The organism is Flexivirga lutea, assembly GCF_054778955.1.
The window spans coordinates 228254-333781 of the sequence record NZ_BAAGZB010000002.1 but is presented as its reverse complement, the minus strand read 5'-3'; the positions used below and the strand labels follow the sequence as shown (position 1 = coordinate 333781).

The window sequence follows — 105528 nt, the reverse complement described above, 5'->3', positions numbered from 1 at the left end:
GTACCGGACTCTGCCCTGGGGAGATTTTGGTACGGGTGGCTGGGTGTGTGGCGTACCGGACTCTGCCCTGGGGAGATTTTGGTACGGGTGGCTGGGTGTGTGGCGTACCGGACTCTGCCCTGGGGAGACCTTGGTACGGGTGGCTGGGTGTGTGGCGTACCGGACTCTGCCCTGGGGAGATTTTGGTACGGGTGGCTGGGTGTGTGGCGTACCGGACTCTGCCCTGGGGAGATTTTGGTACGGGTGGCTGGGTGTGTGGCGTACCGGACTCTGCCCTGGGGAGACCTTGGTACGGGTGGCTGGGTGTGTGGCGTACCGGACTCTGCCCTGGGGAGACTTTGGTACGGGTGGCCGAGTCGCGTCGGGGCACCACGGCGACGACACCTACCATGGTGGGGTGTGGCCATATATCGCGACTCTGATCCCGTCGATCGGGTTGCTCTACCTGCTCTACGTGATCCTCAAACACATGATGGAGGCCGACCGCCGCGAGCGCATTGCGCACGCGCAGTGGGAGCGTGCGGAAGCCGCGGATCGCGCCTCGGGGCCCGAAAGTCCCGACGAGACGAAGTGACCTGCGCGGCCGCAATAGGCCGCCCGGAAAACAAAGAATGTCACGCTGCAATTAATACAACTGCTGCGCAGAGCGCTGTGTTAGCGTTGGTTTTCGAAATCTTCGAAAACCCCCCCCGGTAGGAGTACGACGTATGGCTCAGCGTGTGCAGATTCTGCTCGAGGACGACCTGGACGGGTCGGAGGCGAGCGAGACCGTCAATTTCTCGCTGGACGGCAAGTCCTACGAGATCGATCTCTCCGCCGCGAATTCCGCCCAGTTGCGCGACGACTTCGCCAAGTGGATCGGTCACGCGCGTGCGGTTCGCGGCCGGACACGGGTCGCCGCGCCCACGCGTTCGGCCGGCCGCACCGATCTGAACAAGGTCCGTGACTGGGGCCGCAAGAATGGCTTCAAGGTCAGCGACCGTGGCCGCGTCTCGGCCGAGGTCCAAGAGGCATACGCCCGGGCCAACGGCTGAGTCTTTCCTGGGAGAAACTTCCGGCAAGAACGCCATCCGGTGCGCATTGTGCGCACCGGATGGCGTTCTTCGTGTGTGGCACCGACCCGAAACTCCACCGGCCACCGATCGGAAAGGCGCCAGGACGTCAGTCAGTCGCCGGCGAGCCCGTCGGCGAACAAGTCACCGTGCACGGCCAGCCTTTCCAGCACATCGTCATACAATATTTGTCGCAGGCTGTCCGGGTGTTCAGCGCCTCTTTCAATCTCTTCCCAGGTGCGGGGTGCGGCGACGGTCGGCCGGTCCTTACCGCGCAGCGAATAGGGAGCGATCGTCGTCTTCGCGGCGGTGTTCTGTGACCAGTCCAGCAACACCTTTCCGGGCCGCTTGGACTTGGTCATCTTCCACACCACCAGATCCGGGTGCTCGCGGGTGAGCTCCTGCGCCAGCTCGCGTGCCGCATCCCGCACCTCCTCGCTGCTGCGGCCGCCACCGCTGCCGCCGTCGAGGGCGGCATACAGCTGCATGCCCTTGCTGCCGGACGTCACCGGGACACAGCGGGTCAGACCGATGCGGGCCAGTCGGTCGCGGACGATGAGCGCCAGCCGGGCGCACTCGGGCAGACCGGCTGGTGCGCCCGGATCCAGATCGACCACCAGGCGATCCGGTGCGGTCGGCCGGTCGTCCCGCAGCCGCCACTGCGGGACATGGAATTCCAGCGACGCCAGATTGACCAGGTAGACCAGCTCGGCCAGATCGGTGACGACCGGATAGGTGATCCGGTCACCGGTGCCCCGTGACCCCGACGAGGGGAGGGTGACGCGGGACAACCACGCGGGAGCCCCCGGTGGCAGGTTCTTCTCGAAGAACGACAGGTCGGCCACGCCGTGCGGCCACCGGATCCGCGTGACCGGCCGCTGCGCCAGCACGCTCAGCAACGGTCCGGCGACCTGGGTGTAGTAATGCAGGACCTCGCCCTTGGTGGTTTCCGTGCCGGGGTAGATGAGCTTGTCCAGATTGCCGATCTTGAGCCGCCGGCCGCCCACCTCGGCGATGATCTGCCCGTCAGCCATCGGCTCCCACCCCACGAAGTTCTCGCCCGCTTCGCTGCTCCGATACTTCGCGGGGACCCCCGGTTTCCGCCCGCGGAGGTTTCACCGAGACTCCGTCTCGGTCGCCGCGAGTTCGGCGGGGGTCAGGTCGGCGCGGATGCCGCGCCAGCTCGGCTGGCGCAGCTGACCGCCGTCGGAGATGCCGAGGAACTCCACGTCCGCGACGAGTTCGGGGTGCACCCAACGGATGCCGCCCCGTCCCGGCTCGACCGGTGGGTCCTGCTCGAACGGCGAATGATCGGCGGCGAGCTCGCGCAAGCGGGTGAGCAGGCCGACACCACGGGTGCCGGCGAGGCCCGAGCCCACCCGTCCGCGATAGAGCAGCGGACCCTCGGGCGTCGGCGTCGCCAGGTAGACCGAGCCGAGCGCGAGGTCGTTGTCCCGTTCGGGCAGCCAGCCGCAGATCACGAAGGAGTCGGTGCGGCGGTGCACGATCTTGCGCCAGTCGGGGCTGCGCCGTCCCGGTCGGTATGGCGAACCGGCCCGCTTGGACACCACGCCTTCCAGGTGTTGCGCGGCTGTCGCCTCGGCCAGTTGCGCGCCATCGGTGAAGGTCGGTGGCACCTGGATCCGGGCACTGGCCAGCTGCAGCCCCTCCAGCAGTTGCCGCCGCTGACGCAGCGGCATGGCCAGAGTGGGTCGTTCCATCGCCTGCAGCACGTCGAAGACGAGGAACGTCGCGGGCGCGGCCGCGCCCAGCCGGGCGGCCATGGCCGCGTCGGACACGTTGAAACGCTCCGCCAGGGCCGCGAAGGACGGCACGCCGTCGGCCAGGATCACCACCTCGCCGTCGAGGAGCAGGTCGTCATACCCGTGCAGCCCGGCGTCCGGGGCGACGAGTTCGGGGAAGGCGACGGTGACGTCCCGCTCGGTGCGCGAGGTGAGGCGCACCGACGCTCCCGACACGTGTGCCAGCACGCGCATGCCGTCCCACTTGACCTCGTGCAGCCAGTCCTCGCCCTCCGGCACGGTGTCCGCGGGTGTGGCGAGCATGGGGCGCATGCAGCCATCTTGCCCCGAACCGCCGGACGGCATGCCACCAGCTGCGGTGATCGGCGACGCGGTGCTCGCTTGATGTCTGTCACACCGACACAGCACAATCGACCTGTGCGTGCTATCTGGAAGGGTGCCGTCTCGTTCGGCCTGGTCAATGTCCCGGTGCGGCTCTACTCCGCCACCGAGAACCACGACGTGCAGTTCCGCCAGGTGCACCGTGAGGACGGTGGACGCATCAAATACCAGCGGGTCTGCTCGATCGACGGCGAGCAGGTGTCCTACGACGACATCGCCAAGGGATACGAGACCGACGACGGCCAGATGGTCGTGTTGACCGACGACGACCTCGCGGAGCTGCCGGTCAGCAACACCAAGGAGATCGCGGTCGACAAGTTCGTGCCGAGTGCGCAGATCGATCCGCTGCTGTTGGACAAGAGCTACTACCTCGAACCCGACAAGGGGTCGGCCAAGCCCTACGTCCTGCTGCGCGACGCGCTGCAGGCCACCGATCGGGTCGCGCTCGTCACGGTGTCGATCCGCACCCGCTCGACCGTGGCGCTGCTGCGGGTGCGTGATGAGGTCATCGTGCTGCAGACGATGCTGTGGCCGGACGAGATCCGCAGTGCCGACTTCGGTGTGCTGGACGACGCCAAGGAGGTCGAGCCCAAGTCCGCCGAGCTGGCGATGGCCGGCATGCTGGTGGATTCGCTGTCCGGCGACTACGACCCCGACGACTATCACGACGACTACGAGCAGGCGGTCAAGGAGGTCGTGCGCGCCAAGCTGGAGGGCAACGAGGTCACACCACTGCCGGAGCGGGAGGACGAGGGCGGCGAGGTCCTGGACCTGCTCGCCGCGCTGCAGCAGAGCGTCAACCGGGCCAAGAAGTCCCGTGGCGAGCCGGTCGACGAGCAGGACGCGCCGGCCGGCGACCAGCACGCTGCGCAGGACAGCGCGAAGCCCGCGAAGAAGGCTGCGAAGAAATCCGCGGCCAAGAAATCGACGGCCAAGAAATCGACGGCCAAGAAATCGACGGCCACGAAGACCGCAGCCAAGAAATCGGCAGCGAAGAAGAAGTCGACCTCCACGTCGGCGGCGAAGAAGCCGGCCAAGAAACCGGCCAAGAAGGCCGGCTGACGGGTGCAACGCCCATATTTGGTTCGTGGCCCAGCACGCCGATGTGTTCGGCCGTCATGCGGGGATGTTATCCACACGGGGGAGACCCGGTCTTGTTCGCTCTGCGCGAACAAGGCGCCGGACGGCCGCGGGACGGAACATGCTGGCGGCTGCCGGCGTTGTCCGCCACAAGACGTGCTGCACTCTGTGCCCGGTCCGTGGTTGACCGCGGGCCCGATCAGTTGCTGCGGTTAGCATCGATGGTAGCGAGCTACCCGAGGAGTTAATGATGTTCGAACGGTTCACCGACCGCGCCCGGCGAGTTGTGGTGCTCGCTCAAGAAGAGGCGCGCATGCTCAACCACAACTACATCGGCACCGAACACATCCTGCTCGGGCTGATCCACGAGGGCGAAGGTGTGGCCGCGAAGGCGCTGGAGAGCCTCGGCATCTCCCTGGACGCGGTGCGCGAGCAGGTCCAGGAGATCATCGGCCCCAGCCAGCAGACCCAGTCCGGCCACATCCCGTTCACTCCGCGCGCCAAGAAGGTGCTCGAGCTGTCCCTGCGCGAGGGCCTGCAGCTGGGCCACAGCTACATCGGCACCGAGCACATCCTGCTCGGCCTCATCCGCGAGGGTGAGGGCGTCGCCGCCCAGGTGCTGGTCAAGATGGGCGCCGACCTGTCCCGCGTGCGCCAGCAGGTCATCCAGCTCGTCTCGGGCTACCAGGGCAAGGAGCCGCAGGGCGCCGGCGTCGGGCAGGGCAGCCAGGAGAGCGGCACCCCGGCCGGCTCGCTGGTGCTCGACCAGTTCGGCCGCAACCTGACGCAGGCCGCCCGCGAGGGCAAGCTCGACCCGGTCATCCAGCGTGACAAGGAGATCGAGCGGGTCATGCAGGTGCTGTCCCGGCGCACCAAGAACAACCCCGTTCTCATCGGCGAGCCGGGCGTCGGCAAGACCGCCGTCGTCGAGGGCCTGGCCCAGGACATCGTCCGCGGGGAGGTGCCCGAGACCCTGAAGGACAAGCAGCTCTACACGCTCGACCTGGGTTCGCTGGTCGCCGGCAGCCGTTACCGAGGCGACTTCGAGGAGCGGTTGCGCAAGGTTCTCAAAGAGATCCGCACCCGCGGCGACATCATCTTGTTCATCGACGAGATCCACACCCTGGTCGGTGCGGGTGCCGCCGAGGGCGCGATCGACGCCGCGTCGATCCTGAAGCCGATGCTGGCCCGTGGCGAGCTGCAGACCATCGGTGCCACGACGCTCGACGAATACCGCAAGCACATCGAGAAGGACGCCGCGCTGGAGCGCCGCTTCCAGCCGATCCAGGTGCAGGAGCCGACGATCCCGCACGCGATCGAGATCCTGAAGGGTCTGCGCGACCGCTACGAGGCGCACCACCGGGTGACGATCACCGATGCGGCGTTGGTCGGTGCGGTCAACATGGCCGACCGCTACATCAACGACCGGCACCTGCCGGACAAGGCGATCGACCTGATCGACGAGGCGGGCGCCCGGTTGCGCATCCGCCGGATGACCGCTCCGCCGGACCTGCGCGAGTTCGACGAGAAGATCTCGCACGTGCGCCGCGAGAAGGAGTCGGCGATCGACGGGCAGGACTTCGAGAAGGCCGCCTCGTTGCGTGACGACGAGAAGAAGCTGATCCAGGCCAAGGAGCAGCGGGAGAAGGAGTGGAAGGCCGGCGACATCGACGTCGTCGCGGAGGTCGACGAGGAGTTGATCGCCGAGGTGCTGGCCGCTTCGACCGGCATCCCGGTGTTCAAGCTGACCGAGGAGGAGTCCAGCCGACTGCTGCGGATGGAGGACGAGCTGCACAAGCGCATCGTCGGCAACGACGACGCGATCAAGGGTCTGTCGCAGGCGATCCGGCGCACCCGCGCCGGCCTGAAGGACCCGCGGCGTCCCGGCGGTTCGTTCATCTTCGCCGGTCCGACCGGTGTCGGTAAGACCGAGCTCGCCAAGGCACTCGCGGAGTTCCTCTTCGGCGACGACGACTCGCTGATCACGCTGGACATGTCGGAGTTCTCCGAGAAGCACACCGTGTCGCGGCTGTTCGGTTCGCCTCCCGGTTACGTCGGTTACGAAGAGGGTGGACAGCTGACCGAGAAGGTCCGCCGCAAGCCGTTCTCGGTGGTGCTGTTCGACGAGGTCGAGAAGGCCCACCCGGACATCTTCAACTCGCTGCTGCAGATCCTGGAGGACGGCCGGCTGACCGACTCCCAGGGCCGCGTGGTCGACTTCAAGAACACCGTGATCATCATGACCACCAACCTCGGCACGCGTGACATCGCCAAGGGCGTCTCGCTGGGCTTCGCGTCCGGCAACGACAGCTCCACCGGTTACCAGAAGATGAAGGCCAAGGTCCAGGACGAGCTCAAGCAGCACTTCCGGCCCGAGTTCCTCAACCGTGTCGACGACACGATCGTCTTCCCGCAGCTGACGCAGGAGGAGATCGTGCAGATCGTCGACCTGCGGATCGCGGACCTCGACGAGCGTCTGAAGGACAAGGACATGGCGATCGAGCTCACGTCCGCAGCCAAGAAGCTGCTGGCCGAGCGCGGTTACGACCCGGCACTGGGCGCCCGTCCGCTGCGTCGCGCCATCCAGCGCGAGGTCGAGGACGTGCTGTCCGAGAAGATCCTCTACGGCGAGATCGGCGCCGGCGAGATCGTGCTGGTCGACGTCGAGGGCGAGGGCCGGGATGCGAAGTTCACCTTCGCCGGCAGCCCGAAGCCGCAGGCCCCGGACGGGCTCACCGTCGAGACCGCCGGCGGCATCGATCTCGGCAAGGACTAACACGTCGCGGGCCGCGGTGCCCGCATCGTGACCGGCAAGGGCCGGGCGGATTCTTTCCGCCCGGCCCTTGCCGCTGTGCGTTTCCGGCAACGGTCGCTGGTTGTGGACGCGGAGCGCACTCGTCGTTGGCGGGGCGGGCACGCCCTGCCGGCATCACCTGCGGAAAGATGGGCGCATGACACTGCGCGACCCGGCCCTGCACCTCCGTCCGGCCCAGGCGACGGACGTGCGCGGGATCCGCGAGCTGACCAAGCCGTATGTCGAGTCGCGCGCCATCGTGCCCAAGCCGGCGGTCGCCTACTACGAGGGCGTGCAGGAGTTCCTCGTCGTCGGCCGCGCGGACCGGCTGGTCGGGTGCGGCGCGCTGCACGTGATGTGGGAGGACGTGGCCGAGGTCCGCACCCTGGCCGTGGCCGCCGAGGAGAAGGGGCAGGGCATCGGGAGCACGTTGCTCACCGCCCTGCTGGACCGGGCGCGCGAGCTCGGCGTCCGACGGGTTTTCTGCCTGACCTTCGAGGTGGGGTTCTTCACCGCGCACGGGTTCGAGCAGATCGACGGTGAACCCGTCGAGCCGGATGTCTACGCCGAGATGCTCCAGTCGTATGACGAGGGCGTGGCGGAATTCCTCGACCTCGACCGGGTCAAGCCCAACACCCTGGGCAACCACCGGATGCTCCTGACCCTCTGAACGCTGCCGGAACGACCCGGCTCGCGCCCTGCGGTGCCGCGCCGGCGGCCGGATGCAGATCGACCCGGCGCGCGCCGCACACCGCGCACCGGACGTAGAGCACCGTGCCGAGCGAGGTGGCATGCCGCGACTCGGTGATCCACGCGTGTTCCGAGGCGACAGAAGGAGTTTCGGGGTGGCGGGCCCGTGTCGAAGTCGTCATACCCGCCAGCGTGGTGTAATGCCGTTGTGCAACTCAACCCTTACGGCGAGTATGCCGTCCTGCTGGCCGCGTCACTGGCCAACGACTGGCCGGACGACCGGGCGGGCATCGACGCGCGGACGCGCACCTTCGGTATGACGATGCCGTTCCCGGAGCGTCCGGACGATCACGGTGCGACGCGGCGGATGATCGACCAGTGGCTGGCTGTCGTCGACGCCGACGACGACGGTCAGCGGGCCGACCTGCTCAATGCGCTGATGAAGCGCGCCACGGCATACCCACGCCTGGTCGATCACGATAACGAGGGGTGGCATCTGCACTACCGTGACGACGACCAGACGATGCCGCATGTGCTCCGTGCGGTGATCAGTGTCGGGACGGCGTTGCACCTGACCACCCGAGGCATGCACCGTCTCGGCCGGTGTGCCGCGGGCGAGGCGCCCGCAGATCCGTGCAGGAACGTCGTCGTGGACATCACCCGCAACGGCCGGCAACGCTACTGCTCGGTGCGCTGCGCCAACCGCGACGCCGTACGACGCCATCGGGCGCGCCGCGCCGGCCCGCAGGTCGGCTAACGGCTGGCGCGGTAGATGCGGCGCACGACATCCTCGATGTCCGGCTCCTCGATGGACAGGTCGCGCAACTGCGCGTGCTCGCCGACAGCCGCGAGAACCGCTGCAGCAGTGGTCATCTCGGAGTCGAACGCCAGCCGTTGACGAGCGCCGGCCACGTCACTGCCCAGGTGTGTCGTGTGCGGTATGCCGGTCAGGTCCGGCGTCGCATCCGCGAAATCGAGCACGAGCGTGCGGTCCGCTCCGGCGGCACGGGCCAGCCCCTCGATGCTGCCGTCGTACACCGCGCGGCCGTGGTCCACGACGAGCACGCGCTCGCAGAGCCGCTCGATGTCGCCCATGTCGTGGGTGGTCAGCAGCAGGGTGGTGCCGTGCTGCGCCCGTTCGGTGATGAGGAATTCGCGCAGCCGCTGCTTGGACAGCACGTCCAGCCCGATGGTCGGTTCATCCAGGATCACCAGCCGCGGCCGGTGCAGCAGGGCAGCGGCGACCTCGGCACGCATCCGCTGTCCCAGGGAGAGCTGACGCACCGGCGTGGCGAGGAACTCACCCAGCTCCAGCTGCTCGATCAGCTCGGCGGTCCGCGCGCGTGCGTCCGCTCCGGGCAGCCGGTGGATGGCGGCCAGGATGTCGAAGGACTCGCGCACCGGCAGGTCCCACCACAGCTGGGAACGCTGGCCGAACACGACACCGACCTGTGCCGCCAAGCGCCGCCGGTCCCGGTGCGGGTCGATGCCGCAGGTGCGCACCGTGCCACGGGTCGGGACGAGGATGCCGACCAGCATCTTGATCGTCGTCGACTTGCCGGCACCGTTCGCACCGATGTAGCCGACCGATTCCCCCGGCCGGACCAGCAGGCGCAGAGCGTCGACCGCGCGCAGCGTGCTTCTGCGCAGGGCGTCGCGGCCCTTTCCGCGCCGTGTGAATTCCCGTGTCAAACCGTCCGTTTCGATGATCAGCTCGGTCATGTCTCAGCCGCCTCCGCCTTGGTAGTGACGTACACCGAAGCGCCACATGAGCAGCGCGAAGCCCCACATCCAGACCGCGGCGATCGGGGTGCACCACGCCAGCCAGGTCGGCATGCCCGCAGGTCCGGGCAGGTCGAGCAGACGCAACGCCGGGACGTATGCCGCCAGCGCCATCGGGAAGACGAATCCGAAGAGCGCCTTCAGCGGCGCTGACCAGACCGCTGCCGGCTGCGTCGACGCGTAGCGTCCGCCATACACGAAGGCGTTGGTGAACTCCGCACCCTGGATCAGGAAGAACTGCACGCCGGCGGCCCAGATGTACATCGCCGAGAAGATCGCGACGGCGCACACGATGGTCAGCACGAGCAGACCGATGTGTGCCGCGTTCCAGCGGATGTCGTTGATCGACAGCCCGATCACCAACGATCCCAGGCCGATCCCGGCCCGGGTGAGGCGCCGCAATGAGATGTCGCTGGTCATCAGCTGCAGCAACAGCGGCTGCGGCCGAAGGTAGAACACGTCCAGGGTGCCGGCCCTGATGTACTTCGGCAGCGTGTCGCAGTGCCCCACGAACATGTCGGCGATGGAGTAGGACATGTCGGCCAGGCCGAAGACCAGCAGCACCTGCCGGAAGGTCAGTCCGCCGAGCACCGTGACCTGGTGGAACAGCAGCCAGACCTCAGCGAGCTCGATGAGGCCCACCAGTCCGGAGCTGGCCAGGTCGATGACGAAATTGCTGCGATAGCTGCGTTGGGAACGCATCCGGGAGGCGAGGACCGCCCGGTATCCGTCGAATCGGCCTGGTAGCGACGCTGCATCGAGGACTCTGGGTCCCTGCGAAATATCGGAGGAGCGGCGGGGTCCCCGCGAAGTATTCGGAGGAGCGGAGCGGGGGAGAAACTTCGTGGGGTGCCGGTGCGGAGGGGAACTTCGTGGGGTGAGTTTCATCCGCCCTGCACCTCCAGCTTCCGGCGCCCGGCGACGGTGAGCAAATGGCCGATCAGCAGCATTCCGGCGAGCCAGGCCAACTGCACCCCGACCAGCCGGTATGCCGCGCCGCCGGTGACGCGCCCGGTCAGGATGTCGATGGGATACATCATGATCGACGGACAGGGTGTCGCCTCGGCGATGATCAGCAGCCAGCCGGGGAAGAGTGTGATCGGCACGAAGAGCCCCGCGAAGAAACCGGACAGGACCATGTAGAGGATCTGGATCCCGCGCGTCTCGATCAGCCAGAAACCGGCAACGGCAACGAGATAGACGGTGGCGAAGGACACCGTGATGCCGATGACCACACTGGTCAGCCCCAGCGCGTAGGGCACCGGCGAGGTCGGCATGGTCATCCCGATGACCAGTGCTCCGATGCCGAGGCTGGGCAGGCCGCGGGGGATCAGGGCGAAGACCGCCTTGCCGACTTCCGTTGTGATCGTTGCCAGTTGGACGTTGACGGGGCGAAGGAAGTCGATCGCGACGTCGCCGTTCTTGATCCGGTCGGCGAGGTCCAGCCGGCCGTTGAGGTTGACCGACCCGAGCAGGCCCTGCGAAACCCAGATATAGGCGCTCATGGTGCCGACGTCATACCCCTGCACGGTGCCGCCGGCTGCACGCACGGTGGCAAAGAGCATGGCGACCTTGAGGAAACCGAAGGTCAGGTTGGCGACGAGTCCGCCGAACATCGCCAGTCGGTAGGCGGCCTGCTCGCGGAAGCCGGCTGTGAACAGGCGGAGATAGGGGGAAATCGTCGCCGCACGCACAAACGCGAGAACTTACCGGGCCGACGACGCCGCGGCAAGTGGTTTTCCCGCGGTCAGTTCTTCGGAGTCAGACCCAGCAGGTCGAGCGCTTCCTCGAGGGACGCCTCGGGGGACTGGTGTGCGTGCACCACGACACCGTCCTCGTCCTGCTGCAACGGCTCGAGCGTCTGCAGCTGCGACGGCAGCAACGAGGGTGGCATGTAGTGACCGGTGCGCTTGGACAGCCGGTCCTCCAGGACCTCCTGCGGGACGTCGAGATAGACGAACCGGACGTTCTTGCGGTCCTCGCGCAGCAGGTCCCGGTAAGCCCGCTTCAGCGCCGAGCAGGTGATGACCGCGCTGCGGCCGTCGCGCTCGTGCTCGTCGATCCAGGTGCCGATCGAGCGCAGCCACGGCCAGCGGTCCTCGTCGGTGAGCGGGACGCCGGCAGCCATCTTGGAGACGTTGGCCTGGGAGTGGAAGTCGTCGCCCTCGGCATACAGCCAACCCATCGCGTCGGCGATGCCTTCGGCAAGGGTGGTCTTGCCGGAGCCGGACACCCCCATGACGATGAGGAACTGGGCGGGGTCGTCAGCGGCGCTCATTTGGACACTCTAACCAGGGCATCGGCGGGACATGCCTACACCGGCAGGCGGAAGCGTTCGCGTGGGAGCGGTTCGACCAGGCCGTCCTCGATGAGCGAGGCGAGGCAGCGGTCCCGTTGACCCGCGTCGTCCCAGACGAGGTCCAGATCGGTCCGCGGCACCGGCGCGGTCGCCTCGCGCAACACCGCCAGCAACCTGCCCCGCACCTGCCGGTCGGTGCCGTGCCACTTCTGGACCCGCCTGCGTGGTCCGTCGTGCTCCGGCCGGCCGGCCAGCACCCAGGCACAGTGCGACACCACCGGGCAGTCGGGGCAGTGCGGTGCTGCGGCCTTGCAGACCAGCGCGCCGAGCTCCATGACGGCGACGTTCCACCGGGCGGCGGCCGTGTCGTCGGCGGGCAGGAGCGTCCCGGCGAGCCTGGTCTCGGCGGCGGTCAGGCTGGGCGCGGGATGTTGTGCGCCGGTCACCAGCCGGGCCTGGACCCGGCGCACGTTGACGTCGACCACCGCCGCGCGGAGGCCGAACGCGAACGCCCCGACCGCCGCTGCGGTGTAGCTGCCGATCCCCGGAAGCGCCTGCAACTGCTGCAGATCCGCGGGTATGACGCCGTCGTGCTCCCGCGTGATCGCGGTCGCCGCAGCGTGCAGGCGCAGCGCCCGCCGTGGGTAACCCAGCCGACCCCAGGCGCGCACCGCCTCGCCGGGCGCGTCCGCGGCCAGCGCCGCCGGCGTGGGCCATTGCTGCATCCAGCTGCGCCATACCGGCTCGACCCGGGCCACCGGCGTCTGCTGCAGCATCACTTCCGAGACGAGCACCGCCCACGGCCGGTCGATCTGCGGCCAGGGCCACTCGTCGGCCGGGATCCGCCACGGCAGCTCGCGGGCGCCGGCGGCATACCACTGCAGGATGGCGTGGTGCAGGCCCTCCACGTCGGTCATCGGCTCGGGGCTAGACGTAGCGCTCGAGGATGCTGCTCTCGGCCAACCGCGACAGGCCCTCGCGCACGGCGCGGGCGCGGCTCTCGCCGACGCCTTCGACGGCCATCAGGTCGTCGAAGTCCGCGGCGAGCAGCTTCTGCAGCGTGCCGAAGTGGTCGACCAGCCGGTCCACGATGGTGCCGGGCAGCCGCGGCACCTTGGTCAGCAGCCGGTAGCCGCGGGGGCTGACCGACAGGTCGAGCATGTCGCCGATGACCGAGAAACCGGCGGCGCGTGCTCCGGCCGTCAGGTCGAGCAGCTCGGTGGAGTTCATCTCGCCGAGCCGCTCGATGGCGTCCTCCACGGTCAGCTCGGTGCGGCCGGGGTCCAGGTAGTCACGCACCACCAGCTCCCGGTCGTCGCTCAGGCCGCCCACGAGCTCGTCCAGCTGCAACGAGATCAGCCGGCCGTCGGTGCCCAGCTCGATGACGTATTCGCTGATCTCCTCACTGATCCGGCGGACCATCTCCAAGCGCTGCAGGACGCTGGCGACATCACGCACCGTGACGAGGTCCTCGATCTCCAGCGCGGACAGGGTCCCGGTCACCTCGTCGAGCCGCGCCTTGTAGCGCTCGAGGGTCTGCAGCGCCTGGTTGGCGCGGGACATGATCGCGTTGGAGCCCTCGATGACGTGCCGCACGCCGCCGACATACAGGGCGATGATGTGCATCGACTGACTGACCGAGATGACCGGGAAGCCGGTCTGCTTGGCGACGCGTTCGGCGGTGCGGTGCCGGGTGCCCGACTCTTTGGTCTCGATGCTCGGGTCGGGCATCAACTGGGTGCCCGCGCGCAGGATCCGGGACACGTCGCTGTTGACGACGATCCCGCCGTCCATCTTGGCCAGTTCGCGCAACCGGGTGGCGGTGAACTCGATGTCGATCGGGAAGCCGCCGGACGACATGTTCTCCACCACCGCGTCGTGGCCGATCACGATGAGCGCACCGGTGCGCCCGCGCAGGATCCGCTCGAGTGCGTCGCGCAGGTCGGTGCCGGGTGCGACGGCGGCGAGCGTTTCACGCAGGATGACTTCGGGGGATCGGGTCACCCGGTCAGTGTAGGTGTGGCGCGCGGGGGCGCAGCAGCACCACGCAGGCCGGCAACCTGTCCGATCGCCATGAGATCCGGCCGCCCGGTCAGCTGGTGACGGGTATGGCGATGGCGCGCGTCGCTGCGTGCACGTCGCGCACCTCCAGCACCCGCATACCCGGCGGCGCGATCTCGGTGCCCATCGAACCCGCCGGCACGATCGCGCGCTTGAAGCCGATGCGGGCCGCTTCGGCGAGCCGGCGTGGGACACCGCCGACACCACGCACGTCGCCGGCCAGGCCGACCTCGCCCACCGCCAGCGTGCCGGGCGGCAGCGGGCAGCCGTCCTTGGCCGAGGCGAGCGCCAGTGCGATCGCCAGATCGGCGGCCGGCTCGGACAGCTTGGCCCCGCCGACGGTGGAGACGTAACAATCGTCGTCCCGCAGTCGGACGCCGGCCCGCCGGTCGAGCACCGCCAGGATCATCGCGGTGCGGGAACCGTCGACACCGTTGGTGGTGCGACGTGCGGAACCGCCGTTGCCGGGGACCAGCAACGCCTGCACCTCGGTGACCAGCGGACGCCGACCCTCCAGAGTCACCGTCACGCAGGTGCCGGGCACCGGCTCCTCCATGCGGGACAGGAAGAGGCCGCTGGGGTCCGGCAACCCGGTGATGCCCATCTCGGTCAGGTCGAAGCAGCCCACCTCGTCGGTGGGTCCGAAGCGGTTCTTGGCCGCGCGGACCAGCCGCAGGCACGAGTGCCGCTCGCCCTCGAACTGCACGACGACGTCGACGAGGTGCTCCAGGACGCGGGGGCCGGCGATCGAACCGTCCTTGGTGACGTGGCCGACCAGCAGCGTGCCGATGCCCTCGCGCTTGGCCACCTGGATGACGGCGGCCGCGACCTCGCGCACCTGGGCGACGTTGCCCGGGGCGCCGTCGACCGACGCGGACGCGATGGTCTGGACCGAGTCGATGATCAGCAGGTCCGGACGCAGCTTGTCGATCTGGGCGAGCACCGTCGCCAGGTCGGTCTCACTGGCCAGGTAGAGGTCGCGGGCCAGCGCCTCGATGCGTTCGCCGCGCAGCCGCACCTGGGCCGCGGACTCCTCGCCACTGACGTAGAGGACGGTCTGCCCCTCCCGGGCGGCGCGTGCGGCGACGTCGAGCAACAGGGTCGACTTGCCGATGCCGGGCTCGCCGGCGACCAGCACCACCCCGCCGGTGACGAGACCGCCTCCGAGCACCCGGTCGAACTCGCCCACTCCGGTCGGGCGGTGCTGTGCCCGGGTGGCGTCGACCTCGCCGATGGGCAGTGCCGGTCGTTCGATCGTCGCCGCCGGCGCGGTGCGCACCTGCTGCTGGCCGACCTCGGTCACCGTGCCCCACGCCTGGCACTCGCCGCAGCGGCCCACCCACTTGATCGCCTGCCATCCGCACTCGGTGCAGCGGTAGGTGGGGGCCGGTGCCTTCTTGCGTGTGCTGCTCGCCATACGCCGGACGATAGACGCCCGCGCCGACACCCCGGCCGACGAGCTCAGAAACGACGCCAGCGCACGAAGACGGCGTAGTCGACGCCGGTGCCGGGGTGTTCGGTCAGGATCCGGTCGGCGTGGTCGGGCGTGAACTCGATCCGCACCACCGCCTCGAAGTCGGCCCGCGAGGCGAACGCCCATCGCATCGACACCGGCACCGAGGTGAAGCCCATGCGGCGCCAGAAGCGCTCCACGCCCACCGGGTCGTATGACGGCAGTGCCCTGCGGAACCACGAGCCGAACGTGGACCGGGACGCGTCGTTGTCCACCACGAACGCGACACCGCCGCGGCGCATCACCCGCTCCAGTTCGGCCAGCCCCGGCTCACATCCGGCGCCGAAGAAGTACGCCCATCGCGCGTGCGCGATGTCGACCGAGTCGTCCTGCACCGGAAGGGCTTCGGCCGCACCGGTTCGCACGTCGACCGCCGCCCGCCGGCTGTCGCGGCGCACCCTGTCGCGCGCCACCTCCACCAGTGGAAGGTGCGGCTCGACGCCGACCACCGACCGCGCGGTGCGCGCGAAGAGCGGCAGGTGGAATCCGGTGCCACAGCCGATGTCCAGCACGTCGGCACCGGACCAGTCGCGCACGTGCCGCATCGCCGCCCAGATGGCACCGTCCGGATCGACGCCTCGGTTCTCGATCTCGTAGACGTCCGGCGAGTTCCAGATGTTCGGCGACGGAATGGCGTGGTTTTCCGAATGCCGCTGTGTCACGTGCGTTTCCGGACGCTGCTCCGCTCGATCGCCTGATCCGCGGCCTGCTCCGCCAGCAGTGTCGCCGGGTGCACGAAGAGTGGCAACAGTTTGCGACCGCCCGGCCCGGCCTCCCGCAGCGCCGTCACCTGCAGCAGGTGTGCCTCGCAGCGGATGGCCAACTCGTCATACGCGCTGTCACCCATCAGGTGCCGCAGCTCGCCCTCGTTCGAGACGTAGACAGGCGAACTCCCCACGTGCGCTTCAGGATTGCCCGAGCAGTACCAGTCCAGATCGTGTCCACCGGGCCCCCAGCCGCGGCGGTCGTACTCACCGATCGAGATCTCCAGGTATGACGTGTCGTCCGGCTGCTCGACCGTGCGGTAGGTGCGCCGGATCGGCAGTTGCCAGCACACGTCCGGTTTGACGGTGTGCGGGGCGACACCGGTGAGGACGGCGTGCTGGTGCAACGCACATCCGGCACCGGCGGGGAAGCCCGGCCGATTGTGGAAGATACAGGCGCCGTCGACGACCCTGGTCTTCCAGTCGCCGTCCTCCTTCTCCCGCCAGCCGTCCGCATGGCCCTCGTCGTAGTACTGCCATTCGTCGGGGCCGAGTTCGCGCACGACCGCCTTGACGTTCTTGAGGTCCTCCTTGTCCGAGAAGTGCGCCCCGAGCGTGCAGCAGCCGACATCGGGCGCGTCGGCGTAGATGCCCTGACAACCGGCGCCGAAGATGCAGGTCCAAGACGACGTGAGCCACGTCAGGTCGCAGCGGAAGCGTTCGTCCGGGTCGTCCGGATTGTCGAATTCGACCCAGGTCCGTGGGGTTTCCAGTGCTGTCTCGACCACGCGTCACATGGTAGGTCGCGGCCTTCCTAGTAGCGTTGAGCCATGCGGCTCGGCGTGATCGACGTGGGATCCAACACGGTCCACCTGCTCGTGGTCGACGCGCATCCGGGCGCCCACCCACTGCCGGCGACCTCGCACAAGCGCGAGTTGCGCCTGTCCGAGCACACCACCGCGGACGGTGCGATCTCGCCCGAAGGCATCGAGCAGTTGACGGTATTCGTGCACGAATGTCTCACCATCGCCGACGATCAGGGCTGCGAGGACGTGCTCGCCTTCGCCACCAGCGCGATCCGGGAAGCGCCCAACGGCGACGATGTGCTCTCCCGGGTGCACGCCGCGACGGACGTCAAGCTGGAGGTGCTCGGGGGCCCGGACGAGTCACGACTGACCTTCCTCGCCGTCCGGCGGTGGTTCGGCTGGTCGGCGGGCCGGCTGCTGGTGATCGACATCGGCGGCGGGTCGCTGGAGCTGGCTGCCGGCATCGACGAGGAGCCGGATGTCGCACTCAGCCTTCCGCTGGGTGCCGGGCGGCTGACCCGTGACCTGCCCGGTGACCCGCCGCGAGCCGAGGACCTGAAGGTGTTGCGCACGCGGATCCGGTCCGACATCGCCCGGGTGGTCCGCGACCTGCACAAGGTCGGTCGAGCCGACCGGGTCGTCGGCACCAGCAAGACGATCCGCTCGCTCGCCCGGGTGCTCGGTGCCGCTCCCCGCGCGGACGGCCCACGAGTCCGCCGGGTGCTGGACCGGGAGGCGCTCGGCGAGCTGGTGCCGCGGCTGGCACAGCTGACCTCCGATGAACGCGCAGTGTTGCCAGGGGTTTCGCAGAGCCGGTCGCGCCAGCTGCTGGCCGGCGCGATGGTGGTGCACGGCGCCATGGAGCTGCTCGGTGTCGACCAGCTCGATCTGTGCCCGTGGGCGCTGCGCGAGGGCGTCATCCTGCGCAGGCTCGATTGGCTGGGCGCCTGATGGCAGCTGCCCCGCTCACCGTCCCGCAGGGCCGCGTCGCGTTGTCCACCTCGTCGGTCTACCCGCTCGGCGTCGTCGACGGCTTCGCGATGGCCGACCGCCTCGGGTATGACGGCGTGGAGGTGATGGTCTGGACCGACCCGGTGAGTCAGGAGTCCGGGGCGCTGCGCCAGCTGGTCGACCACTACGGCATACCGATCGTGTCCGTCCATGCACCGACCCTCCTTCTGACACAACGCATCTGGGGCCCGGAGCCGTGGCCCAAAGTGGACAACTCCGTTGCGCTCGCCGAGGAGGTCGGTGCCCGGACGGTCGTGGTGCACCCGCCCTTCCGGTGGCAGCGCGAGTATGCCGCGGAGTTCGCCGCCGGCATCGCCGAACGCAACGCTCGCACCGACGTGCGCATCACGGTCGAGAACATGTTCCCGTGGCGCGCCCGCGGCCGCGAGATGCAGGCCTACCTGCCCGGGTGGGATCCGGTCGATCTCGACTACGAACACGTCACCCTCGACCTGTCGCACACCGCGACGGCCGGTTCGGACGCCCTGCGGATGGCCGCCGATCTGGGCGGCCGGCTCGCCCACATCCATCTGGCCGACGGTTCGGGGTCCTTCAAGGACGAGCACTTGGTCCCCGGTCGCGGGTCCCAGCCGTGCGCCACTCTGCTGGAGTCGTTGGCCGGGCGCGGCTACGCCGGCGACGTTGTCCTGGAGGTCGGCACCCGCAAGCTGTCCGCGGAGCAGCGGGAGCTGGATCTGGCCGAGGCCCTCGCCTTCGCGCGGCTGCATTTCGCCGCCCCGGCCGCGTCATGAACCGCACGACGGCCGCGCAGCAGTGCGCCATACGCTCGGTGGAGGACCACGAACCGTTGAAGGAGCCTGCGAAGTGATCGACCCCGGTGCGAGTCTGCGACAGGGACTGCTCGGCCTGAGCCGGCACGACTCGGTGCGGCGCGTCGTGCGCCATACGCCGGTCAGCCGCTCGGTGGCTCGTCGTTTCGTGGCCGGCACCACGGTCGAGGACTGCGTGCGAGCGGTCGCCGGCGTCGTCGCCGACGGTCGGCTGGCGACGATCGAGCTGCTCGGGCACCCGGTGCCCGACGGCGCCGAGGTCCGCCGCACCCGGGACGCGCACCTGGCGCTGCTGCGGGCGCTGCAGGACCGGGACCTGACCGCCCGGGGCGTCGCGGACCTGGTGATCGATCTCGACACCCTCGGCCGCGCACTGGCCGAGGACGGCGCCAAGATCGCCTTGGACAACGTGCTGCAGATCTGCGAGGCGGCGGCACGCGCCGGCACGACCGTGACCATCGCCCCGGCGGGTGCGGGCGCGGCCGACGCAACGCTCGACATCGTGCGCGACCTACGCAGCGACTTCCCCGACGTCGGCGCCACTCTGCCGGCCGAACTGCGCCGTACCGAGGCAGATTGCCGGGAGTTGGCGGGCGCCGGAAGCCGGGTCGTGCTGTGCGCGCGCACCCGGGCCGCCACCCACACCGAGCCCGGTTCCCGGGCCTTCCTCACCCGGCGCGAGGTGCAGCTGTCCTACGTGCGCTGCCTCAAGATCCTGCTCGAGGGGGAGGGACATCCGGTGATCGCGGCCCCGAACGCGGAGATCTTCGACATCGCGCGTTCGCTGGCCGACAAACAGCTGCGCGCGCCCGAATCCTTCGAGTTCGAGCTGCCGCTCGGCGTCCGGCCGTTGGAGCAACGACGACTTCTGCAGCTGGGCTACCAGGTGCGTGTTCTTGTCCCGTATGGCGAGGAATGGTCGCCCTACGTGATGCGGCTGCTGGCCGAGCACCCGGTCGACACGCTGCGGTCCCGCTGAACCCCACGACGAAAGGCTGACCGAGATGCCCGACCACACTGCACCGTCCGACACGACGCAAGCGCGCATCGCTCTCCTCGGCGTCGGCATGATGGGCGAGGCCCTGCTGGCCGGCCTGGTCCGTGACGTGGATCCCACTCGCATCGTCGTCTCGGACCGGAGCACCGACCGGCAGGACCAGATCGCGCAGAAGTATGGCGTCCGTGCCGCCTCCGCCGCCGAAGCCGTCGAAGCGGTCGAGAGCGCCGGCGCCGTCCTGGTGGCCGTGAAGCCGCACGACGTCGCCGCACTGCTGGACGAGGTCGGCAGCCACCTGCCCTCCGATGCGCTGGTCGTGTCCGTCGCCGCGGGCATCACTGCCGCGTCGCTGGAAGAACATCTGCCGGACGGCATCGCCGTGGTCCGGGCGATGCCCAACACCCCGGCACTGGTCGGCGAGGGTATGACGGCGATCAGCGCAGGCACCCACTGCGAAGCACGCCACCTGCAACAGGCACAGGATCTGCTCGCTGCCGCCGGCAAGGTCGTGGCCGTGCCGGAGGGCAAGCTCGACGCCATCACTGCGATCAGCGGCAGCGGCCCGGCATACGTCTTCTATGTCGTCGAGGCGATGGTCGAGGCCGGTGTGCTGCTCGGCATCCCGCGCGACACCTCCACCGAACTGGTCGTCCAGACGCTGTATGGCGCCGCGACCATGCTGAAGGAGACCGGCGACCACCCGGCCCTGCTGCGCGAGCGGGTGTCCAGCCCCGGCGGCACCACCGTGGCGGCGCTGCGTCAGCTGGACGACCACAAGGTGCGGGCGGCGTTCGTCACCGCGATGGAGGCGGCTGCGCGGCGCTCGGCGGAGCTGGCCTCGGACCAGCGCTGAGCACCGATCGTTATCGCGCCGGTGCCCTACGTTCACCACACCTGGTGACCGTGGCTGAGCGATACATGGGAGAGTTGTGCCCATGACTGACATCACGGTGCGCGCCCTCGGGGATGAGGAATGGCAGGTTTACCGGGACGTTCGATTGACTGCCCTGCGCGAAGCTCCTGACGCCTTCGCTGCATCGGTGTCGCAGGAGGAGAAGTTCGACGACGAGCTCTGGCAGGCCCGCGTGAAGCGGTCCCGGCGGCTGGTCGCCGAAGACGGCGACAAGGTCGTCGGTGTCGTCTCGGTCGGCAGCAAGGCCGAGAGTGACGACCGGGTGAGCGAGCTCTTCGGTCTGTGGGTCCACCCGGACCTGCGCGGCCAGGGTGTCGCCTGGAAGCTGGTGGACGCCGGCGTCCGGCAGGCCCGCCAGGACAACTACGACTTCGTTCTCTACTGGGTCGGCACGGACAACGGCCGCGCGGTCGCCTTCGCGTCCAGCTTCGGCTTCCGTCCGACCGACGGACGACGGCCGATGCAGAATTCGTCCGCAGACGACGGTGACGTGTCCGAGGACGAGATGGCGATGGTCTACCCGCTGGGCGACGACCCGGGCGCAGTGCCGAGCTCCGTGCTCTGAACGGCCACCGCCGATGACCGCCGTCAACCCCCGGGTGCGCGTCGTATGGGGTGAGGAGCTGACCGGCTACAACTTCGGTCCACAACACCCGATGAATCCGCTCCGGCTGGACCTGACGGCCCGGCTGTGCCGCGACCTCGGCGTCTTCGACGCTCCAGGGGTGGAGGTCGTGCCTCCGTCGTTGCCCGACGGCACCGACGACTTCCTGTCCTGGGTGCACCACCCGGACTACATCGACGCGGTCCGCGCCGCGTCGGCCGACCCGCGGGCGGCCGACCCGGCATACGGGCTGGGCACCGAGGACGACCCCGCGTTCACCGGCATGCACGATGTGTCGGCGCTCATCGCCGGCTCCACCGTGCGGCTCGCCCAGGACGTATGGCGCGGCGAGATCGACCACGGCGTCAACTTCTGCGGCGGCCTCCACCACGCCATGCCCGCCAGCGCGTCGGGCTTCTGCATCTACAACGACGCGGCGCTCGGCATCCAGTGGCTGCTGGACAACGGCGCCGAACGGGTCGCCTATGTCGACATCGACGTCCATCACGGTGACGGCGTCGAGCGCGTCTTCTGGGACGACCCCCGCGTGCTGACGATCTCCCTCCACGAGACCGGCCGGGTCCTCTTTCCCGGCACCGGTTTCCCCGGAGAGTTCGGTGGACCCCAAGCGCAGGGCAGCGCGGTCAATGTGGCGCTGCCGCCGGGCGCTCGCGACGCCGGCTGGCTGCGTGCCCTGCACGCCGTCGTACCGCCGTTGGTGCGCGCCTTCGCACCCGACGTACTGGTCACCCAGCAGGGCTGCGACTCCCACTACGCCGACCCGCTGGCACACATGGCCCTGTCCATCGACGCGCAGCGCACGGCATACCAGACGCTGCATCAACTGGCGCACGACGTCTGCGACGGCAAATGGGTGGCACTCGGGGGTGGCGGCTACGAACTCATCGACGTCGTCCCGCGCGCGTGGACCCACCTGACCGCGATCGCCGCCCACCGGCCCATCGACCTGGAGACCGAGGTTCCGGCCGTATGGCGCGACCACGTCCAGGCGACCTTCGACCGCCCCGGGCCGCCCCGGATGGGCGACGGTCAGGCGGAGAACGGCCATGTCTGGTGGCGTTCCTGGGAGAGCGGCGTCGACCCGGCCAGCCCGGTGGATCAGTCCGTCCTCGCGACCCGCGAAGTCGTCTTCCCCCTGCACGCCCTCGACGTCTGGTTCGACTGAATCTTCTGCTTCGACTCCTCGCGCGGCGACCGGCGGCGCGGCTCGCGAGCTCGCTCGCGCCACCGTTCGCCGCGGTCGTCGTCTCCCGGCGGTCCGCTTGTCGTGCGGTTGGTTGCCGTGCGCGGTGCCGGGAGGGTGCAGTTTTCGGGCGCGGTGGTGTCATGAAGAGGCAACGGTCGCCAGAAGGCGCAGCCCCCTCGCCACACCGGCAACGCGGGAAACACTGGGCTCAGCGGGCCGGTCGCCACATTTTTCTCACCAGTATCGGCGTGTCAGGTGGACATTTCCCCCACTCGGACTTTCCACGGACACTCCGGACCCTCTATCGTTGCCCAGCAAGACACCTGTGGAGCGCCTGAGCGGTCCACAGGTCGGATCGACATACGTGTCGTTGGAGAAGGGTTGGCACAAGCCATGACCGAAGAGCGTCAGCCGGGCGAGGTCACGTTCATGACCGTCGCCGAGGTCGCCGCCATCATGCGCGTCTCGAAGATGACGGTGTACCGGCTGGTCCACTCCGGCGAGTTGCCCGCCGTGCGGGTCGGTCGATCGTTCCGGGTGCCGGAGGATGCGGTTTCCGAATACCTCAGCCAGTCCTACATGGGCACCGCCTGAGCGCGGGAGCACCGGTGGCCGCCCTCGATTCGTCGGCGGTCACTGCCATGGCGTAGCCTTGGGCGGCGGATCGCGTCCCACCAAGGGCGCGATGGCATCGAGGCTTCGCGACCGGATGGGCGCCACGGCCCACCGGTTCCAATCAGCAATTTCAGGAAGAGCGTACGCATGGGTTCAGTCGTCAAGAAGCGCCGTAAGCGGATGGCCAAGAAGAAGCACCGCAAGCTGCTTCGCAAGACGCGTCACCAGCGCCGCAACAAGAAGTAAGGCGCTCCGCGCACGGCCGAGCGCCTGCGCCGTCGACGCGACCGAGCCCCGGACAGCCCAGCAGGGTCCCGGGGCTCCGTCATATCCCGTGCGGTGCAACGCCATACGCCCGGCACATCCGGGCGGGCTAGGATCGGCGCGCAGTGAGTCACCACCGAGGAGGGCAGATGGGCCGAGTCGTGCTGGTCACCGGTGTGTCTCGTCTGGTCGGCGGGATGACCTGTCGCGCGCTCGCTGCCGACCCCGCCCTCGACCGGGTCATCGCCGTCGACACCGTGCCGCCGCTGCACAACCTCGGCCGCGCGGACTTCATCCGGGCGGACATCCGCAACCCGATCATGGGCAAGATCCTGGCCCAGGAGAAAGTCGACACCGTCCTGCACCTGGGCGTGATCATGACGCCCAAGCAGGCCGGCGGGCGCACCTTGCAGAAGGAGATCAACGTCATCGGCACCATGCAGCTGCTCGCTGCGTGCCAGAAGGCGGACTCGGTGCAGCGCCTGGTGGTCAAATCCTCGTCCTCGGTCTACGGTTGCTCGCCCCGTGACCCGGCGATGTTCACCGAGGACATGAGCGCGCGGCGCAACCCGACCGGCGGCTTCGGCCGCGACTCGGTGGAGGTCGAGACCTACGTGCGCGGTCTCGCCCGCCGTCGCCCGGACATCGACGTCACCCTGCTGCGTATGGCGAACCTCGTCGGTCCCGGCCTGCGCACCACCTTCTCCGAATACTTCTCGCTGCCGGTGCTGCCGGTCCCGCTCGGGTATGACGGCCGCTTCCAAGTGCTGCACATCGACGACGCGGTGCAGGTCCTGCGACGCACGGCCCACGCCGACGCGCTCTCCGGCACGATCAACATCGCCGGGGACGGGATGCTCACCGTCCGGCAGGCGGCCCGGATCGCGGGCAAGCCGGTCGTGAGCGTGCTCGCGCAGGCGGCGCCGCTGATCCAGCAGGCCAGCGGCTTGCTGGGCAGCAGTGGTGCGTTCGACGCCGAGCAGATGCAGTTCCTGCAGTTCGGCCGCGGCATGGACACCACGCGCATGCGCACGCTGCTCGGCTTCGTCCCGGAGCACACCACGCGCGAGGCGTTCACCGAAGTGCTCGGAGCGCCCGGCCGCCGCCACGTCGTCAACCCGGGAGAAGCACGTGTCTGACGAACGCCCCGCCGCGAAGAAGACGCCGTCGAAGACGGCCGCCGCAGCCGGCAGGTCCGCTGCCAGGAAGACGCCGGCCCAGAAGACACCGGCCCAGAAACCCGTAGCCAAGAAACCAGTAGCCAAGAAATCCGCGGCCCGGCAGACACCGGACGGCCGGAAGGTTGCGCCGCAGCAGCCCGCGGGTGCCCGACCGTCTCGCAAGAACATCGGCGCCACGGCCCGCCGCACCGCCGCGCGGCGGGACGAGCACCCGGCGCCCGACGGCGGCCCGGCCCTGCGGGTCGTGCCCGATCCGCCGGAGGTCGCCGACGTCCAGTCGTCGCCGACATCGTTGTCGACACCGTCGCCGTCCGACTTTCAGGGCCTGGTCGACGTCCTCGTCGAGGGCCTGCGCAAGGCCGGCGATCTCGTCGGCATCGAGGGCGACGACCTCGACCGGCGGATCGCCGCAGCGCTGGCCTTCCTGCGTCGGCGACTCACCGGCGACTACGAGATCGACGACTTCGGCTTCGACCGTGACTTCACCGAGCAGGTGTGGCTGCCCCTGCTGCGTCCGCTCTACCGCCGCTGGTTCCGGGTGGAAGTGCGCGGCATCCAGCACATCCCGGACGACGGACCCGCGCTGGTGGTGGCCAATCACTCCGGCACGCTGCCCATCGACGGACTGATGACGCAGGTCGCCATACACGACGAGCACCCCAAGCACCGGCACGTCCGGATGCTCGGCGCCGATCTGGTCTTCGAGTCACCGGTGATCGGTGAACTCAGCCGCAAGGCGGGCACCACGCTGGCGTCCAACTCCGACATCGAGCGGCTCTTCGCGGCGGGCGAACTCGCGGCCGTGTTCCCCGAGGGGTTCAAGGGCGTCGGCAAGCCCTACTCCGAGCGGTACCAGTTGCAACGCTTCGGCCGCGGCGGCTTCGTGTCCGCTGCGTTGCGCGCCGAGGTCCCGATCATCCCGTGCGCCATCGTCGGCGCCGAGGAGATCTTCCCGATGATCGGCAACATCAAGGGTCTGGCGCGCGTGCTCGGGTTCCCCTACTTCCCGGTGACGCCGTTCTTCCCGCTGTTCGGCCTGGCCGGACTCGTCCCGCTGCCGAGCAAGTGGATCATCGAATTCGGCGCGCCTGTCGACACCGACACCTACGGTGCCGCCGCGGCCGACGACCCGATGCTGGTCTTCGACCTCACCGACCAGGTCCGCGAGACGATCCAGCAGTCGCTGTATTCGCTGCTGCTGCAACGCCGTTCGATCTTCTTCTGAACCCCACCACGTCCTTCCCGCCCCTTCGGACGCTTCGCGGGGGCCCGGTCAGTCGGAGGCTGTCTTGCCAGACCCACGCATCACGCTCATCGGCAAGCCCGGCTGCCACCTGTGCGACGACGCGCGCGCGGTGATCGAGCGGGTCTGCGCGGACACGGGGGAGAGCTTCACCGAACGCGACATCCTGCAGGAGCCGGAGCTTCTCGCGGCATACGCCGAACAGATCCCGGTCATCCTGGTCGACGGCAAGCAGCACGACTACTGGCGGGTCGACGAGCAGCGGCTGCGCACAGCGCTGTCCCGCCGGCGGCTGTTCGGCAGGCGTTGACATCGGCGCCCGGCAACGCCGAAATGTCGCGCCCGGCGCGTGTTCCGCTACCACGGCGCCACCTCGCGGCACCACCCGACCCCCGCTTAGCACTTTTGCCGGGAATTAGCGACTTTGTGCCCGCGTTCACAAAGACCTACAGTCAGGGGGTCATTGATCCTCTGTGGCCGACGTTTGGTATACGCCTGCCCAAGACGCATGAGGAGTCGAAGCGCCAGTGAGCACCGCATCGGCCGCCCGTCGGGAGATTCCCGAAGCCACCGTGGCTCGGCTACCGCTCTATCTGCGTGCTCTGGCGGCTCTCGACACCCGTGGCGTCGAGGTCGTCTCGTCCGAGGAACTCGCCGAGGCGGCGGGTGTGCGCTCCACCGGCTTGCGCAAGGACCTGTCCCACCTGGGCTCCTACGGCGTCCGCGGCGTCGGGTATGACGTCGGCCGCCTCACCGAGGAGATCTCCCGCGAGCTCGGCCTGCACCACGACTGGTCCGTCGCGATCATCGGCATGGGCAACCTGGGTCACGCACTGGCGGCATACGGCGGTTTCGCCACCCGCGGTTTCAGCGTCCGCTGGCTGGTCGACGAGGACCCGGCCGTGATCGGCACCCAGATCGCCGGACTGCAGGTCATCGACTTCGCCGGGCTCGCGGAGCAGGCGCCGGAGAGCATCATCGCCGTGCTCGCGACACCGCCGCACGCGGCGCAACAGGCCGCCGATCAGGCCATCGCCCTCGGTGTCCGGTCCATCCTCAACTTCGCGCCGTGCGTGATCACCGTCCCCGACGGGGTAGAGGTGCGCAAGGTGGATCTCGCCACCGAGCTGCAGATCCTCGCCTTCCACGAGCAACGCGGCCGGGACGACGCGCTGGACGCGATCGAGGAGTCGCGAGGACTGCGTCGAGTGTCTTCGAGGGGTGAGCAATGAGTCTGATCGTGATCGGTATGTCGCACCGGACGACCGGTGTCGACCTGCTGGAGCGCGTCGTCCTGACCGACGAGCAGAGTCGGCGGCTGGTCGACTCCCTCGCGCTCAACGAACACGTCAACGCGACCGTGGTGGTCTCCACGTGCAACCGCGTGGAGATCTATGCCGACGTCGAGACCTTCCACGGTGCAGTGACCGGCATCACCGAATCCCTTGCGGTCACAACCGGTTTGGCCGTCGACCAGTTGCGCGATCACCTCTACGTCCACTTCGAGGACCGCGCCGTCGCCCACGCCTTCCAGGTCGCGTCCGGCCTGGACTCGGTCGCTGTCGGCGAGGCCCAGATTCTCGGTCAGCTGCGTGACGCGTTGCGCGTGGCCCAGGATGGCGATCACCTCGACCCGTCGTTGTCCGCCCTGATGCAGCACGCTCTGCGGGTCGGCAAACGGGTCCACTCCGAGACCGACATCGACACGGTCAGCCGGTCGCTCGTCGAGCGGTCGCTGGTGGTCGCGCAGACGGTGCTGGGCGAGCTGGGCGCCCAACGTGCCCTCGTCGTCGGTGCCGGCGCGATGAGCGGTCTGGCCGCCCACACGCTCGCCCGCGCCGGCGTCGGAAGCCTGACCGTCATCAACCGCACACCGGCCAAGGCCGCTCGCCTCGCCGAGGCGACCGGCGGAGCCGCACGTGACTGGGCCGATCTGGCCGAGGCGGTCACGCAGGCGGATCTGGTGGTCTCCTGCACCGGGGCCGTCGGTCACGTGCTCGACGCTCACACCGTGCGCCCCTCCGAAACACCCACGCTGCTGGTCGATCTGGCGCTGCCGCGCGATGTCGACCCACAGCTGGCAGACCTGCCCGGCATCGCTCTGATCTCGCTGGAGGACCTCAGCGCTGCGGTCGCCGACGACGCCGAGAAGACCCAGCTGACCGCAGCCCATGAGCTGGTCAGCGCCGAGGTGGCCGAGTTCCTCGTTGTGCGCCGAGCAGCTGCCGTCGCGCCCGCCGTCGCCGAGCTGCGCGCTCGCGCCGCCGATGTCGTGGCAGCCGAGCTGTCCCGCCTCGAGCAGCGCACCGAACTCACCGAGCACGACCAGGCCCAGGTGCAGCGGACCGTCCACCGGGTGGTCGAGAAGATCCTGCACACGCCGACCGTGCGCATCAAGCAGCTCGCCGGTGAGGAGCAGGGCGGTCAGGACTATGCCGCGCTGCTGCGCATGTTGTTCGACCTCGACCCGCACGAGTCGCGTGTCTCGCAGATCCCCCACACCGGGGTCCCCGCGAAGTATTCGGGGGAGCGAAGCGGGGGAGAAACTTCGTGGGGTGTTGAAGAACCCGCCGGAGGTGAGCCGCGATGAAGATCGTCATCGGCTCCCGCCGCAGCACACTGGCGATGACCCAGACCGGACTGATCGCTGATCGGCTCCAGGCGATGGGTCACCAGACCGAGATCGCCCCGATCGTCACCGAGGGCGACACCAACCGCGCCCCGCTGACCCAGCTCGGTGGGACGGGCGTCTTCGCCACCGCGATCCGGAATGCGCTGCGCGCGCACGAGATCGACCTCACGGTGCACTCGTTGAAGGACCTGCCGGTCGCGCCGGCACCCGGGCTGACCATCGCCGCCATACCCGCTCGCGAGGATCCGCGCGATGCGTTGATCGCCCGGGACGGCCTGACGCTCGGCGAGCTGCCCGCCGGTGCCGTCGTCGGCACCGGGTCCCCGCGCCGGGTCGCCCAGCTCGCGGCGCTCGGCCTCGGTCTGGAGTTCCGCGCCATACGCGGCAACATCGATCGGCGCATCGACTTCGTCCGCTCCGGCGAACTCGACGCGATCGTGCTGGCCCGCGCCGGGCTGTCACGGGTCGGCCGGACCGCGCAGATCACCGAATCCATCGACCCGCTCCAGATGCTGCCCGCCCCCGGGCAGGGAGCGCTCGCGCTCGAGATCCGCAGCGACGACGAGGAGCTGTACGACGTCGTGCGACAACTCGACGACGCGGACACCCGCGCGGCCGTCACCGCCGAACGCGCGGTGCTCGCGCGGCTGGAGGCCGGCTGCTCGGCACCGCTCGGTGCCCTCGCCGAGATCGGCGAGGACGTCGACGGCAGCCTGGAGATCTCATTGCGCGCGTTCGTCGGTCGTCCCGACGGCACCTTCGACCTGCGGCGGTCCCAGACCGGACCGTTCGACCACCCCGAACGACTCGGTCACGACGTCGCAGAGTTACTGCTCGCCGACGGAGCGCTGGACGCGTTCCCGTCGGACGGGCAAGCACCAGAGCCGGCACCCGGCGGACTCTTACCAAGGGACGCAGATCCCGTCACCGTCCACCACCCCCCAGCGCCGCGGAGCGTGAACAAGTGAGTACAACCAAGACCCGCAAGACCCTGCCCCAGATCGCCTTCATCGGCTCCGGCCCGGGCGACCCGTCACTGGTCACGGTCCGGGCGGCCAGGCTGCTGCGCGAGGCCGATGTCATCATCATCGACCAGGTCGCGCGTGAGGACTTCGTCGCCGCCTTCGCCCGCGCGGACGTCGAGATCGTCGACGCCGGTCACGGCGAGACCGGCCAGCCGCTCACCACGGCGTCGCGCGCGAAGCTGGTCGTGCGCACCGCCAAGGCCGCCGCGCGCACGGACGGCACCGTAGGTCTCGTCGTGCGATTGATGGACGGCGACCCGGCCACGTTCAACGGCCTGGCCGAGGAGTGCCTGGCCTGCCACAAGGCGGATCTGCCCTTCGAGATCGTCCCCGGCGTCAGCGCGGTCAGCGCGGTGCCGTCATACGCCGGCATCCCGCTGGTCGGCAGCGGCGCCCGGACCGTGCACGTCCTGTCGGCGGCCGACGAGAAGACCGACTGGGCCGGCGCGGTCGCCAAGGACGCCACCGCGGTGGTGCTCGGCACCGCCGAGTCCGTGGCCGCCGGCCTGGCGAAGCTGTTGGCCGCCGGGCGCGACGCCGACGCCCCGGTCTCACTGAGCACCGACGGCACCACCATCCGGCAGGCGACGCGCGTGACCACCCTCGGCGAGGTCGCGGCGGCAGTGAAGGCCCAGCCGCTGAGCGGCCAGGTCGTCGCCGTCGTCGGCGCGGTCGTGGCCCTGCGCGAGCAGCTGTCCTGGTGGGAGACCAAGCCGCTGTTCGGCTGGAACGTCCTGGTGCCGCGCACCAAGGAGCAGTCCGGCACGATGACCGACCGGCTGGCCTCGCACGGAGCCGCGAGCGACGTGGTCCCGACCATCAGTGTCGAGCCGCCGCGGACACCGCAGCAGATGGAGCGTGCGATCAAGGGCCTGGTCACCGGGCGCTATGAGTGGATCGGTTTCACCTCCGCCAACGCCGTGCGTGCGGTGCGCGAGAAGTTCGTCGAATTCGGCCTGGACGCAAGGGCTTTCGCCGGCCTCAAGATCGCCGCTGTCGGGGGTGTCACCGCCGAGGCGCTGCGCGAGTGGGGCCTGGAGCCCGACCTGGTGCCGGCCGGTGAGCAGTCGGCCAAGGGGCTGCTGGAGGAGTGGCCGCCGTATGACGACGTCCTCGACCCGATCAACCGGGTCTTCCTGCCCCGCGCCGACATCGCCACCGACACGCTCGTCGCGGGTCTGCAGGACATGGGCTGGGAGGTCGACGACGTCACCGCTTACCGAACCGTGCGCGCCGCCCCGCCCGCGCCCGAGGTCCGCGAGGCCATCAAGACCGGCAAGTTCGACGCGGTGTGCTTCACCTCCAGCTCCACGGTGCGCAACCTGGTCGGCATCGCCGGGAAGCCGCACGCCACCACGGTGATCGCGTGCATCGGCCCGGCAACCGCCAAGACCGCCGAGGAGCACGGCCTGCGCGTCGACGTGCTGGCCACCGAGCCGAGCGCCGAGGCGCTGGTCGACGCGCTCGCCGATTACGGTCGCGGCCTGGCCCTGACCGCGGCCGAGAACGGCGAGCCGGTGCGGCGTCCCAGTGAGCGCAAGTCCTCCTCCCGCCGGAAGGCCAAGGCGTCCAGATGAGAACCCCACAAAGTTCTCCGCTCCTTCGTCGCTCCGATACTTTGCGAGGACCCCAACGATGAGCGCCGAGAAGGTCACCGGCACCGCCGAGACCCGGGCCGCGGCACGTCATCGCGCGGCGAGCCGGAACCCGTGGGCACTGCCCGCGGGTTCGGCCCGTCCCCGACGGCTGCGCACCACGGCAGCGATGCGCCGGATGGTCGCCGAGACCCGCCTGCACCCGGCCGATCTGGTGCTGCCGATGTTCGTCAAGGAGGGCATCGACGCACCGATCCCGTTGCAGTCGATGCCCGGCGTCGAGCAGCACACGCTCGACTCGCTGGTGAAGGCCGCCCGTGCGGCGGTCGACGCCGGTGTCGGCGGGCTGATGATCTTCGGCGTGCCTGCCGAGCGCGACGAGATCGGTTCCGGCGCAACGGATCCGAGCGGCATCTTGAACGTGGCGCTGCGTCGCCTGCGGGACGAGCTGGGCGACGACACCGTGCTGATGTCCGACTTGTGCCTGGACGAGTTCACCTCGCACGGACACTGCGGCGTGCTCGACGGGCGCGGCCGGGTCGACAACGACGCGACCCTGCAGCGGTATGCCGACATGGCGGTCGCGCAGGCCGAGGCCGGCGTGCACCTCGTGGGTCCCTCCGGGATGATGGACGGCCAGGTCGCCGTCATACGCCGTGCGCTCGACGAGGCCGGTCACACCGACGTCGGGATCCTGGCGTATGCCGTCAAGTACGCCTCGGCGGCATACGGGCCCTTCCGGGAGGCCGTGGAGTCGACGCTGCAGGGTGACCGGCGCACGTATCAGCAGGACAGTGCCAACCGGACGGAGGCGCTGCGAGAGGTGCAGCTCGACCTCGCCGAGGGCGCCGACCTGGTGATGGTCAAGCCAGCCCTGCCCTATCTGGACATCATCCGGGACGTGCGCGAGGTCAGCGACGTGCCCGTCGCGGCATACCAGATCAGCGGCGAGATGGCGATGATCGAGGCGGCTGCTGCGAACGGCTGGATCGACCGGGACGCCATGGTCATGGAGGCGCTGACCTCGATCCGTCGAGCCGGCGCGCAGATCATCCTGACCTACTACGCGACCGAGATCGCCCGCCGCCTGCAGCACTGAGCGGGCACCGCACCGAGCGGACACCAAGTGCACCGAGCGGACACCAAGTGCACCGAGCGGACAGGAAAAACGGCCGGAATCCGGCCGTTTTTCCTGTCCGCTCGGTGTTTTCCCGTCCGCTCGGTGAGAAGGGTGGGAAGGGGGCTTCGCGGCGAGGAAGGCGCGACACGCAGCCACCAGAACGCGAGCGGGACCAGGCACTCGGGGGTATGCCGGTCCCGCTCGCGGGATCTGGGAAGCGTGACCGCCGAGCCGGCCAGGCTCAGCGGGTCACGCCCGGGTGGTGAAAACCGATCAGGCCTTCACGAACTGCAGGTCGAGGATGATCTTGACCTTGTCGCCGACGACCACGCCGCCGCCCTGCAGCGGCATCTCGATGTCCACGCCGAACTCCTTGCGGTTGATCTCGACGGTCGCCTCGAAGCCGGCGCGGGTGCCGCCCCAGGCGTCCGGGCCGACGCCGCCGAACTCGACGTCGAAGGTGACGGGCTTGGTGACGTTCTTGATCGTCAGGTCACCGGTCAGCTTCGTGGGCGTGACCTTGGTCGACGTGAAGGTCATGGTCGGGTAGGTCTCGACCTCGAAGAAGTCGTTGGTCCGCAGGTGGTTGTCACGGTCGGCGACACCGGTGTTGATCGACGCCATGGTGACCTGGGCCTCGACGCTGGAGTCCTCGAGCTGCTCGGCGACCTCGAGGGTCGCGGTGAACTCGTCGAACTTGCCCTTGACCTTGCTGACCATCAGGTGGCGGACCTGGAAGCCGAATTCGCTGTGCGCCGGGTCGAGGTTCCAGGTGCCGGTGGCCAGGCCGTCGAGCGTGGTGGAAGCGGTGGTGTTGGTCATGGTGCTCCTTCGTGGTGAAGTGGAAGTGCGTGGTGCCGCGGTTGCCCAGGTCGGCAACTATCATGCACAACAGTTGTTGAGATTTCAATTATTCCCGTTCCATGGCGGAAATTCGTCCCTCTATGCTGTGAACGTGTTCGAGACACCGTCCGCCTCCTCGACGTCGTCGATACCCACCACGACGTCGTCGACATCCCCCGCCGCCGACGGGGAGGTGCCGTGGCTGACCGACGACGAGCAGTTCGCGTGGCGCGCCTATCTGCGCGGTAGCCGGGCCTTGGAGGCGGTGCTGGACGCCGAGTTGCAGGATTTCGGTATGTCGCTGGCCGAGTACGAGCTGCTGTCCATGCTCTCGGAGTCGCCGTGCCTCGCGATGCGGATGAGCAAGCTGGCCGACCAGACCGTGCAGTCCCGCAGCCGGGTGACGCACACCGCCACCCGGCTGGAACGCCGCGGCTGGGTCGAGCGCAAGCCGGCACCCGATGACGGGCGCGGCATACAACTGCTGTTGACCGACGACGGCCTGGCGGCGGTGCGGTCGGCCGCCCGGGTCCACGCCACCGGGGTGCAGGAGCACCTGATCCGGCAGATGGACCCCGCGCTGTTCCGGTCTCTGGGCGACGCGATGGACAAGGTGCGCACGCATCTGCTCGGCGACCCGGCCGACAACTACAACCCGTAGGATTTCGCGCCGGGCCGCCTGAGACAATGGCGGTATGACGAGCACGCCCACCGACCAGACGACTGTTCGTGACGAGGCATCGGCGGCTCTGCTGCAGCGCGCCCGGGCAGTCACTCCCGGCGGGGTCAACTCGCCGGTCCGTGCCTTCCGGGCGGTCGGCGGCACCCCGCGCTTCATCGCCTCCGCACAGGGTCCCTGGCTCACCGACGTCGACGGCAACCGCTACGTGGACCTGATCTGCTCGTGGGGGCCGATGATCCTCGGGCACGCACACCCGTCGGTTCTGGAAGCCGTGCAGGCCGCCGCGACGAAGGGCTTCAGCTTCGGCACGCCGAGCGCGAACGAGGTCGCCCTCGCCGAGGAGATCGTGTCTCGCGTCGAGCCGTTGGAGCAGGTACGGCTGGTCAACAGCGGCACCGAGGCCACGATGTCGGCGTTGCGGCTGGCGCGCGGTGCCACCGGGCGCAGCACGGTGGTGAAGTTCGCCGGTTGTTATCACGGTCACGTCGACCCGCTGCTGGCCGCGGCCGGCTCCGGCGTCGCCACGTTCGCGTTGCCCGACTCCGCCGGGGTGCCGGCGTCGGCCGCGCACGAGACGATCGTGTTGCCCTACAACGACATCCAGGCGGTCGAGGCGGCCTTCGCCGAACACGGTGACGAGATTGCCTGCGTCATCACCGAGGCCTCCCCGGGCAACATGGGCGTCGTACCGCCCGCTCCTGGTTTCACCAGCGCGCTGCGCCGCATCACCCGTGCGCACGGCGCGCTGCTGATCTCCGACGAGGTCATGACGGGTTTCCGCTGCTCGCCCGCCGGCTGGTACGGCCTGGAGGGCGAACCCGAGGGCGGCGCACCCGATCTGTTCACCTTCGGCAAGGTCATGGGCGGCGGCTTCCCGGCCGCTGCCTTCGGCGGCAGCGCCGAGCTGATGGCGAATCTCGCACCGGACGGACCTGTCTACCAGGCGGGCACTCTGTCGGGGAACCCGGTCGCGACTGCGGCCGGCCTGGCCACGCTGCGCGGTTGTACCCCCGAGGTCTACGACCGCATCGGTGTCGTGGCGCAGACCATCGCCGACGCCGCCTCCGCCGAGCTGACGCGCGCGGGCGTCCCGCACACGGTGCAGTGGGCCGGCTCGATGTTCTCGGTCTTCTTCACGAGCGGTGCGGTGCGCAACTACGAGGATGCCAAGGCGCAGGACACCGAGGCGTTCGGCCGGTTCTTCCACGCCATGCTGGACCAGGGGGTGCACCTGCCGCCGAGCTCGTTCGAGGCGTGGTTCGTCAGCGCCGCCCACGACGACGCCGCGGTCGAGCACGTCCTCGCCGCCCTGCCCGCGGCCGCTGCCGCGGCCGGCGCCGCGAACTGAACGACTCCTGAGAAGGCGACACAGGATCCGATGCGACACTCCGACCGTGTTTTTCGTATGGCGCTCTGGCCCCGATACGGCGCACCCCGGGGGACTCACCCGTTCGACCAGCCGACGGGGTGGAGGGTGCGATGACTGAGACAGTGGTCCACCTCGTCCGCCACGGTGAGGTCGACAACCCCGGTGGCGTGCTCTACGGCCGGATGCCCGGCTTCCATCTGTCCGAGCTCGGCCGGCAGATGGCCGCGCGCACGGCGGCATACCTGGCCGAACGCGACATCACGCACCTCGTCTGCTCGCCGCTGGAGCGGGCCCAGGAGACCATCGAGCCACTCGCCGAAGCGCTCAAGCTCCCGGTGAAGCTGGACGACCGGGTGGTCGAGGCCGGCAACGACTTCGAGGGCCTGACCGTCGGCAAGAACCCCAAACAGCTTCTCAATCCACGGTTCTGGGGCAAACTGACCAACCCGTTGAAGCCCAGCTGGGGCGAGCCGTATGCCGAGATCGCCGAGCGGATGGAAGCGGCGACCCGGGACGCGCGCGCCGCCGCCGACGGCCACGAGGCCGTGATCGTCAGCCACCAGCTGCCCGTCTGGGTGGCACGCACGCACTTCGAGCAGAAGCGGCTGTGGCACGACCCGCGCCGCCGGCAGTGCACCCTGGCGTCGGTCACCAGCATCGTCTTCGACGGTGATCGGTTCAGCCGCATCGAATACGCCGAGCCGTCCCGCGCGCTGTTGCCGGGCGCCAGCGAGGCCGCCGGCTCGGCGATGGGAAAGGCATGAGCACGCGAGTGGCGCGCACCCGCCGAGTGGTGCCCGCGCTCGCGCTGGCGTGCGTGACGGCCCTGGGGCTCGCGGCCTGCAGCAGCGACGGCAACTCGATCAGCAAGCAGGCCAACCAGGGTTCGGACAAGAACTACCTCGCCGGTGACGGCACGCTCGCCCAGCTCGCACCCGGTGACCGTGGCAAGCCCGTGACGCTCAGCGGGAAGCTGCTGGACGGCACCTTGTGGTCGACGAAGGATCACCCGGGCAAGGTGATCGTCGTCAACGTCTGGGGCTCCTGGTGCCCGCCGTGCAAGGCCGAGACCCCCGACCTGCAGAAGGCGTGGGGGAAGCTGCAGCCCGAAGGCGTGCTGATGGTCGGCGTGGACCGGCAGGAGGGTCCGCAGACGGCCGCGGCATACCTGAAGACCGCCGGTGTCACCTACCCGTCGTTGCAGGACGACGGCGGCGCCGCGCTGGTCGCGCTGCAGGGCAAGGCCTCGGCCACCCCCTCGACACTGGTGCTCGACCAGCAGCACCGCATCGCCGCGCGCGTCTCCGGACCGACCACCACGTCGACCCTCGTCGGTCTGGTCGACGACGTCCTGCACCAGGCGAAGGGCTGAGGGGACAATGACCGCCGACGCCGCGCAGACGGTTGCCACGGGCAGCCTGCCGATCGCCGTACTGCTGGCGCTCGTCGCAGGTGTGGTGTCGTTCGCGTCGCCGTGCGTATTGCCGCTGGTGCCAGGCTTCCTCGGCTATGTGACCGGACTGACCGACGAGCGGCGCAGGACCCGCCTGGTCACCGGTGCGTTCCTCTTCGTGCTCGGCTTCTCGGTCGTGCTGGTGAGCGTCGCGGCGGCATACAGCTGGGTGGTCAACCTGCGATACCTGCACCAGGACGCGATGATCCGGGTCAGCGGCGTGATCGTGATCCTGCTGGCGCTGGTCTACCTCGGCTTCATCGGGCAGCGCGGCATCCCGGTGCGCTGGAAGCCGTCCGCCGGGCTGCTGGGCGCACCCTTGCTCGGCGCCGTGTTCGGCCTGAGCGCCAGCCCCTGCGTGGGCCCGGTGTATGGCGCGATCCTCAACCTCGCCAACCCGATCGGGCGCTCCGGAGCCTCGCGTGGCGTGACGCTGGCGGCGTTCTACTGCCTCGGGCTCGGCATCCCCTTCCTGCTCATCGCGGCCGGCTGGTCGCGCGCTGAGTCCTGGTCGCGCTGGCTGCGTGACCACCACCGGCCGATCCAACTGGTCGGTGGCACCCTCATGCTGGTCGTCGGTCTGATCATGGTGTCGGGGCAGTGGTTGCACCTGATCTCCTGGGTACAGGTCCGGCTCACCGGCTCCGACACGTTCGTACCGGTGATCTGATTGACCGACCTCAAGACCACGTCCCGCTCCGGCCGCAAGCAGCCGGTCCTGGCGCCGAAGATCGGCTTCGTGGGCATGCTGCGCTGGCTGTGGCGTCAGCTGACGTCGATGCGCACGGCGCTCTTCCTGCTGCTGCTGGTCGCGGTCGCGGCCGTGCCCGGGTCGATCTTCCCCCAGCGCAGCATCGACGCCGGACGCGTGACGACCTACCTGCAGGAGCACCGCACGATCGGGCCCTGGCTGGACAAGCTGAGCATGTTCGACGTCTTCGCCGCACCATGGTTCGCGGCGATCTACATCCTGTTGCTGATCTCGCTGGTCGGCTGCGTGCTGCCCCGCTGCGTCGTGCATGCCAAGGCGCTGCGCTCCCCGCTGCCGCGAGTGCCCAAGCGGCTGACCCGGCTGCCCGCAACGGCCGAGCGGACCGTCGACGCGAGCACCGCCGACCTGGTCGAGGCGGCCCGCCAGACATTGCGCCGCAAGGGATACCGGGTGCGGGTCGACGATGCCGTCGACGGCGAACAGGCGCTGGCCGCAGAGGGTGGCCGGCTCCGGGAGACCGGCAACCTGCTCTTCCACCTGTGCCTGTTGATCCTGGTGCTGGCCGTCGCCGCCGATCACCTGATGGGTTGGCGCGGCGACGTCATCGTGCCGGAGGGCGGCGACTCGTTCGTCAGCGCCGTCGGCAGCTACAACACGCTCGACCTGGGCCCGTGGGTCAACACCGACGACATCAAGCCCTGGACGCTGAAGGTCGACAAGCTGGACGTGACGTTCGAGAAGAACGTCCCCAAGGACTCACCGCAGTTCGGCCAGCCGCGCAATTTCATCGCCTCGGTGACCACCTCCGCGGAGCCGGGCGGCAAGACCACCGACCGCACGCTCGCGGTCAACGACGCGGTGAAGCTGGACGGCACGTCGGTCTACCTGCTCGGCAACGGCTACGCACCGGTGATCACCGTCAAGGACCCGAAGGGCAAGGTGCTCTACCACCAGGCGACACCGTTCCTGCCACAGGACAACGCCTACCGGTCGGTGGGCGCGATCAAGGTGCCGGCCGCCTCGCCGCAGGAACTCGGCTTCTTCGGCTTCTTCCTGCCGACCGCGGCCTTCGACGACACGATGGGCCCGATCTCCACGTATGCCGGCCTCGACAACCCGGCGCTGGTCGTCGGGGCCTACCGCGGCCAGCTGTTCCCCGACGGCACCCCGCAGTCGGTCTACACGCTCAACACCCAGAAGATGACCCAGGTCAAACAGGGCAAGACGCCCTGGCGCGCGGTGGTGCGTCCTGGTCAGACGGTCCGGTTGCCGGACGGCACGACGATCTCGATGAGCAAGAACATCCCGCGATGGGCGGGTCTGTCGGCCCGCTACGACCCGGGCAAGGGCACCGCGCTGGTGTCGGCCCTGCTCGGGCTGCTCGGGCTGATCATGTCCATGACGTTGCGCCGGCGGCGCATCTTCGTCAAGGTCCGCGCGGCCGGCGACGGTGACGGAGGCGACCGGACGAGCGGGCGTAGTCTGATCACGGCCGGTGCACTCGCCAAGGGCGAGGACCCGCGCCTGCAGGTCGCGCTCGACGCACTCCTCGACGGAGTCCAACAACGACTCGGAGTCGACCAACGACCCGGCACAACCCCCACATCCCAGGCAGGAACGGCTCGATGATCAGTTTCACGCCCAGCATCTCCTTCGGCGGTCACGCGACCGACGTGGGATTGTCCGATCTGTCCAACAACTTCCTCTACGCGTCCGGCGTGGTGCTGGTGCTGGCGATGCTGTCGTTCGCGCTGGACCTGGCCGCCTATCCCGCGCGGACGGCGCGCTCCGAGCAGCGGGAGGCCGAGGCCGCCGAGCAGCGGGCGGTGCAGCAGGACGAGGCATCGGCGTCGGCATCGGTCGGCGGCGGCACCGCGGTGCTGGAGCGGACCGCCGGCAGCACGAACGTCATACCGGAGAAGCGTCAGTGGGCCGGCATCGGTATGTCGCTGTCGTGGCTCGGCTGGCTGCTGCTGGGCGCCTGCGTGGTGCTGCGTGCGGCGTCGGTGGGGCGTCCGCCGCTGGGCAACATGTACGAGTTCGCGATCGTCGGTGCGTTCTTCGTGATGAGCGCCTTCCTCGTCTGGAGCCTCAAGCGCGACATCCGCTCGCTCGGCATCTTCGTGGTCGGCCCGACGCTGCTGACCGAGATGCTCGCGGCGCTGGTCTTCTACACCGACGCCAGCGAACTGATGCCCTCCCTGAAGAACTACTGGCTGACCATCCACGTGACCATCGCGATCCTGTCCGTGGCGTTCTTCACCATCGCGTTCTCCACCACGATCCTCTACTTCGTGCAGAAGTGGCGCGAGGACATCCACGACACCAAGTACACGTTCATGGACGCCGTGCCGGGCTCGGCCGCCATGGACCGCACGACCTACGGGCTGCTGATCATCGCCTTCCCGCTGTGGACCTTCACCCTCATCGCCGGCGCGATCTGGGCGCAGAAGGCGTGGGGTCACTACTGGAGTTGGGACCCCAAGGAGGTCTGGACACTGGTGATCTGGGTCGTCTACGCGGCATACCTGCACGCCCGCGCGACGGCGGGGTGGAGTGGCAAGAAGGCCGCCTACCTGGCGTTGGCCGGCTTCGGCTGTGTGCTGTTCAACTTCTGCGTGGTCAACGTTTTCATCGTCGGCATGCACTCCTACTCGGGTATGTGATGATCCGTTACTCCGTCCTGCGACTGCTCGTCTTCGTGGTCGCGCTGCTCGTTCTGTATGCCGTCGGCTTCCGCAGCTGGGCGCTGTTGCTGCTGTCCGCGCTCGTCTCGCTCGTGGTGTCGTTCTTCGCGCTGCGCCGGCAGCGCGAGCAGTTCGCCGAGCAGGTCCAGCGCAAGGTCTCCGAGCGACAGGAACGCGCCGCGGCATACCGCAGCGCCGAGGACGACGACACCTACGACGAGGAGTGAGCGGAGGCCGGGTCGGCGGCTTCACAGGAAGCGCACAAGTCCTTCCCCGGTGGTGCTTTGACCGGCGCGGGAACCTGGGTTCAGTCGAATTTCAGGAGCCGTCATGAACCGTCGAATCGCAGCCGCCACCGCGGCACTCGCCGTCGTCGCGCTGGCACCCGCCGGTGCGGTCGTCGCCGACCAGATGCTCGCCGACCACGTCACCGTGTCCGGGGCAGCACCGTCGGTGACGATCCCCACGTCGCCTTCCACGGGCAGTTCCGGCACCGGCGGATCGTCCGGTGACAACTCGGGCGGCTCCGGCAGCAGCTCCGGCAACGGCAGTGCACCGGACGGCAACGGGCAGAGCCCGTGGCGCCAGGCAACCAGTGCCCGCACCTCGGGCACGCCGGTGTCGTCCTGGCCGGGGGTGGTCATGATCGACACCGTCGTGCAGGGCGGTGAGGGGGCCGGCTCGGGCATCGTGCTGACCTCCGACGGCGTCGTGCTCACCAACTACCACGTGGTGGATGGCTCGACCGCGATCCGCGTCAAGGTGGCGAACGGGTCGACGTACACGGCCAAGGTGCTCGGTTTCGATCAGACCCACGACGTGGCCCTGATCAAGCTCGAAGGCGCCAGTGGGCTGCAGACCGCGTCGCTGGACACCGGCAAGGCGCTGCTGGGCGAGAAGGTCACCGCGGTCGGCCAGGGCGGCGGCCGGGGCACCCTGTACAAGACCAGCGGCCGCATCACCGACACGAACCAGCAGATCACCGCGTCCGACGGCGGCACCGGTGCCTCCGCCGAGACACTGCACGGTCTGCTGGAGACCAATGCGCAGATCGTGCCGGGCTACTCCGGCGGTCCGTTGCTCAACTCCGGTGGTCAGGTCGTGGGCATGGACACCGCCGCGTCGTCCGGCACGCCGGTGACCGGCTACGCCATACCGACGTCCGCGGCGCTGAAGATCGCGGGCCAGATCGAGAGCGGCACCAAGACGTCGACGGTGCACATCGGCAGCCGGGCTGCGCTCGGGGTGGAGATCAGCACCCGGTCCGCGGCGGCCTACGGGTATGGCGGCAGTGCGACCGGCGCCTCGGTCGTCGGTGTCGCCTCGGGTGGCGCAGCAGCATCGGCCGGCATCACGGCCGGTTCGACGATCACGGCGATCGACGGCAAGCCGGTGGCCGGGCCGACGGCACTCACCGGCGTGCTGGACACGAAGTACCCCGGTGACAAGGTCTCGGTGAGCTGGGTCGACGCGCAGGGCCAGCCGCACACCGCCACGGTCACCCTCGGCACCAGCCCGCAGAACTGAGGCTTCGGCGGGCGGCCGGTGGCCCAACCGGCAACGGTTGTCGGTTCGGGGTCGCCCTCAGGAGCTGAGGAGCAGCCCGATGCCGAAGAGGACGCCGTAGGCCAGGATCGTGACGCCCGTCGTCGCGAGCGGCGGGATCAGGTCGCGACCGGTGGCGCCCTGGTTGACCGTGCGCACCGACCGTGCCGACGGTGCGAGGCCGATCAGCGCGATGATCGCCCACGGGTGCTGCACGGCCGAGACCACGACCGCGACCAGCGCGACCGCGAACATCCCGGTGAACAGCTTGCGGGTGGCGGCGTCACCGATCCGGACCGCCAGGGTGCGCTTGCCGGACACGGTGTCGCCGGGTATGTCGCGCAGATTGTTGACCACCAGGATCGCGCAGGCGATCGCACCGATCCCGACGGCGGCGGCGACGGCACTCAGATCGACCGATCCGGCCTGGGTGTACGTGGTGCCGAGCGTCGCGACCAGCCCGAAGAAGACGAAGACGAAGACCTCGCCGAGTCCCATGTAGCCGTAGGGGTGTTCGCCGCCGGTGTATTTCCAGGCCGCCACGATCGCGAGCGCTCCGGCGACCAGCAGCCACCAGGTGCCGGACAGCGCCACGAGCGCCAGACCGCACACCGCAGCTGCGGCGAAGCAGGCGAACGCGGCCGACTTGACGCTGGCGGGGGTCGCCAGGCCCTGTCCGACCAGCCGCACCGGGCCGACCCGGGCGTCGTCGGTGCCCCGGATGCCATCGGAGTAGTCGTTGGCGAAGTTGACGCCGATCTGCAGCAACAGCGACACCAGCAGGGCGAGCAGCGCGTGTGCCGGGTTGCCGTCACCCAGCGCGTAGGCCGCACCCGTGCCGGCGGCGACCGGTGCGACGGCGACGGGAAGCGTGCGAGGGCGGGATCCGGCGATCCATTCGTTGAGCGTGGCCATGGGTGTGCGTGGTGACTTTCGGGTGAGGGGTGGCCGTCAGTCGGCCTGCTGGTGAGCAGTCAGAGTCTGCCATCCGGGCGCTGCGGCCAGCGCCGTGCGGTCCGGCTTGCCCGGCCCGCGCAACGGGATCTCGTCGACCAGCAGCAGCCGCTTGGGCAGCGCATACGACGGCAGGTGCTCGCGCAGGTGATCGCGGATCTCCTGCAGGGACAACGGCGTCCGAGCTTGTATGGCGAGACCGACGGCTTGCCCCCAGTCGTCGTCGGGCAGGCCGAGCGCGACCGCCTCCAGGACATCGGGATGGGTTGAGGCGGCAGTTTCCACGATGCGTGGTGCGACCTTGACCCCGCCGGTGTTGATCAGGTCGTCGATGCGCCCGATGACCTGGAGTCTGCCCTCGCGCCATACGCCCAGATCGTCGGTGCGGAACGTGCGGGTGCCGTCGGCCAGATGCCCGAACGTCGTGGCGGTCAGGTCCGGTCGCCCCAGGTAACCCGCGGCGATGGTGGTGCCGCACAGCGTGATCCGGCCGTCGTCGGCCAGCTCGACGGTGGTGCCGCTGAGTGGAACGCCGCAGTAGACGCAGCCGCCGGAGGTCTCGCTGGAGCCGTAGGTGGTCAGCACCGTGGCGCCGAGACGCGCAGCGTCGTCGAGCAGGGCCGGGTCGGACGCGGCGCCGCCGAGCAGGATGCCGTCGAACGCGGCGACCGCCGATCGCGCTGCATCGCCACCGTCCAGCAGGCGGCGCAACTGGGTGGGGACGAGGGCGGTGTAACGGCGGTCATGGGCGAGTCGGGTTGCCGCGGCGACGAACTCGGCGACCCCGAAGTACTCCATCGTCACCGGCGTGGTGCCGGCCCGCACACTGCGGATCAGCACCTGGGTGCCGGCGATGTGTTGCGCCGGCATCGGCAGCAGCCACTGCCCGGGACCGCCGAGGCGTTCGTGGGTGGCGTCGGCGCTCGCGGTCAACGCCTGCCGGGTGAGCATCGCGGCCTTGGGAGTGCCTGTCGAGCCGGAGGTGCTGACCACCAGGGCGAGATCGTCCGGCAGCGCGGCGGAGACGTCGAGGCCGGGGACGCGACCCGCGGCATACGGCGCCAGGGCCGGACCGGTGCCGTCGAGCGCTGCGGCGAGGGCGGTGCGGTAGGCGGTGAGGTCACCGACGGCGAACGGTTGCAGATCCGGCACCCGCCCAGCGTAGGTCCCTGGACCACCGCTCTATCGTGAGCGTCGGACGACGCGGTGACCGGCCGCGGCGCCGCGTGAGCAGTCGACGAAGGAGAAGTGCGATGACCCGTCCGATCGCAGTCGTGACCGGAGCCAGCAGCGGCATCGGCCGCGCGACCGCGCGCACATTGGCGACCGAGGGCTTCGAGGTCGTCTGCGCCGCGCGCCGCAGCGACCGGATCGAAGCGCTCGCGGCCGAGATCGACGGTCGCGCGGTCACCTGTGACGTGACGAAGTCCGAGGATGTCGCGGCACTCGCCGAGGCGGCGGGCGAGCGGATCGCGGTGCTGGTGGCCAACGCCGGCGGCGCGCTCGGGACCGATCACATCGCGGACGCCGACTTCGAGGACTGGCGGATCATGTTCGAGACCAACGTGATCGGCTCCGCCGCGACGATCCAGGCCTGCCTGCCGGCCCTGTGCGCCGGGCGCGGCGTGATCGTCACCGTCGGCTCCACCGCGGGGCTGGTGTCTTATGAGGGCGCCGCCGGCTACTGCGGTGCCAAGGCCGCCGAACACGCGATGATGATGTCGTTGCGGCTGGAACTGGTCGAGCAACCGGTGCGGGTCTGCGAGGTCCTGCCCGGCCTGGTCGAGTCCGACGAGTTCTCCCTGGTCCGTTTCCGCGGCGACACCGACAAGGCTGCCAAGGTGTATGCCGGAGTGCGCAATCCCTTGACCCAGGAAGACGTGGCGAGCTGCATCGCCTTCGCCGCGACCTGCCCCGAACACGTGAACATCGACCAGCTGGTCGTCCGCCCACGCGTGCAGGCCGCAGCACACAAGCTGCTCCGCGAGGACGCCTGACTCCGCGCGATCATGCCCGCCTCCCGTCCCGCGGCGGAGAAGTCGATACTGTCGTTACTTTCTCGCGGGAAATGGCCGTTTGGGGCGCGTGGGTGGCGACTGTCGTTACTTTCTCGCCGCGCCACGACACGGGGCCTGCGTGACCGGTGGCTTCGTCGGCCCGGCATAGTGGAGCACGTGCAGACTGACGAGGTCCTGACCCTGCTGCAAGACGTCGCCGCGACGGTGATCGAGCCGCGCTTCCGGGCTCTCGCCGACGCCGAGGTGATGGAGAAGGAGCCCGGCGACCTGGTCACGGTGGCCGACCGGGAGGCCGAGGTGGAGATCACCAAGGCGCTGCGCGCGGCATACCCCGACGCGCTGATGGTGGGGGAGGAAGCTGTCTCCGCCGACGCCAGCGCACTGAGCGCCGCCGCTGACGCGGACCACTGGTTCACGATCGACCCGGTCGACGGCACCCGCAATTTCGTGCACGGTTCGCAGGACTACGCGGTGATGGTGGCCGAGCTGCGTGGCCGCGCCGTCGTCCGCAGCTGGATCTGGCAGCCCGAGCACCGGCTGGCGTATGTCGCCGAACGCGGTGCCGGCGCCTGGTGCGGCGCCCGGCGGCTGGAGGTGCCGTCCCGCGACGGGCAGAACCCGCGCGGCCGCACGTCACGCCGGTCACTGGTCGGCACTGCGCTCGCGGATCTCGCACCATTGGAGCTGACCTGGGCGAGCTGCGGCATCGATTACCCCAAGCTCGCCGAAAATGCCTGTGATTACGTGCTTTACAACTCCGTGATGCCCTGGGACCACGCCCCTGGTTCGCTGCTGGTCGCCGAGGCCGGGGGTGTCACGACGTATCACGACGGGGCGCCATACGATCCGACCAGCACGCGGTCGCCGCTGGTCGCCGCGGGCAGCGCCGACATCGCGACGACGGTGCGTGCGGCCCTGGAAGGCACGCACGTCTGACGCACGCGACGGCGCTGCGGCGCTGGTTCAACCAGCGGCCGCGGCCGTCTCCGCCGCGTCCTCGGTGACGAGCGTGTAGCTGCTCATGCCACGGCTGGTGGCGACGATCCCCGCGACGGCCAGGATCGACGTGAGCCCGCCGAGTGACATCGCCGGACCGGCGCCTATGGCGTTGCCGACGACGCCCGCCCGGAAGTTGCCCAGGTTCGGGCCGCCGATGCCGACGAACTGCTCCAGCGCACTGAGCCGGCCACGGAAGCGGTCGGGGGGCGCCGACTGCACGAGTGTCGTCCGGCTGGTGACCGCCCACGTGTCCGCGGCACCGGCGACGGCGAGCATCCCCAGCGTGAGCAGCAGCAGCTGAGAACCGCCCGCGATGATGAGCGCGGCGCCCCACACGGTCGAGCAGGTGACCATCACCAGGCCCGGACGTGCGCGTTGGGTGATCACCCCGCTCAGCGCGGACGCGGTCACTCCGCCGACGGCCACCGTGGTGGTGAACCAGGCGAGCGTCTGAGCGCTGCCGTCGAAGTTGTCGTGGTTGACCGCCGGGAAGAGCGCGAACGGCATGGCCAGCACGGTCGCCCCGAGGTCGCACAGCAGTGCACCGCGAACGACGGGTTGGCTTGCGGCGAAACGGAACCCGGCTGAGGCGGCACGGAGTCCCCGATCGGCCGTCGCATCCTCCGGCGGGCGGTGCAGGCCGTGCAGGCCGGCGAGCGCGACGACGAACGTCGCCGCGTCGATCACGAAACAGGCGGGGAGGCTGACCCAGGTCGCAACCAGCGCCGCAAGGCCAGGGCCGATGAGCATCGACACCTGGAAGGCCAACGACGTCAAGGCGTATGCCGCCGCCAGCTCGTGCTTCGCGACAACCGAAGGGGTCAGCGCCCGACGCGCCGGACCCGAGAGTGCACCCAGTGCTGCGGCGACCGCGGTGAACATGATGAGTATGCCGACCTGCTCGGCCAGCACCGCCCACGCCATAAGCAGGCTGGTGACGAGCTGGCCAACGGTCGCCCAGCGGGCCAGCGCTGCCCGGTCGACCGCATCGATGAACATCGAGCCGGCCAAGGCGATCACGATCAGCGGGACGCCCGAAGCGAGGCCCAGGAGTCCGACCATGAACGAGGAGCCGGTCAGGTGCCAGACGGCATACATCGCAGCGAAACTGTTGAACTGCCCGCCGATCGCGGACACGGAGCCGCCCAGCCAGAGGTTGCGGAATGCCGGGCTGGTGCGCAGCGGTGTGATGTCGGCGAGGAGTTTCACGAAGGATCGCCGGTGTGCAGGTGGTGCTCCACCGACTCCTCGAGCCGCTCGCGGAAGGGCTTGTCCGCAAGTGCTGCCGCCAAGGCGTCGACCGCCTGCATGATCGGGTGCGGGCTCTGGTCGTCCAGGCCGCGCAGCACCGCTTCAGTCGAGCGCCATTCGGCACGAAGCAGCGGGATGAGCTCTTCGCCCTCCGGTGTCAGCGAGATGACCCGGGTGCGCGCGTCGGTGCCGGGATCGGACCGGACATAGCCGTCTCGGGTCAGGCCGGCGACGGTCTGGCTCATGGCGGAGTGGGAGACCTCGCGGTCGATCGCGAGTTCCTTGACGGTCATCGGACCATTGCGGGACAACGAGATCAGCGGTCCGACCGACCGGCTGCCCACCGCGCGGCCACGGGAGGCGTAGACCGCCTCGATGTCCTGGTCCATCGCATGCAGGAGCTGGAAGAGCGGGCGGTAGTAGCTGCTGTCGAGCAGGTCGGGTTCGGGCATCCGACAAATATAACAGTGCTTATATAAATAAGCCACGCTGATCGAGTAGCGGCCGAGGTACGAGCGTCGTCCTGAGTAGCCCGGAGCTTGCGGAGGGCCTATCGAAGGGGACGCGTATCGAGATCAAGTGCCTTGGCGTGGTCTCGATACGCTCGTGCCTCGCTACTCGACCGACGCGAGGTGGCGGTGACAGGCGGTCACGCGGTCGCGCCACCACTGCTGTCGGTCCTGCGGCGCGCGGTGTCGTTCCAGCAGGTCGGGGTCCGGCGCGGGTCGTCGTACGGCGAGTGAACCGTCTTGCGGGACAAGGGAATCGCGCACCACGTCGCCGGCCATCAGTTCCAGCGTGCCGAGCCCGCAGGCGTGCGGCAGCTCCGGCAGGGCAGCGGCCAGCGCGACGCCAGCAGCGATGCCGACCGAGGAATCGATCGCGCTGGACACCACCGTCGGCAGTCCGGCGTCCGTCGCGATCCGCAGCGCGGCGGCGACACCACCGAGTGGCGCCACCTTCACCACCGCCACGTCCGCCGCTCCCAGACGAGCCACCCGCAGCGGGTCCTCCGCCTTGCGGATCGACTCATCGGCGGCGATGCGCACGTCGATGCCGTTGCGCGCCAACAACTTCCGCAGGTCGACGAGTTCCTCCACGGTGGCACACGGTTGCTCGACATACTCCAGTCCGTATGGCGCGAGCGCCGCGATCGCGGATGCCGCGTCGTCCACCGACCAGCCGCCGTTGGCGTCCACCCGCACGAACGCACCGGCCCCCATGACATCGCGGGCCGCCGCCACGCGGGACACGTCATCGGAGAGCGACTGACCGGACTCGGCGACCTTTACCTTGGCGGTGCGGCAGCCGTCATACCGGGCGAGCACGTCCGCCACCTCGGATGCCTCGACCGCCGGCACGGTCGCGTTGACCGGCACCGAGGAGCGCACTGCCGCCGGCCACGATCCCAAGGCCGCGTCGATGGCGGCGTCGAGCCAGCGGGCGGCCTCCGGGGCGGCATACTCCAGGAAGGGCGAGAACTCGCCCCACCCGGAAGGGCCTGAGAAAAGCGCGATCTCGCGATGCATGACGCCGCGGAAGCGCACCTGCATCGGGATGCTGACGACGTGCATGGTGGCGAGGAGCTCGTCCAGCGGCGGTGTGGCGGTCACGGCATACGACGGTAGTCATACCCTTGACCGGGTGAGTGAGCAGAGCCAGGTCAGCGAGATCTTCGACCAGAGTGCGTGGCAGCCGGTCGAGGGCTTCGACTTCACCGACATCACCTACCACCGGTGCGTGCGGCCCGGCCCGGAGCGGGGCACGGTGCGGATCGCGTTCGATCGTCCGGAGGTGCGCAACGCGTTCCGGCCGCACACCGTCGACGAGCTCTACCGGGCGCTCGATCACGCGCGGATGACGCCGGACGTCGGTGTCGTGCTGCTGACCGGCAACGGCCCGAGCGCCAAGGACGGCGGCTGGGCGTTCTGCTCCGGCGGCGATCAGCGGATCCGTGGCCGCTCGGGGTATCAGTATGCCGAGGGCGAAACCGCCGACACCGTCGACGCCGCACGGGTCAAGGCACAGGGCGGCCGGCTGCACATCCTGGAGGTGCAGCGGCTCATCCGCACGATGCCGAAAGTCGTTGTGGCGGTGGTGAATGGCTGGGCGGCCGGCGGCGGGCACAGTCTGCACGTGGTGTGCGACCTGACGATCGCCAGCCGCGAACACGCCCGCTTCAAGCAGACCGACGCCGACGTCGGGTCGTTCGACGCCGGCTACGGCTCGGCATACCTGGCGAAGATGGTGGGGCAGAAGTTCGCGCGGGAAATCTTCTTCCTCGGTCGCACGTATGACGCCGAGACCATGCAACGGATGGGCGCGGTCAACATCGTGGCCGACCATGCCGCGCTCGAGGACGAGGCATTGCAGGTCGCGGGCGCGATCAACGGCAAGAGCCCGACGGCGCAGCGGATGCTGAAGTTCGCGTTCAACCTGACCGACGACGGGCTGATGGGTCAGCAGGTCTTCGCCGGCGAGGCGACGCGCTTGGCCTACATGACCGACGAGGCGGTCGAGGGCCGCGACTCGTTCCTGGAGAAGCGCGACCCCGACTGGTCGCCGTTCCCCTGGTATTTCTGAGTTCTTCCGGTCGCGCTACTTCGCGGAAGAGCGCGAGTGGGGGCTCTTCTCCTCCACCTGGCGCACAGGTCGCGTCCCCTGACCGAGAGGAGTACCGACCGACCGACAGGAGTACGGATTTCGCTCGATTCCGTACTCCGCTCGGTCATGGGGTACTCCGCTCGGTCATGAGGGCGGGCGGTGGTGGGGGGCCAAGGCGGCGCCGAGGAGGGCGGCCAGCTCCGCGCGCTGTGACTCGCTGAGGTGTCCGAAGAACTTGTCGCCCTGCGCCGCCCGCACGCGTGCGATCCGTCGGCGCAGCGAACGGCCCTCGTCGGTCAGCGCGATCGTCACCGCGCGCCGGTCCGTGGGATCGGGGGACCGGCGCACCAGTCCGCGCTGCTCCAGGCGATCCACCACCTCCGTCGCCGACCGCGGCGCGATGTCCAGCCGGGCGGCGACGTCGCTCAGCCGCGGCGGCTGCGCGCCATACCGCTCGATCACCCCCAGCGCGCGGGACTGGCTGGGCGTCAGCCCGAAGGGTTCGAGCTCGGTGCGGGTCGCCCTGCGCAGCGCGCGCGCGGTGTGCATCACCAGCTGTGACAGCGACTGCTGTGTCGGGTCCGAGGCATCGGGACGCGGCTTGCCCCGCTGCGCTCCTCCACCTGCTACTCGACCGGCGTGGTGTGAATCCTGCATCCGGGAATTGTATGGCGATCGTCGCGGTTACAGCAATGTGAGGTAGCCTCACCAGTAGCTTCGACCGAAAGGCAGGTGCTGCCTGTGACAGCCACCACCACACTTCCCGGCTCGCCGGGCGTCCGCCCGCGCAGTGGCGCGCCAGACGGTCACGAGTCCGGCCACGGCCGCGGCGGACCCCGCCGCAAGAGTGCCGCCGACGTCGCCCAACTCGAGCAACATCCCGTCCCCCTGCGCCGGATCGCGGCGCTGTTCCGGCCGCACCGGCGCCCGCTCGCGATCGTCAGCGCCATCATCGTGCTCAGCTCGCTCATCGGTCTGGTCACTCCGTTCCTGACCAAGCGCCTCATCGACGACGCCATCCCGCACCAGAACGTCCGGTTGCTGCTGATGCTGGTGGGCGGCATGCTCGCCATCACCGTCACCACGCAGGCCCTCGGCGTCGTCCAGACCTGGTTGTCAACGAAGATCGGCCAACAGGTCATGCACGGCCTGCGGACCGACCTGTTCGCCCACCTGCAGCGGCTACCGCTCGGCTTCTTCACCCGCACCCGCGGTGGCGAGGTGCAGTCCCGGCTGACCAACGACGTCAACGCCATGCAGGGCGTCGTCACCAACTCCGCGACCTCGGTCGCCACCAACATCACCACCGCCGTCGGCACCGCGGCCGCCATGGTCGTGCTGTCCTGGCGGCTCTCGCTGCTCAGCCTGCTGGTGCTGCCGCCCGCGATCTGGCTGACCCGCCGCGTCGCTCGGCTGCGCCGCACCATCCAGTCCCGCGCGCAGCGGGCGCTCGCCGACATGCAGACCCAGATCGAGGAGTCGCTGTCGATCAGCGGCGTGCTGCTCGCCAAGACCGTCGGTTCCGGACCCGCCCTCTCCCAACGCTTCCGCGAAACCTCGCGCGAACTCACCGAACTCGAGCTCCAATCGCAGATGGCCGGTCGCTGGCGGATGGGCACCATGGCGATCGTGTTCTCCGCCATACCCGCGCTGATCTACCTCGCGGCAGGGCTGCCGGCAACCGGCGGCGGTATGACGATCGGCACGCTCGTCGCGTTCACGGCGCTGCAGTCCGCGCTCTTCCGGCCGATGCTCGGCGTGCTCAACGTCGGCGCCGAGGTCGTCACGTCGATGGCCCTGTTCAGCCGGGTCTTCGAATTCCTCGACGCACCCGTCACCATCGACGACCCCGCACACCCCACAGCCGTCGATCCCGCCACCGCGCGCGGCGAGGTCACCCTGACCGACGTCACGTTCCGGTATGACGGGGCCGACCGCGACGCACTTCACCACATCGAGCTGGAGCTGCCCGCCGGCAAACAGGTCGCCCTGGTCGGTGCGACCGGCTCGGGCAAGTCGACCCTCGCCGGGCTCGTCTCCCGACTGCACGATCCGAGCAGCGGCGCGGTCGCGATCGACGGCGTCGACCTGCGGGACATGACTCTGCAGAACGTCTCGGACCTGGTCGGCGTCGTCTCCCAGCAGAGCTACCTGCTGCACACCACCATCCGGGAGAACCTGCGCTACGCGCGGCCGGACGCGACCGACGAACAGATCGAGGCCGCCGCCCGCGCCGCCCAGGTGCATGACCTCATCGAGGCGTTGCCCGACGGTTACGACACCCTGGTCGGCGCTCGCGGGCACCGCTTCTCCGGTGGAGAGCAGCAGCGGATCGCACTGGCCCGCACCATCCTGCGCGATCCGGCCGTGCTGGTGCTCGACGAGGCGACCAGTGCCCTGGACAACACCACCGAACGCGCCGTACAACTCGCGCTGGACGAGGTCAGCCGGGGCCGGACGACACTGACCATCGCGCACCGACTGTCGACGGTCCAGGGCGCCGACCTGATCGTCGTCCTCGACGGCGGACGCATCGCCGAGCGCGGCACCCACGAGGAGCTCCTCGCCCGCGGCGGCCGATACGCCGGCCTGTGGAACGCGCAGGCCGCGGGCTCCGTCGGTGCTGAGGCGGCCGACCGGGTGGACGCGGCCGACGGCCACATGGTCTGATCACCGCACCGTCACCGCAGTCGCTCGGAGTCCCGTCATGAATCTGCCCGCTCGCCGCGGCATAGCCCTGACCGTCATCGGTCCGATCCTGATGCTGATCTTCGCTCCGGCAGCGCTCGGGATCGTGGTCTGGCGTGGAGTGGTCGCGTCCAACGACAGGCTGGATGCCCATCCCTGGGTGCAGGTCGGTCAGTCGGTGCAGATCGGCGGCGGCCAACCGCAGTCGATCGTCGTCTCCGATGTCGGCGTTGCACCGGCGATGGACTGCTCCGTCGCCGGGCCGACCGGGCCGGTCGACGTCCACCCCGTCCCGTACGACGATGGCGGGATAGGCGCCAGCTCCTACCTGGAAATCGCGTACTTCGACCCGGACGCATCGGGCGCTTACCAGGTCGACTGCGGCGTCGGCCCGGTCAAGGTGATATCGACCCAGGTGTTGGTCGGCGCTGACGACGCCTTCGGCGTGCCATTGGTCCTCGGCTTATGCGTTGCGGGTGTGTTCTTCGTCGTGGGCGGGACGTTGCTGATCGTCGGCATCGTCAAGCTGGTTCGTTCGTCCCAGGAGCGGCAGCGGGCGCTGCTCGCCCGGGCAGGGTATGGCTACGGCCCGTACCAGGGGCCGTACCAGGGGCCAACGTACGGTGTCCCGCCGTTGGCGCCATACCAGAATGGTCGCCGGGAGCAGCTGCCCGCAATGGGTGACCCGAAGGATCCCTTCGCCCCGCCGACGGAGAGGACGCCATGAACGTGCCGAAGCGCAGAGGTCTCGCGCTGACCATCATCGGCGCGGTGCTGATGCTCGTGATCGCGCCCACCGCAGCCGGCATCGGCATCTGGAAGGGCGTCTCGCGTGGCATGAGCGTCGTGAGCGACACGCGCTGGGTCGCGCCCGGCGGCACCGTGCAGGTGATCGGTGCCGAGGACCAGACGATCCTGGTCGAGGGTCGCTACGACTCGACGTCACCACTGCCGACCTGCCGGGTCACCGGCCCGGACGGCCGACCGATCAACGTCGACCAGGGCAACGCGCGGTTGTCGATGGACTGGGGAGGCACGGCATACACCCGGGCGGGCACCTTCCACAGCTCCGGCACCGGTGACTACACGATCGACTGCACCGGGCTGCGCACCAAGGTGCTCACCTCCCAGGTCGCCAACGACGTCGCCCGGCGGGTGCTCGTGCCGCTCGGCATCGGTCTCGGCATCGGGGTGATCGCGTTCCTGGCCGGGGTGGTGCTGCTCGTGGTCGGCATCGTCAAGCTGGTCCGGTCCGGTCAGGAGCGGGCCCACGCGCGGGCCGCAGCGGCCGGCTGGCCGGGTCAGCACGGGCCGGGAGCCCCGCCGTACGGCCCGCCGCCGGGGTATGGCGCGCCGCAGCCGCCATACCGTCCGGACGACCCCGAGGACCCCTACCGGCGCTGACCGGCCTATCGTTCCCGACGTGTATGACGCTGGGCGCCTCGTCGTCGGATTCGACCTCGACATGACACTGGTGGACTCCCGCCAGGGGATCGTCGACTGCATGCAACGCGTGCTGGAGGCGCGCGGCGTCACCGCGACCGAGGACGAGCTGTGGCCGCTGATCGGCGCACCGTTGCTGGACAACCTGGCGCTGTTCCTGCCCGACGACCAGGTGCACGGCGCGGCCGCGGACTACCGGGCGGCATACCTGCTGCACGCGATCGAAGTGACCGTGCTGCTGCCCGGGGCGCGCGACCTGGTCGACGCCATCCACGAGGCCGGGGGCACCGTGCTGGTGGTGAGCGCCAAGAACCCGACCGCGGTCCAGGCGGTGCTGACGCACGTCGGCATCGTCCCGGACGTGGTCGTCGGTGACCTCTTCGCCCACGACAAGGCGGGTCCGCTGCGCGAGCACGGGGCCACGGCATACGTCGGCGACCATCGCGGTGACATGCAGGCCGCGCGGGCGGCGGGCGTGCGTGGGATCGGCGTCGCGACGGGGCCGATCGACCCCGACGGGCTGCGGGAAGCCGGCGCCGACATCGTCGTCGACGAACTGGCCGAACTCATCCCTCGACTGGACGAGCTGAGCGCCGGCGCGACCGCCGCGCACTGACCTGGTCCACGGGTCAAACGATTCGATCGAATCGGCGCCGACGGGTTAATCTTGCGCCGCAAGCATCGCGTGACGCATGCGTCGCCGGCGCTTCCCGACCAGCAACCCCGCAACCATCAAGTAGGTGTCACGTGCCTTCCGGCAAGGTCAAGTTCTTCGACTCGGACAAGGGCTTCGGGTTCGTCTCCGGCGACGACGGGCAGGACGTCTTCCTGCCGGCCAGTGCGCTGCCGGCCGGTGTGACGTCGGTCAAGAGCGGCACCCGCATCGACTACTCGGTCGCGGAGGGGCGCCGCGGCGCGCAAGCGCTCAGTGTGACGCTGCGTGACACATCCCCGTCGCTGGCCGCGCGGCACCGCAAGCCGGCCGACGACATGGCCGTCATCGTCGAGGACCTGATCAAGCTGCTGGACGACCTGGGCAACGGCCTGCGCCGCGGCCGCTACCCCGACAAGCGCCACGCCGACAAGGTCGTCACCGTGCTGCGCGCCGTCGCCGACGATCTCGAGGCCTGAGCGATGCCGACCGACAAGCCGACCAAGAAGGCGACCAGCAAGAAGGACGCCAAGCCCAAGGCCGACAAGGTGCTGCTGGCGGCGACCGACCTCGCCCACCAGGCGGCCGTCGACATCGCCGAACCGGGCACGGTCGGTGAGCACGTCGGAGCCGTCATGCTCGGTGACCGGCTGGCCATGCACTACTTCGAATGCACGTCGCCGGGCTATGTCGGGTGGCATTGGGCGATCTCGGTGGCCCGGTCGCCGCGGCAGAAGTACGCGACCGTGTGCGAGACCAACCTGCTGCCGACCGATGCGGCCGTGCTGTCCCCGGACTGGGTGCCCTACGTCGAGCGGCTCGCACCCGGCGACATCGGCGCCGGCGACGAACGGCCCTATGTCGAGGACGACCCCTACCTCGAGCCCGGCTTCGAGGCCACCGGCGAGGAGGACGTCGACCAGGTCGGCCTCTTCGAGCTCGGTCTCGGCCGCCCGCGGGTGCTGTCCGCCGAGGGCCGGGACGCCGCGGCGCAGCGATGGTACGACGGCGACGGTGGGCCGCACTCCGACGTCGCACAGCAGGCCAAGGCGCACTGCTCCACCTGCGGTTTCTTCGTGCCGATGCCGGGTGCGCTGCGTCAGGTCTTCGGCGTCTGCGCCGGCGAGTGGTCCCCGTCCGACGGCAAGGTCGTGTCGCTGGACCATGGGTGCGGCGCACACAGCGAGACGCATGCCCCGGCGACAGCGCCGGAGACGGTTGACGCCCCGGTCCTCGACGAGTTGGCGCTCGACTTCTCCTGAGCTGGGCGCTTTTCCGGCTTCCGGCTTCCGGCGGTCCTGGGAGTATGCCGATCGCGTGGAATGGGCCGCGCTTGGCATGGTGGCGATTCCGGCGTCTCTGGGAGTATGCCGATCGCGTGGAATAGGCCGCGCTTGGCATGGTGGCGATTCCGGCGTCTCTGGGAGTATGCCGATCGCGTGGAACAGGCCGCGCTTGGCATAGCGGCGATTCCGGCGTGGTCCGGACTATGCCGATCGCGTGGAATAGGCCGCGCTTGGCATGGTGGCGATTCCAGCACTGCGAGTATGCCGATCGCGTGACCGGCAGCCGCGCGCGATCGGCATACTCGCCGCTGCGTCTCCCGGTTGTCCACAGGCCCGCTGCAGACATTCCCTGCAGGGGCCAGGATCGTGCGGATGACAGAGCAGTCCACTGTGGCCAAGCACCTCGTGGTCGGTCGGCCCAAGCTGTATGGCGCCGACCGGCGTCCCATCGCCCGCGATCTCGCCGCCGAGCATGACGGCGTCGTCCACCGCCTTATCCTCGCCCAGCACGGGATCGACCGGCATAGCATCCGGACCGAGATCGACGCCGGCCGATGGTTCCGGGCGGGCCGTCATACGGTGGCGATCGGATCACCCGAGTTGAGCGCCATCGCGAAGCGGTGGCAGGCGGTCTGGGAGAGCGGTTCCGGTGCTCGGCTGGACGGCTCGAGCTCCTTGGTTGCCAGCGGTATGACAGGGTTCACTCCGCCAGTGATCGACGTGTCGCTCCCCGCACGCAACCGGCACCACGTCGTGGAAGGGGTGCGACTCCACCGGCCGCAGCATCCCTCCGCGGTAGTCGGTGCCGGCATACCTCGGGTGTCGACCGAAGTCGGAACGCTGCACGCCGCCGCGTGGGCCGTCAGCGACCGGCAGGCCGCGCTGTTGATCTGTCTGCCTGTGCAGCAGCGCATGACGACGGCCGCACGGCTCGGCCTGGCCTGGCGCGGAGTGACCCGGTCGCCGCGCCGTGCCTTCCTCGACGCGGTGATCGCCGATGTGACCGACGGCGCGCACTCCTTGGGCGAACTCGACTTCACCCGGATGGCGCACGAGGTCGGTTTGCCCGCTCCGACGCGTCAAGCGGTGCACACCGGTCCGAACGGACGGGTCTACCTCGACGTGCGCTGGGACGAGGTCGGTCTCGTGGTCGAGATCGACGGCGGTCATCACGCGCTGGCGCTCCACCCCATCGACGATGCGCTCCGGCAGAACGAGCGAGTACTGGCAGGTGACAAGATGCTCCGCATCCCGGTCATCGGCCTACGGCTGACACCGAGGGAGTTCCTCATCCAGGTGCGTCGGTTGTATGACGCCCTCTTCGCCGCCCGCAGCTGATCGACCGATCCCACGAGTATGCCGATCGCGTGGAATCAACCGCGCTTGGCATACTGCGGAATGCGACCGATCCCAGGGTTATGCCGATCGCGTGGAATCAACCGCGCTTGGCATACTGCGGAATTCGACCGATCCCAGGGTTATGCCGATCGCGTGGAATCAACCGCGATCGGCATACTGCGGAATTCGACCGATCCCAGGAGTATGCCGATCGCGTGGGATCAACCGCGCTTGGCATACTGCGGAATGCGACCGATCCCAGGGTTATGCCGATCGCGTGGAATCAACCGCGATCGGCATACTGCTGCGCGATTCAACCGCGATCGGCATACCCGGAACCGACCGGAGTCACGGCAGACGAATCAGCCCTTCTCGCGCCACTTGCGCTCGAACGGCAGCCGCCACGCGTTCGGCGCGATGAGCTGGTGGATCTGGTTCGGACCCCACGACCCCGGGGCGTAGGGACGCACCGGCGGCGGATTGTCCAGCAACGGCTGGCTGATCTCCCACAGGCGCTCGATGCCATCGGCCGTCGTGAAGAGGGTGTGGTCGCCGCGGACGGCGTCGTAGATGAGCCGCTCATACGCCTCCAGCACGGACCCGGCCCAGTCGGTGTCCTGCACCGCGAACTGCATGGAGACCTTGTCCATCCGGAAGCCGGGGCCCGGCCGCTTCCCGTAGAACGACAAGGACACGCGGGCTTCGTCGGCGAGGTCGAAGGTCAGGTGGTCCGGTCCCTGCTGGCCGACGCCGGACCCGGACGGGAACATCGACTTCGGCGGCTCCTTGAACGCGATGGAGATGATCCGCTGCCCCTCGGCGAGCTTCTTGCCGGTGCGCAGGTAGAACGGCACGCCGGCCCAGCGCCAGTTGTCGATGCGGCATTTCAGCGCCACGAACGTCTCGGTCTCCGACTCCGGGTCGACACCCTGCTCGTCCCGGTAGCCCTGGTACTGGCCGCGCACCACTTCGGTCGGCTCCAGTTGCACCATGGAGCGGAAGACCTTGTTCTTCTCCTCGGTGATGGACACCGGATCCAGGGAGGTGGGCGGCTCCATCGCGGTGAACGCCAGCACCTGAAACAGGTGGGTCACCACCATGTCGCGGTAGGCACCGGTGCCTTCGTAGAACGCTGCGCGGCCCTCCAGGCCCAATGCCTCGGGCACGTCGATCTGGACGTGGTCGATGAAGTTGCGGTGCCAGATCGGCTCGAAGAGCCCATTGGCGAAACGGAACGCCAGGATGTTGAGCGCGGCCTCCTTGCCGAGGAAGTGGTCGATGCGGTAGATCTGCGACTCGTCGAACACCTCGTGCACCGCGGCGTTCAGCTTGACCGCGCTGGCCAGGTCGGTGCCGAACGGCTTCTCCATGATCACCCGGGACCCCTCGACCAGACCGGCGGCCTCGAGGGTCTTGATGACGTCGAGCGCGGCCTTGGGCGGCACGCTCAGGTAGTGCAGGTGCTGGATCGGCGGCGCCATGTCCTTCTCCGCCTCGGTGACGCAATTACGCAGTGCCGCAGGCCCTTCGGAGCCGGGCACGTAGTGCAGCCGCCGGGCGAAGGCGTTCCACACCTTCGGCTCCACCGGGTGCTTGCTGAACTCGTGGACCGCCTTCTTGGCGAACTCGATGAACTCCTCGCGGGACATCCCCTCCAGCGAGGTGCCGATCACCCGGAGGTCGGCGAGCAGATGGGTGTCGAAAAGGTGGAACAACCCTGGAAGCAGCTTGCGCCGGGACAGGTCACCGGTCGCACCGAAGAGGACGAATGTGGTCGAATCCTGCATGGCGTCTGGCGTCATACCCCCAACCTTCCACCTTGAGCCGTCGTGGCGGAAGCCGGGTGAGGATTACGCCGCGCTGGCGTTGCCCCGGCCGCGCTTGAGGTAGGCCCAGCCCAGCGCACCCAGCGCCGCGCCGGCGACGCAGGTCCACGGCCACCAGCCGCGGCCGTTGTCGTGCAGCGCCGGTATGACGAGGGTCGCCACCAGCGCGACGACCCACATCGCGACGCCGATCTCCACGACGCGCAGCACATCGACCTTCACCGGCAGCAGGTCGTCGGCGGACAACGCAGCGGCTTCCTCGGACGCGGAATCGTTCACGCACGCAAGCCTAGGGCACCCCACCGCTCGGCCGGACCGACCGCATTGGCCCTACCCTTCTGCCCATGAGCTCACCCGCCCTCGCGCCGAACGCGTTGGACCGCTTCTTCAAGATCACCGAGCGTGGCTCGACGCTCAGCCGGGAGATCCGTGGTGGTCTCGTCACCTTCTTCGCGATGGCCTACATCATCGTGCTCAACCCGCTGATCATCGGCACCGTCCGGGACGACGGCGGCCATGGGCAGGTGCTGGGTGGCGGCACGGACCCGCACTTCGCCAAGATCGCCGCCGCGACCTCGCTGGTCGCGGGCGTCATGACGATCCTGATGGGAACGATCGCCAACTATCCGATGGCGATCGCAACGGGCCTGGGGCTCAACGCTTTCGTGACCTTCTCGATCGCCGCGCTGCCGGACATGACGTGGGCCGACGCGATGGGGCTGGTCGTCCTCGAGGGCATCGTGATGCTGGTGCTGGTGCTGTCCGGCTTCCGCGTCGCGGCGTTCAAGGCGTTGCCGCCGCCGATGAAGACCGCCATCAGCGTCGGCATCGGCCTGTTCATCACCTTCGTGGCGTTCTTCGACTCCGGCTTCATCCGGGCCGGTGCCGGCACCCCGGTGCAGTTGGGTGTCAACGGTCAGCTGAACGGCTGGCCGTTGCTGGTCTTCTGCATCGGGTTGATCGCGGTGATCGCGTTGTACGTGCGAAAGGTCAAGGGCGCCATACTGATTGCGATCCTGGGGACCACGGTGCTGGCGGTCATCGTGCAGGCGATCTGGCAGCCCGGCGCCAACCCGGACGGCAAGAACCCGACCGGCTGGGGGCTCAACGTGCCCAAGCTGCCGACCGACTGGATCGCCACCCCGGACTTCAGCCTGGTCGGTCATTTCAGCCTCTTCGGCTCCTTCACCAAGATCAGCGTCATCACCGCGTTGCTGCTGATCTTCTCGCTGGTGCTGGCCGACTTCTTCGACACCATGGGCACGATGGTGGCGATCGGCAGCAAGGGCGACCTGCTGGACGAGACCGGGACGCCGGCCGACGCACAGAAGATCCTGGTCGTCGACTCCGTCGCCGCCGCGGCCGGCGGTATGGCGTCGGTGAGTTCCAACACCGGTTACATCGAGTCGTCCGCGGGTGTCAGCGAGGGCGCCCGCACCGGCCTGGCTGCTGTGGTCACCGGCGTGCTCTTCCTGTTGGCGACGTTCCTGTCGCCGGTGGTCGAGGTCGTGCCGTACGAGGCGGCCACGCCGGCGCTGGTGCTGGTCGGCTTCCTGATGATGCAGCAGGTCGGCGGGATCGACTGGCACGACTGGGACATCGCCATCCCGGCATTCCTCACCATCGTGCTGATGCCGTTCTCCTACTCGATCACCGTCGGCATCGGCGCCGGGTGTATCGCCTTCGTCGTGGTGAAGCTGGCACGCGGCCGGGTGCGGCAGGTGCCGCCGCTGATGTGGCTGATCGCCGGGCTCTTCGTCATCTACTTCGCCATCGCACCGGTGCAGGACGTTCTCGACCGGATCTTCTGATCCCTCTGTGCGGCTCCTCGCGAGGCGGGTGGCGGCGTCGCTCGCCCCGCTCGCTGTCGCCGCCACCCGCCTCGGTCGTCGCCTCCGCGGCCGTCGGTTTGGCGTGCGATCACCTGATCGTGGCCACGACCCTCCACCTGCGGGTCGGGTTAGCCCGACAGAGCACTGACCGGTTCACAGGATCGGCAGCACGGCGCGCGATTCCTAGCCTTGAGACATGACATATTCACTGGTGATGAGTGGCGACGCGCAGCCCGGGTCCGGACCGATCGGCAGTCTCGGCGGCCGGCGGCGCGGAGTCGTCGACCGCACCCTGCGCAGCTCGCTCTACCTGCTGGTCGCGTGGCCCTTCCATCTGGCCATCTTTCTGGTCGACATCGTCCTGCTCTCGACGGCGCTGTCGGTGGTGCTGGCGCCGGTGGCGGTCCCGTTGGCGATCGTCTGCGCATCCGGGGCGGCCGCGCTGGAGCGCCGACTGCTCAACACCCTGGTCGACGCCGACGCGCCATCGACCCCGCGCGCGCCGGCGATGCGGCACCTGGCCCGAGCGCCACGGGAGCGATGGATTGACTACATCGGCCGGATCCTGGCCAGCCCGCGGACCTGGCTGGAGATCGTGTGGACGCAGGTGGCCTGGCTGGTCTCGACCGTCACCTGGACGCTGACAATCGGCTGGTGGTCGGTCGCCATCGGCGCGACGGCCTGGCCGGCCTACGGCTGGTCGATCCACGGCCGGAGCGGCAACCAGGATCTGGCGGACCTGATCGGTCTGCATTCGTATGCCGCTGCCGCCGCGACGTATGTCGTCGTCGGTCTGTTCTTCTTCGCGACCCTGCCGTTGTTGATGATCGGGCTCGCTCGAGGTCAAGGGTTGCTGTCCACTGCGCTGCTCAGCCGGGCGCAGCAGGAGGCCAAGATCGCCGAGCTGACCCAGTCGCGGGACGCGGCGCGGGTCGCCGAGTCGGCGCAGCTGTCCCGCCTGGAGCGCGACATCCACGACGGACCGCAGCAGCGTCTGGTCCGGCTGAAGATGGATCTGGCGCGGATGGAGCGGCAGGTCGGCGAGGACAGCCACGCGATCCTGGGTCTGCGGGCCGCCATCGCGTCGACCCAGGAGACCCTCGACGAGTTGCGTGCGCTCTCCAAGGGCATCGCGCCGCCGGTGCTGGCCGACCGTGGCCTGGTCGCCGCGGTGCGTGAAGCAGCCGGGCGTGCCACGATCCCGGTCACGGTGGATGCCGAGTTGCGCGAGGTGATCCTGCCGCCGCACCTGGAGCAGGCGGCATACTTCGTGGTGTCGGAGGCACTGACCAATGTGGCCAAGCACAGCGCCGCGCGGTCGGGACTGGTTTCCATGCAGGTCAACGGAATCGAGCTGATGGTGTCGGTCACCGATGACGGTCAGGGTGGCGCGCACCTCTCCAAGGGCAGCGGGCTGCTCGGCCTGCAGAACCGCGTGCGATCGGTCGGTGGCACGCTGGCGGTCGAGTCACCGGTCGGCGGACCGACCACGGTGCTGGCGGTGCTTCCTCTAACCTGACCACATGCGCATCGTGGTGGCCGACGACTCGACGCTGCTACGAGAGGGAGTCCAGCTCATCCTCGGCGACGCCGGACACCAGGTGGTGGCCGGCGTCGGCGACGGAACGGCGCTGATCGAGGCAGCGCTGCGCGAGCGACCCGACCTGATCATCACCGATGTGCGGATGCCACCGAGCGGCACGGACGAAGGGCTTCGGGCGGCGGTGCGGATCAGGGCGGAGTGGCCAAACGCGCCCATCTTGGTGCTGTCGCAGTATGTCGTCGAGGCGTATGCCGACGAGTTGCTCGCCGCCGGCACCGGATCCATCGGATATCTGCTCAAGGACCGGGTGGGTGACATCGACGAGTTCCTCGCCGCGGTCGAATCGGTCGCCGGTGGCGGCACTGTCCTCGACCCACAGGTCATCGCGCAGTTGATGACCAGGCGCCGGGATCCGTTGGCAACATTGACACCTCGTGAGCGGGAGGTGCTGTCGCTGATGGCGCAGGGCCTGTCCAACGCCGCGATCGCCGGACGGCTGGTCGTGACGTCCGGAGCGGTCGAGAAGCACACCCAGCGCATCTTCGCCAAGCTGCAACTGTCCCCGGAGGACACCGCCGGTCACCGCCGGGTGCTCGCGGTGCTGGCGTTCCTGCGCGACTGACACTGGCGTCGGTCGAGTGCCGGACACCTTCAGTCGGCGGCGGGTATGTCGTCCGCGTCGACGATCCGGTAGGCGTAACCCTGCTCGGCGAGGAAGCGCTGCCGGTGTGCGGCGAACTCGGCGTCGACGGTGTCCCGGGTGACCACGGTGTAGAAGTGCGCGGTCCGGCCGTCGCCCTTGGGGCGTAGCACCCGGCCGAGCCGTTGCGCCTCCTCCTGACGCGAGCCGAACGTGCCGGAGACCTGGATCGCCACGCTCGCCTCGGGCAGGTCGATCGAGAAGTTGGCGACCTTGCTGACCACCAGCTTGTTGATCTCACCGTCCCGGAACTGCTGGAAGAGCTTCTGTCGCTGCGCGACCCGCGTCTCGCCGGTGATCAGGTCGGCGCCGAGACGCGCGGCGAGCGACTCCAGTTGGTCCAGGTACTGCCCGATGACGAGCGTCGGCTGGCCGTCGTGCTGCCGGACCAGCTCCTGCACCACCGACTCCTTCACCGGTGCGCAGGACGCGAAGCGGTAGCGGTCGTCGGGTTCGGTTGTCGCGTACGCCATGCGGTCACTTTCCGACAGCGTCACCCGGACCTCGACGCAGTCCGCGGGGGCGATGTACCCCTGTGTCTCGATGTCCTTCCACGGGGCGTCATACCGCTTGGGGCCGATGAGGGAGAAGACATCGGACTCGCGGCCGTCCTCGCGCACCAGCGTCGCGGTGAGCCCGAGCCGGCGGCGCGCCTGCAGGTCGGCGGTCATCCGGAAGATCGGCGCCGGGAGCAGGTGCACCTCGTCATACAGGATGAGGCCCCAGTCGCGCGCGTCCAGCAGTTCCAGGTGCGGGAAGACGCCCTTCCGCTTGTGCGTCAGCACCTGGTAGGTCGCGATGGTGACCGGGCGGATCTCCTTGCGGGCACCGGAGTATTCGCCGATCTCGTCCTCGGTCAGCGAGGTGCGCGCCAGCAGTTCGTCGCGCCACTGCCGCGCGGAGACAGTGTTGGTGACCAGGATCAGCGTGGTCGCCTTGGCCTGCGCCATCGCGCCGGCGCCGACGAGTGTCTTGCCGGCGCCGCAGGGGAGTACGACGACGCCGGAGCCGCCGTGCCAGAAGCCGTCGACGGCCTGCTGCTGGTAGGGCCGCAGTGACCAGCCGTCCTCGGTCAGGTCGATGCGGTGCGCTTCGCCGTCGACATACCCGGCGTCGTCCTCGGCCGGCCAGCCCACCTTGATCAGCTGCTGCTTGATGGCGCCGCGCTCGGAGGGATGCACCAGCACGCTGGAGTCGTCGAGGCGGTCGCCGACCATCGGCGCGATCTTCTTGTGTCGCAGCACCTCGGCCAGCACCGCGGTGTCGGTCGTGGTGAGGACGAGGCGGCCCTCATCGTCCTTGCGCAACAGCAGCCGCCCGTAGCGGTCCATCGTCTCGGCGATGTCGATCAGCAGCGGATTGGGCACCGGGTAACGGCTGTAGCGGATCAGCGCGTCGACGACCTGCTCGGCGTCGTGCCCGGCGGCGCGGGCGTTCCACAGCCCGAGTGGCGTGACCCGGTAGGTGTGCATGTGCTCAGGTGCGCGCTCCAGCTCCGCGAACGGTGCGATCGCTCGCCGGGCTTCGGTCGCCAGAGGATGATCGACCTCCAGCAGCACGGTCTTGTCGCTCTGGACGATCAGCGGTCCGTCGGTCACGCGGGTGTTCCCTTCGAGAAGTTGCCGATTAACCGTAACGACCGGAGCCGGCCAGTTCTTCCGCCACTGCGGCGCTCTCGCCTCGCGCGCACCCCGTCCGCGTGGTCAGCGGGCGGTCGGGTAGCCGGCGAGCAACGCCCTCGCGCACGCCTCGCCCTCGTCGATCGCGACGTGATACTCCTCGCGCAGCATGGTGGCCATCGTGCCGGTGTAGGCGATGAACAGCGCACTCGCCAGCGATCGTGCCCGGCGTCCGGCGATCGGGCGGGAGTGCTCCAGCAGCCGGTCGCGCAGCAACTGGGTCTCCTCGGCGAGCACCGCGGTCAACCGTTCGCTCGGGTGCGGTATGGCGGCAGCGGCGCCGCTGAACGCGCACCAGCGCTCGGTCAGGTGGTCACGCTGGTAGACCCGCAGCGCCGGCCAGAGTGCGAGCAGTCGCTGCGCATCGGTGGTCGCGCGGGAGATCTGCTCGTCCCACACCCGGGTCCACACCTGCAGGCGTCGCTGCAGTGCCGCAGTGACCAGCCCTTCCTTGTTGCCGAAGTGCGAGTAGAGGCTCGGCGGTGAGGCGCCGGCCCGCCGCAGGATCACGTCGACCGGGGTGGAGACGGAACCATCCATGAAAAGGACCTCGTCGGCCGCATCCAGCAGCCGATCGCGCACGGGAGCTGTTCTCACCCCGCGAGTATAACGCTCGTTATGATATAACGGTCGTTATCGAGTCGCCGGGTGGCCGCACGACCGGGTCGCGCGACGAGACCACGCAGCCAGAACCATGGAGGACACCTGTGCCGAGCATGTTCATCGACGGACAGTGGTGCGACGCCGCATCGGGTCGCGAACGCCAGATCATCTGCCCCGCCGATGGATCCGTCGTCGCGACAGTGCCCGAGGGTGACGCGGCGGACGCGGCACGTGCCGTGCGGGCCGCCCGGCAGGCCTTCGACCGCGGCGAGTGGACCGGCACCGGCTCGACCGATCGTGCTCGTCTGCTCTACCGGCTGGCCGACCGGCTGGAGCAGCAGAAGGACCAGGTCGCCCGGCTCGAATCGCTCGACACCGGCAAACGGCTGGTGGAGTCCCGCATCGACATGGACGACATCGTCGCTGTGTTCCGGCACTTCGCCTCGCTCGCCCAGGCGCAGGCCGGCCGCGTGGTCGACACGGGCATGGCCGATGTGTCCAGCCGGGTGATCACCGAGCCGGTCGGGGTGTGCGCGCTGATCACGCCGTGGAACTATCCGCTGCTGCAGACGGCCTGGAAGGTGGCGCCCGCGCTGGCGGCCGGCAACACGTTCGTGCTCAAGCCGAGCGAGCTGACCCCCCAGACTGCGGCCTGGCTGATGGGTGCGCTGGCTGACCTCGGCCTGCCGGCCGGGGTGGCCAACCTGGTGCTCGGCAGCGGTGCCACGGTCGGGGCGGAGCTGACCACGTCGCCGCTGGTCGACCTGGTGTCCTTCACCGGCGGCGTCGAGACCGGACGGACGATCATGGCGGCCGCGGCCGGCACGGTGAAGCGCGTGGCCCTCGAACTCGGCGGCAAGAACCCCAATGTCGTCTTCGCCGACGCCGATCTGCCCGCCGCGATCGACAACGCGGTGACTGCCGTCTTCCTCGACTCCGGACAGGTCTGCTCGGCGGGCGCCCGGCTGGTGGTGGAGGAGGAGATCCACGACCAGGTCGTCGAGGAGATCGTCCGTCGTGCCCGGCACATCCGGCTCGGCGGGCCGTTCGACGAGAATGCCGAGACCGGCCCGCTGATCAGCGAGGACCACCTGCGCAAGGTGGCGTCATACGTCGAGACCGCCGTGCAGCAGGGCGCCCGGCTACGCTGCGGGGGCGAGCGCGCCGGCGGCGAGTTCGCGCACGGCTCCTACTACCTACCGACCGTGCTGGACGACTGCACCAGCGCGATGGACTGCGTGCACGACGAGTCCTTCGGCCCGGTGCTCACCGTCGAGACCTTCTCGGGTGACACCCGCGACGAGGCCGAGGACGCTGCCGCCCGCATCGCCAACGACACCGTCTACGGCCTGGCCGGTGCGGTCTGGACCGACGACGCCGGACGCGCGGAGCGTATGGCGCGCCGCTTGCGTCACGGCACGGTGTGGATCAACGACTACCACCCCTACGTGCCGCAGGCCGAGTGGGGCGGCATGAAGCAGTCCGGCATCGGCCGGGAGCTCGGCATCGCCGGCCTGGCCGAATACCAGGAGACCAAACACATCTGGCACAACACCCGGCCCGCCCCGGCCGGCTGGTTCGCCATACCCGAGGACGACTGAACGCAGAGGAAGACGAGATGAAACAGAGTTATGACTACGTCATCGTCGGCGGTGGATCCGCCGGCTCCGCGCTGGCGAACCGGCTCAGCGCCGATGCATCGACCTCGGTGCTGGTGCTGGAAGCAGGACGTTCGGACTTCGCCTTCGATCCGCTGATCCACATGCCGGCCGCGCTGATGTTCCCGGCGGGAAACCCGCTCTACGACTGGGTCTACGAGACCGAGCCGGAGCCGTTCATGAACGGCCGGCGGGTCGCCCACGCGCGCGGCAAGGTGCTCGGTGGCTCCAGCTCGATCAACGGGATGATCTTCCAGCGCGGCAACCCCGGCGACTACGACAAGTGGGCCACCTTCGACGGGATGGAGCAGTGGGACTACGCCCACTGCCTGCCCTACTTCAAGCGCATGGAGTCCTGTATGGCGGGGGCGGACACCTGGCGCGGCGGCTCCGGCCCGCTGCGGATGGAGCGCGGCCCGGCCAGCAGCCCGCTCTTCCAGGCGTTCTTCGAGGCGACCCAGCAGGCGGGATATCCGCGCACCGACGACGTGAACGGTTACCGCCAGGAAGGCTTCGCACCGTTCGACCGCAACGTGTTCCACGGCAGCCGGCAGAGTGCATCCCGGTCTTACCTGTGGCCCGTCCGCGGCCGCACCAATCTCGACATCGCCACGCTCGCGACGGTCACCGGGCTGCGCTGGGAGGGCGATCGCGTCACCGGTGTCGACTTCGTGCGCGCCGGCCGTCGGCGCCATACGGTGCAGGCCGGCGAGGTCATCCTGTGCGGTGGTGCGTTCAACTCGCCGCAGCTGTTGCAGTTGGCCGGGGTCGGTGATCCCGAGACGCTGCGCGCGGCGGGCGTGACGCCGCGGATCGAGCTGCCGGGCGTGGGCGAGAACCTGCAGGACCACCTCGAGGTCTATCTGCAGCACAGCTGCCTGCAACCGGTGTCGATCGCACCGTGGCTGAAGAAGTGGAAGGCGCCATACATCGGGGCCCAGTGGCTGCTGTTCAACCGCGGCGTCGGCGCGACCAACCACTTCGAGGGAGGCGGCTTCATCCGCACCAACGATCAGGTCGCCTACCCGAACCTGATGTTCCACTTCCTACCGATCGCAGTGCGGTATGACGGCACCGCCGCCGAGGGCGGTCACGGCTACCAGGTGCACGTCGGACCGATGAACTCCGACGTGCGCGGCCACGTGCGCATCAAGGACGCCGACCCGCGGCACAAGCCGGCCATCCGGTTCAACTACCTGTCGACCGAGCGGGACCGGCGCGAGTGGGTCGAGGTGATCCGTGCCGCCCGGCACATCCTCGATCAGCCGGCCTTCGCCACCTTCGACGGCGGCGAGATCTCGCCCGGACCGTCGGTGCAGACCGACCAGGAGATCATCGACTGGGTGGCCAAGGATGCGGAAACCGCCCTGCATCCGTCGTGTTCGGCGAAGATGGGCACCGACGAGATGGCGGTGGTGGACCCGGCGTCGATGCGGGTGCACGGCACCGAGGGGCTGCGCGTCGTCGACGCATCGGTCTTCCCGACCATCACCAACGGCAACATCTTCGCGCCGGTGATGATGGTCGCCGAGAAGGCCGCCGACCTGATCGCCGGCAACACCCCGCTGGCCGCTGAGCACGCACCGGTCTACCGCGCCGGCGCGGGCATGCCGATCCACCCGCAGGGTGATCCGCGCAACGACGCCTGGGACGCGAAACCGGCAGTGCCCAGCGCCGAGCAGGCGATTGCCGGGGTGGCGCGATGAGCGACGATGTGACCTCGACCGAGGAGATGCAGCCGACCGACGGCGACCAGTCCACCGGCGCGATCACCAAGTGGCCGGTGCTGATCGTGTCCGGTGCGTTCGTCGCCGTCGTGGCAGGTTGGGCGATGCTGGACACCGACTCCGCTGCGACGGTGCTTGGCGACGTAGTGAGTTGGATCGCGGACGGATTCGGTTGGTTCTACATCGCATTGGCCACGGCCGTGCTGGTGTTCGTGATCTACATCGGCATGCGGTATCCGAAGGTGCGCCTCGGCAAGGACTCCGACCGTCCCGAGTTCTCCACCTTCTCCTGGGCCTGCATGCTGTTCGCCGCCGGCATCGGGACCGACGTGATGTTCTTCGCGGTGGCCGAGCCCGCGACGCAATACCTGCACCCGCCGCAGGGCAAGGGCGGCACGCTCGACGCAGCACGGGAGTCGACCGTGTGGACGCTGTTCCACTACGGCATCACCGGCTGGGCGATGTACACGATGATGGGCATCGCCCTGGGCTATTTCGCGCACCGCAAGGGGCTGCCGCTGGCAGTCCGCTCGGCGCTCTATCCGGTGCTCGGCAAGCGGATCAAGGGTCGGATCGGTGACGCGGTCGACATCGCCACCGTGCTGGGCACGATCTTCGGGGTGGCGACCTCTCTCGGCATCGGCGTGGTCATGCTGAACGTCGGCCTGGACGTGTTGTTCGGCATCGACCAGGGATTGCCGGCACAGATCGGCTTGGTCGCGCTGGCGGTGATCATGGCGACCATTTCCGCGATCTCCGGTGTTGACAAGGGGATTCGCTTCCTGTCCCAGCTGAACGTGCTCCTGGCGATCGGCCTTGCCCTGTGGGTGCTGGTCACCGGAAGCACCGGGTTCCTGCTGCGTGCAATGGTGATGAACGTCGGCGACTTCGTCTCGATGTTCCCCGGTATGACGATGGACACGATGGCCTACGACCACCCGACCGCATGGATGAGCTCGTGGACCCTGTTCTTCTGGGCCTGGTGGATCGCCTGGGCATCCTTCGTCGGGATGTTCCTGGCCCGGATCTCCAAGGGCCGCACCATCGGACAGTTCGTGTTCGGGACGCTGACCATCCCGTTCCTCTACATCATCATGTGGGTGTCGATCTTCGGCAACAGCGCCGTCAAGCGGATCCGCGACGGCGACAGCAGCTTCGGCAAGAATGCGGTCAACTCACCCGAGCAGGGCTTCTTCGATCTGTTGCAGCACTATCCGCTGCCGCTCTTCCTCGTCGGACTGGCGACGTTCGTGGGTCTGCTCTTCTATGTCACCAGCGCAGACTCCGGAGCACTGGTGATGGCCAACCTGTCCTCCGACCTGCCCGACTCCGAGACGGATGCCAAGCCGTGGCTGCGCATCGCATGGGCCGCCGCCACCGGGCTGTTGACGATCGCGATGCTGATGGTCGGCGGCGTCCCGGCGCTGCAGAACGCCACCATCATCATGGGGCTCCCGTTCGCGGTGGTGATGATCCTCGTGATGCTCGGGTTGCACCGCGCGCTGGAGTCCGAGCGGCTGCAGGCCACCGCGTTCCGAACCTCGTTGCCTGCCACCGCGATCGGCGGGGCGGAGCTGCGACGACCCGGCACTTGGCGCAGCCGGCTGAGCCGGTCGCTCGGGACAGTCAGCCTTAGGCAGGCATCCCGCCGGTTGGACACGGTGGTGCTGCCCGCGCTGCGGGAGGTCGCTGACGAGCTGACCCAGCGAGGTGTCGACGCGCGGATCGTCACCACTGACGAGCTGCCGGGCTCGACCATCCACTCGGTCGCGCTCGAGGTGCCCGGCAACGAAGCGGACACGTCATTCAGCTATACGATCCGGATCCGGCGGGCGAAGGCACCGGCATACGGCGGTCGGATGATCGAGGCCGATGACACCACTGCTCGCCTGGAAGTGGTCCTGCCCGGAGGCGGGACGTATGACGTCCTCGACTACTCCGCTGATCGGATCGGTCACGACGTCCTGGACCACTACCAGTGGTGGGCGTCCTCACAGGCGACAGCCGCCGACGCACTGGCGTGAGTGTGCTGGCTCCCCGCGGATCCTCTGCGGGGAGCTGGCACGACACGCGCCAGGGCAGCACAGCGTGCAGCACGACGAAAGGATCGAGATGCGCCGCTACCTCGGCTCTGCCTGCTAGCAGCTCGAACGGTGAGATTCCTCACCTGTGTGTGCAGGAACAGGCCAGGTGACGGCAGCGCTGTAGCGGTCATGGCTGATCTCTTCGACCCCCTGAACGTTGGCGCGTGGACGCTGCCGAACCGGCTCGTGATGGCGCCGTTGACTCGCAACCGTGCCGAGGGCACCGTGCCGGGCGACCTCGCAGTGGAGTACTACTCCCAGCGAGCCTCGGCCGGCCTGATCATCACGGAGGGCAGTCAGCCCACCCCCGAGGGCCAGGGCTACCTGAACACCCCGGGCTTCCACTCTGAGGAGCAGCTCGCCGGATGGCGCCGAGTGACCGACGGCGTGCACTCCAATGGCGGCCGGATCGTCGCTCAGCTGATGCACGCCGGACGTATTTCTCACCCTGACAACACCGACGGTCAGGAGATCATCGCCCCGAGCCCTGTGGCGGCCCCGGACGAGATGTTCACCGCCGACGGAATGAAGCCGTTCCCGACACCGCGCGAGATCACCCTGGAGGAGATTCCCTCGATCGTCGAGGGCTACGTGCAGGCCGCCCGCAACGCCGTCCAGGCCGGCCTCGACGGCGTCGAGGTCCATGGCGCCAACGGCTACCTCATCCACCAGTTCCTGGCGCCCGGATCCAACCACCGCACCGACCAATACGGCGGCTCGCCCGAGAACCGGGTCCGTTTCGCCTTGGAAGTCACCCGCGCAGTAGCCGACGCGATCGGCGCCGATCGCGTCGGTATCCGCATCTCACCCGCCCACAACATCCAGGGCGCCACCGAGGAGGACCCCGCCGACGTTGCCGCGACCTATCGGCTCCTGGTGGAGGGCCTCGCGCCGCTCGGACTGGCCTACCTGAGCATCCTCGCCGACCCGAAGCAGGACCTGATCCAGGACCTGCGTCGCGCTTTCGGCGGCGTGGTCATCGCCAACGACGGCTTCGGCGAGATCACCACGCGCGAGTCAGCGCAGGAGATCCTCGACAAGGACCTCGCCGACGCTGTCGCCGTTGGTCGTCTGTTCCTGGCCAACCCGGATCTGCCCGCTCGGTGGCGGACCGGCGCCGAGCTCAATGAACCGAACCTTGACACCTTCTACGGCGGTGGCGCCGAGGGCTACACGGACTACCCGTTCCTCGACGACTGACGAAGCCGACCAGCTGACCGCGCGGGGCGGCGGGTGCGAACGTCACCTATACGAAGTGGCCCCGTGTAACCCGCGAGCTCCGACAGCGCCCGAGTACGACTTGATGGCTGTGTAGGTGAGTTTGGAGAGCGTTTGTCGATGAGTCTCGACAGCACCTCGGCATGCCGCCGATTGGATGTCGGTGAGCGTCTCCCCCTAGGGCAAGCGGTCCGACAATTCAGCCCGGCTCGGAGGTCACGAGGTTGCGGAGCGGGCGGTCGTGTCCCGGGATGCCCAGGCGGACCGGCGCTACGGGACGGGCACGCCATACCGGGGCAAAGTCGTGTCGTGACGTGCAAGTTCACCGTTGGTGGTTCGGTTATCGGGACGGCACGCCGTTCAAGCAGGCCGACTTCGTCGGCTGGGCTGACCGATAACCTGCTCGCTGTGGTGATGTTCTTGGCTGGCGGTGGCAGTCCCGCGCAGGAGATGCGCGTGTGGGAGCAAGCGTTCGAGGGTGCTACGGCGATTTTGTACTGGCCATTTGCGCTTCCCGACGAACGCGTTCCCTCCGCAGCAGCTTGGTTTACGGCCGCGCTCACCGAAGGCGGACTCAACGCCGACGTGACCACTTGGGAATCGCTCGATGGACACGACGCCGCAGAGCTCGCCGACTTCGACACCATCGCTGTTGGCGGGGGCCTTACCTCAAAGTTGACCGGCCATATCCGGGCTCACCAGTTCGATGGCCCTCTTGCCAGCTATATCCGATCGGGCGGCACGTACTACGGCGGCAGCGCGGGGGCGATCCTGCCGTGTGCTGATATCACGCTTGCGGGAATGATTGAGGACGATCCCGCCTCGGCCAACGTGCCGGGCTTGGACGTCCTGCCGGATGTCGGCATCCTGCCGCACGCGGACAGGTACCCGCATGAGTTGGCCGGCCAACTCGCGGCGATGCTCGGGTACGACGTGATCGCGCTGTCAGAGGACTCAGGTATTCGGGTCGATGGTGCCGAGCTGAGGGCCATCGGCCCCGGTGCCGTTCGACGAACTCGCCCGGACCGCTCCAGATCCATTCTTGCCTGAGGCAAGGCTCGTCGCCCGACGATCGACTCGCGGTGAGAGGTCAATCGATGCTGTCAGCGGGCTCGCTCACGACATCTGGTGACCTCTCGGTGCCCGCCCTGCCCCAGGCCACGAGCCCCGCAAGACGAACGTCTATTGAGACCAGGCCTACGGTGCGCCGGCAGCAGGAAGTCGCTCTTCCGAACCCGTGAGCCTTCTTCGGGTCCTGTCGCCAGGCGTCGGTGACAGATGTGAGTCGAGATACGCGCTGTCTGAGAGCATGCTCGACATGGATTGCGATGAATATCAGCGCGCGGCGATGCGGACGGCGCGCGACGTGGACGCACCGGATGAGTTCATGCACCTGGTTCTCGGCCTGGTCGGCGAGGCTGGGGAAGTTGCCGAGAAGATCAAGAAGCTGATCCGGGACAAGGGCAGTGACTTGGCTCTGCTGGACCGCGATGACATGGCGGCCGAACTAGGGGACGTCCTTTGGTACACAGCGGTCTTGGCGAACTTTTTGGATCTGCCGCTCAGCGAGGTTGCTCAGAAGAACGTCGACAAGCTCGCCGATCGGTAGCGGCTGTCGGTGCTCGGTGGATCGGGTGACAAACGTTGAGCGGTGCGTCCGAATGACCCCGTCTCGTCACGAACCCGACGGGTACTCGTGCCCGTTTTGCCGTATCCAGGTCGGTGTCTACAACGAGCACCAGCAACCTGAAGACGTGGTGGCGGTGACCGACCGCGCGTTCGCACGGGTGGCGCCGAAATGGTGGCCGGACAATGACGGCGCGCTGCTCGTGATCCCGCGTACCCACGTCGAGAACCTCTACGACATCAGCACAGTCGATGGCCATGCCGTGTGGGATCTCACGAAGCGCGTCGCGATAGCGATGCGCGCGGCATACGGCTGCGACGGCGTCTCGACGCGACAGCACAACGAACCGGCCGGCGGGCAGGACGTCTGGCATCTTCACGTGCACGTCTTCCCCCGAAGGAGCGGTGACAAGTTGTACCAACGTCACGACGACGCCCGGTGGGTGACCCCAGCTGAACGGGCCGGGTATGCCGAAAGGCTTCGCACCGTCTTAAAAATGCCGACTACGTTCTCTGCGATCGAAAGACCGGCGAACTGACTTGATCGTGTCTCGCTAGACGATCGTCTAACGAGCGCCCGCAGCACCGCCTTCCCGGTGGCAGCGGCTGGCTGTCACACCCGCCCTCTAGCGTTCGGGTTGAGGAGGCCGAGGGTGCAGAGAGGAAGTCGCGGATGCAGTGGCAGACGGCTCTTGAGAAGTTCGCAACTCGCACCCAGCCTTCGCTGCGTTGGATGCTCGTCGGTTCCGCAGCAACAGCACTGCACCAGGTCCCGGTTCGCCCCGGTGACGTTGACATTCTGCTTCACCCGGCCACTACTGACCGGGAGATGCAACGACTGTCCGACGCGTTGAAGCCATTTGTGGGCACCCCGGCCTCTCCCACCGCAGTGCTCGACACCTTCACCAGTTCGCCGTCTGCACCGTGGGCATTCGACGGGGACTGGACATTTGGGCGGTGGCGGCTGGCCGGCACCAAGGTTGAGGTCGCCCGGATCATGACGCTGGCCGAACCCAACTGCATCAACGAAACGATCGGCGAAGCAGTCTGGGCAACTCGCGAACTCATCCCATGGCGCGGCTTGACACTGCCCGTTGTCCCCTTACAGGTCCAACTAACGACCTGCCGCAATCGGGGACTTACCGACCGAGCCGATGCAATCGAGCATCGGCTCGCGCTGACACGCGGGTGAGGATGTCTCCGTAGGCGATCCGCTTGCGGCGACGATGGTGAGTGACAGGCAGCAGCCACATCGGTGTGCTCCGAAGGCTTGGCCCAGCAGTGGCTGTCAGTGCTCTCGAAACTCACCGACATTTCTGCTGCCGGGCTCGTTCCAAGTGCTGTCGAGACTCATCGACAAATGCTCTCCAAACTCACCTACACAGACAACTGGATGTACCCCAGGATGGAAGCACGGCGCAGGGAAGAGGCGGCGCCCTGCCAGCCAAGGCGCACGCATCTGCGGCGAAGGGTGCGTCATCCCGACGCGAATGACACGGACGATCCGTTGGACAGAGTTGCGTTCGGGGTCGTCCTCAGGCTGCTGCGGTGTGGTGGCCAGGCATCCGGCCAGGTGTCAGGTCCCAGCGCACACCGTCGAGTTCGACGACTGCGGTGTAGCCCTGACGGTGCACGACCTGGTGATGCCGACAACAGAGCAGGGCCGAGTTGGTCAGCGAGGTTTCGCCGCCGGCCCACCACGGTCGGACATGATGCACCTCGCAGAACCCGGGCGGTCGGTCGCATCCGGGGAAGCTGCAACCACCGTCTCGTAGGATCACCGCGGCTCGGATTGCTTTGGTTGCCAACCGTTCTCGACGCCCAACGTCCAGTGGGGCGCTCGGTCCGCCGAGCACGGCCGGGATCAGGTCCGCCGAGCAGGCGAACCTACGAGCAGCGCCGGCATCCACCGTGTCACCACCGGTGGTGGTCGCGCCGCCCTGGCCCTTGCTCAATGTCTCCAAACCCATCGTCAGCAGCACCGTCGCCGCACCCGCCTGGGTGCCTTCCCCGGTTGCCGCACGGGCACCCGCGCCGACCAGGTCCATCAGCGCGTCGAGGCGGCGTTTGCCCGGAGATCGCTCATCTCGCACCGGATTGTCCTGCGACTGATGGTCTGAGCCGCCGAGCCCGAACGCTGAGCCTGGAGTGTCATCAGCGGGTTTCGCGGGGCGCGGCGCGGATCCCGCAGTGACCGCGTCCTTGAAGATCGCCGCATTCGCCGGCGACAACTCGGCCACCACCCGGGTCATCCCCGTCGGTGTTGTCGACCACGACAGTGACTCGGTCCGCTCGAGTTTCTCGTCGTCCTTGGACAGCTCGTCGGGTGCGAACCGGGCGATGATCCGCCGAGTCAGCTGCGTCAACCCCGCAGACCCCAGGGCCGGGTCGATCTGCAGGAACCAGCCGAGCACCTCGTCGCGCTCTGCTGTGGGTATGACGGGGCCGACCTTGTCCGCCTGCGTCAACGCGGTCCGCGCCGACTCCACCGAACATGCACCCTCCAGCAACGCCCCTTTGATGACGGTGTTCTTCCGGTCTCGGCACGAATCTGCCACCGACGCCATCGCTCGCACCGTCTTGGGCTCCACCGGAACGCCCTCGATGTGCTTGCCCAGCCATTGTGCGGTGTTGGCCGCGTCGGACCTCAGCAACACGCCCCGCTGGACAGCGTCCGCGGCCACAAGGGTGGCCACCTGCGCGGACCGACCCTGCAATCGCAGCAGGGCGGTCATCAGCTCGCCCTCCTGGCCCTCGCCCAACTGATGCACGGCGCCCGGTACCTCGTCCAACACGCGTGCGGCGGACTGCAAGATGGCGAGCACTTCCGGCCCACGACCAGGCTCCGCAATCGGGGCACTAGGCGCCGTCGAACGATCGATGCTCATGACGTGAATCCCCTTCCCCCATAGACGTTTTCGCCTACTTACAGGGTACCGGAGAAGCGTGTCAATGACTAGTATTTTATCGAACACATTTCGGTATTTCTGTATGCTCAGGGCCGCCCCCTGTCGTGCAGTGGAGCGAGCCAGAGCCTTGCGGTCAGCCTGCGAAGGTGCCGACCACGGCACCGGCCAGCGCGGCAAGTTCAGCGGGCCGAGCAAGGCACTTGCTGGCCCGTAGTCCTGAGCCGATGACGACTGCGGCCGGTGCATTCGCGACCTGCTCGTCGACCAGCACCGGCCAGTCGGCCGGCAGACCGATCGGCGTGATCCCGCCATACTCCATGCCGCTCAGGTGTACGGCGTCGTCCATCGGCGCAAAGGAGCATTTGCGCACGTCGAGGAACTTGCGTACCGCTCTGTTGACGTCGGCGCGCGTGGTGGCGAGCACGACCACTGCGGTATACCTGCTGACGTCGCCGCGGCGGCCGAGGACGACCACGCAGTTGGCGGACAGTTCGGGCGCCGATCTGTATGCCGCGCAGAACTCCGCCGTGTCGGCGAGCGTCGGGTCGATTTCGCTGACTTCCAGGCTCGGGACCGCATCTAGCATGGCGGCGACCGGCGCAGCGAGTAGGTCTGTGCGATCGGCGGCTGCATGCCAGTCGAGGGTGCCGCGTCCGTCGGGTGTGTCAGGCATGGCGCCACGATAGGCGCGACGACAGGTGACGCCGAGGGCGCCATACGTGGTGCAAGTCACACGGTGCGACCATGAGGGTATGGAGCTGCCACAGGTTGCGTCGATGCCGACTATGCCCGACTCGATCACCATCTACGAGGTCGGAGCGCGGGACGGGCTGCAGAACGAGAAGGCCGTCGTGCCGACCGAGGTGAAGGCACAGTTCATCGAGCGGATCATCGACGCCGGGCTCGAGACTGTCGAGCTCACGTCGTTCGTGCCGCCGTCGTGGATTCCGCAGCTGGCCGACGCGACCGAGCTGATGGAACGACTGGGCGACCTCGGCAAGGGTGCCCAGCGACCGGTGCTGGTGCCGAACGAGCGCGGCCTGGACAACGCGCTCGCAGCGGGCGTCGGTGCGGTCGCGGTCTTCGGGTCCGCGACCGAGACCTTCGCTCGCAAAAACCTCAACCGGTCGGTCGAGGAGTCGCTGCGGATGTTCGCGCCGGTCGTGGCGCGCGCCAAGGACGCCGATCTGTGGGTGCGCGGCTACGTCTCGATGTGCTTCGGAGACCCGTGGGAGGGCCCGGTGCCGATCGAGCAGGTGTTGGACGTCTGCCGCAGGCTGATGGACCTCGGGTGCGACCAGCTGAGCCTGGGCGACACCATCGGCGTCGGCACTCCGGGTCATGTCATCGCACTGCTGGATGCGTTGCAGGCCAAGGGGATCGGCACTGACCGCATCGGCGTCCACTTCCACGACACCTACGGGCAGGCGCTGTCGAACACCGTGACCGCGCTCGGTCACGGCGTGCGCGTCGTCGACGCCTCCACCGGTGGCCTCGGCGGCTGCCCCTACGCCAAGTCGGCGACCGGCAACCTGGCCACCGAGGACCTGGTGTGGATGTGTCGAGGTCTGGGCATCGAGACCGGTGTCGACCTGGACAAGCTGGTCGCAACATCGGTCTGGATGGCTGAACAACTGGGCCGTCCGTCGCCGTCGCGAGTGGTGAAGGCGCTGGCGGGTTGAGCGGTCCGGACGACACACGGCGCGACGGCGCGTAGGTTGACCATCAGTCCGACGTATCAGTCAGACGTCCGCGCGGGCGCAAACAGCAATGAGGAGTTCACCCATGAAGTCTGGTCTCATCACCGACAACTTCGATCACTCGGTGCGGCCGCAGGACGACCTGTTCGGGCACGTCAACGGCACCTGGCTCGACAAGACCGAGATCCCGTCCGACCGCGGCCGGTACGGCACCTTCGATCGCCTCCGGGAGAGCGCGGAGGAGGCGGTCCACGCGCTGATCGAGGAAGCGGCCGAGTCCGACTCCGAGCCCGGCACGCCGCGCCGCCAAGTCGGTGACCTCTTCGCATCGTTCATGGACGTCGAGCGCATCGAGAGGGCGGGCGTCGACGCCCTCGCCGACGATCTGGCCATCATCGAAGCCGTGGCGTCGACCTCGGATCTGCTGCGGGCCTGCGGGCAACTCAGCCGCCGCGGTGTCGACACCTTCATCGGCTTCTATTCCATTGCCGATGCGAAGGATTCGGCGCACAACATCCTCTACGTCATGCAGGCCGGCATCGGTCTACCCGACGAGTCCTACTATCGCGAGGACGAGCACGCCGAGGTGCGAGAGCAGTATGTCGCGCACATCGGCCGGCTGCTCGGGCTCGCGGGACTGGACGGCGGACAGGCCGACACGATCATGGCGCTGGAGACCCGCCTGGCCAAGGCACACTGGGACCGGGTGGCGGCGCGCGACGCGGTGAAGACCTACAACAAGCTCTCCCGTGCCGAGCTGGAGAAGCTCACCCCGGGCCTGGACTGGGACGCCTGGCTGGACGGCGTCGGGGGAGAGGCGCGGATCCTCGATCCGGTCAACGTCGAACAGCCCTCCTTCCTCACCGGATTCGCCGAGGCGTTGTCGGAAGAGTCGCTGGATGCCTGGAAGTCATGGCTCACCTGGCGGCTGGTGTCGGACCGGGCGCCATACCTGCACGAGGCGATGGTGGACGAGCGGTTCGACTTCGCCGGGCGCACGCTGTCCGGCATACCCGAGAACCGTGAGCGCTGGAAGCGCGGTGTCTCTCTGGTCGAGTCGCTGATCGGCGAGGCCGCCGGTCAGCTGTATGTCGAGCGACACTTCCCGCCGCACGCGAAGGCGCGGATGGAGAAGCTGGTCGCCAACCTCGTCGAGGCCTATCGCCGCGACTTCGAGACGCTGTCCTGGATGAGCGAGACGACACGCGCGAAGGCGCTGGAGAAGCTGGCGAAGTTCACGCCGAAGATCGGTTACCCGCAGGAGTGGAAAGACTACTCCGACATCGAGATCCGCGCGGACGACCTGATCGGCAACATCGCGGCATCCACCGCGTGGGAGGTGGACCGGATGCTGCGCCGGGTCGGTGATGAGGTCGACTCGAACGAGTGGTTCATGACCCCGCAGACGGTCAACGCCTACTACATGCCGGTGATGAACGAGATCGTCTTCCCGGCCGCCATCCTGCAGCCGCCCTTCTTCGACGTCGAGGCGGAGGACGCGGTCAACTACGGCGGCATCGGCGGTGTGATCGGTCACGAGATCGGGCACGGCTTCGACGACCAGGGATCGCGGTACGACGGCGACGGCAACCTCGTGGACTGGTGGACCGACGACGATCGCAAGCGTTTCGATGCGTTGTCGCAGAAGCTGATCGAGCAGTTCAACGACCTCGAGGGCCGCGACGCGCCGGGCAACAAGATCAACGGCGCCCTCACCATCGGCGAGAACATCGGCGACCTGGGCGGCCTGACGATCGGATACAAGGCGTTGCAGATCGCCCAGGAGACCCAGGAGTCGCCCGAGCTGGACGGTTTCACCCCGGAGCAGCGCTTCTTCCTCGGCTGGGCGCAGGTGTGGTGCGGCAAGGCGCGTGAGGCGGAGGCCAAGCGACTGCTCACCATCGACCCGCACTCGCCGGCGGATGCGCGCGCGAACGTCGCACGCAACCTGCGCGAATTCGCCGCAGCCTTCGACGTTTCGGAGTCCGACGGCATGCACCTCGACGAGGAGGAGCAGGTGCGCATCTTCTGACCCGCTTCCGGCGTGCATTGCTCGCGACTTTCGCGGGTGAGGTGCCCGGCGGTGTCGATCCGGTGTGCATTGGTCGCGACTTCGCGGGTGAGGTGCCCGGTATCAGTGCCTGATGACGAGTCCGGCCCGGTCGGCAGAACGCCGACCGGGCCGAATCGCGTTTCAGGACAACGACATCACGACAGGTTTGTCGTCACGTCGTCCAGCACGAAGGAGGTCTGCAGCGAGGCGTCCTCCGTGCCGGTGAAGGTGAGCTGCACGGTCTGGCCGGCGTATGCCGACAGGTCGATCGCGTGCTTGGTGTAGCCGCTCGCGGCGTTCGCATTCGAGTAGGTCGCCAGCGTCGTCGAACCGGCCTTCACCTGCAGCTTGTCGTACGGCGTCGAACCGTACTCGTCGGTGTCGACGTGCAGGTAGAAGGACAGCTGGGCGTGACAACCGGACGGGACCGCGATGCTCTGCGACAGCGTGTCGGTGTGCGACTGGCCGTAGCCGTCGAGCCAGGCGTCATACGAGCCGGCGTGGGTGGGCTCGTAGGAGCCCCACTGCCCGATGATCTGGTTGTTGCTCTCGCTCCAGCCGGCCGCCCCCGATTCGAAGCCGGAGTTCTTGACCAGCTGACCGGAGCACGAGCCGCCGCTGGTGCCGGTGATCGTCCAGGTGAACGTCGTGCTCCCCGTCTTACCTGCCGAGTCCTTCGCCGTGGCGGTGACCGTGTAGGTGCCCGTCGCCGTCGGCGTGCCGGAGATCAGGCCGGAGCCGTTGATCGACAGGCCGGTCGGCAGACCGCTCGCGCTCCAACTGTATGGCGCAGTGCCACCGCTGGCGGCCAGCTGCAGCGACGCCGCAGTGTTGACCGGGCTGCTCTTACTGCCCGGGTTGGTCACGGACACACCGGAGGTGGTGCCGGCACCGAAGCCGGCCACGCCGTTCGGCGTGCCGTTGCCGGTGGGGCCGTCCCAGCCGACGCCGGCGTTGCACAGCACGGTGCCGCAGCTGCCGTTGTTGCCGCTGGTGACGTCGTTGAAGTCGCCGGTGTGCGAGTAGGACAGGTCGTTGCCGTAGGTGGAGTTGCCCGCGGCACCCGCAAGCGCGGCGGTCGCGGCCAGCAGCGGGGAGGCGAGGCTGGTGCCGCCATACACGCTCCAGCCGCTGCCGCCATAGGTCTGGTAGACCGCCAGGCCGGTGGCCGGGTCGGCGTCCATCGACACGTCGGCCTCCGCGCGCTTGCTGCACGCGGTGTTGACCCCGCTCTGGAAGGACGGCTTCGCCACGTAGGACGAGCATCCGGAGCCAGTGCCCTCCGAAGAGCTTGTCTTCCACACGGATTCGCTCCAGCCGCGGCTGGTGTTGCTGTTCCGGGACAGGGAGGTGCCGCCGACGGCGGTCACGTATGCCGAGGTGGCCGGGTATTCCGCACCGTAGTCGCTGTCGCCCGCGCTGGCCGTGATGAAGACGCCGGGGTGCTTGAAGTACGAGGTGTCGGCGCTGGTGATGCTGCTGTCCTCGCTGCCGCCGTAGCTGTTCGAGACGTACTTGGCGCCTTGGTTGACGGCCTGGTTCACCGCTGCACCGAGGTCGTTCATGCTCGCGGAGTTCGCCTCGACCAGCAGGATGTGGCACGCCGGGCAGGCGGCGCTGACCGCGTCGAGGTCGAGCGAGATCTCCCCGGCCCAACCGCTGTCGGCCGTGGGGAAGCTGTTCGTGGAGCCGCTCTGGCTCATCTTGGTGAAGCAGCCGTTCGCCGTGGTGCAGGACGGCAGGCCGTACTGCTGCCGGTAGGCGGCCAGGTCCGACTCGGCGTTGGGGTCGTCATACGCGTCGACGATGGCCACGGTGGTGCCGGCGCCGGCGGCCGGCAGGTGGTATGCCGACTGGATGTCGCTCGGCCCGTATCCGGACGGTGTCGCGTTGGGTGTCACGGCGTGCGGAACGATCCGGTTCGGCTCCGCCGGGTTGGTCTGTTTCATGGCGAAACAGGTGGCCCATCCCTTGGCAACCCGTTGGGAACACACGTGTTCCGACTCCACCGAGGCCTTGATCGGTGTGCCGGTCATGGTGGGGCTCGGCGTCGCCGCCTTCGTGGAGCGAGCGTGCGCAACGTGCCGCGCGGCCGTCCCGTGATCCGGGTGAGCGTAGGCCGTGCCGCCGGTCATCGCCAGCGGTAGTGCCGCGGCGATCCCGAACAGTGCGACCCCGGCGGCTTTCCTCCGCGGGCGCCGCAGCGTGGATGACGACATCTGGTGTCCTTTCAGGTAACATTCAGATTGTCACCACTGGTTGGTGGTGGCAACCGGGAACTTACTCCGGAGCATCGCCAGCGCGGGGTCAAGGAACAGCAATGGTCTGTCAAGAGTTTGGTCAAAGCTGCGATCGGGCCGAGGATGGTCTCCATGTCAGCCGACCTTGACGACATCTGCCGCGTGCTGCGGGATCTCGGACTCACGTCATACGAAGCGAAGGCGTATGCCGTTCTGGTGCAACGCAATTCGTCCACAGCGGTGGAGCTCGCGCGCGGCGCGCGCATCCCGCGGCAGCGGATCTACGACGTCGTCGACGGGTTGGTCCAGCGAGGCCTGGCGCGACCGCTGAGCGGGGAGGTGGTGTCGTTCGCCGCCACCGACCCCCGGATCGCCATCTCCGGGCTGGTGGCCGAGCACCGCCAGCGCTTCAGCTCGCTCGCGCTCAACGCGGACAACGTGTCCGAGGAGCTGTCCGGGTTGTGGCACAGCGGTCAGCGGGAGCAGACCCCGCTGGCGTTCGTCGAGTTCCTGCGTGACCCGGCGAGTCTCGGGGCCCGCTTCCTGGAGCTGCAGAGCCGCGCGACGACGTCGATGTTGCTGTTCACTCGCAAGCCGTACGTCGTGGACAACAACGGTCCCGGCCTCGATGCGACCCGGCGGATCGCCGAGTCCGGCGGGGACGTGCGGTGTTGCTACGAGCGTGAGGTGCTCGACTCCGCCGAGTCGGTGGAGACGCTCAAGCAGTTCGCCGAGGCGGGGGAGCAGGGCCGCATCGTCGAGAAGATCCCGATGAAACTGTGCCTGGTCAACGGGACTCACGCGCTCTTCTCGCTGACCGACCCGGTGGCCGGTGGCCTGACGGCGACCAATGTGCTGGTCGAACATCCCGATCTCGCGACCTCGCTGACCTATGCGTTCGAGGCGATGTGGGCCACCGGACGACCCGTGCTCGAGGTGGCACGGGACGCCGGTTACGACGTCTGACCAGAAGCGACGCCGGTGATCCGGTGGATGGAGAAGGTGCGTGGCTCGCGGCCTGCGCCGACCAGGCCGGTGACCCGTCCGCCGTCCGCGCGCTGCGGACGGAAGAGCGTGCGGTGCAGGACGCCGCCGGGATCGGAGTAGCCGATCCACACCTCGGTCCCCTCGGCCGCGGCGTCCTGCAGCATGGCCAGTGTCACGGTCGGATCGGTCGATGGAATGCGCGGCCCGGAGCCGTTCGACGACCTGCCGGCGGCTGTCTCCTCGCCTCGGCGGACGTGGGCGATGACGTCGTCGATCAGGTCGTCCGAGACGGCGTCGAGCCGTGGCGGTTCACTCACCCGGGGTGTCGCCGCACGGGCGCGGCTGCCGCCGACGTGCACGACCTGCCCGTCCTGACCTTCGGCGACCGGCGAATAACCGTGCTGGCGCAGCATTTCCAGCACAGTGGCCGGATGCGCGGGTGAGACCACCACCGATGGTGCGATTTTGCGCAGCTGGAGGGCGGAGAGGTTGCGATCGCTGGTCATCGCGTCGAGCATCGCCGTGTCGTCGTTACGCAGATAGCAACTCGCGGTACCGACCCGCGTCTGACCGTGCCGGCGTGCCACGTCCGAGATGAGGTATTCCAGCGGCTGCGGCAACGGCGTGGGACTGGCGACCCTCAGCTGTTCGACCAGGTCGGTCGCGGACCGGCCGGCATCCAGCGCCCGCCGGATGCTCTTGTCGGTGAAACGGTAGACGGTTGCGCCGCCTCGGGATTCGACATCGGCAGCCACCTGCATGAGTGCCTGCAGCTCCTCGGTCAACGGGCCGGGTGCGACCGCCGTCAGGTCCGCCTGCAGCAGCAGGTGATCGACCTGCGCCGGCATGGCGGCACTCATCGCGGCTGCCGCGTCCTCTCCCGCCAGCAGAGCGCGGCCCGGTGTCGACAGCACCCCACGGCCGGTGACCCCGAGCCAGGCGGCCTCTCGCAGCACGTCCGCGGCGCGCGTCGGGGCGCCCTCGGGCAGTCGCAACGGACGCTGCCAATGCAGCATGGCATCGACGTATTCCGTTGGCACCGCGACGGATCGATCGACGCCGGCGAGGATGGAGAGCACGTCGTGTCGGCGACTGCGCATCACCGGCCAACCGACCTCCGCGCTGAGCACGTTGATCGTCCCCTGGTCGTTCGACCGGCCGGCGAGCGAGGGGGCGCGGGTCGTGCGCAGCCACGCGGTGGCCAGCGTCTCCCATCGTGAGGCGGTGTCGCTGTCGGCCCAGTCGTCATACGCGGTGGTCGGCAGCCAGCAGGGTTCGAAGTCGCCGTTGCTGGCCACGAGCCGGGCGGCATACGCCAGCTCGATGACGAAAGCGGCGAGCGGCAGATCGGCGTCGAGCGCGGTCGCGGCGGCGCGGTGGTCGCGCACGCTCAGCCCGCCGGACCGCAGCACCCGCGGCGCAGCGTCTTCCCATGAACGCAGCAATGTCTCCACCCGCCAGAGCAGTTCGAGCGCCGCGCCCGCCGCAGCGGCGTCGACGTCGTGGGCGAGCAGCCGCTGCGTCGGGGGTGACGGCGGCGTGATGCCGTCCTGGTAGAGGCGTCCGTCCCGCAGTGCGAGCCCCGTCTCCCGGGGGATGACGCCCCCGTCGTCAGTGCGGACCACCAGTCCCGCGGACACCAGCTCCTCCAGCACGCCGGCGGCCGACGGCCCGTCGAAGCCGGCCCGCGGATGCCGCCAAAGCAGCCGGTCGATCGCCGCTCGCGCGCCGTCGCTGAGCTGCGCGTATGCCGCCGCCGCCGCCGCGCTGCGGTCCGGGACGCCGAGCTCACGGGCCGGTGGCCCGAGTCGCGCCGGGCTGCTCAGGATCTCGCCGACCGCACGGGCCGGGCGATAACCTTCCGGGCTGCGCCACAGCAGCGCCTGGTCCCACAGTGAACGACATGCCGTCTGCACCGTGCGTTTGGTGGCGCCCAGGAGCGCGGGCGCCGCGTCGGCCCCCGCTACCAGGACCGCTTCGAGCACCCGGAGCCGGTCGGCGGGCAACCGGTCGAGGGCACGCTGCACGCTGCCGCGGGTTGCTGCGCGAGCGGCCAGCGACGTCACGTCACCCGGTGCCGGCCGGGTCAGGTCCGGCCGCGCGGCCAGCAGCGCATGCAACTGCGCGTCACTGCGCGCGCGCATGTCGTCGGCGAAGCTGCGGGCGGATCTCGGCACCGCCCAAGGATAGGCGTTCGACCGACGCGGCATCGCGATGCACGAGCGCCGGTCGTATGGCGGGCGGTGGTGGGAACGCCTCCGGCAACGCCGTGCCGCGGCCCGGTCGTCTGACCTACTGTGAGAGGCAACACGTCGCCAGCCCGCAGGAGGTCCCTGATGTCCGTCAGCAGCCACCCGTCATACGCCAGTGGCACCTCGCACGCGCCGCTGCTCGGTGACACCATCGGCGACAGCCTGCGCCGTACCGCCGCCCGGTTCGGCGACCGGGACGCCATGGTGGACATGCCGAGTGGCCGGCGGTGGACCTACACCGAGTTCGACGAGGCAGTCGACGAGGTCGCCCGCGGCCTGCTGGCCGCCGGCATCGACAAGGGCGACCGGGTCGGCATCTGGTCGCCCAACTGCCCCGAGTGGACCCTCGTGCAATACGCCACTGCGCGCATCGGCGCGATCATGGTGTGCGTCAACCCGGCCTACCGCTCGCACGAGTTGGCTTATGTGGTCAAGCAATCCGGCATGCGGATGATCGTCAGCGCGCAGTCGCACAAGACCTCCGACTACCGGTCGATGCTGGAGGAGGTGCGCGGCGAGTGTCGCGACCTGCAGGACGTCGTCTACATCGGTGACCCGTCGTGGGACGTGCTGGTGGCCGGTGCGGCACGGGTGACCGCCGACGAGTTGGCCCGACGATCGGAGGGGTTGTCGGCCGACAACCCGATCAACATCCAATACACCTCCGGCACCACCGGATTCCCGAAGGGCGCGACGCTCTCGCACCACAACATCCTCAACAACGGCTACTTCGTCGGTGAACTGGTCGACTACACCGAGCAGGACCGCATCTGCCTGCCGGTGCCCTTCTACCACTGCTTCGGGATGGTGATGGGCAACCTCGCGGCGACCTCGCACGGCGCCTGCATGGTGATCCCGGCGCCGTCGTTCGAGGCCTGTGCGACGCTGAAAGCCGTTGAGGCCGAACGCTGCACGTCACTGTATGGCGTCCCGACGATGTTCATCGCGGAGCTGTCGCTGATGGACCAGGGTGAACGCAGCTTCGACCTCAGCACGCTGCGCACCGGCATCATGGCGGGCTCGCCGTGTCCGGTGGAGGTGATGAAACGCGTCATCGCGGAGATGAACATGAGCGAGGTCGCGATCTGTTACGGCATGACCGAGACGTCGCCGGTCTCGACGATGACCCGCACCGACGACACCCTGGCGCGCCGCACCGAGACGACGGGCCGGGTGATGCCGCACCTCGAGGTCAAGATCGTCGACCCGGCAACGGGGTTGACGGTGCCACGTGGCGCCACCGGCGAGCTGTGCACCCGCGGCTACAGCGTGATGCTCGGCTATTGGGAGCAGCCCGACAAGACCGCCGAGGCGATCGACGGTGCGCGCTGGATGCACACCGGTGACCTCGCCACGATGGACGACGACGGCTACGTCAACGTCGTCGGCCGCATCAAGGACCTGGTCATCCGCGGCGGGGAGAACATCTACCCGCGCGAGGTCGAGGAGTTCCTCTACACGCACCCGCAGATCGCCGACGTGCAGGTGATCGGGGTGCCGGACGAGAAGTATGGCGAGGAGTTGATGGCCTGGATCATCATGCGCTCCGGCGAGCAACCTCTGACCGCGGACGCCGTGCGCGACTTCTGCGAGGGCCGCCTGGCGCACTACAAGGTGCCGCGCTACGTGCATGTGACCGATGAGTTCCCGATGACCGTCACCGGCAAGATCCGCAAGGTCGAGATGCGCGAGGCCGCCCGTAAGATTCTTGCCGATGACTGAACAACAGAGCATTCCGCCGTCCGGCGAGCAGTGGGAGATCCGGCACGGTGCGCAGCGGCTCACCGTCGTGAGCGTCGGTGGCGGCATACGCTCGTATGACGCCGGCGACCGGCCGGTGCTGCACGGCTATCCGCTGGACGCCAGGGCCGACGCCGGCCGCGGGCAACTGCTGATGCCGTGGCCCAACCGCATCGCGGACGGCACCTACACGTTCGACGGCAAGGACCAGCAGTTGCCGCTGACCGAGCCGGCGCGGCACAACGCAATGCACGGCCTGGTCCGCTGGGAGCAGTGGTCGCTGATCGACGCCACGGATTCGGCTCTCACCGTGGGGTTCCGGCTGATGCCCAGCCCGGGCTGGGACACGATCCTCGACCTGCGGGTCCGCTACGAGCTGAGCGACGACGGCCTGGCCGTGACGCCGAGCGCCACCAACGTCGGGTCGGTCCGCGCACCGTTCGGGTTCGGGGCGCATCCCTACCTGACCGTCGGTGAGGACGGGGTCGACGAGCTGACGCTGTCGGTCCCGGCGACCGACTACCTCACGGTCGACGACCAGTTGCTGCCCACCGGCACCCGACCGGTCGAGGGCACCGACTACGACTTCCGCCGTCCCCGTCCCATCGGGCAGACCGTGCTCGACACCGCATTCACCGGCTTGGCGGCCGGCGACGACGGCCGGTGGCGGGTCACCCTCAGCACAGCCGCGCGCAGCACGACGATGTGGGCGCAGGCCGACACCTTCGGTTACACCCAGGTGTTCACCGGCGACACGCTGCCGGGGGCCCGGGCCCGGCACACCGGCGTGGCCGTGGAGCCGATGAGCTGCCCGGCGGGTGCCTTCGCCACCGGTGAGGCGCTCGTCGTGCTGGAGCCCGGCGCCGGTTGGTCCGGCCAGTGGGGCATCGCGCACCGGGGCTGACGCCGCTGACTCCGCCCGCCACTCCACCGAGCGCACACCACTCTCCACCGAGCACACACCGCACTCCACCGAGCACACACCGCACTCCGCCGAGCGGACACCTTACGACCGAGCGGACACGAAAATTGCGGCCTGGGAGGCCGATTGTTGTGTCCGCTCGGTGCGTTGTGTGTCCGCTCGATCAGTCGGCGGGCTGCGGGGCCAGCGCACCGGCAGCGGCCGCGGCCAGCTCGGCGCGCAGCTCTCGCTGCCCGTCGCGGGAGATCCTGACCTCGCACACCCGGATGCCCTTGCGCGGGTTGGCGATCCGTTCGGCCAGCACGTCGGGGTCGCCGACATACTCGTGCTCGATGCCGTGCGCGGCGCACAGCTCGCTGATGTTGGTGTCGGTGGGTGTGGCGAAGATCCGCTCGAACGGCCGGGACAGCTCGGTCCGGCCCGGTTCGAGGGTGCCGAAGATGCCGCCGCCGTTGTCGTTCATCACCACGATCGTCAGGTCCGGGCGCGGTTCGTGGGGCCCGATCAGCAGCGCATTGGTGTCGTGCAGGAAGGTCAGGTCCCCGACGAGCGCGACCGCCGGGTGCGGCGCTCGGGACAGCGCGAAGCCGATGGCGGAGGAGATGACGCCGTCGATGCCGGCCAGGCCGCGATTGCCGACGGCCATCACGCCATGGGTGATCTCCCGGGGGTCGCGCGCCAGGTCGACGTCTCGTGCGGTGTTGGAGGATCCGACATACATCCCGGCCTCCGCGGGCAGGTTGTGCACCACGGTGCGGGCGACGGCCGGACCGCTCGGCCAGCTCGCTTCGATCAGCGGCACGGCGGCGGCAGCCACGACCTGTCCGGCGGTGCGCCATTGGGACGCCCAGGCACGGTCGACGCAGGAGGCGACCGCCTGGTGACTGCGCTCGATGTCGTCCCATTCGTGCACGCGCCGGACGACGTGCCCGGGGTCGGCCCACGAGGTCAGCGGCGTGACCGCCTCGACGGTGATCGCCGGGTTCTGCAACAGTCGCGCCACGTCGCGGTCGAGGGTCACCCGGCCGCCGATGAGCACCCGCTCGGGCAGATGCTCGTCGATCCACTCGTGGGCACGTAGCAGCAGCGGGCCGTTCGGCGTCACCCGGCCACGGCGGTAGGCCCCGAACGGCTCGGCCATGATCGGCCAACCGGCCGCGTCCGCGAGCTCGGCGAGCTCCGACGACTGGTGCGTGGCGGGCAGGTCGCCCAGCAGCACCAGCGTGCGCGGCACGGGGGCGATGCCGGAGCCGGTGACGGCGCCACGCCCGTGCGAGTCGGGCCGGCGCAGGCTCAGCCACGCCTCACCGTGGGGACGGCCGGCCAGGCTCTCGGGCCAGTCGCTGTCAGTGTCCGTGTCGTCGAGCGCGTCCGGGACCAACGGCTCCCGCAATGGAACGTTGAGGTGCACCGGACCGGGGTCGCCGGAGGGGTAGCCGCGGGACTCGGCGACTGCACGCCCGATCACCGACCGCCAGATGGCCTGCTGCCCCGCGCGCCGCTCCGGGGTGCCGAACTCGTGGAACCAGCGGGTCGACCCGCCGAAGATCTTGACCTGGTCGGTGGTCTGGTTGGCGCCGGTGCCGCGCAGTTCCTGCGGTCGGTCGGCGGTCAGCAGGATCATCGGGACATAGCCGTGCGCCGCCTCCAGGACCGCCGGGTGGAGGTTGGCGACCGCGGTGCCGCTGGTCGTGATGACCGGCACCGGCATCCGGGAGGCCTTGGCCAGGCCGAGAGCGAGGTATGCCGCGGACCTCTCGTCGACCCGCACGTGCAGCCGCACGCGCCCGGCGCGCTCGGCGGCTTCGGCGGCATACGCCAGCGGTGCCGAACGCGAACCGGGAGCCAGCACGACCTCGCGCACGCCCTGGCGGATGAGTTCGTCGAGCAGCACTGTTGCGATCGCAGCGGAAGGATTCACGCTCGCCATCCTCCCAGCCCACGAGCTGAGGCGCGCGGGGGTGGTGCGCCGGTCAGCCGGCGGTGACCAGGACCTCCTCCTGCGGCGGCTTCCTGTCGCGGGCGAGCACGTCGGCCGGCACCTCCCGCTGCAGGAACGCCTCGGCCGCGCGGACCGCCGGGTGCAGGCCGGCGGTCGCCAGCACCACGATCGCGGCGATCACCAGCCACCCCGGGCCGTGCCAGCTCAGCGCCAGGAAGGTGTATGCCGCAGGCGCCCACCGGCCACCCAGGGTGGCGAACACCTCCTGAACGCCGCCGTATTCGCCGCGGCGGCGCGGGTCCATCAGCTCCGCCTGGAACGCCCAGCTGCTGGCGGAGATGGCCAGCTCGGCCCCGGTGACCGTGACGTGACCGAGCCAGACGAGGGTGACGGTGAGCAGACCGGACGTGCTGTGCGTGACCATCGTGATCAGACAGGACAGCACGAAGAACGCTCCGGAGAAGCGCACGGCCTTCAGCGCATCGGCCAGGGTGTGCACGCCACGGGTGGTGTAAGCCGGCAGGAAGATGCACATCACCGTGTTGGTGCCGAAGAGCCAGGCCAGCAACCAGTGCGGGGAGTCGGTGGCTTCGACCAGCCAGAGCGGGATGACGACGTTGAGCAACACCTGGTTGGTCCACATCGTCCCACCGAAGAAGCTGACCGCCATCCAGCCGACGTTGTGCAGCGGTCCCTTGCCGGGGATCTTCTCCGATGCGGTCCTGCGGTCGCGGGCGGCCGCCCGGTCGTCGTGTGATGCCCGCGGCAGGCGGGCGATCCAGTAGGCGTTGAGCAGGCCGATCGCCAGGGTGACCAACGGCATCCAGCGCAGCACCGTGAGGTTGTCGAAGGCGAGCGCGACACCGCCGATGATCGCTCCGAGGGTGAAGCCGACGTTGAGCGCGGAGTACATGTAGGCCTGGGTGCGGATGCGCTCCTGCTCCGGCATCACGTCGAGGATGTAGGCGTTGCGCCCGGCGCCCGCGGCGTTCTCGATGATCTCGAAGAGGATCACCATCAGCAGGTATGCCGAGAAGCCGCTCATGAACGGCCACAGCCCGAACATCAGCGCGGCCAGCAAGGCGCCGGCCGACCACATGCGTTTGGGCCCGAGGACGTCGACCAGCCGGCCCGCGGGGTAGGCGACCAGGAAGGACACGACGCCGGCCACGGTCAGTCCCAGCCCCACCTGCGCCGCCGACAGCCCGACGACCTGGGTGAAGAAGACGGCGCTGCCGGTCAGGAACGTGCCCTCGCCGGTCGCGAAGAGCAGGGACTGCAGCGACAGCCGGCGCGACAGCGGGGTCGGCGGGATCAGCTGACCGAGTCCGGAACGAGCACGGGTGAAGGCGGTTTTCGGCACGGTGCAGTCGACCACGACGCACCGACAACCGTCACACGATTTTCCGGCCGGCGGGTCGCTGTCAGGTCCGCAGGACCGCCACCGAGTCCGGTCCGACGCTGACCGGCTCCGCACCCCCGCCGGTGACCGCGCCGAACCCGAGGACGACCTCGCCGGGCATCGCGGTGTCGTAGGAGCCGAAATTGGCCAGCACGACGCGGTCGCCGCGATGCACCCGAAGTGTGGCGCCGTTGCGATGCACCTCGACGGCGCCGGTGAGGATCTCGGGGGAGACCCGGCGCAGGCGCAGCAGGGCGGCATACCACTCCAGCAGTCGTGCGTGGTCGCCCTCGGTGATCTCGGACCAGTCGAGCGTTGAGTCGCGGAACGTCGAAACCGCTTGCGGGTCAGGCACGTCCGCCGACCAGCCGTGCTCGGCGAACTCCCGGCGCCGACCCTCCGAGACCGCCTGGGCGAGTTCGCGCTCCTGGTGGTCGGTGAAGTACTGCCAGGGTGTCGACGCCCCCCACTCCTCACCCATGAAGAGCATCGGTGTGTAGGGCGAGGTCAGCAGGACGGCTGCGGCGGCGGCCAGTCGACCCGGCCCGACGAGTTGCGAAAGGCGCTCTCCGGTGGCGCGATTGCCCACTTGGTCGTGGGTCTGCAACGATGCGACGAAGCGCCACGGCGGGGTGCGGGTCGGGTCCACCGGCCGGCCGTGGTGTCGGCCGCGGAAGCTGGACCAGGTGCCGTCGTGGAAGAACGGCGTGCGCAGGACCTTCTCGAGTGCCGAGGGATCCGCGAAATCCGAGTAATAGCCCTGCGTTTCGCCGGTGAACACCACATGCAGGGCGTGATGTATGTCGTCCGACCACTGCCCGGTCAGACCCAGTCCGGCACCGTGGTCGTCCCGGGGGGCGACCGTGCGGGGGTCGTTGCGGTCGGACTCCGCGATCAGCGTGAGCGGCCGGCCGAGCTGTGCCGACAGCTCGTCGGTGCGCCGCGCGAGCTCCTCGAGGAAGTGCTCGGCACGGCCGTCGTGCAACTCGTGCACCGCGTCCAGGCGCAGACCGTCGAAGTGGAAGTCACGCAACCACATCAGCGCGTTGTCGATGAAGTAGTCACGCACCTCGTCGCTGTCGCGACCGTCCAGGTTGATCGCGGTGCCCCACGGCGTGGAGTAGTGGTCGGTGAAGTAGGGGCCGAACTCCGGCAGGTAGTTGCCGCTCGGTCCGAGGTGGTTGTAGACCACGTCCAGCAGCACGCCGAGACCGCGCTGGTGGCACGCGTCGACGAACCGCTGACACGCGGCTGCGCCGCCATACGCCTCGTGCACGGCGTACGGCGCAACACCGTCGTACCCCCAGCCGCGATCGCCGGGGAACGCGGCGACCGGCATGACCTCGACCAACGAAACGCCCAGCGCCGCAAGGTGATCGAGCTTCTCGACGGCGGCGTCGAAGGTGCCCTCGGCCGTGAAGGTGCCGATGTGCAGCTCATAGACGACCGCGCCGTCCAACGCTCGCCCGCGCCACTCGGAGTCCTGCCAGTCGTGCGCGTCCAGATCGACCACCGCGGACCGGCCGTGCGGCCCGTCGGGCTGCGCCAACGACCTCGGGTCGGGCCGTTCGGGACCACCGTCGAGTCGGAAGGCGTAGCGCCGGCCCGGTGTCGCCTCGGCCGCCAGCCGCCACCACTGGCCGTCACGCCGCATCGGCAACCGCCGGTCGCCGAGCGCGAGCTCGACCGTGTCATGGGCGTTCGGTGCCCACACCGCGAACTCGTTCATGACTGCCGCTCCAGCAGCGCGACGGGCCAGGTGGCGAGCACCTCGGCGACACGGTGCCGTCCGTCGCTGGTGAACGTCGCCCCCGAGATGTGGTCGTGCCAGCCACCGGCTGGCAGATCGACGGTCGCATCCGCCCACCCACCGGATCGCTCCAGGCGCGCCGGCGCGCGGGTCGCCAGTGTCACGAACGTCTCGCGCCCGTTGCGCCCGATGGGGCCGGTCAGCCGGCTCGGCTGCACCGATCTGCTGAAGCCGAGCAGGTGCTCGGAACTCGAAACCACCGGGCGGTATGTCGATTCGGCACCGAACGAGCGGGGGTGGTCGCGCCGGATGTGCAGTGCCGTGGTGACGACGTGGAGCTTGTCGGCATCCAGGCCGGTGCCGTCGTCTGCGGTCAGCAGCTCGGCACGGTGCTCGAAATCGACGGGACGCCGGTTGTCCGGATCGACCAGTGACAGGTCGACCAGCTCGGTGCCCTGGTAGGTGTCGGGAACACCGGGCACGGTCAGCTGGAGCAGCTTGGCGCCCAGCACGATCGCCCGCACGGCAAAGGTGTTCGCGCGCACCGCAGCGTCCATCGCCTCCCGCGCCGGCCCGTCCTGGTCGGTGAGCCGGCGGGCGAAGTCGATGACGCGGTGCTCGTAGCCCTCGTCGACGTCCAGCCACGACGTCTTCAGGGATGCCTCCCGCAGCGCCTTCTGCAGGTAGCCGGTGAGCCGCTCGTCCGACAGCTCGCCGGCGCCGATCAGGGTCTGCCAGACGAAATGCGCCGTGCGCCCGTCCACGCGGGCCTGCTTCGCTGCCGTGCGGGTCGCAGCCGAGATCGCCTGCCACGCCTCAGGATCCCCGCCGAGCGCCAGCAACCTGGCGCGCACGTCCTCGCTGCGTTTGGTGTCGTGCGTGGACAACGTGGTCATGGTGGCCGATCGAGCGCCGCGCTGCTTCTTCGCCCAGTCGTGCAGCTCGTCCGCCGACGAGCCGGCCACCCGGCTCGGGTCGCTGCCGACCTCGTTCATGGCGATGAACTCGCCCCAGCGGTAGAAGGTGGTGTCCTCGATGCTCTTGGCCATCACCGGCCCCCACGTCTGCTGCAACCGCACGCCGAAATCAACGGCTGCAGGACGCGTGTCGGTGAGCAGTGCCAGTGGCAGCAACGCGGCCAGCTCGTCCTGCAGGTCCGGGCGTGCATGCAGGGCGCGGTCGTGTGCGGCGTGCAGATCCTCCCGTTGCGCCTGCGTCGGCTTGCGTCCCGGGCGCACGTAGACGCGGTAGACGTCACTGGCGACGAGCAGTTCGACCACGGCGGCCTGTAGGGCGTCGGCGGCCAGGTCCGGCAGCGCCTCGCGGGCACGCCGCGTCAGCCGCTCCACCTCCGGCTGCAGCGAGCGAGCGATCACCTGCCGCTTGGCGACCTCGACCGCGTGCCCGTAGTCCGGGTCGCCGCCCGTGGCAGCCCACGTCGCTGCCAACGTGGAGGCACTCTCCGGGTCGGCGAGCGCGGACTGTATGACGCGCAGCGCGTCATACCCGGTGGTGCCCGAGCACTTCCAGCTGCGCGGCAGCGTCTCGTCGGGTTCCAGGATCTTCTCCACCCAGATCGGCGTGCCCTTGACCGCCTTGTCGGTGAGCCGCTGCAGGTAACCGACCGGGTCGGCAAGGCCGTCGGGGTGATCGATCCGGAAACCGTCGATCAGGCCGTCGTGGTTGAGCTCCAGCAGCAACGCGTGCGAGGCGTCGAACACCGCCGGATCCTCCACGCGTATGGCGATGAGCGTGTCGACCTCGAAGAAGCGGCGGTAGTTGAGCACGCTGTCCTTCGCACGCCAGTGCGCGAGCCGATAGTGCTGGCGCCACAGCAGATCCGCGACATCGTCGGTGCTGTCGGTGCCGAGCGCGAGAGGCCACGCGTGCTCGTAGTAGCGCAGCATCGGCTCGGCACCGGACCGGTCCAGGGTGATCTCGCCGGCCGCGAGCACTTCGTCCAGCGGCTTGCCGAGCACGGGCAGGCCGATGCGACCGCCGCCGGCCTTCCAGTCGACGTCGAACCAGTCGGAGGTGCTCGCGTCCCGGCCGTCCCGCAACAGCTGCCACAGCTGGGCGTTCTGCGACTCCGGGGCGGGGATGGCCATGTGGTTGGGGACCACGTCGACCACGACGCCCAGACCGCGGCTGTGCGCCGCCGTGACCAGCTCCTCGAAGCCGGACCGGCCACCGAGTTCTTCGCTGATCCGGGAGTGGTCGACGACGTCATACCCGTGCATCGAGCCGGGCACCGCCTGCAGGATGGGCGAGAGGTAGAGGTGGGAGATGCCCAGCGCGGCGAGGTAGTCCAGCTGCGCCGCTGCATCGGTGAAGGTGAAGCCTTCGTGCAGTTGCAGTCGATAGGTGCTGGTGACGTCACGAGCCATGGCCCCATCATGCCTGTGCGCCTCGTTGGCCGAGGAGCGAGGGACGAGCCCTTCGAGACGCCCGCTCGTTCCTCACGGGCTCCTCAGGGACCACGTCTCGAGGTCAGCGAACGTCAAGAGGCGCGATCGTCCCGCAGATGGATCGACAGGTCCGTGCGACCGGAGGCGTGCTGCTCACGCAAGCGACGGTCGCAGTCATAGTCCTCGAGCATCCGGCGGTACGGGATGGGCTCCTCCCGGTCCAGCGACGCGATCCTCGCCCGCACCTGCCCCTGTGCGTCCTCGATGCCCGGCCAATCGGGGGTGTCGATGCCGAGCAGGGCGAGGGATTCCAGCGCAGCGATGCCGGTGTACCAGAGGATGCCGTGGGTGATCGGGAACAGCAGGTCGTGGATGTTGCCGTTGAGACCGCGCTCACCGAAGGCGGAGGCTCGGTCACCGGTCGTGGTGATGACGAGCCCGCGTTTTCCGGCGAAGGCGCCGTCGCCGTACTTGCGCGAATTGCCCGCGGCGTCGTGCAGTCCGTAGGCGAAGCCCTGGGTGAAGACCCGGTCGAACCATCCCTTCATCACCGCCGGCATGCCGGCCCACCACAGTGGAAAAATCAGCACGATCAGGTCGGCGTCCTGCAGGAGTCGCTGGTGGTGCCCGACGAGCGGGTCGGGAGTGCCCTCGCACCGCGCATCGACCGCATGATCACCCACCGGGCGGTCGAACTCGGTGATGTCGTAGTCCGCCGGGCGAACCACCGCATCCCAGTGCAGCTCATTGAGATCCAGCAGATCCACGGTGTGCCCGCGAGCGCGTAGCTCTGCGTCCGCGGTGCGGGCCAGGTCGTCGGTCGAAACTGCGTGCGCTTGAGACCGATGGCGTCGTCATACGCACGGTGTATGCCGAGGTGCCGCCGCGCGTCACCTACGAGCTCACCGAGGCCGGTATGGCGCTCGCCGAGATCGCCGACCTGATCGGCGCGTGGGGCACGAAGTATGTCGGCGACCCGGGCGAGCCCGAACAGCTCTCGGGCTGAACGCTACTCGGCGGCCGCGCGGCTCAGCACGTGCGCACAGGTGCTGGCGATGCGCTGGTAGCCGAGTTTCTCGTAGAGGCGAAGGGCACCGGTCGCATTGGCAGCATCGACGCCGAGCCCAGCTGCGTCCATGCCGGATTCGCCGAAACGGCGCATGGATTCGGCCAGTAGCGCCGCGGCCACGCCTCGTCCGCGATGGCTGCGCAGCACACCCAGTTGGTCCGTGTAGCCCTCGCTGTAGCCCTGTGGCTCCCAGTCCTGCTCTCACGCGTAGTTCATCGCTGCGCCGATGACCCGGCCGGTGTCTTCGTCGATCGCCAGCACGGTCCACGCAGGACGGAAGCCGTGTGAGTCGATACCTTCCTGCCACATCTGGGCGGTCACGGTGGTGTGACCCCAGTGCTCACGGAACGCCTCGTCCATCACCTGGTGGACCTCGTCATTGCGCGCGAGGTCCCAATCGACCAGCCGCACACCGTCGAGCACAGGCATGCCGACAGGGCCGTCGAGCCGGCGGGACATCTCGAAGAAGTAGCGATCGGTGGGCAATTGGTGTCGCGCTGCCAGATCGCGCACATCCGCCTGCTCCGTCGGCGCGAAAAGTCGCAACGCCAGAGGACTGTAGCCCGGGCGGCGTGACGCGTCGTCCCAGGCGAGGCCGTGTGCGAGCTCCCACTGCAGAACCGCTGTGCCGATGCCTTCGCCGCGCCGGTCGGGTCGGACCGCTCCGACGAGGCGACCGGTGCGGCGTTCGGTGATGTCCCGGTTGCAGCCGGACCACGCAGTGGCGACGATGCGGCCATCGGCGTCGTGTCCGGCGAGCGTGTCCGCCTCCGGGACGGAGCGTGGCGAGTCCCAGAATTCTTCGAGGTCGGCCAGTGAGGTTCGTTCGGGATTGGCGTCATACGTCTCGCACTCGGTGTAGAACTCGGCGATGGCGGGCAGATCCTCACGGCCGAACGGCTGCCATGAGATGCCCGGCAGTTCGTCGAGTCGCTGACGGGCCGCAGTTTCCGAGGGAAGCTTCATGCGGCGTCGTGCTTGAGGATTCGCGCTGCCTCATCCGAGGTCAGCAACACGACGTTGCCGTCCGGATCGTCGACCATCGCGGCATACGGACCCTGGGTACGTCGCGGCGCCATCCGGCCGTGGTGGCCGGCGGCGGTGAGCTTGGCCCACATCGCGTCGACGACGGCATCGTCACCCGCGAAGAACTCCAGCAGTTGCTGATAGCCGCCGTCCGGCCGGCTCCAGGTCGGGTCGTTGGAGCCGGCGAAGCCTTCGACGAGGATGAGGCTGACCCCGCTGGGCATTCGCAGGGCTGAGACGGGTCGGTCCTGGCGTGGATCCGGCATCGCCAGGCCGAGCGTGCGGTAGAACTCGACCGATCTCGCGACGTCGCGCACCTCGAGCACGACCATGCTCAGTTGCATCTCCATCGGCCCAGTCTGGGTGAACGCGGTCGATCTCGACACCGAATTTCCCGGTCCGGACACACGCCCCCACCGTCATTCGGCCAGAATGACCTCGACCTCAGGGCAGTGGCGTTGCGCCGCACCTGTCGCCGCCGGCCCGCAGCACCGAGTTGGTGCGCTGCCACGACGCCGGGTCCGACGCCCGTGTCACCGGTCGGATGACGTACCCGTGCGCGCGGTCCACCCGGGTCGGCCGGAACTTCTCGGTCGTGGTGACCTTGCCCGAGGCATCACGCCGGAAGGTCACCAGCGCGATGACGCCGTCCTGTGCCGCCTCGGTCGACCTCCGGCCGCCATACGCGACGATGCCGGCGGCCTGGTCGGACAGGGCGTTGCCGAGGCTGTAGTTGACCAGCCGGCCATCGATCCGCTCACACGGCTGCACCACGTGCGGGTGGTTCCCGATGATGTAATCGACCGTGCCGGAGGAGAGCAGTTCCGTTGCGAGACGGCGTTGTTCGGCAGTCGGCCGTGGGTCTTGCTCGTCTCCCCAGTGCATCGAGACGAGCACCAGATCGGCGCCGTGCGCTCGCGCTGACCGGGCGTCGGCCTCGATGCCGCGGGCGCCGACGACGTCATACAGGTTGCGGGCGGCCCACGGCGCGCCGACGGGCACGTGCCGGGTGTTCCCGACCGTGTTGTCCAGGGTGTAGCTGTAGGACAGCTGCGCGATGGTGAAGCCGTTCGCCCGGTAGATGGCCGGCTGGCCGGGGTGTGCGGCGTCGGCGCCGGGTCCCGCGGCCTGCAGCCCCGCCCGGTGCAGGATCTCCCGGGTGGCGCCCACGCCGGCGAGCTGCTGGTCGAAGGAGTGGTTGTTCGCCGTGCTGCAGCCGTCGAAGCCCGCCTCGCGCAGCGCCGTTGCGAACGCCGTCGGCGCCCCCATGACCAAGCCGTGACTGAGGTTGGCGCCGGTCGCGCCCAGCGGTGTTTCCAGCTGGCAGATCGCCACATCGGCCGCCCGGATCGTCGGGGCGAGCTGGGCGAACATCGGGTCGAAATCCCACGTCGTCCCGCGCCTGGCCGCGGCGAGCACCGCCGCGTGCGGGATCTCGTCACCCGATACGGCGATCGTCACCGTGCCGGGTTCGTGGCGCGCGGACGGCGTCGTGGCGTCATTCGTCCGCGCCGACGAGGGCGACCGGGTACCGACTGCGGGCGAGCTGTATGACGCACCGGGCGACCGCGGGACCGCGCTGCTCGATGCCCTGGACGCGGGCATCGAGGTGCCAGCGGAGGCAGGGGCCGCGGCCGAGTCACCGGTGGACGACCGGGCGCCGGTGGAGCAGGCGGCGAGCGTGAGCACCGTCAGGGCCACCAGAGTCGTCCGACGGGCGGGTCGGAAACGGTGGGACGACATGGGGCGAGAGCGTAACCGACACCGGCGCTTCAACTGCGGTAGCTTCCCGTACGTACTCACCAGTAAGTTCGACCCCTTCGTCAGGAGCGGAACCCATGGGAAAGTTCGATTCGCCGGTCAAAGCAGCCCCGGGCTCGGACCTCAACGCCAAGCAGGAGGGCCTGCTGTGGGCGGTCGTCACGGTGCTGGCCTTCGTCGTGTTGCTCTTCCTCGACTTCATCTTCCAGCCGGATACCTCCTCGCTGCCGGGCCCGACCTGGCTCATCGGTCCGATCATCGGCTTCGTGATCGGGATCATCGCCGCACTGGTGGTCAAGCCGCGCAGCTGGCAGGTGCAATCCTGGATCGTGCCCGGCGTCGTGCTGGTCCTGGTCATCCTGTGCGAGCTCTTCCAGGGCGACGCGCAGTGGGTCGGCCAGGCGCTCGCCACGTTCTTCGTCGGATTCGGCGGCGGCGTGCTCTTCTTCCGGGCCGCCGAGAAGCAGCACGAGTTCGACCTCGCCCGGCAGGGCTGAGTCGCTGCGACCCCACCGCCCCTGGTCACCGACAGGACCACCTATGCATCGAGGGGACCAGCAAATCGGCCGATTTGCTGGTCCCCTCGATCGTGTGCTGGTCCTGTCGGTCAGCGGGGCTGTGCCGCTCGATCAGGCCGAGCGAGCACTCGCCGTGCGGTCAGGCGCGGGCGGCGCGCTCCACGTCGAAGCGGTCGTTGTCCATGACCTTCGCCCAGGCAGCGACGAACTCGTGCACGAACTTCTCCGCGGCGTCGTCGGAGGCGTAGACCTCGGCCACCGCACGCAGTTCGGAGTTGGCGCTGAACGCCAGGTCCGCACGCGTGCCGGTCCAGGTCTGACCCTGCGGCCCGGTGCCGACGTAGGTGCCCGGCCGGTCGCCCGGCTTCCAGTCGGCGGTGATGTCGAGCAGGTTGACGAAGAAGTCGTTCGTCAGCTGGCCCTCACGGTCGGTGAAGACGCCGGCCTTGTTGTTGCCGGTGTTGGCGCCGAGGACGCGCAGTCCACCGATCAGGACGGTCGTCTCGGGGACCGAGAGGTTGAGCAGGTTCGCCCGGTCCACCAGGTGGAACTCGAACGGCGCCTTCGGCTCGCTCTCGACGAAGTTGCGGAACGCGTCGATCTTCGGCTCCAGGTAGCCCATCTGCTCGACGTCGGTCTGCTCCTGGGTCGCGTCGCCGCGGCCCGGAGTGAACGGCACCTGCACGTCATACCCGGCGGCCTTGGCCGCCTGCTCGACGCCGAGGTTGCCGGCCAGCACGATCGCGTCCGCAACCGAAACGCCTGTCGCCGCAGCGATCTGCTCCAGCTTGGCGACGACCGGACCGGTGACGCCCGGGTCGTTGACCGCCCAGCCCTTCTGCGGCTCCAGCCGCAGACGGCCACCGTTGGCGCCACCGCGCTTGTCGGAGTTGCGGTAGCAGCCGGCGGCCGCCCAGGCGGTCTTCACCAGCTCCGAGACCGAGAAACCGGCCTCGGCGATCTGCTGGGTGGCCGCGGCGATCGCCTCGGCGCTCGGCGCCTCGGTGGCGGGGATCGGGTCCTGCCAGAGGAGTTCCTCGGTCGGTGCCTCGGCGCCGCGGTAACGCGTCGCCGGGCCCATGTCGCGGTGGGTCAGCTTGAACCACGCGCGGGCGTAGGCGTCGGCGAAGGCGTCCGGGTCGTCCAGGAAGCGCTTGGAGATCTTGCCGTACTCCGGGTCGAAGCGCAGCGCCAGGTCGGTGGTCAGCATGCGCGGCTCACGCTTACCGTCACCCTGCGACTCCGGCACCATGTCGGCGCCACCGCCGTTGACGGGCCGCCACTGGTTGGCGCCGGACTCGGACTGGAAGAGCTCCCACTCGTAGCCGTAGAGGATGTGGAAGAACTCGTTGTCCCAGCGGGTGGGGTGGTAGGTCCAGGTGACCTCCAGGCCCGAGCCGATCGCGTCGATGCCCTTACCGCTCTTGTATGACGACTTCCAGCCCAGGCCGTTCTGCTCGTACGGCGCGGCCTCCGGCTCCGGACCGACCTGCTCGGCGTTGCCCGCACCGTGCGTCTTGCCGAAGGTATGGCCGCCGGCGATCAGGGCGACGGTCTCCTCGTCGTTCATCGCCATACGGGCGAACGTCTCGCGAATGTCCTTGGCGGCGGCCAGCGGGTCGGGGTGACCACCCGGACCCTCGGGGTTGACGTAAATCAAGCCCATTTGCGTTGCGGCCAAAGGGTTTTCGAGGTCGCGCTCGCCGGAGTAGCGCTGGTTGTCGCCGAGCCACTCGGTCTCGGCGCCCCAGTAGATGTCGTCGTCCGGCTCCCACGCGTCGACGCGGCCGCCGGCGAAGCCGAAGGTCTTGAAGCCCATGTCCTCCATGGCGGCGTTGCCGGCCAGGACCATCAGGTCGGCCCACGACAGCGACTTGCCGTACTTCTTCTTGACCGGCCACAGCACGCGGCGGGCGCGGTCCAGCAGGACGTTGTCCGGCCAGGAGCTCAGCGGCGCGAAGCGCTGCTGTCCGGTGCCGGCGCCGCCGCGGCCGTCCTGCACGCGGTAGGTGCCTGCGGAGTGCCACGCCATCCGGACGATCAGCGGGCCGTAGTGCCCGAAGTCGGCCGGCCACCACTCCTGCGAGGTCTTCAGCGTGCCGATGATGTCGGCCTTGACCTCGGCCAGGTCGAGCGCCTCGAACGCCTCGGCGTAGTCGAAGTCCTCGCCCAGCGGGTTGGCGACCGCGGGGTTCTTGGCCAGGATCTTCAGGTTGAGGCGCTGCGGCCACCACTGCTGGTTGCTGTCGCCCTGCGCCGGCTGCACGAGTTCGTGCATGACCGGGCACTTGCCGCCGCCGGCGTCGCTGTCGTTGATCTCAGCGAGTGGCTGCTCTTCTGTGGTGCTCATGGCGTCCTTTCATAGCGGCGAGCGTCAGGCCCGCTTGGGTGAAACTTCTTGGGAGGCAACGCAGTCGGGGCAGTAGCCCCAGTAGATGACCTCGGCTTCGTCGATGGCGAAGCCGTGATCGTCCGAAGCGTGCAGGCACGGCGCGGCACCGACGGCGCACTCGACGTCGACGACGGTGCCGCAACTCCGGCAGACCAGATGATGGTGATTGTCGTTGCGCCGCAGCTCGTAGAGCGCGGGGGAACCGGAGGGCCGGATCCGGCGCACGAGGCCGGTCTCGGTGAACGTGTTGAGACAGTCGAAGATGGCCTGACGCGACACGCTCGGCAGCACGTCGTGCACCGTCTCGGCCAACAGCGCCGAGTCCGCGTGCGGATGATCGTGCACCGACTCCAGCACCGCGAGCCGCGGCCGCGTCACCCGCAACCCGGCAGCGCGAAGGGCGGTCTCGAAGTCCGGCATGGCGCCAGTCTCGTGCATTGTTTGGACTGGGTCAAGTCTTTGTGCCAATAACGATTCGGTGTCGGATTGATCTGCTATGCCTACGGCGCCTGCGGCCGGATCGGTAGCGTGCGGACAGGTGGGGGGAGCCGCTCGAGCGGACATCTGCAAGTGGGGGGCGAGGCGATCCGATGGGTCCAACGGTATGAATCGGCTGGCCGCGATCGCCCGGCGGCACCGCTTCGGGCAGACGGTGCTCTTCGCACTCACGGTGTGCCTGCTGGTCGGGACCGCTGCCGTCGACCCGCTGCTGACCCGGTCGTTCAGCCATGCGGTGGTCAGCTTCCACGCCCGCGCCGAGGGTGACCTGGGCGGTCAGGTGCTCATCACGGCCAACTCGCTGAGCACGCAGTCGCCGCAGACGGCCGCCGAGCTGACGTCCATCCCACGCCTGGAGAAGCTGCTCGATCCACGGGTGCGACCGGTCGTCGGATCGCCGGTCGTGTCGACATACGGCAACGAGTTCTGGCACGAGACGCTGCTGCCGATCACCGTGCAATCCACCGTGGGGCAGTGCCGCCACGTCGCGCTGGTGCAGGGACGGTGCCCCACCGCCGAGGGCGAGGTGCTGATGTCGCAACCGACCTTCCACCGCGCGTTGACCGGCCTGCACCTCGGCTCGGTGGTGACTCTCGGGCCCACGCAGGCGCCGACCAGGCTACGCATCGTCGGGGTCTACACGCTGCCGCGGGCAGACCGGTTCTGGCGCGGTGTGGACATCGCGCGTTTCAGCCCTGACTCCAAGGACTCCGTCGCGACGCTCCTGGCGACGCCCCGGACGGTCGAACAATCCGTCCCCGTCACGGCGTCCGTGAGCTACCCGGTGCTCGAGTCCCGACTGACGCCCGCATCGCTCGCGAGCGCGGCCGCCGGTGCACGGGCGATGGAGAAGCGCGGCGACGTCAACGTCTTCGAGAGTCTCAACCAGGTCTATGACGCGACCCGGCAGGACGTGCAGCAGGTGCGCCGGATCCTGCCCTTCCTGCTCGTGCAACTCGGGGTCGTCCTGCTGATCCTGCTGGTGCAGGTGACCAGCTTCTTCGCGACGGTGCGTCGCGGGGAGGCAGCTGTGCTGAAGATGCGCGGCAACGGGACAGCCGGCGTGGTCCGGTTGGGAGCAGCCGAGTTCCTCCCGGCCGCGGTCGCCGGAGCCGTGGGCGGTCTCGGACTGGCGTATGTCGTCGACGGCTTCGTGCGGCACTGGTGGCTGCCGGGAAGCGTTGCTGCCCAGTGGAGTTGGTCCTCGCTGCTGGTGGCTGCAGGTATGGCGGTGCTGATCGGCGCCGTGTGGCTGGTGTGCTGGTGGCTGACCGCACGCGCGTCGATCAGTGCGTTGTTGCGGGCTCGGCCACCGCGCCGTCGTGGGGTTCGCCTCTCGACGCCGGCCGCCGTGCTCGGTGCGGTGTGCCTGGTGGGTGTCGTGCTCACCGCGACGCACAGCCTCACCGGTGCGCCGGTGCAGATCACGCCGGTCCTGCTGGCGGGGCTCGTCGCGATCGTGGTCGGTGCACTGCTGGCGCCGGCCGCGACCTGGCTCGTGCGCCGCCTGTTGACGCGGCGACGCTCCGCTGCGGCACTGGCGGTCGCGCAACTGGGCCGCCGCGCCGGTGTGGTGACGGCGGTGACGACGCTGATCATCACCTCGGCGCTGCTGACGCTGAGCGTGAGCGTCTTCGTGCGGGGCGCCGACAACCGGGCCGCCCGCACTGCCGCCGATCTGGGGGCGACGTCGCTGGTGCACGTGAGCACCGGGCCCGGCAGCGCGAGCGGGCAGGACCTGATCGACGCGGTCACGTCCCTCGACCCGCAGCACCGCGAGTTCGCGCCCGCGGTGATGATCAACGCCTCGACACCGATGAGCAACGCGATCCTCGGGGTCATCCCGTCCGCCATGCAGCACGTCGGCAGCCGCACCGGACTGCAGCAACAGGTGCCGTGGTCCGCGCTGGGCACCGGCACAGCGGACGGCCGACCGGCAGCACTGATCGCCACCTGGACCACCGAGACCACCGTCGGTGCAACGGTTTCCGCTCCCACCATGGCCGACGTGGACGGAGACTTCACCGTGGTGGGCGCGGCGCCATACATCCCGGGTGTCGGCGCGCGCACGATCGTCGTCGACCTCAAGACGATGCTGGCGGCCGGCGACCGGCAGGACAACGTCTCCTTCCAGGTCTTCGCCGCGACACAGGACCCACACCGTCTGGCGCAGCTCGAGGCGGCGGTGCGGAAGGCGGGCTTCGCCTCGATCCAGGTGCAGACCACCGAACAGGTGCGTGCCGGGTATGACGCCACCGCGACCGCTTGGGCGATGAACCTGAGCATCGTGGTGTCGGTGCTCGCGGTCCTCGCGGCGCTGACCAGCGTGGTGCTCGTGGCGGTGGCCTCGCGGACCGACCGTCGCCGGGACCTGCGGGCGTTGCGGACCGGCGGAGTGCCACGTGCCGTGCTGCGCCGGGCAACGGTGGGGGAGTTCGTCATGCTGACCCTCACCGGTGGCCTGATCGGAGCGGCGACGGCACCCCTCGCCTCCCGGCTGACCGGACCGACCATGCTGTGGTGGTCGACGCCGCCCGAACAGCCCGTCACCAGAACGGGTTTCCAATGGCCGTTCGGCGCGGCCGCGGCAGCCGCGCTCGTCGTGCTGTTGGTCGTCGTCGGCGCGGCCTTCGGCAGCCGCCTGGCCCGATCGGCGGAGGCCGCGGAGAGGGGACGACGGGGATGACTGGGATGACGCCCGGGGACGCAGCACCGATCGTCACCGTCGAGGGCCTGGTGCAGATCTACAGCATCGAGGGACAGGACGTCGCCGCCCTCTCCGGCGTCAACCTGACGGTGCAGCGGGGCGAGATCGT

At 69.0% G+C, this 105528-nt stretch carries 97 protein-coding genes and 1 pseudogene (1 of these 98 running past the window's edge); 61 read left to right on the top strand and 37 right to left on the bottom strand.

Annotated elements, in window-relative coordinates; genetic code table 11:
- Window positions 1–397 precede the first annotated feature (397 nt).
- Together ACYVBN_RS08000 and ACYVBN_RS07995 are read left to right on the top strand one after the other, a co-directional pair.
- Window positions 398–574, top strand: a complete 177-nt coding sequence (locus ACYVBN_RS08000) for a hypothetical protein (protein ID WP_440282832.1) — start codon at window positions 398–400, stop codon at window positions 572–574.
- A 133-nt stretch (window positions 575–707) separates the two neighbouring features.
- Window positions 708–1034: a histone-like nucleoid-structuring protein Lsr2 gene (locus ACYVBN_RS07995; RefSeq protein WP_440282833.1), complete on the top strand. Its 327-nt coding sequence runs from the start codon at window positions 708–710 to the stop codon at window positions 1032–1034.
- 131 nt (window positions 1035–1165) lie between these two features.
- On the opposite strand, the gene ligD (ACYVBN_RS07990) is transcribed toward ACYVBN_RS07995, so the two are convergent.
- Window positions 1166–2086, bottom strand: a complete 921-nt coding sequence (ligD, locus tag ACYVBN_RS07990; protein ID WP_460600048.1) for a non-homologous end-joining DNA ligase — start codon at window positions 2084–2086, stop codon at window positions 1166–1168.
- A gap of 81 nt (window positions 2087–2167) precedes the next feature.
- Window positions 2168–3127, bottom strand: a complete 960-nt coding sequence (ligD, locus tag ACYVBN_RS07985; RefSeq protein WP_460600047.1) for an ATP-dependent DNA ligase — start codon at window positions 3125–3127, stop codon at window positions 2168–2170.
- A gap of 105 nt (window positions 3128–3232) precedes the next feature.
- Here ligD (ACYVBN_RS07985) and ku point away from each other — a divergent pair, with 105 nt between their 5' ends.
- The 4 genes from ku to ACYVBN_RS07965 all read left to right on the top strand — a co-directional run bounded on the left by ku (window position 3233) and on the right by ACYVBN_RS07965 (window position 8517).
- Window positions 3233–4258, top strand: coding sequence for a Ku protein (ku, locus tag ACYVBN_RS07980; protein WP_460600046.1), 1026 nt, complete (start codon window positions 3233–3235; stop codon window positions 4256–4258).
- 268 nt (window positions 4259–4526) lie between these two features.
- Window positions 4527–7052 carry an ATP-dependent Clp protease ATP-binding subunit gene (locus ACYVBN_RS07975; protein ID WP_460600045.1) on the top strand — a complete coding sequence of 842 codons (2526 nt, stop codon included), beginning with the start codon at window positions 4527–4529 and terminating at the stop codon, window positions 7050–7052.
- A 175-nt stretch (window positions 7053–7227) separates the two neighbouring features.
- Complete coding sequence (locus ACYVBN_RS07970; RefSeq protein ID WP_440282838.1) at window positions 7228–7740, top strand: amino-acid N-acetyltransferase; 513 nt, start codon at window positions 7228–7230, stop codon at window positions 7738–7740.
- A 228-nt stretch (window positions 7741–7968) separates the two neighbouring features.
- Entirely contained in the window at window positions 7969–8517 is a 549-nt protein-coding gene (locus ACYVBN_RS07965) for a CGNR zinc finger domain-containing protein (protein WP_460600044.1), read from the top strand.
- Here ACYVBN_RS07965 and ACYVBN_RS07960 read toward each other — a convergent pair.
- The 9 genes from ACYVBN_RS07960 to ACYVBN_RS07920 form a co-directional block, all read right to left on the bottom strand.
- Window positions 8514–9482 (bottom strand): ABC transporter ATP-binding protein, encoded by a 969-nt coding sequence (locus ACYVBN_RS07960; RefSeq protein ID WP_460600043.1) that lies wholly within the window; start codon window positions 9480–9482, stop codon window positions 8514–8516. The genes ACYVBN_RS07965 and ACYVBN_RS07960 overlap by 4 nt on opposite strands.
- 3 nt (window positions 9483–9485) lie before the next feature.
- A complete protein-coding gene (locus ACYVBN_RS07955; protein WP_460600042.1) occupies window positions 9486–10244 on the bottom strand; it encodes an ABC transporter permease in 759 nt (252 codons plus the stop codon).
- A 182-nt stretch (window positions 10245–10426) separates the two neighbouring features.
- Window positions 10427–11236 (bottom strand): ABC transporter permease, encoded by an 810-nt coding sequence (locus tag ACYVBN_RS07950; RefSeq protein WP_460600041.1) that lies wholly within the window; start codon window positions 11234–11236, stop codon window positions 10427–10429.
- 53 nt (window positions 11237–11289) lie between these two features.
- Window positions 11290–11820 carry a gluconokinase gene (locus tag ACYVBN_RS07945; RefSeq protein WP_440282843.1) on the bottom strand — a complete coding sequence of 177 codons (531 nt, stop codon included), beginning with the start codon at window positions 11818–11820 and terminating at the stop codon, window positions 11290–11292.
- Between the two features lie 35 nt (window positions 11821–11855).
- Entirely contained in the window at window positions 11856–12758 is a 903-nt protein-coding gene (locus ACYVBN_RS07940) for an HhH-GPD family protein (protein ID WP_460600040.1), read from the bottom strand.
- 10 nt (window positions 12759–12768) lie between these two features.
- Window positions 12769–13845 carry a DNA integrity scanning diadenylate cyclase DisA gene (gene disA / locus ACYVBN_RS07935; protein WP_440282845.1) on the bottom strand — a complete coding sequence of 359 codons (1077 nt, stop codon included), beginning with the start codon at window positions 13843–13845 and terminating at the stop codon, window positions 12769–12771.
- 88 nt (window positions 13846–13933) lie between these two features.
- A complete protein-coding gene (radA, locus tag ACYVBN_RS07930) occupies window positions 13934–15319 on the bottom strand; it encodes a DNA repair protein RadA (RefSeq protein WP_460600039.1) in 1386 nt (461 codons plus the stop codon).
- A 44-nt stretch (window positions 15320–15363) separates the two neighbouring features.
- Window positions 15364–16077: a class I SAM-dependent methyltransferase gene (locus ACYVBN_RS07925; RefSeq protein ID WP_460600038.1), complete on the bottom strand. Its 714-nt coding sequence runs from the start codon at window positions 16075–16077 to the stop codon at window positions 15364–15366.
- A complete protein-coding gene (locus ACYVBN_RS07920; RefSeq protein WP_460600037.1) occupies window positions 16074–16907 on the bottom strand; it encodes a hypothetical protein in 834 nt (277 codons plus the stop codon). The genes ACYVBN_RS07925 and ACYVBN_RS07920 overlap by 4 nt, the downstream gene beginning before the upstream one ends.
- Before the next feature lie 42 nt (window positions 16908–16949).
- Here ACYVBN_RS07920 and ACYVBN_RS07915 point away from each other — a divergent pair, with 42 nt between their 5' ends.
- The 16 genes from ACYVBN_RS07915 to hemB all read left to right on the top strand — a co-directional run bounded on the left by ACYVBN_RS07915 (window position 16950) and on the right by hemB (window position 32102).
- The gene (locus tag ACYVBN_RS07915; RefSeq protein ID WP_460600036.1) at window positions 16950–17876 is read left to right on the top strand and encodes a Ppx/GppA family phosphatase; all 927 of its coding nucleotides are present in this window, start codon (window positions 16950–16952) and stop codon (window positions 17874–17876) included.
- Window positions 17876–18688: a sugar phosphate isomerase/epimerase family protein gene (locus tag ACYVBN_RS07910; protein ID WP_440283897.1), complete on the top strand. Its 813-nt coding sequence runs from the start codon at window positions 17876–17878 to the stop codon at window positions 18686–18688. The genes ACYVBN_RS07915 and ACYVBN_RS07910 overlap by 1 nt, the downstream gene beginning before the upstream one ends.
- 73 nt (window positions 18689–18761) lie before the next feature.
- The gene (locus tag ACYVBN_RS07905) at window positions 18762–19706 is read left to right on the top strand and encodes a proline dehydrogenase family protein (protein ID WP_460600035.1); all 945 of its coding nucleotides are present in this window, start codon (window positions 18762–18764) and stop codon (window positions 19704–19706) included.
- A 25-nt stretch (window positions 19707–19731) separates the two neighbouring features.
- A complete protein-coding gene (proC, locus tag ACYVBN_RS07900) occupies window positions 19732–20577 on the top strand; it encodes a pyrroline-5-carboxylate reductase family protein (RefSeq protein ID WP_460600034.1) in 846 nt (281 codons plus the stop codon).
- Window positions 20578–20659: 82 nt separating this feature from the next.
- Window positions 20660–21202, top strand: coding sequence for a GNAT family N-acetyltransferase (locus tag ACYVBN_RS07895; RefSeq protein ID WP_440283894.1), 543 nt, complete (start codon window positions 20660–20662; stop codon window positions 21200–21202).
- 13 nt (window positions 21203–21215) lie between these two features.
- On the top strand, window positions 21216–22427 hold the full coding sequence (locus ACYVBN_RS07890; RefSeq protein ID WP_460600033.1) for an acetoin utilization protein AcuC: 1212 nt from the start codon (window positions 21216–21218) through the stop codon (window positions 22425–22427).
- Window positions 22428–22841: 414 nt separating this feature from the next.
- Window positions 22842–23042, top strand: a complete 201-nt coding sequence (locus ACYVBN_RS07885) for a helix-turn-helix domain-containing protein (RefSeq protein ID WP_382398018.1) — start codon at window positions 22842–22844, stop codon at window positions 23040–23042.
- A gap of 168 nt (window positions 23043–23210) precedes the next feature.
- Window positions 23211–23309 (top strand): 30S ribosomal protein bS22, encoded by a 99-nt coding sequence (locus ACYVBN_RS07880; protein WP_082775156.1) that lies wholly within the window; start codon window positions 23211–23213, stop codon window positions 23307–23309.
- A 167-nt stretch (window positions 23310–23476) separates the two neighbouring features.
- Window positions 23477–24466: a Rossmann-fold NAD(P)-binding domain-containing protein gene (locus tag ACYVBN_RS07875; protein ID WP_460600032.1), complete on the top strand. Its 990-nt coding sequence runs from the start codon at window positions 23477–23479 to the stop codon at window positions 24464–24466.
- Complete coding sequence (locus tag ACYVBN_RS07870; protein ID WP_460600031.1) at window positions 24459–25733, top strand: lysophospholipid acyltransferase family protein; 1275 nt, start codon at window positions 24459–24461, stop codon at window positions 25731–25733. The genes ACYVBN_RS07875 and ACYVBN_RS07870 overlap by 8 nt, the downstream gene beginning before the upstream one ends.
- Window positions 25734–25797: 64 nt before the next feature.
- A complete protein-coding gene (locus tag ACYVBN_RS07865) occupies window positions 25798–26061 on the top strand; it encodes a glutaredoxin family protein (RefSeq protein WP_460600030.1) in 264 nt (87 codons plus the stop codon).
- A gap of 217 nt (window positions 26062–26278) precedes the next feature.
- The gene (locus tag ACYVBN_RS07860; RefSeq protein ID WP_440283889.1) at window positions 26279–26983 is read left to right on the top strand and encodes a redox-sensing transcriptional repressor Rex; all 705 of its coding nucleotides are present in this window, start codon (window positions 26279–26281) and stop codon (window positions 26981–26983) included.
- Window positions 26980–28341, top strand: a complete 1362-nt coding sequence (locus tag ACYVBN_RS07855) for a glutamyl-tRNA reductase (protein ID WP_460600029.1) — start codon at window positions 26980–26982, stop codon at window positions 28339–28341. The genes ACYVBN_RS07860 and ACYVBN_RS07855 overlap by 4 nt, the downstream gene beginning before the upstream one ends.
- The gene (hemC, locus tag ACYVBN_RS07850) at window positions 28338–29351 is read left to right on the top strand and encodes a hydroxymethylbilane synthase (RefSeq protein WP_440283887.1); all 1014 of its coding nucleotides are present in this window, start codon (window positions 28338–28340) and stop codon (window positions 29349–29351) included. The genes ACYVBN_RS07855 and hemC overlap by 4 nt, the downstream gene beginning before the upstream one ends.
- A complete protein-coding gene (locus ACYVBN_RS07845) occupies window positions 29348–30985 on the top strand; it encodes a bifunctional uroporphyrinogen-III C-methyltransferase/uroporphyrinogen-III synthase (protein WP_460600028.1) in 1638 nt (545 codons plus the stop codon). The genes hemC and ACYVBN_RS07845 overlap by 4 nt, the downstream gene beginning before the upstream one ends.
- Window positions 30986–31043: 58 nt before the next feature.
- On the top strand, window positions 31044–32102 hold the full coding sequence (gene hemB, locus ACYVBN_RS07840) for a porphobilinogen synthase (protein WP_460600027.1): 1059 nt from the start codon (window positions 31044–31046) through the stop codon (window positions 32100–32102).
- Between the two features lie 294 nt (window positions 32103–32396).
- On the opposite strand, the gene ACYVBN_RS07835 is transcribed toward hemB, so the two are convergent.
- Window positions 32397–32945: a YceI family protein gene (locus ACYVBN_RS07835; protein ID WP_460600026.1), complete on the bottom strand. Its 549-nt coding sequence runs from the start codon at window positions 32943–32945 to the stop codon at window positions 32397–32399.
- A 133-nt stretch (window positions 32946–33078) separates the two neighbouring features.
- Between ACYVBN_RS07835 and ACYVBN_RS07830 the strand changes: the two genes are divergently transcribed.
- From ACYVBN_RS07830 to ACYVBN_RS07790, 9 genes are all read left to right on the top strand, one after another.
- A complete protein-coding gene (locus tag ACYVBN_RS07830; protein WP_460600025.1) occupies window positions 33079–33627 on the top strand; it encodes a MarR family winged helix-turn-helix transcriptional regulator in 549 nt (182 codons plus the stop codon).
- 34 nt (window positions 33628–33661) lie between these two features.
- The gene (gene hemL / locus ACYVBN_RS07825) at window positions 33662–34996 is read left to right on the top strand and encodes a glutamate-1-semialdehyde 2,1-aminomutase (protein ID WP_460600024.1); all 1335 of its coding nucleotides are present in this window, start codon (window positions 33662–33664) and stop codon (window positions 34994–34996) included.
- A 131-nt stretch (window positions 34997–35127) separates the two neighbouring features.
- Complete coding sequence (locus ACYVBN_RS07820) at window positions 35128–35781, top strand: histidine phosphatase family protein (protein WP_460600023.1); 654 nt, start codon at window positions 35128–35130, stop codon at window positions 35779–35781.
- Window positions 35778–36389, top strand: coding sequence for a TlpA family protein disulfide reductase (locus ACYVBN_RS07815; RefSeq protein WP_460600022.1), 612 nt, complete (start codon window positions 35778–35780; stop codon window positions 36387–36389). Before ACYVBN_RS07820 ends, ACYVBN_RS07815 begins: the two co-directional genes overlap by 4 nt.
- A gap of 7 nt (window positions 36390–36396) precedes the next feature.
- Window positions 36397–37140: a cytochrome c biogenesis CcdA family protein gene (locus ACYVBN_RS07810; RefSeq protein WP_440283879.1), complete on the top strand. Its 744-nt coding sequence runs from the start codon at window positions 36397–36399 to the stop codon at window positions 37138–37140.
- Window positions 37141–38811 carry a cytochrome c biogenesis protein ResB gene (gene resB / locus ACYVBN_RS07805; protein WP_440283878.1) on the top strand — a complete coding sequence of 557 codons (1671 nt, stop codon included), beginning with the start codon at window positions 37141–37143 and terminating at the stop codon, window positions 38809–38811.
- Window positions 38808–39848: a cytochrome C assembly family protein gene (ccsB, locus tag ACYVBN_RS07800; RefSeq protein WP_460600021.1), complete on the top strand. Its 1041-nt coding sequence runs from the start codon at window positions 38808–38810 to the stop codon at window positions 39846–39848. The genes resB and ccsB overlap by 4 nt, the downstream gene beginning before the upstream one ends.
- Window positions 39848–40096 (top strand): DUF4229 domain-containing protein, encoded by a 249-nt coding sequence (locus tag ACYVBN_RS07795; RefSeq protein WP_440283876.1) that lies wholly within the window; start codon window positions 39848–39850, stop codon window positions 40094–40096. Before ccsB ends, ACYVBN_RS07795 begins: the two co-directional genes overlap by 1 nt.
- A gap of 103 nt (window positions 40097–40199) precedes the next feature.
- The gene (locus ACYVBN_RS07790) at window positions 40200–41396 is read left to right on the top strand and encodes a S1C family serine protease (RefSeq protein WP_440283875.1); all 1197 of its coding nucleotides are present in this window, start codon (window positions 40200–40202) and stop codon (window positions 41394–41396) included.
- Window positions 41397–41453: 57 nt separating this feature from the next.
- Here the strand turns inward: ACYVBN_RS07790 and ACYVBN_RS07785 are convergent, their stop codons facing one another.
- Both ACYVBN_RS07785 and menE read right to left on the bottom strand, forming a co-directional pair.
- Window positions 41454–42329, bottom strand: coding sequence for a prenyltransferase (locus ACYVBN_RS07785; RefSeq protein ID WP_460600020.1), 876 nt, complete (start codon window positions 42327–42329; stop codon window positions 41454–41456).
- A gap of 36 nt (window positions 42330–42365) precedes the next feature.
- Window positions 42366–43520, bottom strand: coding sequence for an o-succinylbenzoate--CoA ligase (menE, locus tag ACYVBN_RS07780; protein ID WP_460600019.1), 1155 nt, complete (start codon window positions 43518–43520; stop codon window positions 42366–42368).
- 101 nt (window positions 43521–43621) lie between these two features.
- On the opposite strand from menE, the gene ACYVBN_RS07775 reads away from it, so the two are divergent.
- Together ACYVBN_RS07775 and ACYVBN_RS07770 are read left to right on the top strand one after the other, a co-directional pair.
- The gene (locus ACYVBN_RS07775; RefSeq protein ID WP_460600018.1) at window positions 43622–44365 is read left to right on the top strand and encodes a Rossmann-fold NAD(P)-binding domain-containing protein; all 744 of its coding nucleotides are present in this window, start codon (window positions 43622–43624) and stop codon (window positions 44363–44365) included.
- 177 nt (window positions 44366–44542) lie between these two features.
- Window positions 44543–45322 carry an inositol monophosphatase family protein gene (locus ACYVBN_RS07770; RefSeq protein WP_460600017.1) on the top strand — a complete coding sequence of 260 codons (780 nt, stop codon included), beginning with the start codon at window positions 44543–44545 and terminating at the stop codon, window positions 45320–45322.
- Window positions 45323–45349: 27 nt separating this feature from the next.
- On the opposite strand, the gene ACYVBN_RS07765 is transcribed toward ACYVBN_RS07770, so the two are convergent.
- The 3 genes from ACYVBN_RS07765 to ACYVBN_RS07755 all read right to left on the bottom strand — a co-directional run bounded on the left by ACYVBN_RS07765 (window position 45350) and on the right by ACYVBN_RS07755 (window position 48249).
- Window positions 45350–46594 (bottom strand): MFS transporter, encoded by a 1245-nt coding sequence (locus tag ACYVBN_RS07765; protein ID WP_460600016.1) that lies wholly within the window; start codon window positions 46592–46594, stop codon window positions 45350–45352.
- Window positions 46591–47088 carry a MarR family winged helix-turn-helix transcriptional regulator gene (locus tag ACYVBN_RS07760; RefSeq protein WP_460600015.1) on the bottom strand — a complete coding sequence of 166 codons (498 nt, stop codon included), beginning with the start codon at window positions 47086–47088 and terminating at the stop codon, window positions 46591–46593. The genes ACYVBN_RS07765 and ACYVBN_RS07760 overlap by 4 nt, the downstream gene beginning before the upstream one ends.
- A gap of 162 nt (window positions 47089–47250) precedes the next feature.
- Complete coding sequence (locus ACYVBN_RS07755) at window positions 47251–48249, bottom strand: o-succinylbenzoate synthase (RefSeq protein ID WP_460600014.1); 999 nt, start codon at window positions 48247–48249, stop codon at window positions 47251–47253.
- Between the two features lie 31 nt (window positions 48250–48280).
- On the opposite strand from ACYVBN_RS07755, the gene ACYVBN_RS07750 reads away from it, so the two are divergent.
- The gene (locus ACYVBN_RS07750) at window positions 48281–49219 is read left to right on the top strand and encodes a 1,4-dihydroxy-2-naphthoyl-CoA synthase (RefSeq protein WP_460600013.1); all 939 of its coding nucleotides are present in this window, start codon (window positions 48281–48283) and stop codon (window positions 49217–49219) included.
- 165 nt (window positions 49220–49384) lie between these two features.
- On the opposite strand, the gene ACYVBN_RS07745 is transcribed toward ACYVBN_RS07750, so the two are convergent.
- A complete protein-coding gene (locus tag ACYVBN_RS07745) occupies window positions 49385–49897 on the bottom strand; it encodes a MarR family winged helix-turn-helix transcriptional regulator (protein ID WP_460600012.1) in 513 nt (170 codons plus the stop codon).
- Window positions 49898–49981: 84 nt separating this feature from the next.
- On the opposite strand from ACYVBN_RS07745, the gene ACYVBN_RS07740 reads away from it, so the two are divergent.
- From ACYVBN_RS07740 to ACYVBN_RS07710, 7 genes are all read left to right on the top strand, one after another.
- Window positions 49982–51910, top strand: a complete 1929-nt coding sequence (locus tag ACYVBN_RS07740; protein WP_460600011.1) for an ABC transporter ATP-binding protein — start codon at window positions 49982–49984, stop codon at window positions 51908–51910.
- A gap of 37 nt (window positions 51911–51947) precedes the next feature.
- Entirely contained in the window at window positions 51948–52655 is a 708-nt protein-coding gene (locus tag ACYVBN_RS07735) for a hypothetical protein (RefSeq protein WP_460600010.1), read from the top strand.
- The gene (locus tag ACYVBN_RS07730) at window positions 52652–53332 is read left to right on the top strand and encodes a hypothetical protein (RefSeq protein WP_460600009.1); all 681 of its coding nucleotides are present in this window, start codon (window positions 52652–52654) and stop codon (window positions 53330–53332) included. The genes ACYVBN_RS07735 and ACYVBN_RS07730 overlap by 4 nt, the downstream gene beginning before the upstream one ends.
- 19 nt (window positions 53333–53351) lie before the next feature.
- On the top strand, window positions 53352–53987 hold the full coding sequence (locus tag ACYVBN_RS07725) for an HAD family hydrolase (RefSeq protein WP_460600008.1): 636 nt from the start codon (window positions 53352–53354) through the stop codon (window positions 53985–53987).
- A gap of 131 nt (window positions 53988–54118) precedes the next feature.
- Window positions 54119–54502 carry a cold-shock protein gene (locus ACYVBN_RS07720; protein ID WP_460600007.1) on the top strand — a complete coding sequence of 128 codons (384 nt, stop codon included), beginning with the start codon at window positions 54119–54121 and terminating at the stop codon, window positions 54500–54502.
- A gap of 3 nt (window positions 54503–54505) precedes the next feature.
- A complete protein-coding gene (locus tag ACYVBN_RS07715) occupies window positions 54506–55285 on the top strand; it encodes a DUF3027 domain-containing protein (RefSeq protein WP_460600006.1) in 780 nt (259 codons plus the stop codon).
- 396 nt (window positions 55286–55681) lie between these two features.
- Window positions 55682–56647 (top strand): hypothetical protein, encoded by a 966-nt coding sequence (locus tag ACYVBN_RS07710; RefSeq protein ID WP_460600005.1) that lies wholly within the window; start codon window positions 55682–55684, stop codon window positions 56645–56647.
- 362 nt (window positions 56648–57009) lie between these two features.
- On the opposite strand, the gene zwf is transcribed toward ACYVBN_RS07710, so the two are convergent.
- Both zwf and ACYVBN_RS07700 read right to left on the bottom strand, forming a co-directional pair.
- A complete protein-coding gene (gene zwf, locus ACYVBN_RS07705; RefSeq protein ID WP_460600004.1) occupies window positions 57010–58449 on the bottom strand; it encodes a glucose-6-phosphate dehydrogenase in 1440 nt (479 codons plus the stop codon).
- Between the two features lie 48 nt (window positions 58450–58497).
- Entirely contained in the window at window positions 58498–58752 is a 255-nt protein-coding gene (locus tag ACYVBN_RS07700) for a DUF2530 domain-containing protein (RefSeq protein WP_440283858.1), read from the bottom strand.
- Between the two features lie 65 nt (window positions 58753–58817).
- Between ACYVBN_RS07700 and ACYVBN_RS07695 the strand changes: the two genes are divergently transcribed.
- The 3 genes from ACYVBN_RS07695 (at window position 58818) to ACYVBN_RS07685 (ending at window position 62470) form a co-directional block, all read left to right on the top strand.
- Window positions 58818–60284 carry an NCS2 family permease gene (locus ACYVBN_RS07695; RefSeq protein WP_440283857.1) on the top strand — a complete coding sequence of 489 codons (1467 nt, stop codon included), beginning with the start codon at window positions 58818–58820 and terminating at the stop codon, window positions 60282–60284.
- 217 nt (window positions 60285–60501) lie between these two features.
- Entirely contained in the window at window positions 60502–61824 is a 1323-nt protein-coding gene (locus tag ACYVBN_RS07690; RefSeq protein WP_460600003.1) for a sensor histidine kinase, read from the top strand.
- A gap of 4 nt (window positions 61825–61828) precedes the next feature.
- Window positions 61829–62470 (top strand): response regulator, encoded by a 642-nt coding sequence (locus ACYVBN_RS07685; RefSeq protein ID WP_440283855.1) that lies wholly within the window; start codon window positions 61829–61831, stop codon window positions 62468–62470.
- Between the two features lie 29 nt (window positions 62471–62499).
- Here the strand turns inward: ACYVBN_RS07685 and ACYVBN_RS07680 are convergent, their stop codons facing one another.
- Window positions 62500–64146: a DEAD/DEAH box helicase gene (locus tag ACYVBN_RS07680; RefSeq protein WP_460600002.1), complete on the bottom strand. Its 1647-nt coding sequence runs from the start codon at window positions 64144–64146 to the stop codon at window positions 62500–62502.
- Between the two features lie 105 nt (window positions 64147–64251).
- Entirely contained in the window at window positions 64252–64824 is a 573-nt protein-coding gene (locus ACYVBN_RS07675; RefSeq protein ID WP_460600001.1) for a TetR/AcrR family transcriptional regulator, read from the bottom strand.
- Between the two features lie 119 nt (window positions 64825–64943).
- Between ACYVBN_RS07675 and ACYVBN_RS07670 the strand changes: the two genes are divergently transcribed.
- From ACYVBN_RS07670 to ACYVBN_RS07635, 8 genes are all read left to right on the top strand, one after another.
- Window positions 64944–66431: an aldehyde dehydrogenase family protein gene (locus tag ACYVBN_RS07670; protein WP_460600833.1), complete on the top strand. Its 1488-nt coding sequence runs from the start codon at window positions 64944–64946 to the stop codon at window positions 66429–66431.
- Between the two features lie 17 nt (window positions 66432–66448).
- On the top strand, window positions 66449–68194 hold the full coding sequence (gene betA / locus ACYVBN_RS07665) for a choline dehydrogenase (RefSeq protein ID WP_460600000.1): 1746 nt from the start codon (window positions 66449–66451) through the stop codon (window positions 68192–68194).
- Window positions 68191–70239, top strand: a complete 2049-nt coding sequence (gene betT / locus ACYVBN_RS07660) for a BCCT family transporter (RefSeq protein WP_460599999.1) — start codon at window positions 68191–68193, stop codon at window positions 70237–70239. Before betA ends, betT begins: the two co-directional genes overlap by 4 nt.
- 189 nt (window positions 70240–70428) lie before the next feature.
- Window positions 70429–71499 carry an alkene reductase gene (locus ACYVBN_RS07655; RefSeq protein ID WP_460599998.1) on the top strand — a complete coding sequence of 357 codons (1071 nt, stop codon included), beginning with the start codon at window positions 70429–70431 and terminating at the stop codon, window positions 71497–71499.
- Between the two features lie 327 nt (window positions 71500–71826).
- Window positions 71827–72567 (top strand): Type 1 glutamine amidotransferase-like domain-containing protein, encoded by a 741-nt coding sequence (locus ACYVBN_RS07650; protein ID WP_460599997.1) that lies wholly within the window; start codon window positions 71827–71829, stop codon window positions 72565–72567.
- 259 nt (window positions 72568–72826) lie between these two features.
- Window positions 72827–73126, top strand: a complete 300-nt coding sequence (locus ACYVBN_RS07645; protein WP_460599996.1) for a nucleoside triphosphate pyrophosphohydrolase family protein — start codon at window positions 72827–72829, stop codon at window positions 73124–73126.
- 52 nt (window positions 73127–73178) lie between these two features.
- Window positions 73179–73682 (top strand): HIT family protein, encoded by a 504-nt coding sequence (locus ACYVBN_RS07640; RefSeq protein WP_460600832.1) that lies wholly within the window; start codon window positions 73179–73181, stop codon window positions 73680–73682.
- Between the two features lie 134 nt (window positions 73683–73816).
- Window positions 73817–74335: a nucleotidyltransferase family protein gene (locus ACYVBN_RS07635; protein WP_460599995.1), complete on the top strand. Its 519-nt coding sequence runs from the start codon at window positions 73817–73819 to the stop codon at window positions 74333–74335.
- Window positions 74336–74678: 343 nt separating this feature from the next.
- On the opposite strand, the gene ACYVBN_RS07630 is transcribed toward ACYVBN_RS07635, so the two are convergent.
- Together ACYVBN_RS07630 and ACYVBN_RS07625 are read right to left on the bottom strand one after the other, a co-directional pair.
- The gene (locus ACYVBN_RS07630) at window positions 74679–75914 is read right to left on the bottom strand and encodes an HNH endonuclease signature motif containing protein (protein ID WP_460599994.1); all 1236 of its coding nucleotides are present in this window, start codon (window positions 75912–75914) and stop codon (window positions 74679–74681) included.
- A 271-nt stretch (window positions 75915–76185) separates the two neighbouring features.
- The gene (locus ACYVBN_RS07625) at window positions 76186–76725 is read right to left on the bottom strand and encodes a YbaK/EbsC family protein (RefSeq protein WP_460599993.1); all 540 of its coding nucleotides are present in this window, start codon (window positions 76723–76725) and stop codon (window positions 76186–76188) included.
- Between the two features lie 79 nt (window positions 76726–76804).
- Here ACYVBN_RS07625 and ACYVBN_RS07620 point away from each other — a divergent pair, with 79 nt between their 5' ends.
- Together ACYVBN_RS07620 and ACYVBN_RS07615 are read left to right on the top strand one after the other, a co-directional pair.
- Window positions 76805–77734 carry a hydroxymethylglutaryl-CoA lyase gene (locus ACYVBN_RS07620; protein WP_460599992.1) on the top strand — a complete coding sequence of 310 codons (930 nt, stop codon included), beginning with the start codon at window positions 76805–76807 and terminating at the stop codon, window positions 77732–77734.
- 103 nt (window positions 77735–77837) lie between these two features.
- On the top strand, window positions 77838–79784 hold the full coding sequence (locus ACYVBN_RS07615) for a M13 family metallopeptidase (RefSeq protein WP_460599991.1): 1947 nt from the start codon (window positions 77838–77840) through the stop codon (window positions 79782–79784).
- A gap of 176 nt (window positions 79785–79960) precedes the next feature.
- Here ACYVBN_RS07615 and ACYVBN_RS07610 read toward each other — a convergent pair whose 3' ends face one another.
- Complete coding sequence (locus ACYVBN_RS07610; RefSeq protein ID WP_460599990.1) at window positions 79961–82024, bottom strand: putative Ig domain-containing protein; 2064 nt, start codon at window positions 82022–82024, stop codon at window positions 79961–79963.
- 153 nt (window positions 82025–82177) lie between these two features.
- On the opposite strand from ACYVBN_RS07610, the gene ACYVBN_RS07605 reads away from it, so the two are divergent.
- The gene (locus ACYVBN_RS07605; protein WP_460599989.1) at window positions 82178–83011 is read left to right on the top strand and encodes a TrmB family transcriptional regulator; all 834 of its coding nucleotides are present in this window, start codon (window positions 82178–82180) and stop codon (window positions 83009–83011) included.
- Here ACYVBN_RS07605 and ACYVBN_RS07600 read toward each other — a convergent pair.
- Window positions 82999–85209 (bottom strand): helicase-associated domain-containing protein, encoded by a 2211-nt coding sequence (locus ACYVBN_RS07600; RefSeq protein WP_460599988.1) that lies wholly within the window; start codon window positions 85207–85209, stop codon window positions 82999–83001. The genes ACYVBN_RS07605 and ACYVBN_RS07600 overlap by 13 nt on opposite strands.
- 159 nt (window positions 85210–85368) lie before the next feature.
- On the opposite strand from ACYVBN_RS07600, the gene ACYVBN_RS07595 reads away from it, so the two are divergent.
- Together ACYVBN_RS07595 and ACYVBN_RS07590 are read left to right on the top strand one after the other, a co-directional pair.
- Window positions 85369–87006 (top strand): AMP-binding protein, encoded by a 1638-nt coding sequence (locus ACYVBN_RS07595; protein WP_460599987.1) that lies wholly within the window; start codon window positions 85369–85371, stop codon window positions 87004–87006.
- On the top strand, window positions 86999–87928 hold the full coding sequence (locus ACYVBN_RS07590; protein ID WP_460599986.1) for an aldose 1-epimerase family protein: 930 nt from the start codon (window positions 86999–87001) through the stop codon (window positions 87926–87928). The genes ACYVBN_RS07595 and ACYVBN_RS07590 overlap by 8 nt, the downstream gene beginning before the upstream one ends.
- Before the next feature lie 181 nt (window positions 87929–88109).
- Here the strand turns inward: ACYVBN_RS07590 and menD are convergent, their stop codons facing one another.
- The 5 genes from menD to ACYVBN_RS07565 all read right to left on the bottom strand — a co-directional run bounded on the left by menD (window position 88110) and on the right by ACYVBN_RS07565 (window position 96215).
- Window positions 88110–89876, bottom strand: a complete 1767-nt coding sequence (menD, locus tag ACYVBN_RS07585; protein ID WP_460599985.1) for a 2-succinyl-5-enolpyruvyl-6-hydroxy-3-cyclohexene-1-carboxylic-acid synthase — start codon at window positions 89874–89876, stop codon at window positions 88110–88112.
- Between the two features lie 43 nt (window positions 89877–89919).
- Window positions 89920–91266 (bottom strand): MFS transporter, encoded by a 1347-nt coding sequence (locus ACYVBN_RS07580; RefSeq protein ID WP_460599984.1) that lies wholly within the window; start codon window positions 91264–91266, stop codon window positions 89920–89922.
- A gap of 46 nt (window positions 91267–91312) precedes the next feature.
- Window positions 91313–93019, bottom strand: coding sequence for a malto-oligosyltrehalose trehalohydrolase (gene treZ / locus ACYVBN_RS07575; RefSeq protein WP_460599983.1), 1707 nt, complete (start codon window positions 93017–93019; stop codon window positions 91313–91315).
- The gene (gene treY / locus ACYVBN_RS07570) at window positions 93016–95427 is read right to left on the bottom strand and encodes a malto-oligosyltrehalose synthase (RefSeq protein ID WP_460599982.1); all 2412 of its coding nucleotides are present in this window, start codon (window positions 95425–95427) and stop codon (window positions 93016–93018) included. Before treY ends, treZ begins: the two co-directional genes overlap by 4 nt.
- A 113-nt stretch (window positions 95428–95540) precedes the next feature.
- Window positions 95541–96215, bottom strand: coding sequence for an NAD(P)H-dependent oxidoreductase (locus tag ACYVBN_RS07565; RefSeq protein ID WP_460599981.1), 675 nt, complete (start codon window positions 96213–96215; stop codon window positions 95541–95543).
- Window positions 96216–96325: 110 nt separating this feature from the next.
- Here ACYVBN_RS07565 and ACYVBN_RS07560 point away from each other — a divergent pair, with 110 nt between their 5' ends.
- Entirely contained in the window at window positions 96326–96454 is a 129-nt protein-coding gene (locus ACYVBN_RS07560) for a winged helix-turn-helix transcriptional regulator (protein ID WP_460599980.1), read from the top strand.
- A 3-nt stretch (window positions 96455–96457) separates the two neighbouring features.
- Here ACYVBN_RS07560 and ACYVBN_RS07555 read toward each other — a convergent pair.
- The 4 genes and pseudogenes from ACYVBN_RS07555 to ACYVBN_RS07540 form a co-directional block, all read right to left on the bottom strand.
- Window positions 96458–96685: pseudogene (locus tag ACYVBN_RS07555) on the bottom strand (GNAT family N-acetyltransferase); the annotation flags it as partial.
- Window positions 96686–96718: 33 nt separating this feature from the next.
- Window positions 96719–97483: a GNAT family N-acetyltransferase gene (locus ACYVBN_RS07550; RefSeq protein ID WP_460599979.1), complete on the bottom strand. Its 765-nt coding sequence runs from the start codon at window positions 97481–97483 to the stop codon at window positions 96719–96721.
- On the bottom strand, window positions 97480–97893 hold the full coding sequence (locus tag ACYVBN_RS07545; RefSeq protein ID WP_460599978.1) for a VOC family protein: 414 nt from the start codon (window positions 97891–97893) through the stop codon (window positions 97480–97482). The genes ACYVBN_RS07550 and ACYVBN_RS07545 overlap by 4 nt, the downstream gene beginning before the upstream one ends.
- Window positions 97894–97987: 94 nt before the next feature.
- The gene (locus ACYVBN_RS07540) at window positions 97988–99286 is read right to left on the bottom strand and encodes a CapA family protein (protein WP_460599977.1); all 1299 of its coding nucleotides are present in this window, start codon (window positions 99284–99286) and stop codon (window positions 97988–97990) included.
- 95 nt (window positions 99287–99381) lie between these two features.
- Between ACYVBN_RS07540 and ACYVBN_RS07535 the strand changes: the two genes are divergently transcribed.
- Window positions 99382–99801: a hypothetical protein gene (locus ACYVBN_RS07535; RefSeq protein ID WP_460599976.1), complete on the top strand. Its 420-nt coding sequence runs from the start codon at window positions 99382–99384 to the stop codon at window positions 99799–99801.
- A gap of 160 nt (window positions 99802–99961) precedes the next feature.
- Here ACYVBN_RS07535 and katG read toward each other — a convergent pair whose 3' ends face one another.
- Both katG and ACYVBN_RS07525 read right to left on the bottom strand, forming a co-directional pair.
- Window positions 99962–102172, bottom strand: a complete 2211-nt coding sequence (gene katG / locus ACYVBN_RS07530) for a catalase/peroxidase (RefSeq protein ID WP_460599975.1) — start codon at window positions 102170–102172, stop codon at window positions 99962–99964.
- Between the two features lie 24 nt (window positions 102173–102196).
- Complete coding sequence (locus ACYVBN_RS07525; RefSeq protein ID WP_440283829.1) at window positions 102197–102634, bottom strand: Fur family transcriptional regulator; 438 nt, start codon at window positions 102632–102634, stop codon at window positions 102197–102199.
- A 184-nt stretch (window positions 102635–102818) separates the two neighbouring features.
- Between ACYVBN_RS07525 and ACYVBN_RS07520 the strand changes: the two genes are divergently transcribed.
- Together ACYVBN_RS07520 and ACYVBN_RS07515 are read left to right on the top strand one after the other, a co-directional pair.
- Window positions 102819–105398 (top strand): FtsX-like permease family protein, encoded by a 2580-nt coding sequence (locus ACYVBN_RS07520; protein ID WP_460599974.1) that lies wholly within the window; start codon window positions 102819–102821, stop codon window positions 105396–105398.
- Window positions 105395–105528, top strand: the 5' portion of a protein-coding gene (locus tag ACYVBN_RS07515) for an ABC transporter ATP-binding protein (RefSeq protein ID WP_460599973.1). 730 nt of this gene lie beyond the right edge of the window; only the first 134 of its 864 coding nucleotides appear in the window; the start codon lies at window positions 105395–105397; the stop codon falls past the right edge of the window. The genes ACYVBN_RS07520 and ACYVBN_RS07515 overlap by 4 nt, the downstream gene beginning before the upstream one ends.

Bases quoted from the DNA above. Each gene is read 5' to 3' on its own strand.
- ACYVBN_RS07995 (WP_440282833.1), top strand. From the start codon at position 708: ATGGCTCAGCGTGTGCAGATTCTGCTCGAGGACGACCTGGACGGGTCG.
- ligD (WP_460600048.1), bottom strand. From the start codon at position 2,086: ATGGCTGACGGGCAGATCATCGCCGAGGTGGGCGGCCGGCGGCTCAAG.
- ligD (WP_460600047.1), bottom strand. From the start codon at position 3,127: ATGCGCCCCATGCTCGCCACACCCGCGGACACCGTGCCGGAGGGCGAG.
- ACYVBN_RS07975 (WP_460600045.1), top strand. From the start codon at position 4,527: ATGTTCGAACGGTTCACCGACCGCGCCCGGCGAGTTGTGGTGCTCGCT.
- ACYVBN_RS07970 (WP_440282838.1), top strand. From the start codon at position 7,228: ATGACACTGCGCGACCCGGCCCTGCACCTCCGTCCGGCCCAGGCGACG.
- ACYVBN_RS07960 (WP_460600043.1), bottom strand. From the start codon at position 9,482: ATGACCGAGCTGATCATCGAAACGGACGGTTTGACACGGGAATTCACA.
- ACYVBN_RS07955 (WP_460600042.1), bottom strand. From the start codon at position 10,244: ATGCGTTCCCAACGCAGCTATCGCAGCAATTTCGTCATCGACCTGGCC.
- ACYVBN_RS07945 (WP_440282843.1), bottom strand. From the start codon at position 11,820: ATGAGCGCCGCTGACGACCCCGCCCAGTTCCTCATCGTCATGGGGGTG.
- ACYVBN_RS07940 (WP_460600040.1), bottom strand. From the start codon at position 12,758: ATGACCGACGTGGAGGGCCTGCACCACGCCATCCTGCAGTGGTATGCC.
- radA (WP_460600039.1), bottom strand. From the start codon at position 15,319: ATGGCGAGCAGCACACGCAAGAAGGCACCGGCCCCCACCTACCGCTGC.
- ACYVBN_RS07915 (WP_460600036.1), top strand. From the start codon at position 16,950: ATGCGGCTCGGCGTGATCGACGTGGGATCCAACACGGTCCACCTGCTC.
- ACYVBN_RS07910 (WP_440283897.1), top strand. From the start codon at position 17,876: ATGGCAGCTGCCCCGCTCACCGTCCCGCAGGGCCGCGTCGCGTTGTCC.
- proC (WP_460600034.1), top strand. From the start codon at position 19,732: ATGCCCGACCACACTGCACCGTCCGACACGACGCAAGCGCGCATCGCT.
- ACYVBN_RS07895 (WP_440283894.1), top strand. From the start codon at position 20,660: ATGACTGACATCACGGTGCGCGCCCTCGGGGATGAGGAATGGCAGGTT.
- ACYVBN_RS07890 (WP_460600033.1), top strand. From the start codon at position 21,216: ATGACCGCCGTCAACCCCCGGGTGCGCGTCGTATGGGGTGAGGAGCTG.
- ACYVBN_RS07885 (WP_382398018.1), top strand. From the start codon at position 22,842: ATGACCGAAGAGCGTCAGCCGGGCGAGGTCACGTTCATGACCGTCGCC.
- ACYVBN_RS07880 (WP_082775156.1), top strand. From the start codon at position 23,211: ATGGGTTCAGTCGTCAAGAAGCGCCGTAAGCGGATGGCCAAGAAGAAG.
- ACYVBN_RS07875 (WP_460600032.1), top strand. From the start codon at position 23,477: ATGGGCCGAGTCGTGCTGGTCACCGGTGTGTCTCGTCTGGTCGGCGGG.
- ACYVBN_RS07855 (WP_460600029.1), top strand. From the start codon at position 26,980: ATGAGTCTGATCGTGATCGGTATGTCGCACCGGACGACCGGTGTCGAC.
- hemC (WP_440283887.1), top strand. From the start codon at position 28,338: ATGAAGATCGTCATCGGCTCCCGCCGCAGCACACTGGCGATGACCCAG.
- hemB (WP_460600027.1), top strand. From the start codon at position 31,044: ATGAGCGCCGAGAAGGTCACCGGCACCGCCGAGACCCGGGCCGCGGCA.
- ACYVBN_RS07835 (WP_460600026.1), bottom strand. From the start codon at position 32,945: ATGACCAACACCACCGCTTCCACCACGCTCGACGGCCTGGCCACCGGC.
- hemL (WP_460600024.1), top strand. From the start codon at position 33,662: ATGACGAGCACGCCCACCGACCAGACGACTGTTCGTGACGAGGCATCG.
- ACYVBN_RS07820 (WP_460600023.1), top strand. From the start codon at position 35,128: ATGACTGAGACAGTGGTCCACCTCGTCCGCCACGGTGAGGTCGACAAC.
- ACYVBN_RS07815 (WP_460600022.1), top strand. From the start codon at position 35,778: ATGAGCACGCGAGTGGCGCGCACCCGCCGAGTGGTGCCCGCGCTCGCG.
- ACYVBN_RS07810 (WP_440283879.1), top strand. From the start codon at position 36,397: ATGACCGCCGACGCCGCGCAGACGGTTGCCACGGGCAGCCTGCCGATC.
- ccsB (WP_460600021.1), top strand. From the start codon at position 38,808: ATGATCAGTTTCACGCCCAGCATCTCCTTCGGCGGTCACGCGACCGAC.
- ACYVBN_RS07795 (WP_440283876.1), top strand. From the start codon at position 39,848: ATGATCCGTTACTCCGTCCTGCGACTGCTCGTCTTCGTGGTCGCGCTG.
- ACYVBN_RS07790 (WP_440283875.1), top strand. From the start codon at position 40,200: ATGAACCGTCGAATCGCAGCCGCCACCGCGGCACTCGCCGTCGTCGCG.
- ACYVBN_RS07785 (WP_460600020.1), bottom strand. From the start codon at position 42,329: ATGGCCACGCTCAACGAATGGATCGCCGGATCCCGCCCTCGCACGCTT.
- ACYVBN_RS07775 (WP_460600018.1), top strand. From the start codon at position 43,622: ATGACCCGTCCGATCGCAGTCGTGACCGGAGCCAGCAGCGGCATCGGC.
- ACYVBN_RS07760 (WP_460600015.1), bottom strand. From the start codon at position 47,088: ATGCCCGAACCCGACCTGCTCGACAGCAGCTACTACCGCCCGCTCTTC.
- ACYVBN_RS07745 (WP_460600012.1), bottom strand. From the start codon at position 49,897: ATGCAGGATTCACACCACGCCGGTCGAGTAGCAGGTGGAGGAGCGCAG.
- ACYVBN_RS07735 (WP_460600010.1), top strand. From the start codon at position 51,948: ATGAATCTGCCCGCTCGCCGCGGCATAGCCCTGACCGTCATCGGTCCG.
- ACYVBN_RS07730 (WP_460600009.1), top strand. From the start codon at position 52,652: ATGAACGTGCCGAAGCGCAGAGGTCTCGCGCTGACCATCATCGGCGCG.
- ACYVBN_RS07715 (WP_460600006.1), top strand. From the start codon at position 54,506: ATGCCGACCGACAAGCCGACCAAGAAGGCGACCAGCAAGAAGGACGCC.
- ACYVBN_RS07710 (WP_460600005.1), top strand. From the start codon at position 55,682: ATGACAGAGCAGTCCACTGTGGCCAAGCACCTCGTGGTCGGTCGGCCC.
- zwf (WP_460600004.1), bottom strand. From the start codon at position 58,449: ATGACGCCAGACGCCATGCAGGATTCGACCACATTCGTCCTCTTCGGT.
- ACYVBN_RS07695 (WP_440283857.1), top strand. From the start codon at position 58,818: ATGAGCTCACCCGCCCTCGCGCCGAACGCGTTGGACCGCTTCTTCAAG.
- ACYVBN_RS07690 (WP_460600003.1), top strand. From the start codon at position 60,502: ATGACATATTCACTGGTGATGAGTGGCGACGCGCAGCCCGGGTCCGGA.
- ACYVBN_RS07685 (WP_440283855.1), top strand. From the start codon at position 61,829: ATGCGCATCGTGGTGGCCGACGACTCGACGCTGCTACGAGAGGGAGTC.
- ACYVBN_RS07670 (WP_460600833.1), top strand. From the start codon at position 64,944: ATGTTCATCGACGGACAGTGGTGCGACGCCGCATCGGGTCGCGAACGC.
- betA (WP_460600000.1), top strand. From the start codon at position 66,449: ATGAAACAGAGTTATGACTACGTCATCGTCGGCGGTGGATCCGCCGGC.
- betT (WP_460599999.1), top strand. From the start codon at position 68,191: ATGAGCGACGATGTGACCTCGACCGAGGAGATGCAGCCGACCGACGGC.
- ACYVBN_RS07655 (WP_460599998.1), top strand. From the start codon at position 70,429: ATGGCTGATCTCTTCGACCCCCTGAACGTTGGCGCGTGGACGCTGCCG.
- ACYVBN_RS07645 (WP_460599996.1), top strand. From the start codon at position 72,827: ATGCTCGACATGGATTGCGATGAATATCAGCGCGCGGCGATGCGGACG.
- ACYVBN_RS07640 (WP_460600832.1), top strand. From the start codon at position 73,179: ATGACCCCGTCTCGTCACGAACCCGACGGGTACTCGTGCCCGTTTTGC.
- ACYVBN_RS07635 (WP_460599995.1), top strand. From the start codon at position 73,817: ATGCAGTGGCAGACGGCTCTTGAGAAGTTCGCAACTCGCACCCAGCCT.
- ACYVBN_RS07625 (WP_460599993.1), bottom strand. From the start codon at position 76,725: ATGCCTGACACACCCGACGGACGCGGCACCCTCGACTGGCATGCAGCC.
- ACYVBN_RS07620 (WP_460599992.1), top strand. From the start codon at position 76,805: ATGGAGCTGCCACAGGTTGCGTCGATGCCGACTATGCCCGACTCGATC.
- ACYVBN_RS07615 (WP_460599991.1), top strand. From the start codon at position 77,838: ATGAAGTCTGGTCTCATCACCGACAACTTCGATCACTCGGTGCGGCCG.
- ACYVBN_RS07610 (WP_460599990.1), bottom strand. From the start codon at position 82,024: ATGTCGTCATCCACGCTGCGGCGCCCGCGGAGGAAAGCCGCCGGGGTC.
- ACYVBN_RS07605 (WP_460599989.1), top strand. From the start codon at position 82,178: ATGTCAGCCGACCTTGACGACATCTGCCGCGTGCTGCGGGATCTCGGA.
- ACYVBN_RS07595 (WP_460599987.1), top strand. From the start codon at position 85,369: ATGTCCGTCAGCAGCCACCCGTCATACGCCAGTGGCACCTCGCACGCG.
- ACYVBN_RS07590 (WP_460599986.1), top strand. From the start codon at position 86,999: ATGACTGAACAACAGAGCATTCCGCCGTCCGGCGAGCAGTGGGAGATC.
- menD (WP_460599985.1), bottom strand. From the start codon at position 89,876: ATGGCGAGCGTGAATCCTTCCGCTGCGATCGCAACAGTGCTGCTCGAC.
- treZ (WP_460599983.1), bottom strand. From the start codon at position 93,019: ATGAACGAGTTCGCGGTGTGGGCACCGAACGCCCATGACACGGTCGAG.
- treY (WP_460599982.1), bottom strand. From the start codon at position 95,427: ATGGCTCGTGACGTCACCAGCACCTATCGACTGCAACTGCACGAAGGC.
- ACYVBN_RS07550 (WP_460599979.1), bottom strand. From the start codon at position 97,483: ATGAAGCTTCCCTCGGAAACTGCGGCCCGTCAGCGACTCGACGAACTG.
- ACYVBN_RS07545 (WP_460599978.1), bottom strand. From the start codon at position 97,893: ATGGAGATGCAACTGAGCATGGTCGTGCTCGAGGTGCGCGACGTCGCG.
- ACYVBN_RS07540 (WP_460599977.1), bottom strand. From the start codon at position 99,286: ATGTCGTCCCACCGTTTCCGACCCGCCCGTCGGACGACTCTGGTGGCC.
- ACYVBN_RS07535 (WP_460599976.1), top strand. From the start codon at position 99,382: ATGGGAAAGTTCGATTCGCCGGTCAAAGCAGCCCCGGGCTCGGACCTC.
- katG (WP_460599975.1), bottom strand. From the start codon at position 102,172: ATGAGCACCACAGAAGAGCAGCCACTCGCTGAGATCAACGACAGCGAC.
- ACYVBN_RS07525 (WP_440283829.1), bottom strand. From the start codon at position 102,634: ATGCCGGACTTCGAGACCGCCCTTCGCGCTGCCGGGTTGCGGGTGACG.
- ACYVBN_RS07520 (WP_460599974.1), top strand. From the start codon at position 102,819: ATGAATCGGCTGGCCGCGATCGCCCGGCGGCACCGCTTCGGGCAGACG.